The organism is Luteibacter flocculans, assembly GCF_023612255.1.
GTDB lineage: Bacteria > Pseudomonadota > Gammaproteobacteria > Xanthomonadales > Rhodanobacteraceae > Luteibacter > Luteibacter flocculans.
On the sequence record NZ_CP063231.1, the window covers coordinates 3,490,947 to 3,606,289 of the forward strand.

At 65.8% G+C, this 115,343-nt stretch carries 93 protein-coding genes, 1 other RNA gene and 1 riboswitch (2 of these 95 cut by a window edge); of the genes, 36 read left to right on the forward strand and 58 right to left on the reverse strand.

Going from position 1 to position 115,343, the window contains the following annotated elements; all coding sequences use genetic code 11:
- The 6 genes from IM816_RS15220 to IM816_RS15245 form a co-directional block, all read left to right on the forward strand.
- A protein-coding gene (locus tag IM816_RS15220; protein WP_250338733.1) for an LPS-assembly protein LptD crosses the window boundary here: on the forward strand, positions 1 to 2,259 show its 3' portion. The gene continues 279 nt to the left of window position 1, outside the view; only the last 2,259 of its 2,538 coding nucleotides appear in the window; its start codon lies beyond the left edge, outside the window; the stop codon is at positions 2,257 to 2,259.
- Between the two features lie 30 nt (positions 2,260 to 2,289).
- A complete protein-coding gene (locus IM816_RS15225) occupies positions 2,290 to 3,663 on the forward strand; it encodes a peptidylprolyl isomerase (protein ID WP_072322027.1) in 1,374 nt (457 codons plus the stop codon).
- A 2-nt stretch (positions 3,664 to 3,665) separates the two neighbouring features.
- On the forward strand, positions 3,666 to 4,658 hold the full coding sequence (pdxA, locus tag IM816_RS15230) for a 4-hydroxythreonine-4-phosphate dehydrogenase PdxA (protein ID WP_250338734.1): 993 nt from the start codon (positions 3,666 to 3,668) through the stop codon (positions 4,656 to 4,658).
- Entirely contained in the window at positions 4,655 to 5,434 is a 780-nt protein-coding gene (gene rsmA, locus IM816_RS15235) for a 16S rRNA (adenine(1518)-N(6)/adenine(1519)-N(6))-dimethyltransferase RsmA (protein WP_072322029.1), read from the forward strand. The genes pdxA and rsmA overlap by 4 nt, the downstream gene beginning before the upstream one ends.
- A 342-nt stretch (positions 5,435 to 5,776) precedes the next feature.
- Positions 5,777 to 6,160 carry a Co2+/Mg2+ efflux protein ApaG gene (gene apaG / locus IM816_RS15240; protein WP_072322030.1) on the forward strand — a complete coding sequence of 128 codons (384 nt, stop codon included), beginning with the start codon at positions 5,777 to 5,779 and terminating at the stop codon, positions 6,158 to 6,160.
- Between the two features lie 69 nt (positions 6,161 to 6,229).
- Entirely contained in the window at positions 6,230 to 7,081 is an 852-nt protein-coding gene (locus IM816_RS15245; protein ID WP_250338735.1) for a symmetrical bis(5'-nucleosyl)-tetraphosphatase, read from the forward strand.
- Positions 7,082 to 7,155: 74 nt separating this feature from the next.
- Here IM816_RS15245 and secA read toward each other — a convergent pair whose 3' ends face one another.
- Together secA and IM816_RS15255 are read right to left on the reverse strand one after the other, a co-directional pair.
- Positions 7,156 to 9,867, reverse strand: a complete 2,712-nt coding sequence (gene secA / locus IM816_RS15250) for a preprotein translocase subunit SecA (protein WP_250338736.1) — start codon at positions 9,865 to 9,867, stop codon at positions 7,156 to 7,158.
- A 152-nt stretch (positions 9,868 to 10,019) separates the two neighbouring features.
- Positions 10,020 to 10,958: a M23 family metallopeptidase gene (locus IM816_RS15255; protein WP_072322033.1), complete on the reverse strand. Its 939-nt coding sequence runs from the start codon at positions 10,956 to 10,958 to the stop codon at positions 10,020 to 10,022.
- 31 nt (positions 10,959 to 10,989) lie between these two features.
- Between IM816_RS15255 and IM816_RS15260 the strand changes: the two genes are divergently transcribed.
- Complete coding sequence (locus IM816_RS15260) at positions 10,990 to 11,448, forward strand: DciA family protein (RefSeq protein ID WP_072322034.1); 459 nt, start codon at positions 10,990 to 10,992, stop codon at positions 11,446 to 11,448.
- Positions 11,449 to 11,669: 221 nt separating this feature from the next.
- Here the strand turns inward: IM816_RS15260 and lpxC are convergent, their stop codons facing one another.
- The 16 genes from lpxC to rnpB form a co-directional block, all read right to left on the reverse strand.
- Positions 11,670 to 12,581, reverse strand: coding sequence for a UDP-3-O-acyl-N-acetylglucosamine deacetylase (gene lpxC, locus IM816_RS15265; RefSeq protein WP_072322035.1), 912 nt, complete (start codon positions 12,579 to 12,581; stop codon positions 11,670 to 11,672).
- A 326-nt stretch (positions 12,582 to 12,907) separates the two neighbouring features.
- On the reverse strand, positions 12,908 to 14,092 hold the full coding sequence (ftsZ, locus tag IM816_RS15270; RefSeq protein WP_072322036.1) for a cell division protein FtsZ: 1,185 nt from the start codon (positions 14,090 to 14,092) through the stop codon (positions 12,908 to 12,910).
- A gap of 131 nt (positions 14,093 to 14,223) precedes the next feature.
- Positions 14,224 to 15,459: a cell division protein FtsA gene (gene ftsA, locus IM816_RS15275; protein WP_072322037.1), complete on the reverse strand. Its 1,236-nt coding sequence runs from the start codon at positions 15,457 to 15,459 to the stop codon at positions 14,224 to 14,226.
- Between the two features lie 8 nt (positions 15,460 to 15,467).
- Positions 15,468 to 16,208, reverse strand: coding sequence for a cell division protein FtsQ/DivIB (locus tag IM816_RS15280; protein WP_072322038.1), 741 nt, complete (start codon positions 16,206 to 16,208; stop codon positions 15,468 to 15,470).
- A complete protein-coding gene (locus IM816_RS15285) occupies positions 16,205 to 17,179 on the reverse strand; it encodes a D-alanine--D-alanine ligase (RefSeq protein WP_250338737.1) in 975 nt (324 codons plus the stop codon). Before IM816_RS15285 ends, IM816_RS15280 begins: the two co-directional genes overlap by 4 nt.
- Positions 17,179 to 18,618 (reverse strand): UDP-N-acetylmuramate--L-alanine ligase, encoded by a 1,440-nt coding sequence (murC, locus tag IM816_RS15290; protein ID WP_250338738.1) that lies wholly within the window; start codon positions 18,616 to 18,618, stop codon positions 17,179 to 17,181. Before murC ends, IM816_RS15285 begins: the two co-directional genes overlap by 1 nt.
- The gene (gene murG, locus IM816_RS15295; protein WP_072322041.1) at positions 18,615 to 19,700 is read right to left on the reverse strand and encodes an undecaprenyldiphospho-muramoylpentapeptide beta-N-acetylglucosaminyltransferase; all 1,086 of its coding nucleotides are present in this window, start codon (positions 19,698 to 19,700) and stop codon (positions 18,615 to 18,617) included. The genes murC and murG overlap by 4 nt, the downstream gene beginning before the upstream one ends.
- Entirely contained in the window at positions 19,697 to 20,920 is a 1,224-nt protein-coding gene (ftsW, locus tag IM816_RS15300) for a putative lipid II flippase FtsW (RefSeq protein WP_250338739.1), read from the reverse strand. Before ftsW ends, murG begins: the two co-directional genes overlap by 4 nt.
- Before the next feature lie 5 nt (positions 20,921 to 20,925).
- Positions 20,926 to 22,008, reverse strand: a complete 1,083-nt coding sequence (gene mraY / locus IM816_RS15305) for a phospho-N-acetylmuramoyl-pentapeptide-transferase (protein ID WP_072322043.1) — start codon at positions 22,006 to 22,008, stop codon at positions 20,926 to 20,928.
- Positions 21,998 to 23,362, reverse strand: a complete 1,365-nt coding sequence (locus tag IM816_RS15310) for a UDP-N-acetylmuramoyl-tripeptide--D-alanyl-D-alanine ligase (RefSeq protein WP_250338740.1) — start codon at positions 23,360 to 23,362, stop codon at positions 21,998 to 22,000. Before IM816_RS15310 ends, mraY begins: the two co-directional genes overlap by 11 nt.
- Positions 23,359 to 24,846, reverse strand: a complete 1,488-nt coding sequence (locus IM816_RS15315) for a UDP-N-acetylmuramoyl-L-alanyl-D-glutamate--2,6-diaminopimelate ligase (RefSeq protein WP_250340781.1) — start codon at positions 24,844 to 24,846, stop codon at positions 23,359 to 23,361. Before IM816_RS15315 ends, IM816_RS15310 begins: the two co-directional genes overlap by 4 nt.
- A 2-nt stretch (positions 24,847 to 24,848) precedes the next feature.
- A complete protein-coding gene (locus IM816_RS15320; RefSeq protein ID WP_250338741.1) occupies positions 24,849 to 26,657 on the reverse strand; it encodes a peptidoglycan D,D-transpeptidase FtsI family protein in 1,809 nt (602 codons plus the stop codon).
- Entirely contained in the window at positions 26,654 to 26,926 is a 273-nt protein-coding gene (gene ftsL, locus IM816_RS15325; protein WP_072322047.1) for a cell division protein FtsL, read from the reverse strand. Before ftsL ends, IM816_RS15320 begins: the two co-directional genes overlap by 4 nt.
- Positions 26,923 to 27,852 (reverse strand): 16S rRNA (cytosine(1402)-N(4))-methyltransferase RsmH, encoded by a 930-nt coding sequence (gene rsmH, locus IM816_RS15330; RefSeq protein WP_255369395.1) that lies wholly within the window; start codon positions 27,850 to 27,852, stop codon positions 26,923 to 26,925. Before rsmH ends, ftsL begins: the two co-directional genes overlap by 4 nt.
- A 42-nt stretch (positions 27,853 to 27,894) precedes the next feature.
- The gene (gene mraZ / locus IM816_RS15335; RefSeq protein WP_072322049.1) at positions 27,895 to 28,341 is read right to left on the reverse strand and encodes a division/cell wall cluster transcriptional repressor MraZ; all 447 of its coding nucleotides are present in this window, start codon (positions 28,339 to 28,341) and stop codon (positions 27,895 to 27,897) included.
- Between the two features lie 518 nt (positions 28,342 to 28,859).
- Positions 28,860 to 29,225, reverse strand: an RNA gene (rnpB, locus tag IM816_RS15340) — RNase P RNA component class A.
- Between the two features lie 285 nt (positions 29,226 to 29,510).
- Between rnpB and rsmI the strand changes: the two genes are divergently transcribed.
- The 3 genes from rsmI to IM816_RS15355 all read left to right on the forward strand — a co-directional run bounded on the left by rsmI (position 29,511) and on the right by IM816_RS15355 (position 32,647).
- Positions 29,511 to 30,338, forward strand: a complete 828-nt coding sequence (gene rsmI / locus IM816_RS15345) for a 16S rRNA (cytidine(1402)-2'-O)-methyltransferase (protein WP_250338742.1) — start codon at positions 29,511 to 29,513, stop codon at positions 30,336 to 30,338.
- Between the two features lie 107 nt (positions 30,339 to 30,445).
- Positions 30,446 to 32,242 carry a penicillin-binding protein activator gene (locus IM816_RS15350; protein ID WP_250338743.1) on the forward strand — a complete coding sequence of 599 codons (1,797 nt, stop codon included), beginning with the start codon at positions 30,446 to 30,448 and terminating at the stop codon, positions 32,240 to 32,242.
- Between the two features lie 33 nt (positions 32,243 to 32,275).
- Entirely contained in the window at positions 32,276 to 32,647 is a 372-nt protein-coding gene (locus IM816_RS15355; protein WP_250338744.1) for a YraN family protein, read from the forward strand.
- Between the two features lie 20 nt (positions 32,648 to 32,667).
- On the opposite strand, the gene IM816_RS15360 is transcribed toward IM816_RS15355, so the two are convergent.
- The 3 genes from IM816_RS15360 to IM816_RS15370 all read right to left on the reverse strand — a co-directional run bounded on the left by IM816_RS15360 (position 32,668) and on the right by IM816_RS15370 (position 37,047).
- Entirely contained in the window at positions 32,668 to 33,372 is a 705-nt protein-coding gene (locus IM816_RS15360) for an HAD family hydrolase (protein ID WP_250338745.1), read from the reverse strand.
- 104 nt (positions 33,373 to 33,476) lie between these two features.
- Entirely contained in the window at positions 33,477 to 36,212 is a 2,736-nt protein-coding gene (locus tag IM816_RS15365) for a putative bifunctional diguanylate cyclase/phosphodiesterase (protein ID WP_250338746.1), read from the reverse strand.
- A gap of 58 nt (positions 36,213 to 36,270) precedes the next feature.
- Entirely contained in the window at positions 36,271 to 37,047 is a 777-nt protein-coding gene (locus IM816_RS15370; RefSeq protein WP_250338747.1) for an iron-containing redox enzyme family protein, read from the reverse strand.
- Between the two features lie 235 nt (positions 37,048 to 37,282).
- On the opposite strand from IM816_RS15370, the gene IM816_RS15375 reads away from it, so the two are divergent.
- The gene (locus IM816_RS15375) at positions 37,283 to 39,337 is read left to right on the forward strand and encodes a M13 family metallopeptidase (RefSeq protein WP_250338748.1); all 2,055 of its coding nucleotides are present in this window, start codon (positions 37,283 to 37,285) and stop codon (positions 39,335 to 39,337) included.
- A 90-nt stretch (positions 39,338 to 39,427) separates the two neighbouring features.
- Here the strand turns inward: IM816_RS15375 and IM816_RS15380 are convergent, their stop codons facing one another.
- The 9 genes from IM816_RS15380 to IM816_RS15420 form a co-directional block, all read right to left on the reverse strand.
- Positions 39,428 to 40,174 (reverse strand): ABC transporter permease, encoded by a 747-nt coding sequence (locus IM816_RS15380; RefSeq protein WP_250338749.1) that lies wholly within the window; start codon positions 40,172 to 40,174, stop codon positions 39,428 to 39,430.
- Between the two features lies 1 nt (position 40,175).
- A complete protein-coding gene (locus tag IM816_RS15385) occupies positions 40,176 to 41,105 on the reverse strand; it encodes an ABC transporter ATP-binding protein (protein ID WP_250338750.1) in 930 nt (309 codons plus the stop codon).
- Positions 41,102 to 42,268 (reverse strand): ABC transporter permease, encoded by a 1,167-nt coding sequence (locus IM816_RS15390; protein WP_250338751.1) that lies wholly within the window; start codon positions 42,266 to 42,268, stop codon positions 41,102 to 41,104. Before IM816_RS15390 ends, IM816_RS15385 begins: the two co-directional genes overlap by 4 nt.
- A complete protein-coding gene (gene osmF / locus IM816_RS15395) occupies positions 42,265 to 43,167 on the reverse strand; it encodes a glycine betaine ABC transporter substrate-binding protein OsmF (protein WP_250338752.1) in 903 nt (300 codons plus the stop codon). The genes IM816_RS15390 and osmF overlap by 4 nt, the downstream gene beginning before the upstream one ends.
- A gap of 3 nt (positions 43,168 to 43,170) precedes the next feature.
- The gene (locus IM816_RS15400) at positions 43,171 to 45,771 is read right to left on the reverse strand and encodes a glycoside hydrolase family 31 protein (RefSeq protein ID WP_250338753.1); all 2,601 of its coding nucleotides are present in this window, start codon (positions 45,769 to 45,771) and stop codon (positions 43,171 to 43,173) included.
- Positions 45,772 to 45,846: 75 nt separating this feature from the next.
- The gene (locus IM816_RS15405; RefSeq protein ID WP_250338754.1) at positions 45,847 to 47,070 is read right to left on the reverse strand and encodes a GGDEF domain-containing protein; all 1,224 of its coding nucleotides are present in this window, start codon (positions 47,068 to 47,070) and stop codon (positions 45,847 to 45,849) included.
- A 59-nt stretch (positions 47,071 to 47,129) separates the two neighbouring features.
- Positions 47,130 to 47,333 carry a hypothetical protein gene (locus IM816_RS15410; RefSeq protein ID WP_250338755.1) on the reverse strand — a complete coding sequence of 68 codons (204 nt, stop codon included), beginning with the start codon at positions 47,331 to 47,333 and terminating at the stop codon, positions 47,130 to 47,132.
- Between the two features lie 44 nt (positions 47,334 to 47,377).
- Positions 47,378 to 49,093, reverse strand: a complete 1,716-nt coding sequence (locus tag IM816_RS15415; RefSeq protein ID WP_250338756.1) for an ATP-binding cassette domain-containing protein — start codon at positions 49,091 to 49,093, stop codon at positions 47,378 to 47,380.
- Complete coding sequence (locus tag IM816_RS15420) at positions 49,086 to 50,141, reverse strand: phosphoenolpyruvate carboxykinase (ATP) (protein WP_250338757.1); 1,056 nt, start codon at positions 50,139 to 50,141, stop codon at positions 49,086 to 49,088. Before IM816_RS15420 ends, IM816_RS15415 begins: the two co-directional genes overlap by 8 nt.
- A gap of 353 nt (positions 50,142 to 50,494) precedes the next feature.
- On the opposite strand from IM816_RS15420, the gene IM816_RS15425 reads away from it, so the two are divergent.
- Together IM816_RS15425 and IM816_RS15430 are read left to right on the forward strand one after the other, a co-directional pair.
- The gene (locus IM816_RS15425) at positions 50,495 to 51,961 is read left to right on the forward strand and encodes a B12-binding domain-containing radical SAM protein (RefSeq protein ID WP_250338758.1); all 1,467 of its coding nucleotides are present in this window, start codon (positions 50,495 to 50,497) and stop codon (positions 51,959 to 51,961) included.
- The gene (locus tag IM816_RS15430) at positions 51,958 to 53,178 is read left to right on the forward strand and encodes a nucleotidyltransferase family protein (RefSeq protein WP_250338759.1); all 1,221 of its coding nucleotides are present in this window, start codon (positions 51,958 to 51,960) and stop codon (positions 53,176 to 53,178) included. The genes IM816_RS15425 and IM816_RS15430 overlap by 4 nt, the downstream gene beginning before the upstream one ends.
- On the opposite strand, the gene IM816_RS15435 is transcribed toward IM816_RS15430, so the two are convergent.
- From IM816_RS15435 to IM816_RS15490, 12 genes are all read right to left on the reverse strand, one after another.
- The gene (locus IM816_RS15435) at positions 53,175 to 54,287 is read right to left on the reverse strand and encodes a glycosyltransferase family 4 protein (RefSeq protein ID WP_250338760.1); all 1,113 of its coding nucleotides are present in this window, start codon (positions 54,285 to 54,287) and stop codon (positions 53,175 to 53,177) included. The two genes, IM816_RS15430 and IM816_RS15435, sit on opposite strands and share 4 nt — an antisense overlap.
- Positions 54,284 to 55,396 carry a glycosyltransferase family 4 protein gene (locus IM816_RS15440; protein WP_250338761.1) on the reverse strand — a complete coding sequence of 371 codons (1,113 nt, stop codon included), beginning with the start codon at positions 55,394 to 55,396 and terminating at the stop codon, positions 54,284 to 54,286. Before IM816_RS15440 ends, IM816_RS15435 begins: the two co-directional genes overlap by 4 nt.
- Positions 55,397 to 55,404: 8 nt before the next feature.
- Positions 55,405 to 56,916, reverse strand: a complete 1,512-nt coding sequence (locus IM816_RS15445) for a B12-binding domain-containing radical SAM protein (protein WP_250338762.1) — start codon at positions 56,914 to 56,916, stop codon at positions 55,405 to 55,407.
- The gene (locus IM816_RS15450) at positions 56,913 to 57,626 is read right to left on the reverse strand and encodes a class I SAM-dependent methyltransferase (RefSeq protein WP_250338763.1); all 714 of its coding nucleotides are present in this window, start codon (positions 57,624 to 57,626) and stop codon (positions 56,913 to 56,915) included. The genes IM816_RS15445 and IM816_RS15450 overlap by 4 nt, the downstream gene beginning before the upstream one ends.
- Positions 57,623 to 58,843: an amidohydrolase family protein gene (locus tag IM816_RS15455; RefSeq protein ID WP_250338764.1), complete on the reverse strand. Its 1,221-nt coding sequence runs from the start codon at positions 58,841 to 58,843 to the stop codon at positions 57,623 to 57,625. The genes IM816_RS15450 and IM816_RS15455 overlap by 4 nt, the downstream gene beginning before the upstream one ends.
- A gap of 2 nt (positions 58,844 to 58,845) precedes the next feature.
- Positions 58,846 to 59,721, reverse strand: coding sequence for a class I SAM-dependent methyltransferase (locus IM816_RS15460; protein ID WP_250338765.1), 876 nt, complete (start codon positions 59,719 to 59,721; stop codon positions 58,846 to 58,848).
- A 78-nt stretch (positions 59,722 to 59,799) separates the two neighbouring features.
- Entirely contained in the window at positions 59,800 to 60,639 is an 840-nt protein-coding gene (locus tag IM816_RS15465) for a Wzz/FepE/Etk N-terminal domain-containing protein (RefSeq protein ID WP_250338766.1), read from the reverse strand.
- Positions 60,612 to 61,790 (reverse strand): hypothetical protein, encoded by a 1,179-nt coding sequence (locus tag IM816_RS15470; protein ID WP_250338767.1) that lies wholly within the window; start codon positions 61,788 to 61,790, stop codon positions 60,612 to 60,614. The genes IM816_RS15465 and IM816_RS15470 overlap by 28 nt, the downstream gene beginning before the upstream one ends.
- Positions 61,787 to 62,737 (reverse strand): glycosyltransferase family 2 protein, encoded by a 951-nt coding sequence (locus IM816_RS15475; protein ID WP_072322073.1) that lies wholly within the window; start codon positions 62,735 to 62,737, stop codon positions 61,787 to 61,789. The genes IM816_RS15470 and IM816_RS15475 overlap by 4 nt, the downstream gene beginning before the upstream one ends.
- Positions 62,734 to 63,990 carry an O-antigen translocase gene (locus IM816_RS15480; RefSeq protein WP_250338768.1) on the reverse strand — a complete coding sequence of 419 codons (1,257 nt, stop codon included), beginning with the start codon at positions 63,988 to 63,990 and terminating at the stop codon, positions 62,734 to 62,736. Before IM816_RS15480 ends, IM816_RS15475 begins: the two co-directional genes overlap by 4 nt.
- On the reverse strand, positions 63,987 to 65,111 hold the full coding sequence (locus IM816_RS15485) for a DegT/DnrJ/EryC1/StrS family aminotransferase (RefSeq protein WP_250338769.1): 1,125 nt from the start codon (positions 65,109 to 65,111) through the stop codon (positions 63,987 to 63,989). Before IM816_RS15485 ends, IM816_RS15480 begins: the two co-directional genes overlap by 4 nt.
- Positions 65,105 to 65,533 carry a sugar 3,4-ketoisomerase gene (locus IM816_RS15490; RefSeq protein ID WP_250338770.1) on the reverse strand — a complete coding sequence of 143 codons (429 nt, stop codon included), beginning with the start codon at positions 65,531 to 65,533 and terminating at the stop codon, positions 65,105 to 65,107. Before IM816_RS15490 ends, IM816_RS15485 begins: the two co-directional genes overlap by 7 nt.
- A 186-nt stretch (positions 65,534 to 65,719) precedes the next feature.
- Here IM816_RS15490 and IM816_RS15495 point away from each other — a divergent pair, with 186 nt between their 5' ends.
- The 13 genes from IM816_RS15495 to fdhD all read left to right on the forward strand — a co-directional run bounded on the left by IM816_RS15495 (position 65,720) and on the right by fdhD (position 81,714).
- A complete protein-coding gene (locus IM816_RS15495) occupies positions 65,720 to 66,298 on the forward strand; it encodes a cytochrome b (RefSeq protein WP_250338771.1) in 579 nt (192 codons plus the stop codon).
- A gap of 31 nt (positions 66,299 to 66,329) precedes the next feature.
- Positions 66,330 to 67,670 (forward strand): cytochrome C, encoded by a 1,341-nt coding sequence (locus IM816_RS15500; protein WP_250338772.1) that lies wholly within the window; start codon positions 66,330 to 66,332, stop codon positions 67,668 to 67,670.
- 34 nt (positions 67,671 to 67,704) lie between these two features.
- A complete protein-coding gene (locus IM816_RS15505) occupies positions 67,705 to 68,079 on the forward strand; it encodes a c-type cytochrome (protein ID WP_250340782.1) in 375 nt (124 codons plus the stop codon).
- Positions 68,080 to 68,100: 21 nt separating this feature from the next.
- Positions 68,101 to 68,868, forward strand: a complete 768-nt coding sequence (locus IM816_RS15510) for a porin (RefSeq protein WP_250338773.1) — start codon at positions 68,101 to 68,103, stop codon at positions 68,866 to 68,868.
- 154 nt (positions 68,869 to 69,022) lie between these two features.
- Positions 69,023 to 71,128 (forward strand): RecQ family ATP-dependent DNA helicase, encoded by a 2,106-nt coding sequence (locus IM816_RS15515; protein WP_250338774.1) that lies wholly within the window; start codon positions 69,023 to 69,025, stop codon positions 71,126 to 71,128.
- Entirely contained in the window at positions 71,049 to 72,452 is a 1,404-nt protein-coding gene (locus IM816_RS15520) for a DNA-processing protein DprA (protein ID WP_250338775.1), read from the forward strand. Before IM816_RS15515 ends, IM816_RS15520 begins: the two co-directional genes overlap by 80 nt.
- 36 nt (positions 72,453 to 72,488) lie before the next feature.
- A complete protein-coding gene (locus tag IM816_RS15525; RefSeq protein ID WP_250338776.1) occupies positions 72,489 to 74,609 on the forward strand; it encodes a GmrSD restriction endonuclease domain-containing protein in 2,121 nt (706 codons plus the stop codon).
- 298 nt (positions 74,610 to 74,907) lie between these two features.
- Complete coding sequence (locus IM816_RS15530; protein ID WP_250338777.1) at positions 74,908 to 75,492, forward strand: RNA polymerase sigma factor; 585 nt, start codon at positions 74,908 to 74,910, stop codon at positions 75,490 to 75,492.
- Positions 75,489 to 76,133 carry an anti-sigma factor family protein gene (locus IM816_RS15535; RefSeq protein ID WP_250338778.1) on the forward strand — a complete coding sequence of 215 codons (645 nt, stop codon included), beginning with the start codon at positions 75,489 to 75,491 and terminating at the stop codon, positions 76,131 to 76,133. The genes IM816_RS15530 and IM816_RS15535 overlap by 4 nt, the downstream gene beginning before the upstream one ends.
- Positions 76,130 to 77,434, forward strand: coding sequence for a S8 family serine peptidase (locus tag IM816_RS15540; protein ID WP_250338779.1), 1,305 nt, complete (start codon positions 76,130 to 76,132; stop codon positions 77,432 to 77,434). Before IM816_RS15535 ends, IM816_RS15540 begins: the two co-directional genes overlap by 4 nt.
- Before the next feature lie 48 nt (positions 77,435 to 77,482).
- Positions 77,483 to 78,469, forward strand: a complete 987-nt coding sequence (gene dusB, locus IM816_RS15545; protein WP_250338780.1) for a tRNA dihydrouridine synthase DusB — start codon at positions 77,483 to 77,485, stop codon at positions 78,467 to 78,469.
- 103 nt (positions 78,470 to 78,572) lie between these two features.
- Positions 78,573 to 80,900: an FdhF/YdeP family oxidoreductase gene (locus tag IM816_RS15550; RefSeq protein ID WP_250338781.1), complete on the forward strand. Its 2,328-nt coding sequence runs from the start codon at positions 78,573 to 78,575 to the stop codon at positions 80,898 to 80,900.
- Positions 80,890 to 81,714 carry a formate dehydrogenase accessory sulfurtransferase FdhD gene (gene fdhD, locus IM816_RS15555; RefSeq protein ID WP_250338782.1) on the forward strand — a complete coding sequence of 275 codons (825 nt, stop codon included), beginning with the start codon at positions 80,890 to 80,892 and terminating at the stop codon, positions 81,712 to 81,714. The genes IM816_RS15550 and fdhD overlap by 11 nt, the downstream gene beginning before the upstream one ends.
- A 2-nt stretch (positions 81,715 to 81,716) precedes the next feature.
- Here the strand turns inward: fdhD and IM816_RS15560 are convergent, their stop codons facing one another.
- The 4 genes from IM816_RS15560 to fusA form a co-directional block, all read right to left on the reverse strand.
- A complete protein-coding gene (locus IM816_RS15560; RefSeq protein WP_250338783.1) occupies positions 81,717 to 82,055 on the reverse strand; it encodes a DUF7009 family protein in 339 nt (112 codons plus the stop codon).
- Positions 82,052 to 82,585 carry a molybdenum cofactor guanylyltransferase gene (gene mobA / locus IM816_RS15565; RefSeq protein ID WP_250338784.1) on the reverse strand — a complete coding sequence of 178 codons (534 nt, stop codon included), beginning with the start codon at positions 82,583 to 82,585 and terminating at the stop codon, positions 82,052 to 82,054. Before mobA ends, IM816_RS15560 begins: the two co-directional genes overlap by 4 nt.
- Positions 82,582 to 83,778, reverse strand: coding sequence for a molybdopterin molybdotransferase MoeA (locus IM816_RS15570; protein WP_250338785.1), 1,197 nt, complete (start codon positions 83,776 to 83,778; stop codon positions 82,582 to 82,584). The genes mobA and IM816_RS15570 overlap by 4 nt, the downstream gene beginning before the upstream one ends.
- Positions 83,779 to 83,856: 78 nt before the next feature.
- On the reverse strand, positions 83,857 to 85,935 hold the full coding sequence (gene fusA, locus IM816_RS15575) for an elongation factor G (RefSeq protein ID WP_250338786.1): 2,079 nt from the start codon (positions 85,933 to 85,935) through the stop codon (positions 83,857 to 83,859).
- A 742-nt stretch (positions 85,936 to 86,677) separates the two neighbouring features.
- Here fusA and IM816_RS15580 point away from each other — a divergent pair.
- Positions 86,678 to 86,953 (forward strand): hypothetical protein, encoded by a 276-nt coding sequence (locus IM816_RS15580; protein ID WP_072322091.1) that lies wholly within the window; start codon positions 86,678 to 86,680, stop codon positions 86,951 to 86,953.
- A 19-nt stretch (positions 86,954 to 86,972) separates the two neighbouring features.
- On the opposite strand, the gene IM816_RS15585 is transcribed toward IM816_RS15580, so the two are convergent.
- Positions 86,973 to 89,360: a membrane-bound PQQ-dependent dehydrogenase, glucose/quinate/shikimate family gene (locus tag IM816_RS15585; protein ID WP_250338787.1), complete on the reverse strand. Its 2,388-nt coding sequence runs from the start codon at positions 89,358 to 89,360 to the stop codon at positions 86,973 to 86,975.
- A gap of 129 nt (positions 89,361 to 89,489) precedes the next feature.
- Here IM816_RS15585 and IM816_RS15590 point away from each other — a divergent pair, with 129 nt between their 5' ends.
- Entirely contained in the window at positions 89,490 to 90,470 is a 981-nt protein-coding gene (locus tag IM816_RS15590) for an aldo/keto reductase (RefSeq protein WP_250338788.1), read from the forward strand.
- Between the two features lie 159 nt (positions 90,471 to 90,629).
- A complete protein-coding gene (gene metK, locus IM816_RS15595; protein WP_250338789.1) occupies positions 90,630 to 91,850 on the forward strand; it encodes a methionine adenosyltransferase in 1,221 nt (406 codons plus the stop codon).
- A 180-nt stretch (positions 91,851 to 92,030) separates the two neighbouring features.
- Here metK and IM816_RS15600 read toward each other — a convergent pair whose 3' ends face one another.
- The 6 genes from IM816_RS15600 to xylA form a co-directional block, all read right to left on the reverse strand.
- Positions 92,031 to 92,405: a TIGR03067 domain-containing protein gene (locus IM816_RS15600; protein WP_250338790.1), complete on the reverse strand. Its 375-nt coding sequence runs from the start codon at positions 92,403 to 92,405 to the stop codon at positions 92,031 to 92,033.
- A 133-nt stretch (positions 92,406 to 92,538) separates the two neighbouring features.
- Positions 92,539 to 93,684, reverse strand: coding sequence for a sugar ABC transporter permease (locus tag IM816_RS15605; protein ID WP_072322095.1), 1,146 nt, complete (start codon positions 93,682 to 93,684; stop codon positions 92,539 to 92,541).
- A gap of 40 nt (positions 93,685 to 93,724) precedes the next feature.
- The gene (locus IM816_RS15610) at positions 93,725 to 95,272 is read right to left on the reverse strand and encodes a xylose ABC transporter ATP-binding protein (protein ID WP_072322096.1); all 1,548 of its coding nucleotides are present in this window, start codon (positions 95,270 to 95,272) and stop codon (positions 93,725 to 93,727) included.
- Positions 95,273 to 95,327: 55 nt separating this feature from the next.
- Positions 95,328 to 96,344 carry a D-xylose ABC transporter substrate-binding protein gene (gene xylF, locus IM816_RS15615; protein WP_218184723.1) on the reverse strand — a complete coding sequence of 339 codons (1,017 nt, stop codon included), beginning with the start codon at positions 96,342 to 96,344 and terminating at the stop codon, positions 95,328 to 95,330.
- Positions 96,345 to 96,374: 30 nt separating this feature from the next.
- Entirely contained in the window at positions 96,375 to 97,880 is a 1,506-nt protein-coding gene (gene xylB / locus IM816_RS15620; protein WP_250338791.1) for a xylulokinase, read from the reverse strand.
- A 13-nt stretch (positions 97,881 to 97,893) separates the two neighbouring features.
- Positions 97,894 to 99,210 carry a xylose isomerase gene (gene xylA, locus IM816_RS15625; protein ID WP_250338792.1) on the reverse strand — a complete coding sequence of 439 codons (1,317 nt, stop codon included), beginning with the start codon at positions 99,208 to 99,210 and terminating at the stop codon, positions 97,894 to 97,896.
- Between the two features lie 197 nt (positions 99,211 to 99,407).
- Between xylA and IM816_RS15630 the strand changes: the two genes are divergently transcribed.
- A complete protein-coding gene (locus IM816_RS15630; protein WP_250338793.1) occupies positions 99,408 to 100,586 on the forward strand; it encodes a XylR family transcriptional regulator in 1,179 nt (392 codons plus the stop codon).
- Positions 100,587 to 100,609: 23 nt separating this feature from the next.
- Positions 100,610 to 101,653: an aldose epimerase family protein gene (locus IM816_RS15635; protein WP_250338794.1), complete on the forward strand. Its 1,044-nt coding sequence runs from the start codon at positions 100,610 to 100,612 to the stop codon at positions 101,651 to 101,653.
- 17 nt (positions 101,654 to 101,670) lie between these two features.
- On the opposite strand, the gene IM816_RS15640 is transcribed toward IM816_RS15635, so the two are convergent.
- On the reverse strand, positions 101,671 to 102,624 hold the full coding sequence (locus IM816_RS15640; RefSeq protein ID WP_250338290.1) for an IS110 family transposase: 954 nt from the start codon (positions 102,622 to 102,624) through the stop codon (positions 101,671 to 101,673).
- A gap of 360 nt (positions 102,625 to 102,984) precedes the next feature.
- Here IM816_RS15640 and IM816_RS15645 point away from each other — a divergent pair, with 360 nt between their 5' ends.
- Complete coding sequence (locus IM816_RS15645) at positions 102,985 to 104,847, forward strand: ATP-binding cassette domain-containing protein (RefSeq protein WP_250338795.1); 1,863 nt, start codon at positions 102,985 to 102,987, stop codon at positions 104,845 to 104,847.
- 891 nt (positions 104,848 to 105,738) lie between these two features.
- Here the strand turns inward: IM816_RS15645 and ppc are convergent.
- Positions 105,739 to 108,444 (reverse strand): phosphoenolpyruvate carboxylase, encoded by a 2,706-nt coding sequence (gene ppc, locus IM816_RS15650; protein WP_250340783.1) that lies wholly within the window; start codon positions 108,442 to 108,444, stop codon positions 105,739 to 105,741.
- A gap of 96 nt (positions 108,445 to 108,540) precedes the next feature.
- Positions 108,541 to 108,625, forward strand: a riboswitch (S-adenosyl-L-homocysteine riboswitch).
- 19 nt (positions 108,626 to 108,644) lie between these two features.
- Between ppc and ahcY the strand changes: the two genes are divergently transcribed.
- On the forward strand, positions 108,645 to 110,078 hold the full coding sequence (ahcY, locus tag IM816_RS15655) for an adenosylhomocysteinase (protein WP_250338796.1): 1,434 nt from the start codon (positions 108,645 to 108,647) through the stop codon (positions 110,076 to 110,078).
- A 59-nt stretch (positions 110,079 to 110,137) separates the two neighbouring features.
- Here ahcY and IM816_RS15660 read toward each other — a convergent pair whose 3' ends face one another.
- On the reverse strand, positions 110,138 to 110,494 hold the full coding sequence (locus IM816_RS15660; RefSeq protein ID WP_143144496.1) for a YXWGXW repeat-containing protein: 357 nt from the start codon (positions 110,492 to 110,494) through the stop codon (positions 110,138 to 110,140).
- Between the two features lie 390 nt (positions 110,495 to 110,884).
- Between IM816_RS15660 and metF the strand changes: the two genes are divergently transcribed.
- The 3 genes from metF to IM816_RS15675 all read left to right on the forward strand — a co-directional run bounded on the left by metF (position 110,885) and on the right by IM816_RS15675 (position 113,331).
- Entirely contained in the window at positions 110,885 to 111,706 is an 822-nt protein-coding gene (metF, locus tag IM816_RS15665; protein ID WP_250338797.1) for a methylenetetrahydrofolate reductase [NAD(P)H], read from the forward strand.
- Positions 111,707 to 111,801: 95 nt separating this feature from the next.
- Entirely contained in the window at positions 111,802 to 112,308 is a 507-nt protein-coding gene (locus IM816_RS15670; RefSeq protein WP_250338798.1) for a DUF4124 domain-containing protein, read from the forward strand.
- A gap of 105 nt (positions 112,309 to 112,413) precedes the next feature.
- On the forward strand, positions 112,414 to 113,331 hold the full coding sequence (locus IM816_RS15675) for a branched-chain amino acid transaminase (protein ID WP_250338799.1): 918 nt from the start codon (positions 112,414 to 112,416) through the stop codon (positions 113,329 to 113,331).
- A 61-nt stretch (positions 113,332 to 113,392) separates the two neighbouring features.
- On the opposite strand, the gene IM816_RS15680 is transcribed toward IM816_RS15675, so the two are convergent.
- Both IM816_RS15680 and IM816_RS15685 read right to left on the reverse strand, forming a co-directional pair.
- Positions 113,393 to 114,268, reverse strand: a complete 876-nt coding sequence (locus IM816_RS15680) for a hypothetical protein (protein ID WP_250338800.1) — start codon at positions 114,266 to 114,268, stop codon at positions 113,393 to 113,395.
- Positions 114,269 to 114,280: 12 nt separating this feature from the next.
- A protein-coding gene (locus tag IM816_RS15685) for an esterase-like activity of phytase family protein (RefSeq protein ID WP_250338801.1) crosses the window boundary here: on the reverse strand, positions 114,281 to 115,343 show its 3' portion. Its footprint extends 446 nt past the window's final position; only the last 1,063 of its 1,509 coding nucleotides appear in the window; its start codon lies off the right edge, out of view; its stop codon occupies positions 114,281 to 114,283.

The following is a 115,343-nucleotide window of genomic DNA, read 5'->3' on the forward strand; positions in this document are numbered from 1 at the left end:
GACACCGCCATCACCGACGTCCATTCGGGCCTCGACGACGGCACCAGCGGCGTGAAGGTGGAGAGCCCCGAGCCGAACGTGTACCACATGACCGGCGGCGTCCGACTCGAGCGCGCCGACCAGGTGCTGCGTGCGGCCGACGTCACCTACAACTCCGATTCCACCGCCTACGATGCCGTCGGCAACGTGAAGTACCAGGAAGCCGGCATGCTGATGTCGGCGGACCGGATCACCGGTACGACCACGCCCAACCAGGGCGATGCCTACAACGTTCGCTACCAGTTGCTCCAGTCGCGCGGCAACGGCGTGGCCGACCACGCGAAGGTGATGGACCCGCAGCACGGCCGGTTCCGGCTCGCCACGTACTCCACCTGCGACGTCGGCAGCCACATGTGGGAGTTCCGCGCCAAGACGCTGAACCTCAACAAGGAAACCGGCGTGGGCGAGGCACGCAGCGCGACCATGCGCTTCAAGAACGTGCCGTTCATGTACCTGCCTTACTTCACGTTCCCGCTGGACGACCGGCGCAAGAGCGGTTTCCTGTACCCCACCTTCGGGTCGAACAGCCAGTCGGGCCTGTTCCTCAACCTGCCCTATTACCTGAATCTTGCGCCGAACTACGACGCCACGCTGACGCCGGGGTACTACAGCGATCGCGGCTTCATGCTCGGTGCGGAGTTCCGTTACCTGCTGCCGCGGTCGAACGGTACGTTCGACGTCCAGTACATGGCCCACGACAAGGGGCCGGATACCGACGAGAGCGGCACGAGCGATCGCGACGGCTCGAAGCAGCGCTACCTGGTCCAGATCACCAACACGACCAACCTCGGCGACGGGTTCATGTTCGCCGCGAACATCAACCATGCGTCCGACAACCAGTACTTCCGCGATTTCAGCAACGACCTGTACCAGTCGTCCATCGGCATCCTCACGTCGAGCGCATACGTCACGAAGGGCGGCAAGTACTGGAGCGCGTCGCTCGGAGCGGACGACTATCAGAACGTCGATGCCGGCCTGCCGAACTACGTGGTGCCGTATCGTCGCTGGCCGCGCGCCACGTTCAACCTGGAAGCGCCGCTCAACAGCTGGCTCGATGTCGGCGTGGACAGCGAGGCCGTGGCATTTCGCAAGCTGGACCGCGCGCCGGTCTTCGGTACGACCCCCGGGCAGGTGGACGGCAATCGCCTCGACCTGGCGCCGTACCTCGCCGCCGACTTCTCGGGCGCCTCGTGGTTCGTACGTCCGCGCGTGGAGTACCGCTACACGGACTACCGGCTGGATTCGGACTACCAGCACTTCAACTACGCCGAGCAGAGCCCCTCGCGCTCGGTACCGATCAGCAGCCTGGATGCGGGTCTGATCTTCGACCGCCAGACCAGCCTCTTCGGTACCAACTACACGCAGACCCTCGAACCGCGCATGTACTACCTGTACGTGCCGTACCGGAACCAGAACAACCTGCCCACCTTCGACACGAATGAAATGTCGTTCGACTTCTGGCAGTTGTTCACCACCAACCGGTTCTCCGGCGCCGACCGGCAGATGGACGCGAACAATCTGACCCTGGCCCTGACGACCCGGCTGCTCGACGACACGGGCGTGGAGCGTCTGTCCGCCAGCGTCGGCCAGATCAAGTATTTCAGCGACCAGAAGGTGCAGATGCCGGGCGTGGCGCCCACCGACTTCGGTCGCTCGGACTACGTGGCCCAACTCGGCATTCAGTTCAACGACAAGTGGCGCCTGAACAGCTCGTACCAGTGGAACCCGAACAAGAAGCAGAGCCCCTACCTGAACGAGCAGGGCCAGGTGTTCGAGCAGGGCCGGGACACCGACCTGGCCACGGTGCAGCTCCAGCGCCGCATCAAGGGCGACGGCATCGTCAACTTCTCGTACCGCTATCGCCGCAACGTGATGGAACAATTCGACACGTCCGTGGTCTTTCCGGTGTCCGAGCGCTGGCGGGCGCTGGCACGCTGGGTCTTCGCCCGTCGCGACGTCCTGCCGGTCACCATCAACACGCCGGGCGGCCCGGCAACGTTCAGTACATTCACTTTCTCGCACCGTACGCTGGATGCGACGGTGGGCGTCGAGTACGACAGCTGCTGCGTCGCCTTCCGCGTCCTCGGCCGCCACTACGTACACGACTACCTTCGCAAGACCGACAACGCCGTCATGTTCGAGGTGGAATTCAAGGGCTTGGGCTCGCTCAGCCCCCAATCGGGCTCGTACCTGCGCCGTGCTATCCTTGGCTATCAATAAATGGGGCAAGTGCCCCGGGCTCCCTATTCGATGAAGCAGATCTTTGCGTACTCCCTGCTGGCCGCCTCCATCCTGGTGGCCGTGCCTTCCGCCCATGCCCAGCTCATGCCGTCCGCCCAGCCCGCGCAAGGCCAGGGCATGAGCGTCGGCAACGGCTCGCTCGACCGCATCGTGGCGGTGGTAGAGGAAGACGTCATCCTGCAGAGCGAACTGGACGAGGCGATCAACGCCATCGTTCGACAGTACGCATCGAATCCGGGCCAGCTCCCGCCTAAGGACGTCCTGGCCCGGCAGGTGCTCGACCGCCTCATCCTGATGAAGCTGCAGGTCCAGCGCGCCAACGACCAGGGCATCCGCGTATCCGACCAGGACGTGGATCAGGCCGCCGCCAACGTAGCGCAGCAGAACAAGATGAGCCTCGACCAGCTGCGTGCAGCGGTGGAACAGGACGGCTACAGCTATGCGGCCTTCCGCCAGCAGTTGTCGGACCAGATCATCGCGCAGAAGCTGCACGAGAGCGTCGTACGCGACCAGGTCACCGTGACCGATGCCGAAGTGAACAACCTGCTCGCCAGCCCGACCTACAAGGCCGGCGAGGTGCACCTCGCGCACATCCAGATCAGCACGCCCGCCGGTGGCAGCGCCAGCGACATCGCCCAGGCGCAGGCCAAGGCCGAGGAAGCGATCAAGGCGATCAAGGGCGGCATGGATTTCAACGCCGCCGCCATCCGCTATTCCGATGCGCCCGATGCACTGGACGGCGGCGACCTCGGCTGGCGCCGTCTCGACGAAGTACCGCCCGCATTCGCGGACGCCATCGGTTCGCTCAAGCCGGGCGAGACCACCGCGGCCATGCGTGGCCCCACCGGCTTTCACATTCTGAAGCTCGTGGAGACCCGCCAGCCGGGCCGCCAGATCGTCACCGAATACCACGCTCGCCAGATTCTCATCAAACCCTCCGAGATCGTCACGCCGGAGCAGGCCGAGAAAAAGGCAGAGGATCTCTACACGCGGATCGTGGACAAGCACGAAGACTTCGCCAAGCTGGCGAAGGACGAGTCCAAGGACAACACGACCGCGAACAACGGCGGCGACATGGGCTGGTTCGCCAAGGACGCCTGGGGCCAGGCCATTGCCACCCAGATCGACCAGTTGAAGGACAACGAAGTCTCGCACCCCATCCAGACCGACGCTGGCTGGATCGTGTTGCAGCGCCTCGGCACGCGCCAGAGCGATCTGACCGACCAGTTGCAGCGTGACCAGGCCCGCCAGGCCATCGGTAACCGCAAGGCGGACGAAGCCTACGAGAACTACCTGCGCGAACTGCGCTCGACCTCGTTCGTCGACATCCGCGTTCCGGAGCTGAAGGACCCTGACGACAAGCAGGCCTCGGCCACTCCGTAACGATGACCGCGACCACCCTGCCACGGCTCGCCGTCACCGCCGGTGAGCCTGCCGGGGTAGGGCCCGAACTGGTCGCGCGTCTCGCGGCCAGCGATCTTGCGGCGGACCTGATCGCCGTCACCGATCGCGACCTGCTTTCCCGCGCTGCCGCGGCCTGCGGCCTGCGCCTGAACGTTATCGACGACGACGGCTCGCGTATCGCAACACGCGCGGCTGGTTCCGTGCGCATCCGCCACGTCCCGCTCGGCACGACCGAACGCGCTGGTGAGCCGGACCCTCGCAATGCTCGCCACGTGATCGACGTGCTGGCGGCCGCGGCCGATGGCTGCATGGCTGGCGAGTTCGACGCCGTGGTCACCGGCCCCATCCAGAAATCCAGCATCAACGAAGGCGGCATCGCTTTCAGCGGCCACACCGAATTCTTCGCCGAACGCGCCAAGGCGGACGTCGTGATGATGCTCGCCAGCCCGGAGCTGCGCGTGACGCTCGCCACGACGCATCTGCCGCTCGCAACCGTACCGGCGGCGATTACGGCGAGCCTGCTCGAACGCACCTTGCGGATCGTGGCACAGGCCCTGTCCACGCAGTTTGCCATTCAGCAGCCACGTATCGCCGTGCTCGGCCTCAACCCGCACGCGGGCGAAGGCGGCCACATGGGCCGCGAGGAGCTCGACACCATCATCCCGCTACTGGAACGCCTGCGTGGTGAAGGCATGGACCTGCTCGGCCCCTTGCCGGCGGACACCGCCTTCGTTCCCGCCATGCGCGACCGTTACGACGCCGTGTTGGCGATGTACCACGATCAGGCCTTACCCGTCATCAAGAGCGAAGCGTTCGATCGCACTGTGAACGTGACGCTGGGCCTCCCCTTCATTCGTACCTCCGTCGACCACGGCACGGCGCTCGATCTGGCCGGCACGGGCAAGGCGGACCCCGCCAGCCTGTTTGCCGCCGCGCGCCTCGCGCTCGACCTCGCAAGGCATCGTCCGTCATGAACGCCCGTCCCAAGAAAAGCTTCGGCCAGCACTTCCTTCACGAGAAGCGCTACATCGAGCGCATCGTCTCGTCGATCGCTCCGAAGGAATCCGATACCGTCGTCGAAATCGGCCCCGGCGAGGGCGCACTCACCTTGCCGCTGCTCGCCGTGGCGAAGAAGATGACTGCGATCGAGCTGGACACCGATCTCATCCCCGGGTTGCAGCAGCGCGCCGCCACGGTGGGCGACCTTCGCATCGTGCATTCCGACGTGCTCAAGGTGGACTTCGCGGCCCTGGCCCGTGAATTGGGTGCGGAGCGCCTGCGCATTGCCGGCAACTTGCCGTACTACATTTCCAGCCCGATCCTGTTCCATTGCGTGGAGCATGCCGCGGCGATCCAGGACATGCATTTCATGCTGCAGAAGGAGGTCGTGGATCGCATGGCCGCCGAGCCGGGCAGCAAGGTCTACGGCCGCTTGAGCGTGATGCTGCAGTTAGCCTGTACGGTCACGCCGCTGTTCACCGTGCCGCCGGGCGCGTTTCGTCCGCCGCCGAAGGTGGATTCCGCCGTGGTCCGACTGGTGCCGCTGCCACCTGAACGACTGCCGCAGGGCGATCCGGCGAAGATTCACGCCGTGGTGAAGGCGGCCTTCGCGATGCGCCGCAAGACGCTGTCCAACACATTGAAAGGGCTGGTCGACGAGGCCTCCATCCGCTCGCTGGGGATCGATCCGCGCGCACGTGCGGAGACGCTGGCGCCCGCGGACTTCGTGAAACTCGCGAATGTGATGTGACCGTGTTGTGGGCCACACTAGGGACACTCTGATCAATTATCGCCAACGCCATGACGTCAGGAAGGGTCGCCAAGGTGGCTGCGTCGCGCCGGGAAGGGTGGCTCCCTTGCCAAGCGAGGCGGGCGCCTTGGCGGCCCTTCCTGGCGTCACCCTATCACTCTGTTTTCATGCGCGAGGGCCGAGCCTGTCTGTCCGCAGGTCTTCGGCCCGCCGGCTCGACAGACAGCCAGTCTGCCTTCGCCAGCGCCCCTGTGACCTGCGAACAGACAGGCTCGGTGGCGTTGGCGATAATTGATCAGAGTGTCCCTTGCTCCCCCCCTCCCCGTCCCCGACAATCCCCGCATGAATTCGAAATCCCCCTACACGATCGACGTGGAGGTCGCTTCCCGCTTCGTTCCCGATCAGTCGCAACCCGCGGACAACCGTTACGTGTTCGCGTACACGATCACCCTGCGCAACGTGGGCAAGACCGGCGCCCAGCTCCTCACGCGTCACTGGGTCATCACCGATGCGAACGGCAAGGTCGAGGAAGTGCGAGGCGACGGCGTCGTCGGAGAGCAACCGTGGATGCGCCCTGGCGAGTCCTTCGAGTACACCTCGGGCGCCGTACTCGAGACCGCCGTCGGCACCATGGCCGGCACCTATCGCATGGTGGCGGACGACGGCACGCATTTCGATGCGCCGGTGCCCGCGTTTGTGCTTTCGATCCCACGTACGCTCCACTAGGATCGATGCCATGGACAGCGCGCACGCCGGGAACGGCAACAAGGTCATTCTTCTGGAGCAACAGGACTGATGGCCGTCTACGCGATCGGCGACGTTCAAGGTTGCTACCCCGAACTCCAGCGTCTGCTGGAAAAGATTCGTTTTGATCCCGCCGTCGATCGCCTGTGGTTCTGCGGCGACCTCGTCAATCGCGGTGGCGAGTCGCTGGCCACGCTGCGCCTGATTCACTCGCTGCGCGAACAAGTCGTCGTCACGCTCGGCAATCACGATCTCTCATTGCTGGCGATCGGTCAGCGCCGGGAAGATGCCCAGGCACGAGTGAACCCGGAACTGCGCGAGGTGCTGTTCGCCGAGGATGCACCGGTGCTGCTGGAATGGCTGCGGATGCAGAAGCTACTGCATCACGACGAGCAGCTGGGCTGGACGATGATCCACGCGGGACTCGCGCCGAGTTGGACGCTTCGCCAGGCGCAACGTGCCGCACTGGAGATCGAACGCGAGCTGGGTGGTCCACGTCATCAACGCCTGCTGAAGAACCTGTTCGGCAATCGCCCGCCGGGTTGGAACAACCGCCTGCAAGGCGTGGAGCGCCATCGCGCCACCATCAATACGCTGACGCGCATGCGTTACTGCGATGTCCAGGGTCGCATCGACTTCGAAGGCAAGGGCACACCCGGCACACAGAAGCCAGGCATGTACCCGTGGTTTGAAGTGCCCGGCATGCGCCGTCGCGAAACCCGCATCGTCTGCGGCCACTGGTCGGCGCTCGGGCGTTTCGCCGGCCTGGGCGTCTACGCGATCGACACCGGTTGCGTCTGGGGTGGACAGCTCACGGCACTGCGCCTCGATGTCGAGGAACCTCAGTACGTGACCATCCAGGCTGAATCGTATCGGCAGAAGCCGAAGGGCGGCGGGGACTAGGTTTTCGCCGCATCAGCAGCGACCGGTTGCACGCGCACCAAAAAACAAACCCGCCGAGGCGGGTTTGTTTTTTATCAGGACAACTGGCCGTGGCAGTGCTTGTACTTCTTGCCGGAGCCACACGGGCACGGGTCGTTGCGACCGACCTTGGGCCCTTCGTTGAAGAGCGGAGACGCCTGCGCGTCGGCCAAGGGTTCGTCGCCCCGACCGGCAGCCTGAGCATCGGCATGCTGGAACTGCAGGCGCTGCGCTTCGGCCATGCGCTGCTGCTCGGCCTCCATCGCAACGACTTCCTCTTCGCTGCGAATGCGGATGCGAGCGAGCATCTGCACCACTTCCGACTTGATGCGATCGAGCATCTCGGCGAACAGTTCGAACGACTCGCGCTTGAATTCCTGCTTCGGCTGCTTCTGCGCATAACCGCGCAGATAGATGCCCTGGCGCAGGTAATCCATGCTCGCGAGGTGTTCCTTCCACGCGTTGTCCACGACGGAAAGCATCACGTGCTTTTCCAGCGATCGCATGGTTTCGGCGCCGATCTGGGCTTCCTTTTCAGCGAACAGCGCATCGACCGCTTCGCGCACGTGGTCGAGGATACCTTCGGCGTCCACGTCCTTCTGCGCTTCCACCCAGGGAACGAGATCCAGGCGGAGGTTCAGCTCGCTCGCCAGTTCGCGATCGAGGCCGGCGAGATCCCACTGGTCGTCGATGCTGTCGGCCGGCACGAACTTGCGCACCAGCGCATCGACGACGTCCTGACGAATGTCGCGGATCATGTCGGAGATGTCGTCGGTTTCGAGCAGCTCGTCGCGCTGAGCGTAGATCACCTTGCGCTGGTCGTTGGCGACGTCGTCGAACTCGAGGAGGTTCTTTCGGATGTCGAAGTTGTGCTGTTCGACCTTGCGCTGAACCTTTTCGATCTGGCGCGTGATGAGGCGATCTTCCAGCGCTTCGTCTTCCTTCATGCCGAACATCTGCATCCAGCGGCCGATACGCTCGCCGCCGAAGATGCGCATGAGGTTGTCTTGCAGCGACAGGTAGAAGCGCGAAGAACCCGGGTCACCCTGGCGACCGGAACGGCCGCGAAGCTGGTTGTCGATGCGGCGGGACTCGTGACGCTCCGTACCGATGATGTGCAGACCGCCCGCGGCAAGCACCTGCTCGTGGCGCTTCTTCCAGTCCTCGCGCACCTTCTGACGATCGGCGTCGGACGCGTCTTCCGGCAAGGCGGCCAGCGCGGCTTCGAGACTACCGCCAAGCACGATGTCGGTACCGCGGCCGGCCATGTTCGTGGCGATCGTCACCGCGCCCGGCGCACCGGCCTGGGCAACGATGTGCGCTTCGCGCTCATGCTGCTTCGCGTTGAGCACTTCGTGCGGGATGCGTTCCTTCTTCAACAGGCCGGAAACGAGTTCCGACACGTCGATCGACGCCGTACCCACCAGCACCGGCTGCCCACGCTCGTGGCATGCCTTGATGTCGGCGATCACCGCCTTGTACTTGGCCTCGGGCGCAAGGAAGACCGAGTCGGGATTGTCGACGCGGACCATCGGCTTGTGCGTGGGAATGACCACCACCTCCAGACCGTAGACGGTCTGGAACTCGTAGGCTTCCGTGTCGGCCGTACCGGTCATGCCGGCCAGCTTCTTGTACATGCGGAACAGGTTCTGGAACGTGACCGTCGCCAGCGTCTGGTTCTCGCGCTGAATGGGCACGCCTTCCTTCGCCTCGACCGCCTGGTGCAGACCGTCGGACCAGCGGCGCCCCGCGAGGGTACGGCCGGTGAATTCGTCGACGATGATGACCTCGCCGTCGCGAACGATGTAGTCGACGTCACGCTGATAGATGGCGTTGGCACGCAGGGCCGCATTCATGTGATGGACGACGGCGAGATTCTTCGAGTCGTACAGCCCGCTGTCGGGCTCGATGACGCCGGCATCGCGGAGCAACTGCTCGGCGTGCTCCATGCCCTCTTCGGACATGTGCACCTGCTTCTGCTTCTCGTCGACGAAGTAATCGCCGGGACCGTCTTCCTTTTCCTGCCGGGTCAGATGCGGCACGACCTTGTTCACCGCGATGTAGAGCTGCGGGGAATCCTCGGCGGGGCCGGAAATGATGAGCGGCGTACGCGCCTCGTCGATGAGGATGGAGTCCACCTCGTCGACGATCGCGTAGTGCAGACCGCGCTGGTTGCGCTGCTCCTTGCTGAGCGCCATGTTGTCGCGCAGGTAGTCGAAGCCGAACTCGTTGTTCGTACCGTAGGTGATGTCGGCCTGGTAGGCGCTGCGCTTGTCGGCGTGGTCCATACCCGGGTACACGACACCGACGCTCAGGCCGAGGAAGTTGTAGAGCTTGCCCATCTGCGCGGAGTCGCGGCGGGCCAGGTAGTCGTTCACGGTGACGACGTGAACACCCTTGCCTTCCAGGGCATTCAGGTACACCGGCAGCGTACCGACCAGGGTCTTGCCCTCGCCCGTGCGCATTTCGGCGATGCGCCCGGAATGCAGCACCATGCCGCCGATCATCTGGACGTCGTAGTGACGCATGCCCAGGACACGCTTGGCCGCCTCGCGGGTGACTGCGAAGGCCTCGGGCAGCAGTTTGTCGAGCGTCTCGCCCGCGGCGAGCCGCTGCCGGAACTCTTCGGTCTTGCCGCGCAGGGCGTCGTCGGAAAGCTTCTCGAACTCCGGTTCCAGAGCGTTGATGCGCTTTACCGTCTTGGACAGGTCGCGCAGCACACGCTCGTTACGGCTGCCGAAAATACTCGTCAGGGCACGATTGAACATCGATCATCCGGATCAGAAACGAAAGGGTTGCCACCTGGCCATGGCCGGGCGGCATGAAGGGACGATCATACTACGGGCGTCCCCGGCTTTCCTCGGGGTGGCGTCAGGCCGGCCCGGATTCAAGGGACGCGCGGGTTCCGCCGGGCGCCCGGTCAGCGGTGGCTGCGGACATAGGCCAGTGGATTGACCACGCGATCGTGGTACCAGACCTCGAAGTGCACGTGGGATCCGGTGGAACGCCCCGTAGAGCCGGCCTTCGCGATGACGTCGCCGACCCGGACGCGCTGTCCGGGTCGCGCCAGGATGGCGCTGTTGTGGGCGTAGCGGGTCATGTACCCATTGCCGTGGTCGATTTCGACCACGTCGCCGTAACCGGAACGCTGACCGGCAAAGGTGACCATGCCCTCGGCGACGGCCGTCACCGGCGTACCCTTCGGCGCGGCGATGTCGATGCCTGTATGGCGGGCCGCGTGGCCGCTGAAGGGATCGGGGCGGCCACCGAAATAAGAAGAGATATAGCCGTTCACCGGCATACCGGTGGGGCGGAGGCTGGACTCGATATTTCGATCCATCAGCATGTCGCGCAAGGCTTCCAGCTGAGCCTGCTGCGTATCGAACTGACCGGACAGTCGGTCGATGCTTTCGTCGAGCGAAGCGGGCAAGGTATAGGCGGGAACGTCGGGCCCGCTGGTGACCTCGGGGCCGCCCTGACCGGGTTCCTCGTCGAAATTGAATTCGCCATCGTCGAGCTTGCCGACTTGGGTCAGGCGCTCACCGAGGGCATTGAGACGTACCGACTGGGCCTGGAGCTGCCCTAGCTTCACAGCCAAGGCGTCGAGGTCGCGCTGCGCCTGGCGCTTTACCTCAGCCACCCGCGCGTCCTGATCACCCACCTGATGCTCAAGGGCGCCGATATCACCGAGCGCGCGAGCCTTGGGCCCGGCAACCATAAGAGCGGTGGCCGCACCGACGCCCGCGACGCCGAGAAAACCCACCAGTACCATCGCTCCGATCTTGCAGCGCAGGCGCCGGCATGTCAGGTCGAGCGTTTTTGGCCCTTTCTGGCCACGAGACACGAGTATGATCTGCATACGTTCCACATCGAATAGTCAAAGCCGGCCCATGCCACCGCCGTCCAGCCCGTCCCGACGCTCCACCCATGGACTCAAGTCCATCTCGGAGTTCGGACCCGTCGCGTCGCTGGCCCAGAAGGCTCGCGAACTCGACCACCTGGACCGCCAGCTACGCGCGACGTTGCCCTCGCCGCTGCGTGATCAGGTCCGTTTTGCGGACCTGCGCGACGGCAGGCTCGTCTTCCTTGCGCCCTCGTCGGCGTGGGCATCGCGGGTGCGCCTGTACCAGGCCCAGATCCTCGAAGCCGCTCGCGCCATCGGCGCGGTAGCCCACTCGGTTGCCGTGAAAGTGGCCCCCCTGCCGCCCGTGGAAATCATCCCCGACCGGCACAAACCGCTTTCTGCCTCAGCCGCCCGACATCTCCGGGCCGCCGCGGCGTCACTCTCCGACCCCACGTTGCGGGATCTGTTCCTTGATTTGGCCTCCAAGGCCGAAAATTCAGATTAATCCTATGCTTGCGTCCGCTCCTCGCCGTTCCATAAGCGACCATGGCGGACGGCGGGGTGCACGTTTATAGCACGCATGACGGGCGTGAACACCGAATTTACACACCGCATTCACGTTCGGAGACCGGGTTCACGAACCCCTCGCGGCGACGGCGACATGGCTCCGCGCAAACAAAAAGGCCGCGATCTCTCGCGGCCTTAGCGTGTCACTGGCGCTTGGGCTCAGACGGCCTGGGCAGGATGCGCGTAGGAAATCGGCGCCTTGGCCGGATCCTTGAAGCTGACTTCTTCCCACGCCGTGACGTCGGCCATCAAGCTGCGCAGGAGCTTGTTGTTGAGCTCATGACCCGACTTGTGCGCGGAATACGCGCCGATCAGGCTGTGGCCGAGCATGTAGATGTCGCCGATCGCGTCGAGGATCTTGTGCTTGACGAACTCGTTGTCGTAACGGAGGCCGTCTTCGTTCAGCACGCGGTAGTCGTCGAGCACGACGGCGTTGTCCATCGAACCGCCGAGCGTGAGATTGCGCTCACGAAGCATTTCGATGTCACGCATGAAACCGAAGGTGCGCGCGCGGCTGACTTCCTTCACGAAGGAGGTCGTCGAGAAGTCCATCTCGGCCTGCGAATTGCGCTTGTTGAAGAGCGGATGGTCGAACTCGACCGAGAACCCGACCTTGAAGCCATCGAACGGCTCAAGCTTGGCCCACTTGTCGCCGTCCTGGACGATGACGGGCTTCTTGATGCGGATGAAGCGCTTGGCGGCGTCCTGCTCCTCGATGCCAGCGGACTGGATCAGGAAGACGAAGGGGCCTGCGCTGCCGTCCATGATGGGCACTTCCGGCGCGGAAAGATCGACGTACGCGTTGTCGATGCCGAGGCCGGCCATCGCCGAGAGCAGATGCTCAACCGTCGAGACGCGGACATCGCCATTGATGAGCGTAGTGGAAAGACGCGTGTCGCCGACATTCTCCGGGCGAGACTTGAGTTCCACCGGCGGATTGAGGTCGGTACGGCGGAACACGATACCCGTGTTCGGCGCCGCTGGGCGAAGCGTCATGTACACCTTGTCGCCGGTATGGAGGCCGACGCCTGTGGCGCGAATGATGTTCTTGAGCGTGCGCTGCTTGATCATGTTGGGTCAAACCTTGTTGGCAGCAGCCGAAGTAACGGACATGCTAACACAGTCTTAACCTCGGGATAAACAAACCGGACGGTACAGTCTAGCATTGCTTTCACCAATCCTTCAGCAATGGCTGCGAGCCATTCTCATCTGGCCTGCGACTGAAACGTCCATCCATTCAGCCACTTGCAAGTGACTGATATCCCAAGCAGCTTTTTCCTCAGTGAGCACGGAAGGGTTCCGCCGCCCGGACGGGACGGCGGCGGAACCCCGAACGTACCGGCGTCTTGCCGGGTCGTTCTCACGTTTTCCTTAACGTGCCTTGTTGCGTGAATGGATCAATCGGCCTGGCGGCGCAGGAACGCCGGGATGTCCAGGTAATCGATCGCCGGTTCCGCGTTCTTCTGCGGCGCCGGCTCGGAGCGGACGGACGGGGTGACGTCAGCCTGTGCGTAGTCGACCACTTCGTTGCCCGTGCCCGTACGCAGCACGACCGGGCGCGGACGCTGACGCATTTCGACCTGCTGCTGCACCGGCTGGCGAACCGGCTGCTTCGCCGCGATGCCGCGGTTGAGGCCGGTGGCTACCACGGTAACGCGCACGTCGTCCTGCATTTCCGGATCGAGCGACGTACCGATCACCACGGTCGCGTCTTCGGAAGCGAAGTCGTGGATCACGCGACCGATCTCGTCGAACTCGCGCATGGTGAGGTTCGGGCCTGCCGTGACGTTGACGAGGATGCCGCAGGCACCGGCCAGGTTCACGTCTTCCAGCAGCGGGTTGTTGATCGCCGCTTCGGCAGCGGCCTGTGCGCGATCGTCGCCGCGAGCCGTGCCCGAACCCATCATCGCCATGCCCATTTCGCTCATGACGGTGCGGACGTCGGCGAAGTCGACGTTGATCAGGCCCGGGGCCGTGATCAGGTCGGCGATGCCCTGGACGGCGCCCTGCAGCACGTCGTTCGCGGCCTTGAATGCGTTCAGCAGCGTGACTTCGCGCCCGAGCACCGACAACAGCTTCTCGTTCGGCACGGTGATCAGCGAATCCACGTGCTGCGACAGATCCTCGATGCCCTTGAGCGCGACCTGCATACGACGGCGCCCCTCGAACGGGAACGGCTTGGTCACGACCGCCACGGTGAGGATGCCCTTCTCCTTGGCGAGCTGCGCCACGACCGGCGCTGCGCCGGTACCCGTGCCGCCGCCCATGCCGGCGGTGATGAAGACCATGTCCGCGCCGTCGAGCATTTCCTCGATGCGCTCGCGATCTTCCAGCGCGGCCTGACGGCCGACTTCCGGGTTGGCGCCCGCACCCAGGCCCTTGGTGACGTTGCCGCCAAGCTGCAGATGCGTGCTACGCGAAGCGCAGCTCTTCATCGCCTGCGCATCGGTGTTGGCGACGACGAACTCGACGCCTTCGATATTGGAATTGACCATGTGGGCCACGGCGTTGCCGCCGCCGCCACCCACGCCGATGACCTTGATGACCGCGTTCGGTGCCAATTTTTCGATGAGTTCAAACATTTCCCGTCCTCCGCAGAACTTTTTGGTTTTTTGATTTATGTCCCGTGTCCGACTCCTGTCGAACGCGGGTTGCGGGCCTTCCCTCCTGCCCCGGCGCCCCCATTCCTTCGGGCACCGACACTCCGGTTGGATCAAAAATTCTTGGTGAACCAGCTACGCACCTTTTCAACGACGCTGCCGACATTGCCGACCGCAGAGCTCACGTGGCGCGCGCTGCCACTCGACCGCGAGCCGTGCAACAGCAGCCCCACGCCGGTGGAATGCAGTTCGCTGGACACCACGTCCCCCAGGCCCGACACGTGCTGAGGCACGCCGATACGAACCATCTTGTGGAAGATTTCCTCGGCCAGTTCCAACGCACCTTCCATGCGCGACGCACCGCCGGTCAGCACGATGCCCGCCGCGACCAGGCTTTCGTAGCCGGAGCGGCGCAGTTCGTCCTGCACCATCTCGAAGATTTCCTCGTAGCGCGCCTGCACCGACTGTGCGAGCGCTTGGCGAGCCAGACGACGCGGCGGCCGATCGCCCACGCTCGGCACCTGGATCGTCTCTTCCGCATGCGCGAGTTGCGCCAGCGCACACGCGTATTTGATTTTGATCTCCTCCGCGTGTGCAGTCGGTGTATGCACACCGTATGCAATGTCGTTGGTGACCTGATCGCCACCGACCGGCAACGACTTCGTGTAGCGGATCGCGCCCTGCGTATAGATAGCGATGTCGGTCGTGCCGGCACCGATGTCCACGAGGCAGACGCCGAGTTCGAGTTCGTCCTCGGTGAGCACCGCCTTTGCGCTCGCCACGGCGGCAGGCACCAGTTCGTCCACGGAAAGGCCGCAGCGCTGGATGCACTTGGAGATGTTCTGCACGGCACTGGCAGCGCCGGTCACCAGATGCACGCTGGCTTCGAGGCGCACGCCGCTCATGCCGACCGGATGGCGGATGCCGTCCTGCCCGTCGATGCGGTATTCCTGCGACTCCTTGTAGAGCACCTTGCGGTCCGCGGGAATGGCAACGGCGCTGGCAGCTTCGAGCACCTGCTCCAGATCGGCAGCCATCACCTCGCGGTCGCGGATGGCCGCGGTGCCGTGCGAGTTGCGGGTCTCCAGATGGCTACCGGAAATCGATGCGTAGACGGAGCGGATGTCGCAGCCGGCCATCAGCTCGGCTTCTTCGACTGCACGCTGGATCGAGTGCACGGTCGATTCGATGTCGACCACCGAGCCGCGCTTCATGCCGCGCGACACGTGAGTGCCGATGCCAATGACTTCGATCGGTTCGCCGGGCTCGTACTCGCCGACGATCGCAACCACTTTCGAGGTTCCGATGTCGAGGCCGACGACGAGCTGTTTGTCGTTCTTGTTTCTCATGGGTTAGCTCAGCTTCCGACCTTGGGTGTGGCCGTGGTTGCGGTATCCGGCCACCGGATGGCGAATCCGTTGGTGTAGCGAAGATCGGCATAGGCGAAGCCGCCGTGCCGACCGGCAACGAGTTGCGGGTATACGTCGAGGAACCGGGCCAGCCGGCGATCGGCCTGGTCGCGATCGCCGATGACGATCTGCGCGCCGCTGTCGGTGGTGACGCTCCAACTGCCGCGCTCGCTCAGCGACACGCCGACGATCGACAACTGTGCCCTGCCCTCGAAGGCCTTGCGGGCCTGCGCATAGAAGCTCACCACCTCGGCCAATCGCGAGTCGGGCCCGCTCAACCGCGGCAGATCGCCCATCTGGTCGGCACCGGGCGCGTCGAACACGAGGCCCTGGCGGCTGATGAGGCGATTCTCGTTCCAACGCGCAAAGGGCTGCCGTTCGTAGATGCGCACCAGCAGCGTGTCGGGCCAGCGCTTGCGCACTTCCACCGACTCCACCCACGGCAGCGAACCGATCGCATGGCGCACGTCTTCCAGGTCGGTGGCAAAGAAACCCTTACCCAGGCTCGGCAGCACGGCGCTGCGGATCTGTTCGGCGCTGACGTGCGCGAACTCCGCTTCGACCTTCAGCTGCGTCACCGGCCAACGGCCCGCGGCGAACCAGCCCTGCATCACGCCGACCACGGGCAACACCACCAAGGTAATGGCGATGCCCCAGGCAACGATCCGCGTGGCGGCGGCTCCCTTCATGCCTTCGCGCCCTCCCGCCGCATCGAGGTTTCGAGGATGCGCCAGCACAGATCCTGATAGTTAAGACCCGCGGCGGCGGCGGCCTTCGGCACGAGCGAGTGCGATGTCATGCCGGGCGCCGTGTTCACTTCGAGCAGCCAGTTCTTGCCGTGGCGGTCACGCATCACGTCCACGCGGCCCCAGCCTGCGCAATCGAGCGCATCGAAGGCGCGCAGCGCCAACGCGCGCATGTCATCCTCCGCCGTTCCCGAAAGACCGGGAATGAGGTACTGCGTGTCTTCGGCCACGTACTTGGCGTTGTAGTCGTAATAGGCTGCGTTCGGCACGATCTTGATCGTGGGCAGCACCTCGCGACCGAGAATGCCGACGGTGTATTCGCCACCTTCGCTGGCGTCGCCTTCGATGAGCGTTTCCATCAGCAGGTCGCCCGGATATCGCCGTGCCAGCGCAACCGCTTCGTCCAGGTCCTTTTCGTCGAACACGCGCGTCACGCCGACGCTGGAGCCTTCCCATGCGGGCTTCACGATCAACGGGAAGCCGATCTCGCGTGCGGCCGCGTGCACATCGGCACCGCGTGGCAGCGCCTTGAACTTTGGCGTCGGCAGGCCGAGCGCGATCCACACCTGCTTCGCGCGCACCTTGTCGAGCGAGAGCGCCGAGCCCAGCACGCCGGAGCCGGTATAGGGAATGCCCAGCGACTGCAGCGCGCCTTGCAGCTCGCCGTTCTCGCCGCCTGCGCCATGCAGGATGTTGAACACCCGTGCGAAGTGTCCTGCGCGCACCGCATCAAGCAGTGCCGGAATGCCGTCGATCGCGTGCGCGTCCACGCCGCTCGCGCGCAAGGCATCCAACACGCCGCGACCGGAGTTCAGCGAGACCTCGCGCTCGGCGGATTGCCCGCCCATCACCACGGCGACGCGGCCGAATTCGGCGGCGTCGGTCACGGTGCGGGGGAAGCGGTTGGTGTTCATTACTTAACGGTCCTCAGGTGCCCGGCACTCGCCAGGTCGACGGCGGCTGCGCCGATGTCGCCAGCGCCGAGCAAAAGAATCAGATCGCCGTCGCGCGCCAGGGCGGACAGCGTGTCGCGCAGGTCGCGCGGATGTTCGACCAGCACCGGATCGGTCTTGCCGCGTGCACGGATGGCGCGCGCGAGGGCCTTGCCGTCGGCACCGGGAATCGGCGCCTCGCCCGCCGGATAGACCTCGGTCAGCACCAGCACGTCCACGTCGGCAAGCACGTTGGCGAAATCGTCGAGCAGATCGCGCGTGCGGCTGTAGCGGTGCGGCTGGAAGGCGACGACCAGGCGACGCTCCGGCCAACCGCCGCGCGCGGCGGCGAACACGGCAGCCAGTTCGCGGGGATGGTGGCCGTAGTCGTCCACGAGCAACGCAGCGCCCTGATCGAGCGCGATCTCGCCGCGACGATGGAACCGACGGCCTACACCTTCGAAGCGTGCGAGCGCATGCGCAATGGCTTCGGCGTCCACGCCAAGCTGCCAACCGACGGCGGCGGCGGCGAGCGCGTTCTGCACGTTGTGACGACCCGGCAGGTTCAGGGTGACCGGCAACGTGCCGGCCATGCCAGGCAGATGCAGGTCGAAATGCATCTCGAAACCGACCTGGCGGACATTGCTGGCGGTAACGTCCGCGCCGGCCTTGTCGATGCCGTAGGTGAGCATGCGTCGCGACGTGTCCTGGGCCAGCTTGGCCGTCTCTTCGTCGTCGATGCAGAGCACCGCAAGACCGTAGAACGGCAGGCGGTGGAGGAAATCCGCAAAGGCCTTCTTCACCTGCGCGAAGTCGCCGTTGTAGTTCTCGAGGTGATCGGCGTCGATGTTGGTGACTACCGCGATCACGGGGGACAGCATGAGGAACGAGCCGTCCGATTCGTCCGCTTCGGCGACCAGGTACTGGCCTGTGCCGAGGCGCGCATTCGCGCCGGCCGCGTTCAACTGACCGCCGATGACGAAGGTCGGATCGTAGTCGGCCTCGGCGAGCACACTCGCCACGAGGCTCGTGGTGGTGGTCTTGCCATGCGTACCGGCGATGGCGATGCCGCGGCGGAAGCGCATCAGCTCGCCGAGCATTTCTGCGCGCGGCACCACGGGGATGCGCGCGGCGCGAGCGGCCACGAGTTCGGGGTTGTCCTGGCGGATAGCGCTGGACGTCACGATGACGTCGGCACCGTCCACGTTGGCAGCGACGTGACCGATGTGTACATCCACGCCGAGTGTGGCGAGGCGCTCGGTCGTGGGCGACGGCGCACGGTCGGAACCGGACACGCTATAGCCGAGGTTGCTGAGCACCTCGGCGATGCCGCTCATGCCGACGCCGCCCACGCCGATGAAATGGACACGGCGGAACGAGGTCATGAAATCTTCGTGGGCGCGCAAACGACCGGGCGTCATGCGGAAACCTCCATGCAGTGACGGGCAATCGTTGCTGCGGCGTCGGGCTTGGCCAGCGTGCGGGACGCGTTGGCGGCGGAAAGAATCCGCGCGCGGTCGCCCAACAGGTCGTCGAGCATCTTCGCGAGCAGATCCGGCGAGTCGGGAGTAGCCAGCGTGGCATCGGCAACGAGCCGGGCGCCGCCCGCATCCACCATGGCGCGAGCGTTGGCGGTCTGGTGATCGTCCACCGCATGCGGGAATGGCACGAGCAGCGCTTCGAGGCCGGCCGCGCACAGCTCGGCGACGGTCAGCGCACCGGCACGGCAGACGACGACATCGGTCCAGGCGTAGGCACCGGCCATGTCTTCGATGAAAGGCACCACGTTTGCTGCAACGCCCGCCGCGGTATACGCGTCCAGAGCATCCTGCAGACCGCGTTCGCCGGTCTGGTGGACAACCTCGGGCATCGTGGCGCCTGCGGCGGCCAGACGTCCGAGCGCGCGCGGCACCGCAAGATTGAGCGTCCGCGCACCGAGGCTGCCACCGAGCACGAGCAAGCGCGGCCGGCCGTTGCGATCTGCGAAACGCTGCGCCGGTGGCGGCAACTGGGCAATGCGCGCACGTACCGGATTGCCGACCCACTCGCCCTTCGGCAGCACGTTCGGGAAACCGGTGAGCACCTTGCGGGCGAACGTGGCGAGCTTGCGATTGGTGAAACCGGCAATGGCGTTCTGCTCGTGCACCACGAGCGGGATGCCCGCCAGGCGTGCGGCCACGCCGGCCGGTCCGGCCACGTAACCGCCCATGGAGAGCACGCAACGGGGACGCAGGCGACGCAGCAGCGTCAGCGATTCGAACAGTGCGCGAGCCAGCATCAGCGGCGCGAGCAACCGGGTCTTCACGCCCTTGCCGCGCAGGCCGCCGACGGCCACGGTATGCAACTCGAGACCATGGGCCGGCACGACGCGGGTTTCCATGCCCCCCTCTGCGCCAAGCCAGCTTACCGGCACACCGCGCGAGCGCAGTTCGTCGGCCACGGCGAGGCCAGGGAAGATGTGGCCGCCGGTCCCGCCAGCCATGATAAGCACGGGCGCGCTCATGCCATGCCTCCGAGCGGAGCGGCCGAATCCGGCACGGCGTTGGCCGGCAGGCGCACCGCTGTCTGCCGCGCGTCTTCCGCGCGGTTGATCTCGAAGGTGGCGCGCAGCAGCACGCCGACCATGGCGCAGGTCATCAGCACCGACGAACCGCCCGAACTGATGAGCGGCAGCGTGAGGCCCTTGGTCGGCAGGACGCCGAGATTGACGCCGATCGACACCATGGCCTGGAAGCCGATCATCAGCGAGATGCCGTAGGCCACGTATCCGGAGAAGCGGTGTCCGAGTTCGACGCCCTTCAACCCCAGATAAAGGCCGCGTCCGACCAGCACGACATAAAGGAAGATGACCAGCGCGATACCGGCCAGGCCAAGTTCCTCCGCGAGTACCGCGAGGATGAAGTCGGTGTGCGCTTCGGGCAGGTAGGACAGCTTCTGCACGCTGGAACCCAGGCCCACGCCCGTCCACTCGCCGCGACCCACGGCGATCAGCGCCTGGGTCAACTGGAAGCCGTCGTTGAACGGGTCCTTCCACGGATCGAGGAACGAGGTCAGGCGCTTGATGCGGTAATCCTCTGCGGTCGCGGCGTAGATCAGCGCAGGCACCAGCGGTGTACCGAGCACCAGCAGGTTGCGCATGCGCGCGCCCGCAAGCCAGACCATGCCGACCGTGGTCGCCACCACCAGCGCTGCCGAACCGAAGTCGGGCTGCGCAAGCAGCAACAGCACGATGAAGCCCGCGACACCCACGGGCTTCACGACGCCGAACAGTTCGTACTCCACGCCCTCGCGATGACGCACGAGGTAGCTCGCCAGGTACGCCACGAGAATGAGCTTCACGGCCTCCACCGGCTGGAACCCGATCACCAGCAGGTTCACCCAACGCCGCGCGCCATTGATGCGCATGCCGAACACGGGCAGGAACACCATCAGCAACATGATGATGCCGAGCAGCAACAGCAGGAAGCTGTGCTTCTCGAGGGTCTTCAACTCGGTACGCATCGCGGCGCCCGCGAGACACGCGCCGATCGCGATGAACACGAGGTGGCGCTTGAGATAGTAGAAGGCGCCCTGGTGCGAACCGTCGGCCACGGCGATCGAGCTGGATGCGACCATCACGATGCCCAGGGCCGCCAACGCGAGCGCAGCCACGAGCAGCGGGAGATCGAAGCTCCCCCGCGGGCCCTGACGGCGTTTCGCCTGCTTGTTGCCGAGACCGAACATCGTCCTCAACGCACCTTCAACGTAGCAAGACCGATAAGCACCAGCACGACACTGATGATCCAGAAACGCACGATCACCCGCGGCTCGGGCCAACCCTTCAATTCAAAGTGATGGTGGATGGGCGCCATGCGGAAGATTCGCTTGCCGCGCAGTTTGAAGCTGCCCACCTGGAGCATCACCGACGCGGTTTCCAGCACGAACACGCCGCCCATCACCAGCAGCACGATTTCCTGGCGCACGATCAGCGCCACGCAGCCGAGCGCCGCACCGATCGCGAGCGCACCGACGTCGCCCATGAAGACCTGCGCGGGATAGGTGTTGAACCAGAGGAAGCCGAGACCCGCGCCCGCGAGGGCGCTGCAGAAGATCGCCAGTTCGCCCGCGCCGGGAATCGACGGGATGCCGAGGTATTCGGAGAACACCTTGTTGCCGGCGAGGTAGGCAAAGATGCCCAACGCGCCGGAGACCAGCACGCTCGGCATGATCGCGAGGCCATCCAGACCGTCGGTGAGGTTCACCGCGTTGGAGAAGCCCACGATGATGAAGTAGCCCACCACGACGAAGAACACGCCCAACGGAATGGCCACTTGCTTGAACAGCGGCACGTACAGCGCGATCTCTGCCGGCAACTGGTGGGTCTGGTAGAGGAACACCGCGGCGCCGAGACCGAACACCGACTGCCAGAAATACTTCCAGCGGCTGGCAAGACCGCGGCTGTCCTTGAGCACCAGCTTGCGGTAGTCGTCGTAGAAACCGATGACGCCGAACAGCAGGGTCACCAGCAATACGACCCACACGTAGCGGCTACCGAGGTCGGCCCACAGCAGCGTGGCGATGCCGACCGCAAAGAGAATCAGCAATCCGCCCATGGTCGGCGTGCCGGCCTTGGACAGGTGCGTCTGCGGACCGTCACTACGCACGACCTGCCCAGCCTTCAGCGCGGCCAACTTGCGGATCAGCATGGGGCCGAGCAGCAGCGAGACGGACAACGCTGTGAGCGCCGCCATGATCGCGCGGAAGGTGATGTACTGGAACAGGTGCAGCGACGTGAAGTGCCGAGCCATCCATTCCGCAAGTTCAAGCAGCATGGGAGGCTCCTTCTGCGTACTTCTTCATGGCGTTCGCTACGCGTTCCATGCCCGACGAGCGCGAGCCCTTCACCAGGCAGGTCACCCCTTCGTGGATCTGCGTGCAGGCGGCTTCGATGAGTTCTTCCTGGGTCGCGAAGTGCTGCGCGCCCGGGCCGAAGGCCTCCACCGCCGCGGCGCTCTTGGGTCCCGTGGCGAGTAGACGCTCGATACCGCGCTCATGCGCCAGGCGACCGATGCTCGCGTGCAACTTGATGGCCTCCGGGCCGAGTTCTGCCATGTCGCCGAGGATCAGCCAGCGCTCGCCGCGCGCCAGCGCCAGCGTGTCGATCGCCGCAGCGGCCGAGCCTGGGTTGGCGTTGTAGCTGTCGTCGATCAGCGTCCATCCACCGCGCATCGGCTCGAGGTTCAGCCGACCGGACACGTGCGGCGCCTGCTCGAGACCTTCCACGATCCGTTCCACCGGCACGCCGAGCGCCGTGGCGATGGCCGCGGCAGCAAGCGCGTTTGCGACGTTGTGGCGGCCCGGCAGCGGCAGACGGACGTCACCGTCGCCATGCGGCGTGGAAAGAATGAAATGCGTGCCGTCGATGCGCTCTTCGATGATGTCCGCGCCGATGTCCGCGCGATGCTCAAGGCCGTAGCGCAGCATCGTGTGCGAGCCCGCGAGGTTCGCGAAGAACCCGGAAAAACGTTCGTCGTCCGCATTGATGATCGCTACACCGTCCGCCGGCAGCGCACGGTAAAGCGCGCCCTTGGTTTCAGCGACGCCTTCGATCGTGCCCATGCGCTCAAGATGCGCGGGCGCGATGGAGGTGATCAGGCCGATATCGGGCCGTGCGATGGCGGCGAGGTAGTCGATGTCGCCCGGCTTGCCCGCGCCCATTTCGAGTACGGCGTATTCCGTGTCCTCGGGCATGGCCAGCAGCGTGAGCGGCATGCCGATCTCGTTGTTGTAATTACCGGCATTGACGTGCGTGCGGCCGTGGCGCGACAGGATCGACGCGGTAAGCGTCTTGACCGTGGTCTTGCCGTTCGAACCGGTGATGCCGACAACGCGCACATTGCGCTGCGCACGGACGGCGCTCGCGAGGTCGCCGAGCGCCGCCTGCGTATCGTCGACGATCACCTGCGGGATCGACGCGTCGACCGGATGCGTGACCAATGCCGCGACGGCGCCGCGTTCGGCGGCGGCGGCGACGAAGTCATGCCCGTCGACACGCTCGCCCGGCAACGCCACGTAGAGGTCGCCCGGCTTCAACGTGCGGGTATCGATGGAAAAACCGTTCACCTCGGCATCGGCGCCTTGCAGGCGGCCACGGGTCCAGAGGGCGACGGCGGACAGGCGCATCATGCGCGGACTCCTTTCTTGCTGGATTCCATCGCCTCGCGGGCGACGGCGAGGTCGTCGAAGGGACGCTTGCCCTCCGGACCTTCCTGATAGGTTTCATGGCCCTTGCCGGCAATCAGCACGACGTCGTCGGCCTTCGCATCGGCAAGCGCGAGTGCGATCGCCTGTGCGCGGTCGCGCTCGACGATCACGGTGTCGGGATGAGCAAAACCCGCAACGATCTGGGCGACGATCGCATCGCCGTCTTCCGTCCGCGGGTTGTCGTCGGTGACGATGACGACGTCGGCAAGGCGTTCGGCAATACCGGCCATGATCGGGCGCTTGCCCTGATCGCGATCGCCACCCGCACCGAAGACGCAGAGCAGCCGGCCCTTCGTATGCGAGCGCAGCGCGAGCAGCGCCTGCTTCAAGGAATCCGGCGTGTGCGAGTAATCGACCACCACGAGCGGCTTGCGGCCATCACCGCCGAGGCGGCTCATGCGACCGTTCACTGGCTGCAAGGCTTCCAGCGCGGCGTGGATGCGCTCGAACGGCTCATCCAGCGCACCGAGTACCGCCGCCACCGCCAGCAGGTTGGCAACGTTGAAGCGACCCAGCAGCGCGCTGCGCACGGTACGCGCGCCCCACGGGGTCACCAGGTTGAACGACAAGCCCTTGGCGGACGTCACGATGATGTCCGCGCGGATCTCGGCATCCTTATCCGTGCTGTCGGTCGCCATCGAGGTGCGCAGCTTCGCGATACCTTCGGGCAGACCCTTGGCCAGCTTCGCGCCGAACGGATCGTCAATGTTGATCACCGCGGCGCGCAGCCCGTCGAAGGCGAACAGCTTGGCCTTCGCCGCACCGTACGCTTCCATCGTGCCGTGGTAGTCGAGGTGATCGCGCGTGAGATTGGTGAACACGGCGACGTCGAACGCGATAGCGTTGACGCGCCCCTGCTCCAGGGCGTGCGACGACACTTCCATCGCTACGTGCGTGGCACCTGCCTCGCGGAAGCTGCCAAGCAACGCCTGGATGCGGATCGCATCCGGCGTGGTGCGCTCGCCTTCGGCGATGGCGCCGTGCAAGCCTGCACCGAGCGTACCCACGGTGGCCGGCTTGCGGCCGAGGAAGGCCAACGCCTGCGCCAGCAACTGCACCGTGGACGTCTTGCCGTTCGTGCCGGTAACGCCGATCACCTTCAGGGCAGCGGACGGCTCGCCGAAGAAGCGAGCGGCGATGGCGCCCGTCTTCTCACGCAGCTTCTCGACCGCCACGACCGGCACACCGAGTTCAGGCGCGTCGTAGGGCGGCTCGGCCAGCACCACGACGGCGCCTCGCTCCACCGCCTTCGCGGCAAATGCGATGCCGTGGTCCTTGGTACCGCGAAGCGCGACGAACGCGTTGCCCGGTTCGATCTCGCGCGAATCGATCGCAAGCCCCGAAACGTCGAGTTCGCCGGCACCGGAGGCGTCGGCGAAGCCGTCGAGCAGGTCGGCGAGGCGCATGGTCACGGGACCACCTCCTCGGCGGCGCTGTCGTCCTGTTGTGGCGACGGCGCATTGCTCGTACCGATCAAGCCACCCTGGCTGGGACCGCCCGCATACCAGCGACCGACGTTGTCGGGCGGAATGTCGAGCAGGCGCACCGCGCCTTCCATCACCTGGGCGAAGGCAGGGCCGGCCACCGAACCGCCGTAGTAGCGGCCACCCTTCGGATCGTTGATGACCACCACCGTGACAAGACGCGGCGCGCTCGCGGGAATCATGCCCACGAACAGCGAGATGTAGTTGTTCGAGTAATAGCCGCCCACGGAATTCTTGTGCGAGGTACCGGTCTTGCCGGCCACGCTGTAGTTCGGCACGGAAGCGAAGCCGTAGCCCGTGCCGCCGGGCGCCACCACGGTTTCCAGCATGCGCACCAGTTCATGCGCGACATCGGGGGTCACGACCTGCTCGGGCGGATTGTCCATGCCCTTGATGAAGCTGGGAGAGCGCAGCGCGCCGCCGTTGGCGATGGCCGCGTAACCCGTAGCCAACTGCAGCGGGGTCACGTTGAGGTTGTAGCCATAGGCCAGGCGCGACTTTTCGATCGGCTTCCAGGTGCGCCCGACCGGGAGATAACCCGCAGCTTCGCCAGGAAAGCCGCTGCCCGTGCTGTTACCCAGGCCGAACGACTTGTACACGCCGTAGAGGAAATCGGTGTCCAGCGTCATCGCGATCTTCGCCGCACCGACGTTGGACGACTTGGTGATGACGCCGGTCGGCGTGAGCGTGCCCCAGTTGTGCGTGTCACGCACGGGGTGGCCGCCCATCATCCAGGTGCCTGGCGAAGTCTCGATCAGCGGCGCGGTGGGCGTGTACTTGCCACTGCTCAACGCGGCGGCCATGGTGAACGCCTTCATCGTCGAACCCGGCTCGACCACGTCGGTCACCGCGCGGTTGCGGCGCTCGGACGGCGTGCTGCCGCGCACGGCGTTCGGGTTGAACGAAGGCAGGTTCGCCATGCCGAGCACTTCGCCCGTATGGACGTCCAGTACCACGATGGACCCGGATTCCGCCTTGTTCTTTTCGAGCGTGTCCTTGAGCGCGCTGTACGCGAGGTACTGGATGCGGCGGTCGATCGACAGCGTGAGGTCGCGGCCCGGCTGCGGCTCGCGCACGAGATCCACGTCTTCCACGGCGTGACCCATGCGATCGCGGATCACGCGCTTGGCACCCGGCTTGCCCGCGAGCCAGCTGTCGAATGCCAGCTCAAGGCCTTCCTGACCGTGGTCGTCGATGTTGGTGAAACCGAGGATGTGGCTGTTGACTGCACCCGACGGGTAGTAACGGCGATATTCCCGCTGCGAGGCAATGCCGGGAATCTTGAGGTCCACGATGGCCTGCGCGTCCTCAGGACGCAGCTGGCGCGCGATGTACATGAATTCCTTGTCGGCGCGCTGCGCGATCTTCTGCTTCAGGTCGTCGGCATCGACGTTCAGCGCCTTCGCGAGTTCCGGAATACGGTCCGCGTTCTCGAGCACTTCGGGCGGATTGGCCCAGATCGAAGCGACAGGGGTCGACACCGCAAGCGGTTCGCCGTTGCGATCGAAGATCGTGCCGCGCGACACGGCGATGGGCATCTCGCGCAGGAAGCGCGCGTCGCCCTGGTCCTGGTAGAACTGCTTGCGCACCACCTGCAGATCGAACGCGCGCACCACCAGACCCGACGCGGCCACACAAAGCAGCGCGACCACGACGGTCATGCGCTTGCGCGGGCTGGGGCCCTGACCGCGGCGGCGGCTGGGCACGACAGGCTTGCCGTAGCGGGCCTTCATCGACGCACCAGCTGGATGTCCTGCGGCTTCGGCGTAAACATGCCGAGCTTGCCGCGGGCATCGGCGTCGATGCGGCTGGGTTCGGCGTACGTCGCCTGTTCCAACTCAAGACGCCCGTATTCCACACCCAGGTCGTCCTTGGCGCGCTGCAGGGCCGAAAGCTCCATGAAGAGCTTGCGGCTTTCGTGGCGCGTCCAGACCACACCGATCGCGCTGGCGATGACGGCCAGCAGCAGGATCGAGAGGCAGAACGCGCCGAAGGCCTTCATGCGAGTTTCTCCGCGATGCGCAGCACGGCGGAGCGCGAACGCGGGTTCGCGGCCACTTCGGCGTCGGAGGGGAAGATCGCCTTGCCAATGGGCTTCAACCGCGCGGTCTTCGCTTCGGCAGGCGGCGCACGACGGCTGCCCTGCACGCGCCCTTCGTGGCCGCGGATGAACTGCTTCACCGTGCGGTCTTCGAGCGAGTGGAAGCTGATGACGGCCAGGCGGCCGCCGACCTTCAGCAAATCCAGCGCGGCGTCGAGGCCGCGCTCCACCGATTCCAGCTCTGCGTTCACGCGGATGCGCAGACCCTGGAAGGTGCGCGTCGCGGGGTTCTTGCCGGGTTCGCGGCGACCGACGCAGCGCGCGACGAGTTCGGCCAGCTCGCCAGTGCGGGTAATCGGCGCGGTGGCGCGACGCTCCACGATCGCCTTCGCAATGCGGCGGCTGAAACGCTCTTCGCCAAAGGTCCAGAGCACGTCGGCAATCTCGGCCTCGTCGGCTTCCGCGAGGAAATCGGCAGCGCTGATGCCGCGCGTGGTGTCCATGCGCATGTCGAGCGGCGCATCGGCCATGAAGCTGAAACCGCGGCTGGCGTCGTCGAGCTGCGGGGACGACACGCCAAGATCGAGGAGGATGCCGTCGAGCCCACCCTCGAGCGCCGACCACTCGCCCATGGTGGCGAAGTTGTCGTGACGCAGGGACACGCGCGGATCGGTGGCGAGGCCTGCTTCGGCCACGGCGATGGCCGTGGGATCGCGGTCCATGAGGAACAGACGACCTTCACTGGACAGACGCGCAAGAATGGCCCGGGCGTGACCGCCGCGACCGAAAGTGCCATCCAGGTAACGCCCGTTCTCGCGCAAGGCGAGGCCCTCCAACACTTCGTCGAGCATCACAGGGATGTGTACATCGCGCCCCGCCGTCGCCACATCCCGCTCCCGTTCCACCAAAAACCTCGAATTAGTTCGTCATCACAACCGCAGATCCGCCATGTCGTCGCTGATCTCGTCCTCGCCGATCGTCTGGCGGATCTTCGCGAGGTGGGCCTGTTCGCTCCAAAGCTCGAACTTGTTGCCCATGCCCAGCAGGATCGCTTTCTTCTCTATCCCGGCCGCTGCACGCTGGCTCGAAGGGAGGAGGATGCGCGAGGCTCCGTCGGGTTCGACGATGGCCGCGGCACCCACCAGCTTCATCTGCAACGCTCGGTGGACGGCCTTGACGCTGGGCAGCGCGTTGACCTGGTCGCGCACCTGTTCCCACTCCGCGTACGGAAAGATCCAGAGGCACCCGGTCTCGAAGGGGTTGTAAGTGACGACCAGACGGTTCGCACAGGCGTCCACCACCAGATCCCGATACGACGTCGGAATCGTCAGACGACCTTTGTCGTCGACTGTGATGGCTGTCTCGCCTTGAAACATCTTCGTCGGTCGCCCCACCAAATCCCACGATTTCACACTGGGGCCCACGATAGTCTCGCCCCCTGAGACTGTCAAGGAATTTTTTCTTGTGAATCAAAGAGAAAGAGCGCCTTGGCCACCATTTCCAGCCATTTCTGAGGAACTGCCGGGAGGTGGTTGTTTCGCGGGGATTTTTTGCGAGAGATCTCGGATTTTCAGAGGCCTGAGAAAGCCAGGAATGAACCGCCGTTCATCCAGCGAGAACTATGTGAGGAGCCTACGAAGCGAAGGCAGGAGCCACCCTGGTGGCGAAAAGCCAACGACGCCGTGTAGCCGCGCGACACACTCCCCCCTGGTGGCGTAAGCCAACGAAGCGATGAGGCGGCGAGCCAAGTCCCCATCGCCAGCAGGCTGGCTCCCACCGGCAAAGCCCGCCCGTCTCACCCGCAAGTCCCCATCGCCGCCGTGGCGGCTCCCACAGATGGCTCCCACAGAAAAACCGCGGCGCCCCGAAGGGGACGCCGCGGCACCTTGCGAAGAAAAGGAGTCGGCCGGTAAGCCGGGTTCTGTGCGTCTTGCGACGTGACAGTCATTCTTCTCGGCCTGGCGTCGCCACCAGGCTCTAGCAACCTACCCGGGAACGACGCGGGCCGCGTCATGGTTCCCTTATTTGGTCTTGCTCCGGGTGGGGTTTACCGTGCCGTGCGACGTTAGCCCCGCACGCGGTGCGCTCTTACCGCACCCTTTCACCCTTACCTGATCCCCTTGCGGGGCCATCGGCGGTCTGCTCTCTGTTGCACTGGCCGTCAGCTCACGCTGCCCAGGCGTTACCTGGCACCCTGCCCTATGGAGCCCGGACTTTCCTCGATGCGCACAAGGCGTATCGCGACTGTCTGGCCGACTCCATCGCGAAGTATAACCCGTGCGGGCTGCTGGCGAGCAGCCAACAAAGCGAAGGTAGGAGCCACCCTGGTGGCGAAAAGCCAACGAAGCGGTGTAGCGGTGAGGCAAGCTCCCATCGCCAGCAGGCTGGCTCCCACCGGCAAGTTCCCATCGCCAACAGGGTGGCCCCCACCAGAGGATTCCCCTCGCCGCCATGGCGGCTCCCACATAAGTGGCCCCACATTAGCTAGCCCACATGAGCCGCCCCCACCTAGCTAGAATGGATGGCTCGCTTTATCGGACCGCCCATGTCCCAGACCCGCCTCGGCACGCTCCACGTCGTCGCCACGCCCATCGGCCACCGCGACGACATCGGCGCGCGTGCCATCGACACGCTGCGCCGGGTCAAGGTCATCGCTGCCGAGGACACGCGGCACACACGCCCGCTTCTTCAGCACCTTGGCATCGACACGCCCCTGCTCGCGCTGCACGACCACAACGAGCGCACCGCCGTCGACGGTCTCGTCGAGCGCCTCCGCGCGGGCGACGACGTCGCCCTGGTCTCCGATGCCGGCACCCCCTTGATCAGCGACCCCGGCTTCCGCCTGGTTCGCGCGGCACGCGCTGCCGGACTGCGGGTGAGCCCGGTGCCGGGGCCGAGCGCGGTGGTGGCCGCCTTGTCGGTCGCGGGATTGCCCAGCGACCGGTTCGTCTTCGAAGGTTTCCTGCCGGCCAAGACAGGTGCACGCCGCTCGCGGCTTGGCGAACTGGCGGGCGAGCCACGCACACTGATCTTCTATGAGTCCTCGCATCGCATCCTCGAATCGCTCGAGGACATGCGCGACGCCTTCGGCCCCGCTCGCGAAGCCGTGGTGGCGCGCGAGCTGACCAAGATGTTCGAGACCGTGCTCGACGGACCGCTGGAGGATCTGGTCCGCCTGGTGGCGGCCGACCCCAACCAGCAGCGTGGGGAGTTCGTGGTCATGGTCGCAGGACGCGAAGCCAGCGAGGACGAGCGCCTGGCCGAGGGCCTGCGGGTCTTCGCGATCCTCAAGGACGAACTGCCCCCGGCCAAGGCCGCGAAGCTCGCCGCGGCCATCACCGGCGCAGCGCGAAAGTCGCTTTACGGCGCCTGACACGCGGTCGCTGCGACGCCGGGCTCACGCCGGCCTCGCGAAGCGATGGGCTATGATCCGGTCGTTTTGGCGCGGTCAGCGCGCCGCCGTGCAGCCAAGGACTACCGATGCGATCGATCCGTGCCACTACCCTAGGCCTGTTGCTTGCCGCCTCCCTCGCCGGCTGCGTCACCCAGGGTGGCGTCCAGCAAAGCGCGGCCCCCTCGGGCGAAGCCACACAGGCGGCGCAGGCGCTCTATACCAAGGGCCAGTTCGATCAGGCCGCGCAGGCGTACCTGGCGCTCGCTGCGCAGGATGCCAACCATCGCGACTACTACAAGCTGCTGGCCGCCGAAGCGTACCGGCAGGAAGGCGCCCTCGACCGGGCTGCGCCCATCGCCGAAGAGGTACGCCGCTCGCGGCTGGAGGGCGAGGATGCCCTGCGCCTCGACGCCTTGCGCGCCGAGATCGCGCTGAAGAACAACGATGCGAAGACAGCCCTTTCGCTCACCGGCAAGCCGGCAACGCGCGTCTCGCCGCAGATCGATCAACGCCTCGCTGAATTGCGCGCCCGCGCGCAGGCCGCCTCGGGCGACGCCTGGAGCGCGGCATACACCCGCGTCGAACTGGATAGCCAGTTGCGCGGCATCGATCGCGAGGAAAATCGCAAGGAAGTCCTTGCCCTGCTGAACGGACTCGGCGCGCAGCAACTCGCCGACCGCGGCGGCGCGCTCGCCGCGAACGATCCCCTCAAGCCGTGGGTTACCGAAGCGCAGGCGCAGCTCGGCACGGTGAACCGCTCGCCGGCCGTGCTCGATCAGGCAGTCGGCACCATCACCGGCGACAAGGTGCGCGAAGGCTACAAGGTGCCGACCAAGGTCGCGCTGCTGCTGCCGCTGTCCGGCCCGCTCGCCGGCGCGGGCGCTGCGATCCGCGACGGCTTCTTCACCAACTATATCGACGCGGCACATACCGACGCACCGCGTCCCGAGGTTGCCGTCTACGATTCGGGCAACGACGCCCAGCACGCCGTTGCTGCCTACGACAAGGCAGTGGCCGAGGGCGCGCGCTTCGTGGTCGGCCCGCTCAACCGCGACGGCGTGTCGGCGATTTTCGCCAAGGGCGCGCTGCCCGCCCCGATGCTCACGCTGAACTACCCGAACGACAACCGCAACCTGCCGCCTGCCGGCGCGAACGAGTTCGGCCTGCTGCCGGAGACCGAAGGCGCACAGGTCGCCGACCACATGGCCGATCGCGGCATGCACATCGCCACCGTGATCGTCTCCACCGACGACTTTGCGCGCCGCGCCGGCAACGCCTTCAAGGCTGAGTGGCAGGCGCGTGGCGGCACGCTCGCGGGCCAGGTGACGCTGGATGCCAACAGCATCGACTTCGCCTCGCAGTTGTCCGAGCCCACGGATCAGGACCCCGCTACCAGCGGCGTGTTCATCAGCATGAAGCCGCAGCAGGCGCGGCTGCTCCTGCCGCAGTTGCGTCTGGCGAAGAACACGCTGCCGGTCTTCGCCACCTCGCACGTCTACTCCGGCGGCGACGACCCGACGGCGGATCGCGATCTGGAAGGCGTGGAGTTCTGCGACGCGCCGTGGCTGTTCGATGCGCAGCCGGGCCTTCCCCGGCGCGCCTCGCTCAACGACGCGTTGCCTGCCACCAAGGGCGTGACCGCGCGCCTGTTCGCCTTCGGCATGGATGCCTGGGGCCTGGTGCCGTACATCGATTGGATGCGCGGGCATCCGGGCAGCTATCTCCCGGGCGCCACCGGCCAATTGGTCGCCGACGAGTTCGGCCGCGTCCGCCGCGTACTCATCTGGGCGCGCTTCGCCGACGGTGTGGCCCGCCCGGTCGCCGGTAGCCTCGAACTCGAAGCGCCGGCTGCAACCCCCAACGTCGAAAGCGGCGGGGGCTGATTCCCAGGGTCTGCGCGAACACGGAGGTTCGCCTTGCCCAAGCCACCCCGAAAGACCACCGCGCGCCGCGCCACCGGCAACCGCTTCGAAGAGGCGGCGCGCGTCTTTCTCGAAGCCCGCGGCATGCGCCTCGTGCGCGCCAACTTCCTCTGCCGCCATGGCGAGATCGACCTGGTGATGCGCGACGGCGACACGCTCGTGTTCGTCGAGGTGCGCTACCGCCGCGGCTCGTCGTTCGGTGGCGCACTCGCCTCGGTGACGGCCGCCAAGCAACGCAAGCTCGTCAGCGCCGCGCACCTGTGGCTTGCCGCTTACCCGCGCGATGCGAGCCGCGCCTGCCGATTCGACGTGCTGGCCTTCGACGGCGACGACGTGACCTGGGTGCGCGGCGCCTTCGAGGCTTGAGGGAAATACACCCTCCCGCCTTACCGCTCCGCCGGCTTCTCGCCGCTATAGCGGCTCCCACACAGGAAATCCTCGCGGCGCATCGTCGCCAAGGCCGCCACGCTGTCGATCGTGATGTCCGGCGGCGTGTCGTCCAGCTCCTTGCCCGCGGCCGCCGCGTAATGGCCCTGCTTCACGAAGACCGTGGTGACCTTGTCGCCAAGCAGCTTCTTGAGCGCGACGAGGATGCGCGGCTTGTCGTCCACCATCACGTAGTGATCCGCCGGATAACGACGGCGCATGTCGTCGAGCATGTCTTCCTTGTGCACGTAGATCAGTACGTCCCCGCGGAAGGCATCCCATAGACCGGCGCGACGGATCTTGCGCGGCTGGAACACGGTGTCGCCATCGGACATGATCACGGGCCGCCCTAGCGTGCACAGGTGCGCCACCGCTTCGAGCACGCCGGGGAAACGGCGTTCGTCGAACGGATAATCGAGCAGGAAGAACGACAGCTCCATGTACGCCGGATGGCTCTCCTTGCCGCGCATGCGCTGCAGCGCGCCGAGATAATCCGCGTAACCGACCTGACTGCGAATGTCCTTGTCGATGGCCGCATAGCGTTCGCGCCCCTCGGCGCCGAAGTCGCGCTCCAGTCGTGCGGCGAGGTCGGCGCTGAAACGGTCGTTGTCGATCAGGGTGTTGTCGACGTCGAAGAGGAAGACGATGTCGTCGTGGGTAGGCACGGGGGATCCTTGCGCGGGTGATGGGCCCTATATAGGGGCGACCATCGTCGAGAGAAGTCGGGCCCGCGTATTGTAGGAGTGCGCTTGCCTTTCGGCGCGAGGCGTCAGGCGCGCTTCGGCGGCACCAGCGAGAGGCGCTTGCCGCCCGTCGTCTTCGGCGCCAGCAGGCGCGCGACCTCGTCCGGCGGCAGCGGGCGCGAGTAGAGGAATCCCTGACCCTCCTGGCAACCGGCGCGAAGCAGGAACTCGTGCTGCGCCTCGGTCTCGATGCCTTCGGCGATCGTGTGCAGGCCCAGGCTACGGGCGATCGCGACCATCGCTTCGGTGATCGCCACATCGTTGGGGTTGCCCGGCAGGCCGGTCACGAACGAGCGGTCGATTTTCAGATACTCCACGGCCGGCAGTTTCAGGTACGCGAGCGAGGAATATCCCGTACCGAAATCGTCGATTGCCACGGCCACACCGAGCTTGTGCAGCGACTGCATGGCGCGCTGGGTATCCTCGCCCAGGCGCAGGATGGCGCTCTCGGTCAGCTCGACCAGAAGGCGCTTTGGCGGGATGCCGGTCGACTCCAGCGCCTGGCTGATGCCCTGCAGGAAATCCGGGTGACCGAAGGAGCCGGCGGACACATTCACCGCAAGCCGCAACGGAGGCAAGCGCGCCTCATCCCATTGCATAAGCTGCCGACATGCGGTCGCCAGCACCCACTGGTCGATCTGCCGGATAAGACCGAGGCTCTCGGCGATCGGGATGAACTCGTCGGGGCCCACGTTGCCGCGCTCCGGATGGCGCCAGCGAATCAGTGCTTCCACCGCCACGATGCGCCCGCTCTTCATCTCGATGCTCGGCTGGTAGGCGAGCTGGAATTCATTGCGGAGCAGCGCCTGGCGCAATTCGGAAGCGAGTTTGAGACGTCGCCGCGCGTCGGCGTGCATCTTGGGCGTATAGAAACGCAGCGCGTTGCGCTCTTCGGTCTTGGCCACGTACATCGCGGCGTCGGCGTTGGCGATGAGCGTCACCGCATCGTTGCCATCGAGCGGATACCCCGCAATGCCGATGCTCGCGGTGACGTACAGCTCGTAATCGCCCAGGTCGATCGGGCGCGCGAGGGCCGCGAGCATCGCCTCGGCGACCACCAACGCCTCCTCGCGCGAACGCAGGTCCGACAGCAGCACGGTGAATTCGTCGCCGCCAATGCGTCCCGCCACATCGTGCGGCGCAATCTGCGCACGGATGCGCTCGGCCACGCGCATCAACAGGGCGTCGCCGATTGCGTGGCTGTAGCTGTCGTTGACGACCTTGAACGCATCGAGATCGACGAAGAGCACAGCCACCGCGCCGCGTTCGTGGGCGGCGTGGGTAATGGCCTCGGCACAGCGCCGTTCGAACTCCGAACGCGTGACGAGGCCGGTCAAGGGATCATGTGTCGCGAGATGCTGCAGGCGCTGCCGATCGGCCTTGCGCACGGTGATGTCCGACACCACGGCCACGTAGTGCTGGGGGCGGCCTTCGCGATCGCGGATGGTGCTGATGCTCATCAGTTCCGGATACACGGTGCCGTCGGCACGTCGGCTTTCGACCTCGCCGACCCAGTTGTCTCCGGCCGCGATGTTGTCCCACAGACTCTGCGGCAATGGCCTTCCATCGGGCAGCGTGCGCGTCGCGTCGAAGCGCGTGCGCCGCATGACCTGCGCCGGGAAGCCGGTAAGTTTCGTGTGGGCGTCGTTGACCGTCGTCACGCGGCGATCCGCGTCCGCGATGATCACGCCCTCGGCGATGCTCGCCAGGGCCTCCGCGGCGATCTTGCGCTCCTGCTCCATCGCCACCCGATCGGAAATGTCGCGCACGATCGCCTGCGAGACCTGCCGCTTACCCCACTCCACCAGACTGCTCTGCGTCTCCACCGGCCGCGTGCCACCACCTGCGGTGCGCAGCAACCCCTCGCCTGTCTCGGGCGAGCCCTCCGCGAACAGGCTGGAAAGCTGCAGTCCAATGAGATCGGAACGGGGGCAACCGACCCAGATGGCGGCGCGGTCGTTCGCATCGAGGATGCGACCGCTTTCCTGGTCGACCATGAAGATGGCGTCCGCCGCGCTGTCGAACAGCAGGCTGTAGCGTTCTTCCGTGCCGCGAATGCCGGCAAGGATGCGCTGGGCCATGCGCAGCCAGAGCAGGGACGCCAGCGCCGCCACGCCCAGCACCGTGAAGAACAGCACCCGACCCAGCCATGAAGCGCCGTTGGCGATGTTCAGCGAGAACGCTTTGGCCCGCGGTTCGATGTAATTATTGAGTGTCGCGATCCGCGCTCGCTCGTCGGAGACCTCCGGGGGACGAGACGCGTCGGGCCGGTAATCCTGCTCGAGGCGATCGGCGATCACCTCCAGCTCACGGAGGCTGGCATCCACCGAACGCCACTCCGCCACGGCCTCGCGCACGTACGGCATGCCGGTGAAGTATTGAAAGATGAAGACCATCCCGGGGATCGCCTCGGGAATCACGCCGCCGCGCGCGAAGGCGGCTTCAACCTCGGCGTGGACGAACGTGCCGCTTGCGATCGCGTCACGCGCCGAGCGGTCCGCGACGAGCACGGCATAGTTGCGGCGAAAGCTCGCCAGATCGGACGGACGGCCATGCGTGGCGTATTCGTCCAGGTCGATCACCGCCTGCTTCTGAGCCTTGGACCAGAGACTCTCGCCGTTCAGGAAGCCGGCGAGAGTCACCTGGGTCTGCACCGCAACCCACGTCAGGGCGAGGATCAGGCCCACGACCGCCACCAACGCGTAGCCCAGGGGCCGGAGCCGCCTGGACAGGAGCTGTTGCTGACTGGCTTCGAGGCGCATCGAACCCCCTTTGATCAACCGGACGCGATAGTGCGCTACATGCCACACAACTTGCGAGTTACGCAGCTACCTCGTTCCGCGTGCAAACCGTTCCCATCGCATCCATGCAGCGATCCAGCGTGATGCTCATGGCGACGTAGCTGCGCCGGACGCACTCCCTGATGTGTTCTACCTGATCCGCAGGCGGATTCCTCCCCATCAGCGTGCACACGATTTCCAGCGCCTCCCAGGGGTGGGTGTCGTCGTACGCCGCGTGCAGCTGCAGCCAGCGAAGCCCGGCTTTTCGGCCGGAAACCGGCAGGCTTTCGGCATAGGTCGTGCTTTCGTACACGATCTGCGACCAATCCCCGGTCGCGCCTTCCACGGCGTAGTTGGTCGCCGCGATACCCGCGGCCAGCGAGTCGTTGCGGCTCACTTCTTCGCACCAGTCCGCCAGGGCCTGGGTGCCCTTGGGCGGCTCCGCGCTCAGTACCTCATCCCGACGCACTCCGGCGCTCTCGGCCCAGTTGAGCCAGTACTCCGCGTGGTTCTGCTCGACCCGGATGTTGCGGACCAGCCAACGCCGGGCGAGATCGTCGCCAGGGCTGCGACCGTAACGGGTCTTCAACAGGCTGTGCGACATGTAGCCCGGGAAGCGCTCGATGACGGGCCACACCCCGACCATGAAGTTGCGTGTGGTCTGCGGGTCCAGCGTGGCGCTGCACATGGCGGCCCACATCTCGTGGCGGACGATGCCTTTCCGTGCGTCGTCGCATGAGGCCACCATGTCCTGCGTCCATTGCGGGTAGCTGGTGATCTCGGTCTGCGGGCCAGTCAGTTCGAAACGTGCGTTCATATAGATCTCCCTAAAGATCTTCTGCCAAGAGGATCGGGGCGAGCCCGGGCGACCCGCGGCGTGCCCCGGATACCGGCGCCGTTGCGGCACCGGACGACCATTAGGGCACATCCCTTCTGCGCTCCCGCGGCGACCGATCTGCCCGGCGGGCCCGCCCGTCTAGCCCGGAGGTCATGCACCACAACGACCGCGAGCGGGGCTATCGTGGGCACCCCCAGACCACAAGGGTTTCTCCATGGCCGCCATTCACCGGCTTCTCGCCGCCTCCATCGCCTGCGGTCTCGCCTCCGCGGGCGCCCTCGCCGCCGACGGTCCGGTCGGTGTCGATCTCAAAGGCATCGACCACGCCGTGCAGCCCGGCGACGATTTCGACAACTACGCCAACGGCGGTTGGAGAAAGACCGCGGAAATCCCCGCGGACCGCGCCAGCACTGGCGTCTTTCTCGAGGTGTTTCAGAAAGCCGAAAAGCGCAACGCCGAGCTGATCAAGGCGGCGGGCGACAGCCAGGCCGCGGCCGGTAGCAACCAGCGTCTGATCGCCGATTACTACAAGGCGTACATGGATGAAGCCGCGATCGAGAAAGCCGGGCTAAAGCCGCTCGAGCCGGCCCTCGCGAGCATCGACGCCATCACCGACAAGCAGGCCCTCTCCACCGCGCTCGGTGCCCAGCTCCGCGCGGACGTGGACCCGATCAACGCCACCAACCTCGACACCGAGCACCTGCTGGGCCTGTTCGTCGCCCAGGGTCTCGAAGATCCGAGCAAGAACGTGCCCTACCTCCTGCAGGGCGGGCTCGGCATGCCCAACCGCGACTATTACCTGAAGACCGACAAGGACATGGTCGAGACGCGGGCCAAGTACGCGGCCTACGTGCAGGCGATCCTCACGCAGGCCGGCACGCCCGATGCGGCCGCGAAGGCCAAGGCCATCGTGGCGCTGGAAACCAAGCTGGCGCAGGCGCAGGCGTCCATCGTCGAAAGCGAGGATATCCACAAGGCGAACAATCCCTGGCCGCGCACGAGCTTCGCGAGCAAGGCGCCCGGTATCGACTGGAACGCTTACTTCAAGGCCGCCGGCCTCGACGACCAGCCCACCTTCATTGTGTGGCAGCCGGCCACGGTGACCAAGTTCGCCGCCCTCGTCGCCAGCGAGCCGCTGGACACCTGGAAGGCGTGGCTGCGCTTCCACACCATCAACGAGAACGCCTCGGGCTTGCTGCCCAAGGCCTACGACGACCTCGCCTTCGGCTTCTACGGCAAGGTGCTCACCGGCACGCCGAAGCAGCGCGACCGCTGGAAGCGCGGCATCAGCCGGGTCAACGTCGACCTCGGCGACGCCGTCGGCCAGATCTACGTCAAGACGTATTTCCCTGCCTCGTCCCGCGCCGAAGTGCAGGACATGGTGAAGAACATCCTGAAAGCCTTCGACCAGCGCGTCGACACGCTCGACTGGATGTCGGCCGCCACCAAGCAGAAGGCCAAGGCAAAGATCGCCACCATCAAGGTCGGCGTGGGATACCCCGATACCTGGCGCGACTACTCGGCGCTGACGATCCGTCCCGACGATGCGCTGGGCAATCACCAGCGTGCGGAACTTGCCGAATATCGGCATCAGGTCGCCAAGCTCGGCAAGCCGGTGGACCGCGACGAATGGTGGATGACGCCGCAGACGGTCAACGCAGTGAACCTGCCCCTGCAGAACGCGTTGAACTTCCCCGCGGCCATTCTCGAAGCGCCGTTCTTCGATCCGAAGGCGGACGCCGCGTCGAACTATGGTTCGATCGGCGCCGTGATCGGTCACGAGATCAGCCACAGCTTCGACAACACCGGCGCGGAATTCGACGCGCAGGGCCGCCTCGCCAACTGGTGGACCCCGGCCGACGAAAAGCACTTCAAGGAAGCCGGCCAGCGTCTCGTCGAACAGTTCAACCAGTACGAGGCGCTGCCGGGCCTGCACGTCAATGGACAGCAGACCCTCGGCGAGAACATCGCCGACGTCTCGGGCCTCGCCATCGCGTATGCCGCGTACAAGGAAAGCCTCGGTGGCAAGCCGGCGCCGGTGATCGACGGTCTCACCGGCGACCAGCGCTTCTTCCTGGCCTTCGCACAGTCGTGGCGTGAAAAGACCCGCGATGCGGCGATGCGCCAGCAGGTGATCGGTGACGGACACGCGCCCGGGCGCTTCCGCGCGCAGACCGTGCGCAATCTCGATCCGTGGTACGACGCCTTCCAGCCCAAGCCGGGCCAGAAGCTCTATCTGGATCCGAAGCAGCGCGTGCGCATCTGGTAACGGTCGGGCTTTTGCCGACACAGTGAACGACGAACGGCGCGGGTCTACCGCGCCGTTCTTCTCTTCGGACCTTTCGACGCGCCGCGAGCGTCAGCGTTGCGTCGGCAGCCGTCGCTGCACAGCGCCCAGCACTGTATCCACCGTCAATGCCAACGCACCCACCAACAGCGCACCTTGCAGCACATAGGCCGGATTGTTTCCTACCAGTCCCTCGACGATCGGCGCACCCAGCGTCGTCGCACCCACAGCCGAACCGATCGTCGCCGTACCCACGCCGACAATCGCCGAGAGCCGCACACCGGCCATGATCGGCCCCGCCGCCAACGGCAATTCCACTTCCACCAATCGGCGCCAGCGTCCGTAACCCATGCCGTCAGCGGCATGCAGCGCGGCGGGCGGAACGTTCTCGAGTCCCGCCCCGGTCTGCCCCAGCACCGGTAACACCCCATAGAGCACCAGCGCCAGCAGCGTCGGCGCGGCACCGAAGCCCAGCAGAGGTACCGCTATCGCCAGCACGGCGACGGGCGGCACGGTCTGCCCGATCACCGCCACGGCACGCACCGTCGGCAACAGCGAACGCCCCGCCGGACGCGTAGCAAGCACGCCGAGACCGAGACCGATCGCCACACTGAGCGCCGTCGCCAGCACGACAAGGAGCAGGTGCGCGCCCGTCAGTGCAAAGAACGAGGTGCGCGCATAGAGCGGATGCGACAGCGTCGGCCACGCCGCGTGGAACCACGTCGCGCTATGCGGCAGCACGGCCAGAAGCAGCGCGAGCACCAACGGCGGCAATGCTATACGCAGCCGCGATGCGCCTTCGGCCTGCAGACGATGCACGTCAGGCGCCTCGCGCCACGAGATCGCCGAGCACGATCGCGCCCACCGCACGCCCCTGTTCATGCACCGGAAGACGCTCGCGGCCCTGCGCCAGCATGGCGCCCAGGGCATCCTGCAACGTGGCGTCGGCATCTAGGGGCTCGCCGTCCGCGTGTTCGCCTGCGCGCATGCTGTCGCGTACGCGTCGCACCGCGAGTTCGCGCAGGCGTGCGCGCGTGCCGCCGACGAAATCGCTGACGCGTTCGTCCATCGGATGGCGCAACAGATCCAGCGGCGTACCTACCTGCGCGAGCCGTCCGCCGAGCATGAGGCCCACGCGATCGGCGAGCCCGAAGGCTTCGTCCATGTCGTGGGTGACGAACAGAATCGTGGTGCCGGTATCGCGCTGGATCGCCTTGAGGCTCGCCTGCAACGACTCGCGCGTGAGCGGATCGAGCGCGCCGAACGGTTCGTCCATCAGCACGATGCGCGGTCGTGCAGCCAGCGCTCGTGCCACGCCGACGCGCTGCTGCTGTCCGCCGGACAGGGTGCTCGGATAGCGCGCGCCGATCCCGGGATCGTCCAGGCGAAGCAGGTCGATGAGTTCATCCACACGCTCGCGGATACGCTCCTCGGGCCAACGCAACAGACGCGGCACCGTGGCGATGTTCTCGGCCACCGTGCGATGGGGAAACAGACCGACCGACTGGATCGCGTAACCGATGCCGCGGCGCAAGGTCTCGACGTCGAGCGAGAGCACGTCCTCGCCGCCAACGCGCACGCTGCCAGCGTCCACCGGCACCAGGCGATTCACCATGCGCAGCAGCGTGGACTTGCCGGACCCGGACGGCCCCACCAGCACGAAAAATTCGCCATCGTCGATGCGCAACGAGAGATCGTCGATCACCACGCGATCGCCAAACCGTTTGCAGACGTGCTCGAACTCGATCATGGGGCGCGTTCCGTGAGGGCTAGCGCGCCCTGGAAGAGAAAGTCGATTGCCAGGGCCAGCGCAATGATCGCGAGCGTGCCCAGCAACACCATATCGATCGCGCCCTGGCCGATCCCGAGAAAGACGAAGCGGCCGAGGCCGCCCGCACCGATCAGCGCCGCCACCGCGGCCAACCCGACCGTCTGCACGGCCACGATGCGCAGCCCGGCAAGCAACACCGGCCAGCCCAACGGAAGCTGCACGCGCCAGAGCAACTGGGCACGGCTCATGCCGAGACCCCGCGCCGCTTCGCGCGCGTCGGAGGGCACCGCATCAAGCCCAGCCACGGTGTAGCGCACCACGGGCAACAGCGCATACAGCACCAGCGCAAAGACAGCCGGGGCCGCGCCGGTACCGCCGAAGCCCAGCGAACCGAGCGCAGGCCACTGGTGCGCCAGCCACGCAAAGGGCCCGATCAACAACGCGAACAAGGCCAGCGAAGGTACGGTCTGCAGGAACGCCAGCACGCCGACCAGCAAGCCATCGCTGCGCCGCCGACGCCACACCCACCAGCCGAGAGGGGCACCGACCAGCAGGGCCAGCACCAGCGTGACCGCGGCAAGACGCAGATGCTCAACGGTTGCAAGCGCGAACGGTACGCGCTGCGCACGCCATTCGCGCACAAGGCCGAGCGCGTCGAACACGCCGACCCAGGCGCAGCCTCCGAGCACGGCCAGCACCGCAACCCACAGCGCCGTTCTCGTCGGCACGCGCATGCCACGCAGGCGATCCAGCAGAAGCAGCGCGGCGGCCAGCCACATCAGCCAGAAGCCGGCCCCGAGTTGCGCGCGCACGCTGAACGCACTGGCTTCGGACAACGCGATGCCCGCGTCCACGCCAGCCAACAGCGGCAGGCTGCACACGACCAACCACGCCAGCGTCGTGACGACAGGGCGCGCGATCCGCGCGGGCAAGGCGGTGCATACAGCGATGGCGAGCCATGCCAGAGCCAGCGGCCACGCCTGTGGACGGATCGCCTCGCCTGTCAGCAAGCGGTTCGGTGCGATGCGCAGAAAGGCCGGAAACAACGCGGCGAGCATGCCGACGACCGAGAGCACCCACACAGGCAACGACTCGCTCCATCGTCCCGGTTCAGCCAGGTGCGGGCGGGTAAGCGAACTCACTTGATGAGCCCCTGCGAGCGCAGGTAATCGGACGCAACGGCCGCCGCGTCCTCGCCATCGATCTGCGTACGCGCGTTCAGCGCACGCAGCACCTCCACCGTCAGCGGACGGAAGGCCGCCTCCAGTGGGGCGCGCATGGCGGGATAGCGCTCGAGCACATCCTCGCGAATCACGGGCGCGGGCTGGTAGACCATTTCCACGTGCTTCGGATCGTCGAGCACGACCAGCCCCGTGACGGCAATTGCGCCGTCGGTGGAATAGACCATGCTCGCATTGACGCCGGACGTGCCCTCGGCCGCAGCCTTGATCGTGGCCGATGTGTCGCCGCCTGCGAGCACCAGTAACTGATCGCCGCGCAAGGTGAAACCATAGGCCGATTGAAACGCCGGCAACGCGGCGTCGCTCTCGACGAACTCCGCCGAACCGGCCAGAAGCACGTCGCCGCCACCCTGCACCCAGCGCGCGAAATCCGCGAGCGTGCGCAACCCTTCGCGCTTCGCGACATCGCTACGGATGCCGATGGCCCAGTGGTTGTCCGCCGGTGCGGGCGCGAGCCAGACCAGTCGATTTGCCGCGAGATCCAGCGAGGCCGCCAGGGCATACGCCTTCGCGGCCTCACGGAACGCGGGATCGCTCTCACGATGGAAGAAGAACGCGGCATTGCCGGTGTACTCCGGATAGACATCCAGGTCGCCGTTGAGCAGTGCACGGCGAACGATGGACGTCGGCCCCAGTTGCGTGCGATCGACCACCGGAACGCCCGCCTGACGCAACACCTGCACGACCACCTGGCCGAGCAATGCGCCTTCGTTGTCGGCCTTGGAGCCGACCCGCACCGCGACCTGCGCATGGGCGACGCAAGCCATGAGAGCGAGGACGAAGCCGAGCAGGCGGCGCAAGCGTCAGCGCCCGAGCATGTCGGCGAACCCGCGTTTGAACGCATCGTCGATCGGCGTGGCCTCCACGCTGGTCGGCAAGGCGGCAAAGCGCGCCTCGAAGGCCTGCACCGCCTCGGTGAAGCGCTCGGCCCTGCCCTGATCGTCGCCCTCGTCCACCGCGTAGGAAAGCACGCGTGCTGCCTGCCCGGCGAGGTTCACCTCGTCAGGCAATGCGGAGATATCGCCCCACACCTGCTTGAGATACCTCACGGCATCGGCCGCGCGGCGCATGCGATGCAGCAGCCCCTTCGGCGGTGCATGTTCGGGCGCGAAACGCGCCACCACGTCGTGCTGTTCATGGACGGATACGAGCCCGAGGTCCACGCGGACGCACAGCCATGCCGCATCGAACAGCCAAGTACCCGGCTGCGGCGTGGCGCTGTAGCGCAGCCGCCGGCCGTTCACTTCCACACTTTCGGGAATGCCCGCATCGAGCAATTCGATGACATAACGGCGCCGCGACGGACAACCGGCGTAGCTCCCGTCCATGCGATCCACGTGCACGCGATGCGCACGATCGCCACGTCGGCTGCGCACACAGGTCCGGGCGAATTCGCCGCGCTGGTAGCCCTGAGTCGCGCCGTCGTCGTCGTACAGCGCCGTGTGTCCCTCGGCGCCGGGGAAGACCTGCAGGATGATCGTATCGGGCACGCTCGCGAGATCGCGCATACCTTCCGGATACAGCGGAAGCACGCTGCCGGGTCGCACGAAGATGGGAATTTCTTCCAAGGTGTAGGTGCGTTCGAGCATCCCGCCACCGAGGTACGACTCCGCACCGTCATGGCTGTACCACGTGCCCGGCGGCAGCCACACCGGGAACGGCGCCGTGCCATCGTCGCCGACCGGCACCGTGACCGGCGCCACGAGGATGTCGTTGCCGAACATGTACTGGGCCGGATGCGCGTACGCTTCCTCGTGCTCGGGCCAGTGGTAGTACATCGGCCGCACGAGCGAGACGCCCGTGTCGTAGGCATGACGCGCGGCCGCGTAGATGTACGGTGCGAGCTGGTAGCGCAGGCGTATCGCGGCGAAGATCGCGTCGCCATAGGGCGGACCGAAATGCCAGGGTTCCTTGTGCAGGCTCGGCTCCTTCGCCGAGTGCGTACGCAACACGGGACTGAACACGCCCAGTTGCATCCAGCGTGCGTAAAGCTCGGGTTCCAGGTGACGCTCGGGCCGCGGGATGTGTTTGTGGAACGTGTGCCCGCCGATGTCATGGCTCCAGTACCCATAGAGCACGTTGGAAGCCATCGCCGTGAAATGGGGCTGGTAGGCGAGCGAGGTCCAGGAGATCACGCTGTCGCCGGAAAAGCCGATCGGATAGCGATGATTTCCGAGACCGCCCCAGCGGTGGTAGATCAAGCCGCGGCGATCGCCGTCGCGCTGCATTTCGGTAAAGAACACATGATTGAGCCACCACGTGTTCGACAGCCCCGGATGCGCCTTCGACTCCGGCCACTGCTGCCAGTCGAGCCACCAGAAATCCACGCCTTGTGCTTCGAGCGGATTCAAGATCGTGTCGAACAGCGCTCGCATGTACGGCTGAGAGGTGCCTTCGAACGGAATCGGCGCCTGCGTCGAGGTGTCCCACGACAGTGCCTTCGCCATGGCCGCGTATTTTTCTTCGTGCGGCATCACGCCCGACGCGGGATGGAGATTGAGCGTGATGCGCAGGTTCTGCCCGTGCGCCCAGCGCATGAAGCCTTCGGGGTCGGGGAACAGGCTGCGGTTGAAGGTGTAGCCGGTCCAGCCCGAGGCTTCGCCGAACACGTCCTTCTGCTCATGCCCAGGCCGCAGCGACAGGCCCGGCGTGGTGTGCCAGTCCATATCCAGCACGAGCACGTCGAGCGGAATGCGCTCTTTCTCAAAGCGCGCGCCCAGCGTGCGCAATTCGTCGTCGGCATAGTTCCAGTAGCGCGACCACCAGTACCCGAAGACGAAGCGCGGCGGCATCGGCTGCGGGCCGGCGATTGCCGCAAAATCGGACAGCGCGGCGCGGTAATCGAGACCGTAGCCGAAGAAATAGAGATCCTGTCGCTCGCCCGCCGGTCGCTCGACGACCCAGCCTTCGTCGTCGAGACCGAAGCTTTCGGTGTCGTCCACCAGGTGCCAGCCATCGCGCGCGATCAGGCCCTCTTCGAGCGGCAGCTTGCTGCCGTCCTGCCAGGTGTCGCCATCGTAGCGATCGAGTGTGCGGTAGGTGCCGCCGAGGTTGCGCGCCTGCGTGTCGCCGGGACGCCAGGTCACGTGGCCGCCGTCGTGGCGAACGCGCACCGACAGGTTCTCAGCCGTGAAGCGGCCCGTGCCCTTTTCATAGCGCAGCCGCAGATGGCCCGTGTCGATCCGCAGAAGATGATCGTCCTCGCTCAGCTCGAAGGGCGGCACGTCGAGCGCACGATGCACGACTATTTGCGTGCGGCCATCGCGAAAGACGCCATCGGCGCTCCACTCCATGCGGACGAGTCGCGGGGTGAGGACGGTGAAACGCACCTCGCCGCGCTCGACGGTGGCCTCGGGCTGCGCCGCCGCGCTGGTGTCGGGGCGGCTGTCTGTCGTGGCTTCCATGGGTCTGCTGGCCTCTTCGGACACGGAGGGTGGGCCATTATGACGCGTCGCGGCATGGAGCCGGTGAAATGATCCTCAGACCAGGACGCAGCGATTCCGCCCTGCCCGCTTCGCGGCATACAGCGCGCGATCGGCCCGATCGAACGCAACGGCCACGCTGTCGCTCGCGTTGAAGCGCGTGATGCCGCCGGACATCGTCACCGTGACCGGCTTGGAGCTCGCATGGAAGGCGAGCTTTGCGACCATCGCGCACAGATCCTGCGCCTGCGCCTCAGCCTCGGCGGGAGACGCATCGTGAAAGACCACGGCGAACTCCTCGCCGCCGTAGCGCGCGACAAACGCGCGGCCTTCCAATTCGCGCGCCAACGCCTGACCGACGATCCGCAGCACGGCGTCGCCGGCCGCATGACCGTACGTGTCGTTGATGGCCTTGAAGTGATCGATGTCGAAGGCCCCCACGCAGGCGACGCCGGTACCCGCGCGCACCTCGCTCTCCACGTCCGCCATGCGCCGTTCGTAGGCAAGGCGGTTGGGCAGGCCCGTGAGGCCATCGGTCAACGCCAGTTCGTGTTCGCGACGCAGGGAGTCCTGCAGCGAGGTCGCCTGGCTTTCCAGTTCTTCCACACGGTGATGCATTCGCGCGGCGCGCTCGCGATAGGTGGCGAGGCGTGCGTCCTCGCGTTCCCGGTGCTCGCGGAAATGCTGGTCGATGAGCGAAAGGCGTGCCGTCACCTCCGCCTGCAGGCTGACGAGGTCCGCGGCCGCGAGCGTCTTTTCGCCGAGTTCGCGCATTTCTTCGCGCACGCGTGCGTCGAGCGCACGGTCTGCGCCCTCACCTGCCGCGGTTTCCTCCAGTTCACCGGCCAGATAGCGTGCCATGTCGCCCAGGCGGGCGCTGACCACGGCAAGCAGTTCCTGCAATCTCGCCATGTCGGCGCGCAGGGCAGCGACCGTCGCAGTGTCGCCTTCGGCGATGTCGCCGACGTCGGCCTCGGACTGCCCGGCCGGCGACTCGATGCCTGCGCGTTCGTCCGCGCGGGTCACGGCTTCCGACAAGGCGTCCAGCAACGGTTCGATCGACGCCGCCGAGGGGCCGTAGCGCAAGGCCGCCGTGAGCCGGCCGAGCAAGGCATCCACGTCGTCATCGGGATTCCGGACGAGCGCTGCAAGACGCAGGGCCAGGCGACGCAGCAATTCTTCCACGGCCTGGAACTCGCGCTCGTCGCGTTCCATCCGCTCCAGCGCAAGATGGTATTTGCGCTCCCACACGTCCTCTTCCAAACGATCCTCCGCCGTCATCACCCTGCCTTGCTCGGCATCCTACGCCGAACAGGTGGCTCTAAGGCGAGACGGACGCTTCAGCCGCGCACGGGGCGAAGCAGATGGCAGATGCCTGCGATGGGGCGGTGCAGCCCGCAGGGATCGCTCTGCCCGGGTAGCGCGCGATGGCGTGTGCCCGCCAGCGCATCGAACGACGGGCGGCCGGGACCGCTCGCGGCACCCGCCACCATGCACAGCACGCCCCCGATGGCGAGGGCGGCGTTTCGAAGACGAAGACGCATCGCGTTTCTCCCTGGTCCCGGTGCCGACGTTAGGCTTCCGCTCTCTATTGGGCAATAGACCGATCGGCGGAGGGGGCGGATGGGAGAGCCGTGACCGCCGCCCGGACGTCACCGAGGACCACCTGCCGGTCGGCCAGGACCGCCACGCCCGGACGATGCGACACGACCAATAGCGTCGTGTGGGGCAGACGCCGCTTCAACGCACCGAGCACAGCCAGCTCCGACGCGGCGTCGAGCGCACTGGTGGCCTCATCGAGCACCGCCAGGCGCGGCTCGCGAAGCAGCACCTGGGCCAGCAACAGGCGTTGCAGTTCGCCCCCGGAGAGACGATTCGCCGAACCCATCAGTGGCAGGTCGAGCCCCGCCGGGTCATCGTCCAGACGGCGAAGCAGGCCCACGTCGGCAAGCGCCTCGCGCAGCCTGGTCTCATCCGCCTTCGGTGCCGCCCAGGCCAGGCATTCACGCACGGTGCGCTGCCAGGGCCGGACGCCCTGGCTTACATAGGCGCCGCGCCGCACCCGCGCGCGATACGCCTCGAAGTCGAGCGGCACCCCTCCCGCCCGTGCGGCGAAAACGACGGGCGGCAGCATGCCCGCCAGCACGTCGACGAGACTGCTCTTGCCGACGCCCGAGTCGCCAGCGATGAAGGTCAGCTCGCCCGGCGCAAGCACGAGGTCCGCGAGTTCGATGCCACCAGCCGGCGGACAGACCCGCACGCGGTCGATCCGGATGGTTTCTGTGTCGGCAAACGCATCGGCGTCCGACCGAGACGGCGCATCGGCTTCCACGGCCATGTACGACCGCCACAGATCCAGCGCGGGAATGGCCGAATGCAATTGCTGGAAGCTTTGCCGAGTGGACACGAGGTACGGCAACAGGCGCCCGAGCAGAAGACACACGGCGATGAGCGAGGATGTGTCCACGCCCTTCCAATGCCGAGCCAGGACGAACAATCCGGCGATGCCAACGGTGGCCGTCCATTCCAGCAGCAGGCGCCCCGAGGCCACGAGTTCGAGCTGGCGCGCGTAACCTCGCCCGAGTTGCGCGGCTGCCTCGGCGTAACGCGCTTTCTCCGCGGCCTCGCGGCCATAGGAGCGCAGGTGACGCAACCGACGCGGCACGTCCTCACTTTGCCAGAACAGATGGGTCATGTCGGCCACGTATCGCCGGCTGACCTCGGCCTGCTCGCGCCCGAAGGTACGCGACACCAGGAACCCGACCAGGGCGATGGCGGGCGCAGCGAGCATCAGTGGCGGCGATACCCAGAAGGCGAAAGCCAGACTCACCGCTGCGGTGGTTCCTGCCACCAGCAACTGCTGCAACGCGGTGAAACCCTGGACGGCGATCTCCACGTTGTGCGTAAGCACGTTGGCAATCTCCGCCGACGTGGTGCCCGCCAGCCGCACCAGCGGCGCATCGACCAGACGAGCCTGCACGCGGCGGCGCAGGCTCAAGCCGTAGTTCGCGACGAGGTGCGCGCCCAGGCGCGCCGCCTGCCAGCGGAGTACCGCAAACAGCGCGGACGCCGCCACGAAGGCACCGATCGCTGCTTCGCCACCGGGAAGCATGGCGAGAAAATGCGGCAGTGCCACGCCGTCGGACGGTTGCACCAACGGCACCAGCAGAACGGCAGCCACGCTGCCGGCGAGAGCGCCGCCGAGCGACAGCGCCACGTAGAGGGCGAGTGTCGGCCCCACGCCGCGCGGCAGGCTGTCCCACAAGACGCGCAGCGACGGCGTGCGAGGCGCCGAATCACGCACGGCCCGACGCTACCCTGCTCGCCTTGTCCACGAGGTGCCGCAGCACGGCCACTGCGTCACGTGGATGCGCGCCCCGACGCAGCTCGTAGACGCCGAGGCGTGCCACGCGCTGCACGAAACGATCCCATCCCGGCTGTGCTGCCGCATAAGGCTGGTCGGCGGCAAGCGTCCAGGCGACGCGCTCCCACGGCAATGGGACGAGCAATCGCTTCGGATCGTCGGCCGGTTGCGACGAGACGATGACTGCCGCGGCCAGACGCAGTGGAGCAGCCGCCGCGCGGCCCGGACCGTCGCGCAGATCGACCTCGTGCTTCACCACGCCGCTGCGGCGCCGAATGGTCGGCGAGGTTTCGACCCACTGTCGCGTTGACGGGTTGTCGACGAAGCGCAGCGCCTCCTGCTTCAGGTGAATAAAGTTGGCGACGCCGGTGGCGAGAAGGCTCTCCGGATGTACGAAGACGCCATCCTCAGCGAGGAAGTCCATGCCTTCCAACAACGCCTGCAACGACAACGTGGACTTGCCAGCGCCGCTCGCGCCCAGCAACAGCACGCCATGTCCGTCGCTGCCGACGCACGCACCATGCAATGGCACGAGATTCTGCACACGCGCGGCAAGGAGAAACACGGCGAATTCGATCAGCTCGTAGCGCACGTGATAAGGAAATTGCAGCCGGTCTTCCGAGACGACGATCAGGCCACGCCGTTGCGCGGGCGACAGCAGCACGTAGTTCCACGCGTCCACCACGCCACCGAATAAGCCCATGCCGCTCTGCATGTGGACGGGTGGTGGCTCTGCCGCACTCGCCTTGTCGCCGCGCCTGACGACGCGCAGCTCGATGCGGAACTCCGGCGACATGTGGGCAAACCGATGCGCCGGCAGGCGGCCATACGCCGACTCCACAAGCGACAGCAGCTCCGCGCTGTCGCTCTCGAAGCGGAAGCGGCCACCCAGCACGTGCCGACTCATGCACACGGCCGGCATAAGTCGCTCGCCGAAGGGATCCGCCGCGGGGTCTGCGCAAGGGAAAACGTCGTCGCGAATCATCATGGCCGATCGGTGATCCTGCGCCCCAGCGCATGGGCCCGTTGGTGCCGGCGCATACGTGAAAGGTTGCGTCGCCCTTATGTGAGGGAGCCGCCATTGCGGCGAGAAGACGAAGACAACGAAGCAATGGTGGGAGCCACCCTGGTGGCGAAAAGCCAACGAAGCGGTGTAGCAGCGAGGCAAGCTCCCATCGCCAGCAGGCTGGCTCCCACCAGCAAGCCCTTCTCGCCGCCATCGCGGCTCCTCCAGTTTTTCAAGGCGCAAACACCCCGCAACCCCTGCCTCACCGTCCGGCACTCACGGCCATGCAGCGTCTTACCGCGCGGCATCCCGATGGTTTGTTGAGGCTTCTCCCGATGCTGAAGATCCAGGTAGGCCACTCCTATTTCGTTCGCTACGACAGGAAGCAATGGGAACGCGGCAAACCCTACCCCCCGCTCGCCACGATCCAGATCGCCGCGCTGCTGCGCCGCATGGGCCACGAACCCTCGCTGTTCGACGCCATGCTTGCCGACGGCGTCGAAGATTACGCCACGGCGCTGCACGACGCGCGACCGGACCTGGTCGTGTTCTACGAAGACAATTTCAACTTCCTCACGAAGATGTGCCTCGGCCGCATGCGCGAAGCGGCGTGCCGCATGATCGGCGAAGCGCGGGCCGCAGGCGCGCGCGTGATCGTGGCCGGGTCGGACGCCTCCGACCATCCCGAGCCCTTCCTTGCTGCCGGTGCCGATGTGGTGTTGATCGGCGAAGGCATCGCCGCACTGACCGCCCTCGTCGAACGCTTCGAGCGCGAGCCTCATGCAAATGCGCAGGCATGGGCAGACGGCTTACCGGGCGTGGCGACGATGGTGGAGGGTAAGCCCCATGTCGTGCGCATGGGGCCAGTGCCACCCGATCCGCGCGTGGTCGGCCAGCCCGCCTGGGATCTGCTCGACATCGAGCGCTATCGGACGTTCTGGCGGCAGCGCCATGGCTATTTCAGCCTCAACATGGCGGCGTCCCGCGGCTGCCCGTTCCGTTGCAACTGGTGCGCAAAACCCATCTGGGGCAATTACTACAACCAGCGCTCCGCCGAAGAAGTCGCCGCGGAGATGACCTATCTCAAGCAGGCCTTCGCACCCGACCACATCTGGATGGCCGACGACATCTTCGGCTTTCACGTCGACTGGGTGGATCGGCTCGCTACGTTGCTGCACGAAGCGAACGGCTCGGTGCCGTTCACTATCCAGACGCGTGCGGATCTCGCCAGTGAACGCATGGTCGCTGCCCTGGCAAAAGCCGGCTGCGCCGAGGCGTGGATCGGCGCGGAAAGCGGCAGCCAGCGCGTCCTCGACCGCATGACCAAGGGCACCCATGTACCCGACCTCGTCGCCGCGCGGAAGCGCCTCGGCGCAGCCGGCATCCGCGTCGGCTTCTTCATCCAGCTGGGTTATCTCGGCGAGGAACTCGACGACCTGCTCGCTACGCGCGAACTCGTCACGCGCGCCGCACCGGACGACGTCGGGGTCAGCGTGTCCTATCCCCTGCCTGGCACGAAGTTCTTCGAGGAAGTGAAGGCGCAGCTCGGTGCAAAGACGCACTGGGACGACAGCGCCGACCTCGCGATGATGTTTCGTGGCGTATACGACTCCGAGTTCTATCGGCGCTTCCGCGATCTTCTGCACGAGCAGGTGAACCTGCAACAGGGCGAACGGGACGAATGCGCCGTCGTAGCCTTGCGTGCCGGCTGGGATGCCTTGATCGCCAGCGAGCGAAGCCATCGCAGCGAGCGACCGACGCTGCCACGGCTCGCGCCGCAAAACGTGGCGTTGCCGCTGTGAGCGCGTCGTCGCTGCCGCCACTGAAACAGGTCAGGCACGGTTTGCGCCGCACGACCGAGACGCTCGCCACGGAACTCGCGCTGGCCCGGCCGGGTAACGACATGCCGGCGTGGACCGCCGTGGAATGGCAACTCGCCACCGCAGCCGCCGTCGCGCACGGCATCTCGCCCCTGCTCTGCCGCTTCTCCACCTGGCAGCACCCGGCATGGCGGCGGTTCCTGGTCGAGCAGCGCCAGCACGTGGCGCTACGGCACGAGCGCATCGCGTCGTTGCTCGCGCGCATTCACGAGGGTGCGCAAGCCCTAGGGATCCCGCTGGTAGCGCTGAAAGGCGCCGCGCTGCACGCCCTTGGGCTGTATGCGCCAGGCGATCGCCCGATGGCCGACGTCGATCTGCTCGTGGAGGATCGGCACGCCGATGCGACCGCCGCGCTGCTCGTCTCGCTCGGTTATACCGAGGCCTTCGCGCAGTGGAAGCACCGCGTGTTCAAGCCTCAGGACGGTCGTGCGGTCGCCACGTTGGGAGAACACAGCGACACGCCGATCAACATCGAGCTGCATACGCGCGTGCACGAGCGACTTCCCGTCAGCACGGTCGACATTACCGCGCAGGTCTGGCCGCACGACGCGCAACCGGGCCTCAATGCGTATCCCGGCATGGGTGCGTTGATGGCGCATCTGCTGCTGCATGCGGCGGGCAATCTCTGCGGGCGCAGCCTGCGCCTCATCCATCTCAACGACATCGCGCTATTGGCGACGCGCATGCGCCACGAGGACTGGGCCGTGCTATGGGCGGCGCAAACGCCCTGGTGGGCCTACCCGCCCTTACGCCTCGTCGCCCGCTACTACCGCGACGCCGTTCCCGCGCCCGTGCTGGCAAGGCTGCGCACGGATTGTCCCGTCGTGCTGCGCACGGCCATGCGTACACGGCGCATCACCGACGTGTCGTGCTCGAATCTCTGGCTGCATGCGTTGCCGGGAGTCGAGTGGTCGCGTACGCCGGGCGAAGCGGCACGCCTGCTCGGCCAGCGTCTGCGGCCCACGAAGGAAGCCATCGAAGAACGCGCGGACATGGTGCGTACACAGGTCTGGCTGCAAGGGCAGGACTGGGTCACCCAGGGCCATCGCCGCCGCCTGCTCACCTGGCTGACGCGCCCGATTCCACGTATGGATACCTTGTACGTCGTGCGTAAAGCCCTGGAACACGTCGCCGCTTAGCCGTGGCGCGAGCCTGCAACCCGCTCTGCATAGATCGCCAGAAAGGTGCTCGCGGTGTAATCGGCGTCTTCGGCCAGCGCGCGTCGTTGCGCCTCGGCAGCCAGACGCATGCGCAAGCCGTCGTCGTCGAGCACGCGATGGATCGCGTCTGCCAGTGCATGCACGTCACCCGGCGGTACAGCCACGGCGGCCGATGGCGACCACTCGGCGATGTGCCCGACAGCGGTGCCCACCGTAGGCACGCCCAGCACGGCCGCCTCCAACGTCACCAGCGGGCCCGCCTCGTGCAAGGACGACATCACCAGCAGGTCGGCCTCCGCAAGCAAAGGAAGCAACTCGCGCTGCGTGCGAAAGCCGAGAAAGCTCACCTGGCGTTCGATGCCCAGGTGCTGTGCCAGACGCGCCGCCTCACCGGCCAGCGTGTCCACGCCGATCATGTGCAGTTCGATCGCCATGCCGGCATGGATCAGCTTGGCCAGCGCTCGCAGCAACGTGCCCTGGTCCTTCACCTTGTTGAGGCTCGCGACGTGGATAAGGCGTGCCGGGCCGTCGCCACGCGGACGCGGGGCGCGCGGTGTCCACGCCGCCGTGTCCACACCCAATGGCATCCGCCGCGCCTCGATGCCAAGTGTGCGCAGCGCATCCAGAATAGGCCGACTGGCCGCCGTGACGACGTGGGCAAGACGCAACACGATCGCCTCGCGCAACCGTCCACGCCATGTGCGGCGGCCGCCGTACCCGATGGCATCGAGTGCTACCAGTTCGCCGCCTGCGATATGCACGAGGCTGGGGAGGCGCAACCACGTCGCAGCTGCCACGGCGATGAAGCTGCAGTGCCCGGAGAAGATCGCATGGACCAGATGAAACGGCGCCTTGCGGTGCTCGGCGATCACCGCGCCGATGGCGCGCCAGACCGTGCGACCTTCGCCAATATTGTGGATGGTGGCACCACGCAGCGGCCAGATGCCGGGCTCTTTTTCCTGATGCAGCGCGAACACATGAACCTCGTGAACGCGCGCGAGGCGCTCGATGAGCGCAAGAAACACTGGTATGACGCGCGCCTCGCCACCGCGATCCACGCCGCCCGGCAACACCATGGCGATCTTCATGCGCGATCCTCGCCCAGCAGCGACGCATAGGCAGACGCCCACTGGCGGCCCAATGCGCTGAACGAAAGCGTCGCATCGAAATGCTCGCGGACTGCGCGCCGATCGGCCGCAGTATAGGCGGCAGCGACGAGCGCCTCGCCGAACGCGGCGGCATCGCCGGGCGGCCATAGCCGGCCAACCTGACCACCCCCGGTCACCTCGCGAAAGGCGGGAATATCCGTCACCACCGGAACCGCACCGCACGCCATCGCTTCGAGCAGAGAATACCCCGCACCCTCGGCGAGGCTGGCGGACACGAAGAGGTCCGCGGAGCGCATGAATTGTTCGATCTCGGCGTGCGGCACGCGCCCCAGCAAATGCACGCGCTCCGCAAGACGTTCGTCGCCGGCGATGCGTTCACGCACCTTGTCGAGCAGCGGCGCAGTGCCGAAGGCGCACCACAGTTGCAGCCCAGGGAGGCGTTCAACGGCACGCGCCACGCCATCCAGCATCGTCAACGGGTCCTTGCCAGCGGCGAGATGACCGACCGACACGATGCAAGGATCGCCATGGAGTCCGCAGGCACCCCGCGCCGCTTCGCGGTCGCCCGGCGTGAAGCGGCTGGTGCTTTCCGCAATGGCATAGATGTGCGTGCGCCGGTCAAGAAGAGGAGCGAATGGCGCTGCTTGTGCCAGCGACGTGAACGCCACGGCGGAGGCCGCGCGATACCAGCCGCGCCACGCCAGTCGCCGCCAACCGCGCGGTGCGCCATCGGCGTGGTCCTGGATAAGGATAGGCGGCCCGGGGAGGTGCCGGCGCAACGACGAGGCATGACGGGCGAAACCAAGGCCATGCACGTGGACGAGATCGACACCGATCTCCGCCAGAGCGTGCGCCACGCGCCGCCCGAGATGGCGCGCACCGCGCATGCCGCGCGCGTCGATGAAGCGATAGTCGATGCCGTCGCGCTGGATGCGCGCATCGGCCTCGGCCATCTGCACGACGGTGACGCGCGTGCCGGCACTCGCCACGATCTCGGCGATATCGCGCAACGACGGCCACCGCGTGAGTACCTCGTCAGGTGCGAGCCCCGCGGGGGCGAGCGGAAAGTTGACCAGCGCGGTGTGCATCGCGGGGCCTAGAGCCCGGATACTTGCGGCAGCCGCAGGCGCACCAGCCGGTTGGCGAGATTCAGTTCCCACGGCTTGTCGTAGCGACGGCGGTGGTAACGCCAGGCGGCCACGGCGCTCAGGCCGCGCTTGGCCCACGGCGGCGAACGCAGGTCCTGCACGGTGGGAAAACGGCAACGCAACACCGTCACGAAATCCTGGATATGCCGACGCAGGTCATCGCTCAACCACGGCGCGTCGGCATGGCAGGCGTAATCCACCCAGTGCTTCTCCGTCCATTCTTCCGGTGTGGTGGGAAACACCACCGGATCGCCCTGCAGGTCGCGCAGGGGCGTGGACGGTCGCTTGCCGCGATCCTTCTCGTGCCGGCTGCTCTCGGGCAGCGGCGTGTAGATGTAGACGATGATTTCCGACTGCGGATTGATCTTCTTCAGTTCACGGATGAACTCGAAGGTCTGCAGCGTTTCCGCTTCCGTGTTCTCGGGCGGCGCGACCATGAACGACAGCTCGGGAATCACGCCATGGCGACGGCACAGCTCGGCCACCTCCAGCGTCTGGTCGGGGCGCGTACCCTTGCGGATTTCCTTCAGCATGGCACCGCTCGGCGACTCCGCGCCGATGTACGCCATGCGCAGACGGCTCTTGCGCACCAGTTTCCAGGAACTCTCCGATAGCTTGAGCAGCGCGTCGGAGCGCGCATAGCACCACCACGGCAGTTCCAGCTTCGCCATCACTTCCAGCAGCGGCACCATGTCTTCCTCGCGATCGAAGAAGTTGTGGTCGAAGAACTGGATGGAATCCGCGCCTAGCGTGTGTTTCAGATAACCCAAGTCGCGTTCGAGACGTGCCACGGTCGGCAGGGCCGTCGTGCCGCCGAACATCGCCGCCACACCGCAGAACGTGCAGCGGAAACGGCAGCCGATGGCCGCCTGATGGGCCGCCGTGCGTCGTCCAAGGAACGTGGGCGCCAGATAACGGCGCGGGTCGCCCAGCTTGTCGTAAGGCAGCACGATGCCGCTATCGCCCAGCGAGAAACGCCTGTTGGGGTTGTGGACCACGGCGCCGTCGCGCTTCCACGACAGCCCGCCGATGCGCGAGAGATCCGTCTCGCCGCGGCCGAGCGCAGCCAGCAACTCCGGCAGGCTTTCCTCACCCTGCCCGCGAATGGCGTAGTCGACATACGGCGCGGACAGCGCAGTATCCGTGTAAAGGGTCGGAAAGTACCCGCCCCACACGATCGGAAGATGCGGGTGGCGTTCGCGTATGGCGTTCGACACCTCGATCGACGGCGCCATCTGCGGCCCGCCCATCACGCTGATGCCGACCGCGTCGAAGCGACGCTCGTCGAGCGCACGCAGCGTCGCGGCGACGATGTCGCGATCCACATTGCCATCCACGATCTGGCTCGTGCCCGTGCGATCGAGCGCCGCCGAAAGATGCAGCAACGACAGTGGGAAACGCGCGCTGGCGCGCGAGGTGATGGTCGGATTGACCAGCAAGGTGTTCGGGGAATGCATCATGGGAGACCCGCGGGAGAAGCACCGCCGATGCGGCGCAGACGGAAGACCAGCGCCACCGGCACATGCAGCGCGCTGGCGTCGAAGCGCGCTCCGTCGGGAATATCGGCGGGATCGAGCATCGGCTCGACCACTCGCTCGATCGCGAGACCGAGACGCGCGCAGGCCGCATGCCAGTGGCTGTAGAGATGGGGCGTGTGACGCGCCGCGTAACGGCGACCGCCTGCCTTGAAGTCGCGTAGCCAGCCCAACGCATGGCCGGTGGGATGCACATCGCTGCACAGGATCGTGCCGCCGAGCTTTGTCACGCGACACAGCTCGCCGAGCGCCGGTTCGAGGTGCTCCAGATGCCCGATCGTCAGCCCGCAAAGCGTCAGGTCGGCTACGTCATTCGTCAGCGGCAACGCGTCGAGGCTGCCCTGCATCAGGCCGACGTGCGCTGCATGGCCGAGCGTCTCGGTGGCGCGCGCCAGCATCGCGTCCGAGAGATCCACGCCCAGGACCTGCGCGGCACAGCGTGCGATGGCGTGGCGCATGTATCGACCGCTGCCGCAGCCGGCATCCAGGATCGACAGGCCATGCAGGTTCGCCGGAAGCAGGGCGAGCATGGCGCGTTCCTCGGCCTGCATCACCGGATTGTGTGCATGCGCCGGATAGTCGGCCGCCCACAGCGCATACGCCTCGGCGGGCGCCAGGATGGGCACACTGTTCATGCGACACGCTCTGCGGGGTGTTTCGTATGTGCGTCGCCGACCGCGATGAGCCCTGGCTCCATCGCCAGGAGCGCCGGATCGGCGAGATCGCTTGCAAGCAGCTTCGTCGTGCCATCGAGCGTGACCGTCACGGTGTCGATGCCCGCCGCGGCGAACCAGTCGGCGAAGTCGGGATCTGCGATCCGTGGTACGCCGTTGCGGATCACGGCGCGCAGCTCGGCACGTGAATGACGGACGAGGTTGGCGGCGGCATCGCCACCGCGGTCGCGCACGATGACGAGATCCGCGACGTTGTCGGCGGCGAGCGAACCGCGATCGGCCAGACGAAGGATGCGTGCCGCGGATGAGGTCGCCAGGGCAAGCAGGCGCGCCGCATCCAGATCACGGCGTTGCCAAGCCAGGCGCAACTCTTCCAACAGGTCGCGCTCGCCGCTGAGGCGCGAGTCGCTTCCCACGGCAAGGCGTCCGGCGGCATGCAGTCGGCGAGGATCGAGCGAGCGCCCCAGCAGACGACGATTGCTGCCCGGACACCAGACAACGGCAGCACCGACCGCAAGCACGCGCTCGATGTCCCGCTCGCGAAGGCCAACGCCATGCACGAGCACGCTGTTGGCAGCGAGGCAGCCGCGCCGGTCCAGTTCGCTCAGTTCCGCTGCGGCGATCGCGTCGGTGCCTTCGGCCAGATGGATCATCCATGGGCGATCCGCTGGCGTCGCGGCGAAGGCCTGCTCGACGGGCGGACCATAATCCGGCCCGTTCAATGTGTAGCTCCAGCCATGCCCGCGCAGCAGAGTGACCGGAAAGTCCGCCGCATCGAGCGCGGGATGCCACGGATCGTGGTGCGCCACGAAGGTGGCTCCGGCGACCAGGTTCTTCAAGGCGCCGTGCCGCAGACGCTGCGCTTTCGGCACGGCCAGCGCTTCCACGACTGCCGGCTCTGCGAAGTGCGCCTGAAAAGCATCGATCCACGCATAGGCATTGGAGAACGTGCGCTCGCCAGGCAGCGGCGGCACGTTGTTCACCTGAAGATGCTCGTGCGCGTTGATGAGCCCAGGGAAAACCAGGTGATCACGCAGGTCCAAGCGGAAATCGTGGGTCGTGCCCTGTGCGGCGATCGTTCCGCCGCGCAGATGCAGTGGCGCGCACTGCCGTCCACCGCCTTCGACCAGGGTGACGCCATCGAGCGTCACGGCCATGCTGGCATCGTCGCCGCGCATGCTCAGCGCCGATGCATCACGATGAGAAAGTGGTCGCCCATGTCGCGCAGGCCGGGAAGACCGCCAAATCGGTCGTCGAGCCGGCCAAGGCGCTCATAGCGCGCCGGTCGCCGACGGTAGCGATCGACCATGTACGGCGGCGGAAGGAACAGGCTCAACGCACGATAGCTTCCCAGCGTGAAGTGCGACTCGAACGCGGCGTAGAACTCGCGCGGCAGGTAGTACCAGGTCCAGATCGTATGGCCGTTCATGCCCACCGACTGCACGCCCCGTCCGAAGCGCACACCCGCGCGACCGAAGCGGCGACGCAGCGCGTAGTGCGCCACTTCCCACGGGCAGATCCGCCCCATCACCGAGAACACGAGCGTACCGCCCGGGCGCAGGAGCCGCGCGCACTCCTGCGCGACCGCACCCAGGTCCGGCGCGCAGTTGAGCGGCCCGAAGTTGGAATAGATGCCGTCGAAGCGACCGCCGAGCAGGTGCAACTGCTGCACGCCGAGGTGGACGGCGCTTAGCCGGGACGTCAGCCTCGCAGCGACGGCACGGTCACGGGTGCGCTCGACCATCTCCGGGGACCAGTCGCTTGCCACCACGTGGTAGCCGCGCTGGGCGAACTCCGCCGCGTCGAGACCCGTGCCGCAGCCCAGGTCCAGCAGCCGCGAGCCCACCGGCAGTTCGCGCGCGACCGTCTGCCAGAGCGTGCCGCGCATGCGCTGGATCAGCTCGTTGTTGCCGCGAGGACCGTCGTAGTCGGCCGCCACGCTGTCGAAAGCGCGCTGCGTGTCGAGCAGACGCGCTTCGTCGAATGCCGGCGGCGTATCCGGCGACGTCGTGTGCTGGCGTCGCGCCAGCGGATCAATCTGCATTTGCCCGTTCATGTCGTCTCCATGGCCGTTGCGCCGACGGCGCGTGACCGGCACACACCGTAGGTGTCGCGGAACGGCCATTCGGTTGAATCACGCCGCGTGAAGCATCGCCGCGGCACGTCGCGGGCGACTGCGCAGGGCGTGCCGCGCCACAGCCGCCAGCGAGGCCAGAAACAGCGCGGCCAGCCCACCCAGGCCAGCGGTCAGCGCCGTGTTCGGAAAGACGCGGTCGTCCGGCACGCTGACCGGCCACGGCATCGAGGTCTCGAAGGTGTAGTTCGGCAGGAGCCGGTTCGCCAGGTCGCTGCGGATCTGCTCCAACGCGCGGATGTCCTCGTTGCGGCTCGCCAGGGCCACGCCGGCAAGCGCCGCCTCGGCACCATTGCCCTTGGCTTCGTGCGACAGGCGCTCGCGGTCGGCCTGGGCCTCGCCAAGATCGCGATCCAGTTCGACCATCCGCTCGCGCGCAAGCGCCATCGGCACGGCACCGATCCGTGCATGCAGGCCGTGCAAGGTATCTGCCGTCGCCGACGCAAGCTGCTTCGCGTCCTCGGCGCTGTAAGCGCGCAGCCGGACCTTCATCAGGTTGGCGTACGGCATCGGCTCTACCTTCATGCTGCGCCGGTAGAGCACGGCTTCCGGCGCGTCCAGCGGCACGCCGACGCGCCTCAGCACCTCGTCGCGGAAGGTGCGGGTATCCAGCCGCTCGAGTGCACGCGAGAACGCCTCGATCTTCGGGTCCTGCCCGGAGGGCGCTGCGCCGACCTGGCCGACCTGGATCCACGCCGTCGCTTCCCACTGGCTGCGCGCGGTGTGCAACCAGGCGAATGTAACAAGCAACACCAGCGCCGCCACGCCGACAAACCAGCGCCATTCGTGGGTGACGATGCGCCACATGTCGATCAGGTAGATTTCGTCGTCGTTGGCCATGCGGGTAACTCGTCGGGTACAGGGGAAGGGACCGGCGTGTCGCGCCGGTTCGGCAGCAGGCCGGCCAGCAGTTGCAGTAGAAGACACAGGCCGAGGAAGCCCACGTTCATTGCAATGAAGATCTGCGGGGCGAAGGGCGACATCACCGAGACGTAGGCGATGCGCAGGAACATCAGCAGCCCGAAGAGCGACACGCGCGGATGCAGGCGCCGTACGCACCAGAGGAGCAAGGCATAGGCCGCCACCATAGACATCAGCGCGCCGGCCGCGCCCCAGGCCATCAGGAACGGCAGGTATTCCGTGCCGACGTTGATGTTCGGCGCGTCGAGCGGGATGTCCGTCTGACCCGTGAGCAGCGGACCGCTGCCGGGGATCAACTGGTGCATGAGAAAGGCGCTGTTCGTGTAGTGCTTGGCGAGCATGGCGCCGAAGTTGTACGGCCCCGCGCTCACGTACAGCAGCAGCCACTTCACCCCTTGCGGCGCCGCGCGGTAAAGATCGCCGAATGGCAGGGTCACGTTTTCGATGGAACCCGAGCGCAAGGTGCCCAGTACGGAGAACACCACGCAACCGAGCACGCCGAGCGCCGTGATGGCCTTCCACGGCAGCGGTTTGGCGACGTCGCGACGGAAGGCAAGCACGAAGGCGATGGAAAACAATCCAGCGAAGATCCGGTTGCGATCCACCACCAGCACCGGAAAGATCAGCCCGAACGCGATCAGCAGATGCCGCGGCAGCGGTTGCCGCACGCACAGCAGGCCGATGACCGGCAGCGTCCAGCACATATCCGAGATGTGCCGAAGATGTTCCCTGCCCGGCTCCAGCGTCGCGTACGACGAGGGATCGACGATCAGCGGAATGGGGTAAAGCGCCAGGTCCAGCAGGCAGAACACGATCACGACTGCGGCGAACGCCAGCGCCACGAAGCCCTCGCGGGTACCGGCATAGCGCCGTTCGCGGAAGCGCTCCGGCGCAGGCAGGCACGGCCCCAGCACGACGTCCACGGCCAGGATCGCAGCGGCCGCCATCACGAGCAGCAGGATGCCCTGCCCGTAACCGGGCGGCAGGTCATACGTGAGCAGTGTGACGCCACTGGCCAGCAGGAGCGGCAGGCACAGATAGGTCGATGGCAGGCGAAGCCATCCGTTCATGCCTGCCCCACCCGCGGTCGGGCATGCATGGGCCGCATCTTCGCGAGCACGAGCAGCGCGAGATAGGCCGCCATGTGGACGGCGACACGGCCGGCCCGTCCCTGCAGATAGGCGATCTTCGCGCCGATGCGGCAGGCTTCGGCGCGGAGCAGCGTGCGCTCCGGCTCCGCGAACATGCACACGCGACGCAAGGCCACTTCCCGCGCCTCGGTCAGGTTGACGATGCGCGTAGCGGCGTGGCGCGTCTTGCTGAAGTTCGCCCCGTGCAGGCGGTACGCGCACACCTTGACGTCGATGAAGCCGATCGCGTCGCGTGCCGCCAGGCGCAGGAACAGGTCCCAGTCGTCGATGCGCAAGCCTTCGGTCCATCGCGCCACGGTTTCCAGCGCGTCCTTCCGCAGCATCGTCACCGGGCCGCCGACGGCCCAATGGCTGATCACGGCGCGCCGGATGCCCTGGTCCGATCGATACAGCCGCTTGTCCGCGCCGTGCAGGTCGCACATGCCGCTGTCGAGCAGCTTCGCACCGTCGCGGTCGACGACGATGCAATCGCCGATGGCCGCGCCTTTCGCTGGATGGTCGAGCAGGTACTGGACCAACGCTTCGGAGCCGCCCGGCAGCAGGTAATCGTCGCTGGCACCGATGCGCAGGAATTCGCCATGCGCTCGAGCGGCAAGTTCGTTGAGTGTCGCCGCGATGCCCTTGTTCTCGCGGCTGACGTATTCCACCGCGATCTCGTGCCGGTGCTGAGTCAGCCACTCCTCGATGCGCTGCGCCGTACGATCCGTGGACCCGTCGTCGATGATGACGATCTCCTTCGCCGGATACGGGTCGTCGAGGATGCTGTCGAGACAGCGCTGCACATAGGCCTCGTGGTTGTAGGCAGGCACGAGCACGGAGACCAGCGGCATCGTTGCGGGGAGGACGGTGGAAGCGGGCCCATTCATGTCGGCAGTGCTCCCAGGTAGCGCCGTGCCACCGCGAGATTGAACAGGAAATAGCAGGCGTAGTTCGTAGCGAATGCATACATCGCGCCGACCACGCCGAAGTGCGCGGCAAACACGACGACCAGAACGAAGTAGCTCGCGGCGAACACCAGTTCGGACACGATGAACAGCCGGGTCATGGCCTTGGCGAGCATCAGGTAGGCCAGCACGAACGAGGCGATCTTCAACACGTCACCGACGAGCTGCGGTGCGTAGAGCGCATCGGCGGCGGAGAAGTCGGCACTGAACAGCACGCGCGTGACCACGTCGCGCAACAGGTAGACGAGGGCCGCCGCGATGGCTGCCGCTGGAAGCAGGAATCGGTAGGCCTGGCGGAACTCGGCAAGCAAGGTCGCCCTGCCCCGCGTTGCCGCGAGTCGCGGCAGGTAATGAATGTTGATGGCAGTAATCAGGAACAGGAGGTACGCGTCGGATACCCGCGTCACCGCCTGCCAATACCCGACCTGCTCCCAGCCGAAGCGAGCGGCAAGGTGATCGCGCACCGCGATGTTTACCAGCGGCGGCACCAGTGCCGAGGTTAAGGTCATGGTGGAGAATGCCGCCAGACGCGCGGTCATCTCGCGATCGAAGCGCAGGCGCAGCATGCCGCGACGGAAGTACGGGCTCCGCCACCACGCCGGGATGCCGACGAGCAACCAGAGCGCCTGGCCCAGCACGAGGGAGAGCAGCGCACCGTATAGATGTAACCAGCGAGAAAGGCCGATCGACACGAGCATCGCCAGTGCCGAGCCCGCCACCTGGATGATCGCCAGCCGTCGCGCATCCATGAAGCCGTTGATCACCGCGAGCACGTAGTTGACGACCGCGATCCCGACCTGCGCCACCGCGAGCACGCGGATCAGGCTCGCATAGGCTTCGTCGCCCAGTAGCCATCCGGCGATCTGTCGGCTGAAACACCACGTCGCCAGGCCCATGACACACGACGCCGCGAGCGCATACCAGAGTGCGGCACCCAGCAGCCGGGCGAGTCGCGGCGCATCGTCACGATATTCAGCGACGTACTTCACCACCGCCGAACCGATGCCGCCGCCTGCGAATACCGCGAGCAGGGACATCAGGCTGGCGAACTGACCGAGACGACCCACGCCTTCGGGGCCGGCGAAGAGGGCCACCAGCTTGACGACCACGAGCGCCGCCAACAGGCGCGCGGCGGTACCCGCCGCAGCATACGCTCCGCTCCGCGCGAAACTCATGGCGCACCGAAACGCAGGCAGGCATCCACCACACGGGCCACCCGCTCGTCATCCAGATAAGGTGCCATGGGCAGACTGAGCACCTCGGCATGGAGGCGCTCGGTAATCGGCAGCGCCAGATGACGCAACGTGCGATACGCCTGCTGACGATGCGGAGGGATCGGGTAGTGCACCAGCGTGCCCACACCCTCTGCGAGCAGGTGCTCGCGCAGGGCATCACGTTGCGCGCTGCGCACAACGAACAGGTGCCATACGTGGGTGGCCTCGTCGCCTGCATCCGGCAGCTGTATCGACGAATGGACGATGGCCGCGCGGTAGCGGGCGGCGATCCGTCGGCGCGCTGCGTTGGCAGCGTCCAGATGGCGCAGCTTCACGCGCAGCATGGCCGCCTGCAACTCGTCGAGGCGCGAGTTCACGCCTTCCTGTGCGTGCCGGTATTTCTCCGTCGAACCGTAGTTGCGCAGGGCTAGCACGGTGCTCGCGAGCACGTCGTCGTCCGTTACTACCGCACCGGCATCGCCCAGCGCGCCGAGGTTCTTGCCCGGATAGAAACTGAAGCCCGCGGCATCGCCGAACGATCCCGCCTTGCGGCCATCGAGCGCCGCGCCGTGTGCCTGTGCCGCATCCTCGACCAGCAACAGGTTATGGCGGCGAGCGATCGCAGCGATTGCCGGCATGTCGGCGAGGCGTCCGTACAGATGCACGGCCATGATCGCGCGCGTTCGCGGGCCGATCGCGGCTTCGATGCGCGACGGGTCGAGATTGAACGTGACCTCGTCGGGTTCCACCGGCACCGGCACCAGCCGGTTGGCGCTAATGGCGAGAAAGCTGGCGATGAAGGTGTTCGCCGGAACGATCACCTCGTCGCCCTCGTCCAGCGCGCCAAGCTCGATATAGGCGCGAAGGATCAGCGTGAGCGCATCCAGGCCGTTCCCTACCCCGATCGCGTGGCGAACACCGCACCACGCCGCAAATTCGCTTTCGAACGCCTCCAACTCGTCGCCCATGATGTAGCGGCCGGAATCGATGACCCGCGCCGCGGCTACCTTCAGTTCGTCGGCATGCGGGGCGTTGGCTTCCGCCAAGTCGAGAAACGGCACCGGTACGAGCGTGCTCACCATGCCAGCGTGCCCTCGACGCGGGGGACGCCGCGCACCTCGCGCAGGAACTCGTCGTAATCGGTGATGTAGTCGGCCGGGTCATAGAGCTGGTCCGCCAACACCATCAGCACGCAGTCGTCGCTGAACGCGTAGAGATCGCGCCAGACCATGCTGCCGAGAAGCAGACCCTGCGCCGGATCGTCGAGCGTGACCTCGGTCGGGCCGGAACCGTCATCGAGCAGAAACGTGACGCTACCGCGCACGGCGACCGCGAGCTGGTTCAGCCGGCGATGTGCGTGCATACCGCGATGCACGTCACGGCTTGTCGCGAAAAGGTAATAGACACGCCGGATCGGAAACGGCACGTTCCTTTCCTGCTCCAGCGACACGAGCATGCCGCGGCTGTCGCCGTGCGTCTGCAGAGGTATCGGTTCGATGTGCATGGTGTGGCGCCCGACTGTGCCCGTTACGGCGGGTTCGCGATTGAGTGCCGCAAGCAGCCGACAAAGGTTGCTTCGCCGCCACACAACCTTTTTCGCCACGGGCGGCACACAACCGGACACGGCCGTCGCCTCCCAGGGAGGCAGGCGGCACGGGGACTCACGCACGGGTACGACGAGGGTGGACGCATGGCGGTGGAGAACGACGAGGCGGTACAGACCCGCCCGCGCAAGCTGGTGGTCCTGCATTGGCTGACCGCCTTGTGCGTGGTGCTCGCCGCAGCCCTCATCCTGCTGCGCGACGAACTCGATGGACGCGCGCTGCGGCAATGGCTGCTGGAAGGCCATCGGCACTTCGGCCTGCTCGTGCTGCTGCTCTTCGCCGCACGCATCGCGCTGCGCGTACGCCATCGCCAGCTAGCGCCCGGCGGGCGGCATTCGCGCGTCGTGCGCGTGATGGCGGGACTGACCCATGTCGCGCTCTACGCCTTGCTGCTCGCCCAGCCCCTGCTCGGATGGGCGATGTCGAGCGCGGCTGGCACGCCCGTACATTTCTTCGGCCTCACGCTGCCGCCACTGGTCGGCGAGGACGAAGACCTCGCCGACACCTTGCAGATGTGGCACGTGAACGCCGCCTGGGCGCTGCTGGTGCTGGTAAGCCTGCATGTGGCCGCCGCGCTCTGGCATCACCTCGTGCTGCGCGACCACACGCTCCGAATGATGTTGCCGCGGCGGCGCGACCGAAACGACGCCGCACCACCCCGTTGAGTACGACCGACAAAGGAAGAAGGAGTCCCCCATGCTGCCGCTAACGAACCGCCGCGCGACGCGAAGGCCACCGACGTTGTTTCTCCTTGGCAGCCTCGCCCTGCTTCTGTTGCTCGCCAGCACGGCGGTGCAGGCGATTCCCGCCTACGCGCGACAGACCGGCGCGGCATGCGCAGACTGCCATGCCGGCTCATACGGACCTGCACTGACCCCGTACGGCATGCGCTTCAAGCTGGGCGGCTACACCGATACCGACGGCCAGGGCACGAAGATTCCTCTGTCGATGCAGCTTACCGAGACCCACAACGCGCCCGCGCGCGGCGACAGCACCACGCAACTGACCGAGGGCGACCTCTATCTCGCCGGGCGCCTGACCGACCAGGTCGGCGGTTTCGTGAAGATCGAAGCCGATCACAGCGGCCACAACACCTACAACACGAAGCTGAGCAATCTCGATCTGCGCTTCGTCGCCAAGGAGCTGAAGCTCGTCGGCAAGGAACTGCTGCTGGGCGTGAGCGTAAACAACAGCCCGGGATTCAACGATCCCATTGGCGCCCTGCCCTCCGCGAGTTTCCTCGGCCCGGCCGGCGTCACCGGCTCGCTGCTCAACCCATCGAGCCCCAATTCGCTCGCCAATCGCGTCATCGGCGCAAGCGTGTACGCGCTGTACGACTCGAACTGGTACGGCGAACTGGGCAGCTACCGTTCGCTGCCGACCTCGCAGCAGGACCACCTCGGTTACAACATCAATGGCGATCCGGGCCGCCTGAGCGATACGGGCTATGCGCGCTTTGCCTACATGAAGGACATGAAGCGTCAGTTCTTCTCCGCTGGCGTGGTCGCGCTGACGACCCGGCGACAACTGCCACGCTCCGGCCCGACCGACGACCTGACCGACCTCGGCTACGACCTGACCTATCAGTACCTCGGCAACCGCGCGCACATCGTCCAGCTTGCTTACGTCAACATCCTGGAGAAACGCGACTACGGCAGCGCGCCGATCGTCGGCGGCATCGCCGCGCGCGACCGCGGCAACGTACACGACCAGACCATGAGCGTGACCTACACGTTCAAGCAGAGCTACGGTGTCACGCTGACCCACTTCAAGAGCACGGGTTCACGCGATCCGGTGCGCTACGGGCCGTCGGGCGATCCGGACACCACCACCAACCTCATCAGCGTGTATTGGACGCCGTTCGGCAAGGACAACTCGTACACCTCCATCGCGAACCTCAAGCTTGCCGCCACGTGGTTCCGCTTCACCCGCTTCAACGGACGCGAGAACGACATCTTCTTCGCCCCGGTGGGCGCACGGCGTACCGATGCCGGCGACCTCAATGCGTTCTCCGTCTCCGCAAGCATCGCCTTCTAGCCCGAAAAGGAAGCCTTCCGTGTCGAAGTTGAACATGAGCCATGGCCTCCGCCTTGCGGCGATGGTCACCCTGGTCGCCGCATGGGCCCCCGCCCATGCCGGTGACGCCAAGGCCGGTGCCGACGTCTTCAAGTCCGAGTGCGCCGAGTGCCACGCCGTGAAAGAAGGACGCAACAAGAAAGGCCCAAGCTTGTTCGGTATCGTGGGGCGGCCATCGGCAAGCGTGACGGACTACGCCTATTCCGATGCCCTGAAGAGCCGGCAGTGGACATGGACGCCCGAACAGTTGCATACCTATCTCTCGCAGCCCGCGAAGACGGCGAATCCTGGCACAAAAATGAAATATGACGGCCTCACCGACGCCAAGCAGTTGGACGATCTGATCTCCTATCTCCAAACGCTGCACTGACGGCGACCGGATCGGAGACTCATGCAGCGCGCCGCCCCGCGTTCCGGGCGAAGCACACGCGTGGCCTCGCGCGTGTGTTTGGTCGTGCTCGCGGGGGCGTCGCTCAGCGTGCCCGGCGAATGCGCCGCGGTGCCGTTCGCTCCGGTGGATTCGATCAGTGTCGGCGGCACGGTTGCGCTGGATTCCCAGTTGGTGGACCGCGGCATGGCCATCACCGAGCCCGGGCCGATCCTGCAGGGCGCGCTCCATGTCAGCACGCCAAGCGGCTGGTCGGCCGGGCTATCGACCAGCGTGCAATCACGCAGCCCCGGGGGAGTCGTCGGCGTCATCGGCCAGATCGCCCGTTCGTGGGTGCTTTCGGGCAACTGGCAGATGCAGTCGAGCCTCAGCTACTACCGCTACCCGGGCCACGGACAGGCAAGAACCTACGACCGCTCGGAACTGGGCGTCAGTTGGATCTACCGCGACGTCCTCACCCTCGGCGTGTCCGGAACTCATCTGGACCGCTACGGCGGACAGCGTCCGCGCGGCGCCGCCGACCTCGGCCTGCGCTGGCCCCTTGCCTACGGTTTTGCCGCCAGCGCGAGCCTCGGCGTGGCCCAGGAACTGCTGCCGCCGCGCGGTAAGGGCTACGAGCGCAGGAACCACTACTATTACGGGCACCTCGGCATGAGCTGGGACCACGGGCCCTGGCGCGTCGAGCTGGCGCACATGGTCAGCCACCGCGACCGCCTGTACTTCCAGCCCGATATCTCGCCCTGGATCGCGACCGTGTCATGGACGTTCTAGGCAACCGCCAGAAGCGCTCCCGGGGACTCTCCATGCCCTGACGGCCCAATGGTCACGGCGACTCCACTGCTCGTAACATGGCACGACTGCGCTAGGGACGCCCGCCGCAGTCGCCAGGATCGCCAGGATCGCCATTCATCGTAAAGGAGTACCCATGCCGGTAACGGATCGCGAACACGCCCTCGGCCTTCTCAGACAAGCCCTCGGCAAGCCCGACGCGGACTTTCGCGAGGGTCAGTGGGAAGCCATCGACATAGTCGCCAATCAGCGGCGCAAACTGTTGGTCGTGGAGCGAACAGGCTGGGGCAAGAGCTCGGTCTATTTCATTGCGACACGCCTGCTTCGAGACCGCGGCGCTGGGCCCACGCTTATCGTCTCGCCACTGCTTGCGTTGATGCGCAACCAGATAGAAAGCGCCGAACGGCTGGGGGTTCGCGCCATCACGATCAATTCAACCAACACGAACGACTGGCCGTCCCTCACGCAACGTATAGTGAACGACGGTGCCGATGCCATACTCATCTCGCCCGAGCGTCTCGCCAACGACGACTTTGCGGAAAACGTCCTGTTACCTATCGCCCATCGCATTGGCCTGCTCGTGGTGGACGAAGCGCATTGCATTTCCGACTGGGGCCACGACTTCCGCCCCGACTACCGCCGGCTCGTCAACGTCATCAGGCGCATGCCGGCGAATATGCCGGTACTGGGGACTACCGCGACGGCCAACGATCGCGTGATCGGGGACGTCATCGCGCAACTGGGCGACATACAGGTGCTGCGCGGCCCGCTTACCCGCGAAAGTCTGCATCTGCAAGCGACACGCCTTTCCGACCAGGCCGCGCGACTGGCGTGGTTGGTCGACCATCTCCCCAGCCTGCCCGGTACCGGCATTGTCTATGTCCTGACCAAAAGGGACGCGGATACCGTCGCACGGTGGCTGAAGGCCAACGGCGTCGACGCGGAGGCTTACTACAGCGACGTTACCCACCCGGCCTTCGATGATTCCGACACCTATCGCCAACATCTCGAAAACCGCCTTTACTCGAATCGCCTGAAGGCACTGGTTGCCACTACCGCGCTATCCATGGGTTACGACAAACCCGATCTCGGTTTCGTCGTTCATTACCAGGCCTCGGGCTCCATCGTCGCCTATTACCAGCAAGTGGGCCGCGCGGGCCGCGCGATACCGCACGCCATCGGCGTGCTGCTTTCCGGTCGCGAGGACACCGACATCCACGAGTACTTCCGCGGCTCGGCATTTCCCGAGCAGGCGCACGTGCTGGCCATACTGGACGCGCTGGCCCAAAGCGATGGCATGACCGTTCCAGCCATCGAAGCGGCCGTCAACCTGCGCAAGACACAAATCGAGAAGGTGCTGAAACTTCTCTCGGTGGAAAACCCGTCACCGGTCATCAAGGACGGCCCGCGCTGGTCCCGAACTCCTGTCCCCTATCGCATGGATCAGGAGCGGATCGACAATCTCACCCAGCAACGCGAACAGGAGTGGCAAGAGGTTCAGGACTACATCAGAACCACGGACTGCAAGATGGCTTTCCTGGCCCGGGCTCTCGACGATCCCCAGCCACACCCCTGTGGCCGATGCACGTCCTGTGTAGGACACCCGATCGTCTCGGAATCCTTCGACCAGGCGCTGGCGATTCAGGCCCGGGCTTTCCTGCGCTATGCGGAATTTCCGCTGGAAACCAGGAAGCAAGTCTTAGCCGGCGCCTTTGTCGAATATCCCTTCGCCGGCAATCTGCCGCCGGCATGGCGCGCCGAAACGGGGCGAACGCTTTCGCGATGGGGCGACGCCGGCTGGGGACGGCTCGTGGAGGAGGACAAGCATACCGGCCGCTTCCGCGACGAACTGGTCGACGCCGTGGCGGACATGATTCAGCTGCGCTGGCAACCCCACCCGGCGCCCGAGTGGGTCACTTGTGTCCCCTCGCGCACGCATCCCAACCTGGTGCCGGACTTCGCTGCTCGTCTGGCTGCACGCCTGGGTCTGCCGTTCCATGCAGCGATCACCAAGGTACGGGACAATAGGCCGCAAAAGGCGCAAGAGAACCGCTTTCATCAGTGCCGCAATCTGGATGGTGCCTTTGCCGTCCAGCCCAATCTTCCAGCGGGTCCGGTCCTGCTGGTCGATGACGTGGTCGATTCCAAGTGGACCTTGACCATTGCGGCTGCGCTGCTACGGCAGGCCGGTTCCGGTCCCGTATGGCCATTGGCGCTCGCTGAAAGCAGCCCCGGAGATTGAGATGCACATGAGTAAACAGAGCCAGGCGGTACTGTTGCTGACCGCCTGGCTCGGCAAACCCGACAGAGGCGAGGCAGCACCCCTCGCGCCACGCGAATGGGGACGGTTTGCATTGTGGCTAAAAGAGCAGGGGCATTCGCCCGCGGATCTGCTCGATTCCCGCGATCTTCCGACGCTCCTCCAGGGCTGGGCCGACCGCGCCATCGATCTTCCCCGCATCCAAAGGCTGCTGGAGCGCGGCGTTGCCATGGGCATCGCACTGGAAAAATGGGAGCGTGCCGGTCTGTGGGTCATCACGCGGTCCGATCCGGAGTATCCCTCGCGGCTCAAACGGCTGCTCAAGACCGATGCACCGCCGGTTCTTTTCGGTTCGGGCGATCGCGATCTACTGGATCGCGGAGGCATTGCCGTGGTGGGCGCTCGCGACATCGGCCCCGAGGACCTGGCATTTACCGGAAAACTCGGTGGGCAGATCGCGATGGACGGCAGGTCCGTCGTGTCTGGCGGCGCCAGAGGTGCAGATGAAACGGCCATGCTCGCAGCCTTGGCGCAAGGCGGCACCGTTATCGGCATTCTGGCTGACGGCCTCCTGCGCGCCAGCAGTTCCGCCAAATATCGGTCCTCACTGGTAGGCGGCAATCTCGTCCTGATTTCGCCGTTCAACCCCGAAGCCGGCTTCCATGCCGGCAATGCCATGGCGCGCAACAAGTACATCTACTGTCTCGCAGACGCCGCGATCGTCATCAAGTCCGCCAGGGGTACAGGGGGAACGTGGAACGGGGCGATCGAGACACTCAAGAACGGATGGGTACCCGTTTGGGTCAAACCGCATGCAGACCACGCCTCGGGCAACGCGGCACTGGCCGATGCGGGGGCCTTCTGGCTGCCGGAAACCGTCAGCGACTTCGATGCCATCATGGGACGCACCGCGTCGATCGAAAGGCCTGCTGCGCACTCGCTCTTCGATGCGAGGCCCCCCGGCATAAGGGAGTCCGACCCGCCGCCGGCATCCGAGTTGGAGGCCGATGCCATGCCGCATGCTGACGTCGCCGATTCGACACCCGAACGGCAAGGCGAAAACGACGTCAGTGCCACCGGCCCATCGAAGCCAGCATCGAGCCCCGACCTCTACGAGTACTTCCTGCTCCAGCTGGAAGCCGCCACGCGCGATGGTCCAGCCACGGCGGAAGCGCTTCAGCAGAAACTGGGGCTGGTCAAGACGCAATTGAGCGAATGGCTCAAGCGTGCCGTCAAGGAAGGCCGCGTCGAGAAGCGCGACAAACCTGTCCGCTACCAATCGCCACGCAATAGCCAGCTTTTCTGACGTTCAACTACGACTGTCGATTCACAGGGGGATCGCATGAAAGCCACTGAAGCCAAATTGCTCAAGTTTTTGAAGAATGCGCCACAGTTCATCATCCCGATTTATCAGCGCAACTATTCCTGGACGAGGGAGCAGTGCAACCAACTCTGGCACGACCTGCTCCGGGCGGGCCGGGAAAGCCAGATCAGCGGACATTTCATCGGTTCAATCGTGTACATCGAGCGCGGACTGTCAAACGTGGTACAGCAGGAATCCCTACTTGTCATCGATGGACAACAACGCCTCACCACCGCCACCCTGCTGATCGCTGCACTCGCAGAGCACTTCGAAAACTACGATATCCCTGAGCTACTGGAGGCGTTTTCCGCTCGGAAGTTGCGCAATTACTATCTATTCAACGTGGAAGAGGAAGGCGAGCGCCATTTCAAGCTATTGCTGTCAGAAACAGACAAGGAAAGCTTACTCGCGATACTGCGCAAGGCCCCCATGCCCAAGGACGCCAGCACGCGTATCGAAGAGAACTTCAAACTCTTTCAAAACCTGATCGAGAGCAACAAGGCCGAACTGGAGGCCATTTGCACCGGCCTGGACAAGCTCGTCATCGTCGACATATCCCTCGATCGCGCCCAGGACAATCCTCAACTCATCTTCGAAAGCATGAACTCTACGGGTCTGGAATTGAGTCAGGCCGATCTAATCCGCAATTACATCTTGATGGGGCTAGAACCTGCGCTGCAGACCGAGCTTTACAACGCTTACTGGCGTCCCATGGAGAAGGGTTTTGGTCAGGCGGCTTACGCCGTGCACTTCGACCCATTCATGCGCCACTATCTCACCGCCAAAACGGGTGAAATCCCCAATGTCCGAGAGGTGTACAGCGCTTTCAAGGACTATGCGCGTCGCCGCGCGGGCGATACCCGTGAACTGATGGCAGAAATTCATGCCTACGCCGACTATTACTGCGCCATGGCGCTTGGTACCGAGAAGAACGCGCTTCTGAAACAGGCATTCCAGGACATACGCGAACTGAAGATGGATGTCGTCTATCCGTTTCTTCTGGACGCCTATCACGATTATCGAAGAGGCGACCTCGGCGTCGACGAGTTGCACCAGGCGCTGCGCCTAGTCGAAAGTTACGTATTTCGCCGCGCCGTATGCGCTATACCCACCAATTCACTCAACCGTACTTTCGCAGGGCTCTCTCGTTCCCTTAAGAAAGACCGCTATCTTGAGAGCCTCACCGCCACATTCCTTTTGCTACCGTCCTATCGCCGGTTTCCTGATGACGACGAGTTCCAACGCGGACTCATGGTCCGAAATCTCTACAAGTTCCGCAGCCTCATGTATTGGCTTCGCAAGCTTGAGAACTTTGGACGCAAGGAACCGATTACGGTGGAGAACTACACGGTAGAGCACATCATGCCGCAGAACGCCGATCTGTCGGCAGCGTGGAAGCAGGAACTTGGCCCCGAATACGACCGAGTGCAGAAAACATGGCTGCACACCCTGGGCAACCTAACGCTTACCGGCTACAACAGCGAGTACAGCGACAGACCGTTCAAATACAAGCGCGACGAGGCGACCAATCGTGAGGGTGATCCCGTAGGCCTCAAGGTCAGCCCTCTCATACTCAACCAGGGTCTGGGCAGCGTTGAGACTTGGAATGAGGACGCCATCCGAGATCGTGCCGAACGCCTTGCCGCTCGTGCAGCCAAGGTGTGGAGGGCTCCGGAGCTCTCCGCGGACGTCCTCGATGCGTATCGACCGACCGCTGCGCAGCCGTTGCAGAAGTACAGCATCGAGACTCACCATCAGTTGGCGACCGGTCCCGTCCGCGAGCTTTTCGAGCATTTACGCCGACAGGTGATGACCATCGACCCCTGCGTCAGCGAGGAGTTTCTCAAGATCTACGTGGCCTATAAGGCAGAAACCAACTTCGTCGACGTTATTCCCCAAGCCAAGCGATTGCTGCTTAACCTCAATATCCCATTCTATGAAATCGACGATCCAAATGGTCTGTGTCGCGACGTCACTGGCATTGGTCGCTGGGGTAACGGCGACGTGGAGGTAAGGCTAGAATCGCTGGATCAGCTACCTTACGTCTTGGGACTGATCCGTCAGGCATTCGATCGGCAAATGGGCAGTGTCGACGCCTGACCACCCTCGCCCGCCTGCCATGCTTTAGCCCGGCAAGCGGGTATTCTGATGCGGTCAAGTACGCGCAATGGCATACATTGCACTTCTTCAAGCCGCCGCTCGGTCACTTATCCGGATGTCTGCGGTGTACGCCCTGCATCGGCTTCACTTCCCAGGAGCGGTCGCGGACCCACTCGCGGCTCGCTCTATCCGCCCCTGCCCCGCACGGAGCAGGGGCGGATATCAGGCCATGGGTACCCATACAACCTTTTGACTTCCTCTCGGCACCCACCGGTCCCCACCGAACGATCGCCCGCCCATGAGCAACGCAGACAACGAGGCCGACGCCACCGATCGCCAACTGCTGCGGCGCATGGCTGAGGGCGACCGTGCCGCGCTATCGGTCATGTATCGCGCTTACCACGGGCGGCTGTGTCGCTTCCTCGCCCGCCTCACCCGGCGCGCGGACGTGGTCGAGGAAGCGATCAACGACTGCTTCTGGATCGCCTGGCAGAAGGCGTCGACGTTCCAGGGCGATTCCCGCGTTTCCACCTGGATCATGGGCATTGCCTACCGCTGTGGCCTCAAGGCCTTGCGCCAGCACGGCAGCGAGCCGGTGGACGAAGACACCCTGCCCGAAGACCGCATGCCTTCGCACGATCCCGACGACGATCGGATCATGCGCGACTGGCTGGGCAAGGGGCTGGAACGGCTGTCTGCCGACCAGCGTGTGGTGGTGGAGCTGGTCTACGGCATCGGGCACACGCTCGAAGACGTGGCGACGATCATGCAATGTCCCGTGGGCACCGTGAAGGCACGCCTGTTCCACGCCCGCGTCAAGTTACGCAACGTGCTCCCCGGCCTGGCCGGCGAGCATTCCATCCGCAGAGAGAACGCACCATGACCTTCCAAAAGGATGTCGGTAGGGACTGCACCCGCGCTTGGGAAGCCATGCCGTGGGTGCTGCGAGGCGACGCCTCGGAGGCACAGGACGACTGGTTGAAGATGCACCTAGCCGGGTGCGCCGCATGCCGCGAGGAATTCGCCCAGCAGGAACGCCTGCGCGAGGCCCTGGCATTGCCACCGGATCTCGACGTGGACGCCGAAGCAGGACTGGCGCGCCTGCTGGCGCGCATCGATGCCTCCGAAGCGGCCCCACCGATGACGCGACGCCGTGCGTCATCGAGCTGGCTGGTGCGCGGTCTGATGGCCGCCGTGATCGTCCAGGCCGTCGGCATTGGCGTACTCGGCGTGAAGCTGCGTGGCGAGGCCCAGCCGCCTGCGGCGTACCGGACGCTGAGCCAGGATGCCGCCCCGGTGCCGGCCGGCTCGCTTCGTGTGGTGCCGCAGGCGACGATGAAGGTGGCCGACTGGAACGCCTTGTTGCACACGTTTCACCTGCGCGTGACAGGCGGACCGAACGACGTCGGTGCTTATACGCTGGCACCGCTCGACGGCCAGACACCGGTCACCGCACAGACCTTGCAGCGCCTGCGCGCCACGCCGGGCATCCGCTTCGCGGAACCCATCAGCGGAGCGCCATGAACGCGCGAGCCCTCCTGGTCGCGACGCTGCTGTTTTCCGCGCTGACCGCCTGTGCGCCGATCCGCCCCGCTGTGGCGGACGGCAGCACCCCCGCCACGCCGGCCGCAAGCGCCGACGTGGCCGCGATGGACAGCAGCCGCGACATCGTGCTCGCCGTGGTCAACCCGCTCGAACCCGCAGGCACCCACGCGGGCTCCAACCTGCTCGGCTACGTACCTGCCGCATCGTACGGCGCCGGCCAGCGCGCGCTCTCGGCCTTGGCCGAGCTGGAACGCTCCTATGACATGCGCGAAGTGGCCGGCTGGCCCATCAAGGCCCTGGGTCTTTACTGCGTGGTGGTCCATCCGCCCGCGGGCGTGGATCGCGATGCGCTGATCGCCAAGCTCGCAGCCGACCAGCGCGTGCAGCTCGCACAGCCCCTGCAGGAATATGCAGTCTACGGACAGGATCCCTCGCCGGACGGCCGCCGCTACAACGATCCGTATACCGACCTGCAACGTGGCTTCGTCGAAACCCACGCGGCGCTCGCGCACGAGGTCACCCAGGGCGAAGGCGTGCAGGTCGCGGTCGTCGACACCGGAATCGATGCCCATCATCCCGACCTCGCGGGACACGTGCGCGATGGCGGCGATGCGGTGGGAGGCAGCGATGACGCGCGCGGCGATCGCCACGGCACCGAGGTCGCCGGCATCATCGCCGCCGTGGGCGACAACCACCAGGGCATGGTGGGCATGGCGCCGAAGGCACACCTGAGCGCGTACCGGGCGTGCTGGTATCCCGATCCGAAGGCCGGCGCGCGCTGCAACTCCTTCACCCTCGCCAAGGCGCTCTCAGCGGTAAACGACACCGACGCCCGCGTCGTGAACCTTAGCCTCGGCGGCCCCGCCGATCCGCTGCTCGGCAAGCTGCTGGGGCAATTGCTGGATCAGGGCCGCATCGTGGTCGCCGCGCTACCGCCCGGCGGCAACACTGGCGGCTTTCCGGACGGCGCCCCCGGGGTCATCGTGGTCCGCAGCAGCGACACCACGCCCGCACCGCCCGGCGTGGTGAGCGCACCGGGCAACGACATACTCACCACCCAGCCGGGTGGCGGCTACGATTTCAGCTCGGGCTCGTCGATGGCGACGGCCCACGTCAGCGGCATTCTCGCCCTGCTGCTGTCGATCTCGCCGCGGCTGGACGCGCGCACGGCGCACGACATCCTGCTGCGCACAAGCAGCGTCAACCACGGCGTGCTCGAAGTGAATGCCGCCGCAGCCGTCGCGGCGCTGCGCCCGGCGACGGGCACTCCGCCCCGGTGAACCTTCCGCCGTTCGCCCCCGGGCGGCGCGTCGCGTAAAATCCCCGGCATGCGCATCGGCCCTTACGCCATCGCGCCCGCCGTGGTCCTCGCGCCCATGGCCGGCGTCACCGACAAGCCGTTCCGGCTCCTGTGCAAACGCATGGGGGCCGGGTTGGCCGTGTCCGAGATGACCACCGCCGACCCGCGCCTCTGGCACACCCGCAAGTCCTTGCGCCGCATGGATCACGACGGCGAGCCGGAACCAGTCAGTGTGCAGATCGCCGGCTACGACCCCGGCATGCTGGCGGAAGCGGCCCGGTACAACGCCGACAACGGCGCGCAGATCGTCGACATCAACATGGGTTGCCCGGCGAAGAAGGTCTGCAACGTGTGGTCCGGTTCGGCGCTGCTGCAGGACGAACCGCTGGTGGCACGCATTCTTCACGCCGTGGTGAAGGCGGTGGACGTGCCGGTCACACTGAAGATCCGCACCGGCTGGGACCGCGATCATCGCAACGCGCTCACCATTGCGCGCATCGCCGAGGACGCGGGTATCGCCGCACTGGCCGTGCACGGCCGCACGCGTGCGGACAAGTACGAAGGCGAGGCCGAGTACGCCACGATCGCCGCGGTGAAGGCCAGCGTCTCGATTCCCGTGCTCGCCAACGGCGACATCGTCGACCCCGTGAAGGCGCGCGAGGTGCTGCGCATCACGGGGGCCGATGCCGTCATGATCGGCCGCGGCGCGCAGGGCCGTCCATGGATCTTCCGCGAGATCGCTCACCACCTGGAGACGGGTGGTTTCCTGCCCGAACCGACACCGCGCGAGGTGCGCGACATTCTGGTGCCGCATCTCGAACACCTCTACGCGTTCTACGGCGAGACGATGGGCGTGCGCATCGCGCGCAAGCATCTGGGCTGGTACGCGAAGGACCGCGCCGAGAATGCCGCGTTCCGCCACGTGGTGAACAAGGCGGAAGACGCCGCGACGCAGCTCCGCCTGACGCGCGACTACTTCGACGCGCTGGAAGCGGGCGTCTCGCTGGCCGCGTAACGCGGCGCTACACCGTGTCGACACGTACCTTGGTTTAATTGCCTGCCGACGCGCTGCGTAGAATGATCCGGCGGTACGGCCCCCTCCCCAGCGAGCGACGACCATGAGCGAAGACCAGGTCCCCGGCATCGAACCCTACGACGGCCCCGCAGGCGGATGGGGTGCCCTGGGCGCCGTCGCCCGCGCGCTCAGCGGACAGATGGCCATCGCGCGCGAATCGATCGCGCTGCACAAGGTGAACCAGCCCAAGGGCTTCGACTGCCCCGGCTGCGCCTGGCCGGACCCCAAGGAAACCTCGTCGTTCGAATTCTGCGAGAACGGCGCCAAGGCGGTGTCATGGGAGGCCACGGCGAAGCGCGTGCGCCCCGAGTTCTTCGCGAGCAACAAGGTCGCGGATCTCTGGAATCTGAGCGACTACGCGCTGGAAGGCCTGGGCCGGATCACCCATCCGATGGCCTACGATCCGGCCTCGGACACCTATCAGCCCATCGAATGGAACGAAGCGTTCCGCCGCATCGGCGAAGCACTCCGTGCGCTACCCGACCCGAACATGGCCGAGTTCTATACCTCCGGCCGTGCATCCAACGAGGCCGCGTTCCTCTACCAGTTGTTCGTGCGCGAATACGGCACCAACAACTTCCCGGATTGCTCGAACATGTGCCACGAAGCGACGAGCGTCGGCTTGCCGCAGTCGCTGGGCGTGGGCAAGGGCACCGTGACGCTCGACGACTTCGAACACTGCGACGCCATCTTCTGCATCGGCCACAACCCCGGCACGAACCATCCACGCATGCTGGGCACCTTGCGTGAGGCCTCGCTGCGCGGCGTGCCTATCGTGGTACTGAACCCGCTGCCCGAACGCGGCCTCGAACGCTTCACGTCACCGCAGAGCCCTGTGGAAATGCTGACCGGCACCTCGGTACGCATCGCCTCCACGTACTACAAGCTCAAGATCGGCGGCGACGTCGCCGTGCTGAAAGGCATGACGAAGTCGCTGCTGGACGCCGACGCGCGCGCCATCGCCGCAGGCATGCCGGGCGTGATCGACCGCGACTTCATCGCCACGCAGACCACCGGCTTCGAGGCGCTCGCCGACGATGTCGCGCAAACCTCGTGGGAAGCGATCGAGCGGCACTCGGGCCTGACCCGTGCGCAGATCGAAGACGCCGCGGATATCTATGCGAAGGCGAAGAACGTCATCGTCTGCTACGGCATGGGCATCACCCAGCACGCTCACGGCACCGAGAACGTCCAACAGATTGCAAACCTGCTGCTTCTGCGCGGCAACATCGGGCGCCGCGGTGCAGGCATCTGCCCGTTGCGCGGGCACAGCAACGTGCAGGGCGATCGCACGGTAGGCATCACCGAGAAGCCCAACGATGCACTCAACGACGGCATCCGCAAAACCTACGGCTTCGAGCCGCCGATCGCCCATGGGCATGACGCCGTGGCTGCGGTCATCGCGATTCGCGAAGGGCGCTCCAAGGCATTGGTCGCGCTGGGCGGCAATCTCGCGGTCGCCATGCCCGATACCGATGAAACCTTCGAGGCGATGCGCAAGCTGGACCTCGCCGTACATATCGCTACGAAGCTCAACAGGTCGCACCTGATCCTGGCGAAAGCGTCGTTCATCCTGCCCTGCCTCGGCCGTACAGAACTCGACGTGCAGGCCACCGGTCCGCAGGCCGTGACGGTGGAAGATTCGATGTCGATGGTGCATGCCTCGGCGGGCACGCTCACGCCCGCCTCGGAACACCTGCGCTCGGAGCCCTGGATCGTCGCCGGCATCGCGAAGGCCACCTTGCCGAACACGCGCGTGGATTGGGACCGCCTCGTCGGCGACTACAACCTCATCCGCGACGACATCGAAAAGGTCTTCCCGATCTTCTTCAACTTCAACAAGCGCGTCAGCGAACCGGGCGGCTTCCGCCTGCGCGTCGCCGCCAGCGAACGCGACTGGGCCACGCCGGACAAACGCGCCCATTTCCTCCTGGCGAAAGGGCTGGACGAGGATGCGCCGCTCGAAGCGCACGAGTTGATGCTGACGACGATCCGCTCGCACGACCAGTACAACACCACGATCTACGGGCTCAACGACCGCTATCGCGGTGTAAGCGGACGACGCGACGTCGTGTTCATGCACCCGAACGATCTCGCTGCACGCGGCCTCAAGCACGGCGATCGCATCGACGTGTTCGCCACCGGTGCCAACGCCGCCGACGGCAAGGAACGCGCGGTGCGCGGTTTCATCGCCGTGGCTTTCGAGATCGCCGAGGGCTCGGTCGCGATGTATTACCCCGAGGGCAATGCGCTCATTGCGCTGGAAAGCCATGACCGGCGCTCGGGCACCCCAGCGTACAAATCGGTGCCGGTACGCATCACATCGGCCAATGCGATGACTCAAACGCCCACGGCGGCCCATGCCGTCTGAGCGCACCCTGCCCGCCGGCTGCGCCACGCGGCCGGTGTTGCGTTTCGAGCGCGGGCGCTACGTCGAAAGCGAGGACCGGCTCGCTGAAGAAGTACCGGTAGCGATGCACTTCGACGGCGCGCCCTTCGCCGTGATGATGACGACGCCTGCCGACCTCGAAGACTTCGCACGCGGCTTCGCGCTGACCGAAGGTCGGATCGGTACGGTGCTCGACATCGTGGACATCGAGGTTCGCGAGGTGCTGGAAGGCGTCGTGGTCGACATACGCACCGGCAGGCACATTGAGCATCCGCCTTCAAGCGCAGACACCCCGGCGCCGCGCGAATTGCCGGGCCGCAGCGGCTGCGGTATCTGCGGCAGCCGCGAACTGGAAGACGTGGTACGTCATCCGCTGCCCGTTGCAGCGGGACCGACCATCGGCGCGGATGCGATCGAGCGTGCGCTGGAAACGCTCCGCTCGCGCCAGCCGATCAACGCATATACCGGCTCCGTTCACGCTGCAGCCTGGGCCCTGCCCGACGGCAGCATCGTCACCGTGCGCGAAGACGTCGGCAGGCATAACGCACTCGACAAGCTCATCGGTGCGATGCTGCTCGAAGGTACCGATCCACGCGACGGCTTCGCGGTCCTCACCAGCCGCGCCAGCTACGAGATGGTGACCAAGGCCGCCACCGCCGGCATCACCATCGTGGTGGCTATCTCCGCCCCTACGGCGCTCGCGGTGCATCTCGCCGCGGATTGCGGGGTCACGCTGGTGGGCTTCGCGCGCCCGGGGCGCTTCAACGTCTACACACGACCGGAACGTATCGGCTGACGTCAGGCGCGCCGACGGCGCAGGCTGTCCTTCACGTCGACGTCGAAACGCACGGTGGTGGCGACGGTATCGCGACCGGGGATGTCGAAGGTCAGCCCGTCCTTGCTCGGCAGCTTCGCCTGCAGCTCACGCAGAGCGTCGCGCGGTACTTCCATACGCCATTCGTGGGCCGTGCCGGAAAGCGTGCATGCGTCGGCATCGGTGGCATCGATCGCGTAGCGCATCGTGAAGGCCATGCCGAAGCTCGTCGAACCCAGCAGGGCGACGTCTTGGAGCAGCTCCGTCAGTTCGTCCTCGTTGATGCGGACCCTGACCGTGTCGTCTTCCAGTTGCACCCTCATGCGTTCGCCTCGCGCCATTCGTCTGGAGTGTTGCAGTTGAGCAGCCCACGCGTGTCGAGGCCGTCGAGTGGCAGTGTCGTCGCCCCTACGCGCGTCTGCAAGCCGAACACGGAACAGGCCCTGCCCGTCCGCGTCATCGCATCGGCGAGCGCTTCGCGCATCACGGCATCCATCCGCAGCCGCATCGGCAACGGGTGGTCCTGCCAGTGCGTCACCGCTTCGCTGCGTTCCGCCAGCAAGGGAAGCAGCACGTCAGAGCCAAGCCGCGGCATATCCACAGGCACGACGAGCCATTCACCATCGGGTAGGACCAACGCGGCACTGGCGATGCCCCCGACCGGCCCCGTCTGTGGCCAGCGATCCGGAATGCCACCGTCGCGCGCCCCACTGATCGCGACGCGTGTGGCGCCTGCGTCGCGCAAGACCTCCGTCGTACGTTCCAGCAACGTGCGACCGCCGATGCGAAGCAGCGCCTTGTCCTCGCCCATCCGCGACGACAAGCCACCGGCAAGAACGAGTCCAAGGATCATGCGGCATCCACCGGATCGAGCGGCCACGCGTCGGCATGCTCGGCGTGGGCGTCTGAGGCCGACAGCCACGTGTTCGACGTGGCGAACGGCAGAATCCGGAAGGATGCCTGCGCGTCCGCCGCATGCGCTGTCTGGCGCCCATCGGCACCGTGTTCGAGCCGGCCGAGGGCAAAGTGATGCAAGCCGTCGCGGCCGATCAATGGCGCCGCCATACGCACCCTCGTCGGCCGTTCCGGAAACAGCCCCGCCATCGCACGCAGCACGGGCGCCACGAAGAAGCGATAACCCACGGCCACCGCCATGGGATTGCCGGGCAAGGCGAGCACGATCGGGCCACCATCGAAGCGCGTCGCAAGCAGCGGCTTACCGGGGCGGATCGCGACTTTGTGGAAAAGCTCGCGCGCACCGAGCGAGGCGAGCGCTGCAGGCACGAAGTCGAAACGACCTGCCGACACCGCACCCGTCGTCACGATCAGGTCGGCGCGCGCCGCGATCGCCTCACCGACGGCGTGCGCAAAGGCGTCGCCGACATCCGGTACACGTGTGCGTGTCAGCATGTCCGTGCCCCAGTGGGCGAAGCATGCTTCGAGGAAAGGGCCGTTGGAATCGTGGATGCCGCCTGGCGGCAACGGACCCGTCGCGTTGAGTTCGCTGCCCGTGGCGATCACGGCCACGCGTGGACGGCGCACCACGTCGACATGTGCCACGCCGAGTGCCGCGAGCAGCATCGTCGCTGCGGTGTCGATCCGTCGGCCACGCGCCAGCGCAAGCTCGCCCCTTGCGATGTCGCTGCCCGCGCGGCGCACATTCTGGCCTGCGCGTTCTTCCGCCGGAAAGCGGACCTGACCATCGCGCCTTTCACTGCGCTCTACAGGAACCACGGTATCGAAACCCTCGGGCATGCGCGCACCCGTGGCGATCTCGCAGGCATCTGCCTGGGGAAAGGCGTCGGCGGTGTCTCCCGCGGCCTGCATGGCAGCCACGGCAAAGCTGACACCCGCCGGCAACGGTTTGCCGTGGGCACGCACGGCATACCCATCCATGGCCGCGTTGTCGAACGACGGCAGCGCCATCGGGCTGTGCAGATCGGCGGCAAGAAAGCGCCGTGCGGCGTCGGCGAGCGGAAGCGATTCGCTCTCCAGCGGCCGGATGGCATCGAGCAGGAGGGCGAGTGCGTCGGGATAGGCAATCATCTGCGAAGCGTAGCGCGTACCGTGCGCGACGTATTGCGCACGGTACGCTTTCCTTGCACCGGGGCCAGCCCCGATGCGTCACGCGGTCCGACGAGCCGCTTCCTGCTGGGTCGCCGGGCGGTAGGCGTGGAACGCCACCGTGGCAGACGCCCTGCCCTGGCTCAACGACCGCAGCGCCGTGCTGTAGCCGTCCAACTGAGCCAGCGGAACGTCGGCATCGATCTCCGTACGTTCCTGCCGATCGACCAGGTTCACGATCTGGCCGCCACGGCGTTGCAGATCGCCCAGCACGTCACCGACCGCCGAGCCCGGCGCACTGACAGACACGCGCATCACCGGTTCGAGCAGCACGGTGCCGGTCGCCTCCAGCGCGGACTTCACCGCCATCTGCGCGGCGCGGTGGAAGGCCATCTCGTTGGAATCGACCGCATGCGCCTGACCGTCAAGCACCGTCACCGCCGCGCCCACCACCGGGAAGCCGCGAGGCCCTTCCAGCAGCGCGGACGCAACGCCCTTCTCCACCGCGGCCTGGAACGGCTTCGGGATCACGCCGCCGGTGCTGCGATCCTCGTAGCTGTTCGACTCGCCACCGGTCGGAGCGACGGACAGCACCACGCGCGCGAACTGGCCGCTGCCGCCGGTCTGCTTGGCGAGCTTGCCTTCCACGGGACCCGACGCGGAAGCCGGCGTCTCCTGGTAGGCCACGCGCGGCGAGCCGGTACGCACCTGCACGCCCCACTCGCGACGCAGGCGCTCCACCATCACGTCGAGGTGCAGCTCGCCCATGCCCCAGACCAGCGTCTCGCCGGTTTCCGGGTCGGTGCCCACGCGGAAGGACGGGGCCTCCTGCGCAAGACGCGCCAAACCGTTGCCGAGCTTGAGCAGGTCAGCGGAACGTTCCGGCGACAGCCGCCAGGACAGCACCGCAGGTTGCGCCTGGATCGTCTCCAGCCGCACGCGGTGCTGCGGAGCGGACAGCGTTTCGCCTGTGGCGACGTCCTTCCATCCCGCGATCGCCACGATGTCGCCAGCCTCGGCGTGCTCCACCGCCTCGGTGTCCTCCGCACGCACGACCGCGAGGCGACCGATGCGCTGCACACGATCGGTGCCGCTCCGCCACACGCTGTCACCCACGCTCAGTCGTCCCGCGTAGATGCGCAGGAATGCCAGCGGACCATGCGCCTGGTTCACTACCTTGAAGACGAGCGCAGCCAACGGCGCGTCCGCATCGGGCGCCACCGTGACCTCGCTGCCATCGTCGTCTGCATGGCCGATGACGGCCGGACGATCGAGCGGCGACGGGAGGTACGCCACGAAGGCGTCGAGCAACGGCTCGATGCCAACGTTGCGGAACGCGGAGCCCGGCAACACAGGCGACCCCTTGCCCGCGAGCGTGCCGCGCCGAAGCGCCGCGGTTAGCGCCGTCGCATCGATCGGCTGCTCGGTGAGCCAGAGTTCCGCCAGCGGTTCGTCGCTATCCGCGATGGCGGCGATCAGTTCCGCGCGCGCGTCTGCGTGTTCGGCGCGTTCCGCGTCGTTCCACGCACGCACGCTCGGCGTGCCGGCATCGTCGAAATGCCAGGTGCGTTCGGCCACGAGGTCGACCAGACCCGTCATGTGTTCGCCTTCGATGACCGGCCGAGCGACGACCCATGGGTTCGCGCCAAGCGTGTCGCGCATCTGCGCAACGACCGCATCGAAGTCCGCACCGGGGCGATCCATCTTGTTGACGAACGCCATCAGCGGCACGCCATGACGGCGCGCCTGATGCCAGACGGTTTCTGACTGCGGCTGCACGCCGGCCACGCCGGAGAACACGGTGACCGCGCCATCGAGCACGCGCAGCGAACGCTCGACCTCGATCGCGAAGTCGATGTGTCCGGGCGTGTCGATGAGTGTCAGGCGATGCGGCTGGCCGCCGTCAGGCGTCCAATTCGCGCGCACGGCCGCAGCGCCGATCGTGATGCCACGCTCGCGCTCGAGTTCCATGTGGTCGGTGGTCGCCGCGCCGTCGTGCACCTCGCCGGTACGATGGATCGTGCCGGTCTTGTAGAGCAGGCGCTCGGTCAGCGTGGTCTTGCCTGCATCGACGTGCGCGATGATGCCGAGGTTGCGCCAACGGTCGACGGGGATGCGGGTTTCGCGGGTGGTACTCATGGCTAACGGTTTCCTGATGGGATAACGCCAGGGGCTCGATGTATTCGTCGAGCGAGGCACTCCCCAGTCCTGAACCGCCGCCCCTGGCTGAGCAGGACGGTCAGGATCGGGGATCGCGGCAGTTCTTCATGGCACGTTGCTCCAGATCGAATGGCGAAAAACGGGACAAAAAAAAGCACCCTTGCGGGTGCTTGGAGAACCTTGGAGGTCGCACATCGCCTTACGACGACGAACCTCCACTCACGGCGCGCGCGCACCCGCGACGCGCCCAGGGGGCGATCGGTGGGACGTGAATCAATGCGTGCTTGCAGCGGGCCATGACGGCCTCCGTTGATCGAATCACCGCTAGTTGGAGGTGGTCTGGAGGAAATCAAGGGCGGCACCTCAAGGCATCTCCTACGCCACGGCGAGCCCTAAGCGCCTTCCGAGCGACGGGCGGCGCCTGGGAACATCTCACTCCTGACGTACCACCCCCCCCCTCTGACAACCATCAAGGATGAATAATCATGCGTGAACTTACCTCTCCCGAAATCGCCTCAGTTTCCGGCGGCCGCCTCAAAGTACCTGGCGCTTGCTCGAGAGCCACCCTCTTGTCGAACACCGGCGTGGCTGCCCTGGGAGGCGGTATTACGGGACTGATAACGGGCGGACCTTTGGTAGGTCTCGGCGGTGCGATCTTCGGCGGCAGCATGGGCGCTTTGAGCGCTGCCGTGAGCTGCGGCATCGCTTTACGAGAGGCGCGGTGACCTCAGCCCTATCCCGCCTGGGCAAGTGGCTCGCAGAACCTCCGTCATTGTGGGTCTACACCTGGCGGGCGGGCATCCTCTGCTTCGGCACCCTCATGTTCGCGACGCACTGCCTGTGTGCCTGGACCGACGGCGTCGCGCTGACCTGGCGTCGCTTACTCCAGTACTTACTTCTCGCGGAATCCACAGGCGTGCTGGCAGGGCTCGTCATGGGGTGGCCCGTGGTCCGGCGTTGCCGCGAGCGCGAGGATCGCGAGCGCTCGCGGGTTTAAGGCGCTTGCGCGCTGCCATTCAAGGCAGCGCGTAAGCCATCACATAGTCGCCCGATTTCGTGCCCAGCCCACTGTGGCCACCTGCGGCGATCACGACGTATTGCTTGCCGTTGACCGTGTACGACATCGGGTTGGCCTGCCCACCGGCCGGCAGGCGTGCCTTCCATAGCTCCTTGCCCGTGCGCTCGTCGATGGCGCGCAGGTAGTTGTCCGCGGTGGCGCCGATGAAGACGAGACCGCCGCGGGTCGTCATGTTGCCGCCGATGTTGAAGATGCCTGTCGGCAGCGGCGCGTTGACATGTGTGCCGAACGGACCCGTGTCACGCGTGGTACCGATCGGGCGCTCCCACACCAGCTTGTGCGTCACGAGGTCGATGGCGGCCATCGTGCCCCACGGCGGCGGATTGCACGGCACGTCGAGCGGGTTCAACCACGGGTGCACCTTGCCGACGTACGGCGTGCCGTACTGCGGCGCCAGCCCACCGCCCACCTTGGGTTCGTTGCCCGAGCCATCCCACGGCTTCACCAGCCCCTTGGCCTCCGCGGGACCGCGGGGCGCGAGGCTGATGATGAAGGGGATGTAGTTCGCGTTGGCGATCAACAGCTTGTTGTACGGATCGATGGATGCGCCGTGCCAGTCGATCACGCCGTCGAAGGCGGGATACACGATCGTGTCCTTCAACTGCGGCGGGGTGAACTGTCCTTCGTATGCAGCGCGGCGGAATTCGATGCGACACATCAACTGGTCGAACGGCGTGGCGCCCCACATCGACGCTTCGGTCAGATCCTTCGGCGCCAGCGACGGCATGCCGACGGAGAACGGCTGGGTGGGCGAGGTGCGCTCACCGGGGACGGCGTTCTGCGGCACCGGCTTCTCGGTGACCTCGGTCAAAGGCTTGCCGGTACGTCGATCGAGGACGAAGAACTCGCCGCGCTTGGTCGTCTGCACCAGCGCCGGCACCGTACCGCCGTTCGCATCCGGCAGATCGACCAGCGACGGGCCCGTCGGCACGTCCATGTCCCACAGATCGTGATGCGTGTTCTGGTACACCCACTTTGGTGCGCCGGTCTCGATATCCAGCGCAACGGTGGAACTGGACACCTTCTCGTCGAAGGGACGGCGATGTCCGCCGAAGTAATCCGGCGTGGCGTTACCCATCGGAAGGTAAACCATGCCGAGGTCCGGATCGGCGGTGTAGACGCCCCACGCGTTCGGCGTGCCGCGGGTCAATTGGTCGTTCGGACCGGGCGTCCAGTTCTGCGGATCGTGGCCCACGTCCCACGCCCAGACGAGTTTGCCCGAGAGCGGATCGAACGCGCGCACCGCGCCGGAGGGTTCGTTCTCCGCCTGGTTGTCGTAGACCCAGCCACCCAGGATGACGCGGTCCTTCATCACCAGCGGCGGCGACGTCACGAAATGAAAGCCTGCCGGCACGTGGCCGAGGTACTGCGTGAGCGAGATGAAACCGTGCTCGCCAAAGTCCTCGCACGGTTTGCCCGTGTCGGCGTTCAGCGCCATCACCCGGGCATCGAGCACCGGCGCAATGATCCGTCGCGGACAATCGGTCTGCGTGCCCGGCGGCGCCTGGTAATAAGCCACGCCACGGCAGGCGAGATAGACGTCCGCTTCGGTGTTTGCCTTCGGATCGAAGGTCCATTTCTTCTGGCCGGTCGCGGCATCGAAAGCGACGACCCAGCTATGCCCCGTGCAAACATACAGCGTGTCGCCCACCTTGATCGGCGTGTCCTCGAAATTGAACTCGTGGCCCGCGTCCGTGCCGCCTTTGTCTTCGCCAGGACGCATCGTGTCGCCCGTATGTGCCGTCCATGCGACCTTGAGGTTCGTCACGTTGTGCGTGTCGATCTGGTCCAAGGGCGAGAAACGATCGCCGCGCGGTGTGCGGCCATAGAACCACCAATCACCATCGGGGACGGAGGTGTCGTGACCGTCCGCCGCATTGCGCACCACCGCTTCGCCCCGCGTGCCCACCGGCTGCACGAATCCGGCCACGCCGACGCCGACACCCACCACGATTGCGACGATCAGTGCCAAGGCGGCGCCTCGTCGCGGCGACAGCCTGCGCGTGATCCATGGCATCAGCAGGTATATGCCCAGCAGCACAGGCACGAGCAGCCGGGGTTCGAGCTGCCAACCGATGAATCCGACTTCCGCCACGGCCCACAGCACCGTGCCGAGCAGCACGATTGCGTAAAGCCATAACGCGGCTCCGGAACCGCGTGCCAGCAAGATGCCGGTGACACCCACCGCCGTGCCAGCGATCAGGTAGTAGAGGCTGCCGCCGAGGACGGCGAGCCACACACCGCCAAGCGCCAAGGCAAAACCGAGCACAGCGACGACCACGCCACTGATGCTTGGCGCGCGAGGTGATGAGAGGGTGGACGACATGGTTTGCTCCGCTGACGTGATGCGACGGGCGCACCGCGTCCGGGTCGCGAATACCTAAAGATAACCATGGCAGGTATATGTAACGTCTACGCCTTATCGGCAACGCTTGCTTTCATCCATGGAGTTCTTATGCGCTACGTGAAACTCGGCCGCACGGGCCTGGAAATATCGCCGCTGGTCCTGGGTTGCATGACCTACGGCGTACCCGATCGCGGCAACCATCAATGGACGCTGGACGAGGAAACGAGCCGCCCCTTTATCCGCAAGGCGCTGGATCTCGGCATCAACGTGTTCGACACGGCGAATGCGTACTCCGACGGTACGTCGGAAGAAATCGTCGGCCGCGCGTTGAAGGATTTCGCGCGCCGCGACGAAGTCGTCATCGCGACCAAGACGTTCTTCCACTGGCGCAAGGGACCGAACGGCGGCGGCTTATCCCGCAAGGCCATCTTTCACTCGGTGGACGACAGCCTCTCCCGCCTCGGCACCGATTACATCGACCTGCTGCAGATCCACCGCTTCGACGAAACGACGCCTGTCGAGGAAACGATGGAAGCGCTGCATGACGTGGTGAAGATGGGCAAGGTGCGCTATCTCGGCGCGTCGTCGATGTACGCCTGGCAGTTCGCGAAGATGGTCTATACCTCGCGACTGCATGGCTGGACCGAGTTCGTCAGCATGCAGGATCACTACAACCTGCTCCAGCGCGAGGAAGAGCGCGAGATGATCCCGTTCTGCATGGATCAGGGCATCGCCGTGCTGCCCTGGAGCCCGCTGGCACGGGGCCGCCTGACCCGCGATTGGGACGAAAGCAGCGAACGGCAGGCCACCGACGTGTTCGGCAGCACCCTCTACAAGGCCACCGAGGATTCCGACCGTGCGATCGTCGCCGCGGTGAAGAAAGTGGCGGAGGCGCGCGGCGTGCCAAGGGCGCAGGTGGCGTTGTCCTGGGTGGCGCACCGGTCGGGCGTGACCGCACCGATCGTCGGGGCGTCCAAGCCCCACCACCTGGACGACGCGGTCGCCGCGCTCGACCTCGTACTCACGGACGAGGAGACGGCGACGCTCGAAGCCGCCTATGGGCCGCATCCGGTGGCAGGCTTCTCCTGACCGCCCAGGCCAGGGCGGGCTCCGGGGCACCGTCGGCCCTGAATACCCATGCAATCGTCATCCCCCGGGCGTACCCTGGCCGCTGCAAACCGGGACAAGGGCGTGTATCATGGCGCGCCCTTTTATCTCTTTATCCGTAAAGAAGGATATATCACCGCGATGAGCAGCTACCTCTTCACCTCCGAGTCGGTCTCCGAAGGCCACCCGGACAAGATCGCCGACCAGATCTCCGACGCAGTTCTGGACGCCATCCTGGCCCAGGATCCGCGCGCGCGCGTGGCCTGCGAGACGCTGGTGAAGACCGGCGTCGCCATCGTCGCGGGTGAAATCACCACCAGCGCCTGGATCGATCTCGAAGCGCTGACCCGCAAAGTCATCCTCGATATCGGCTACGACTCGTCCGACGTCGGTTTCGACGGCGAGACCTGCGGCGTGCTGAACCTGATCGGCAAGCAGTCGCCCGACATCAACCAGGGCGTGGACCGCAAGAAGCCGGAAGAACAGGGCGCTGGCGACCAGGGCCTGATGTTCGGCTACGCCACGAACGAGACCAGCGAGTACATGCCGGCCGCGATCCACTACGCGCACCGCCTCGTGGAGCAGCAGACCAAGGTCCGCAAGAAGAAGAACTCGCCGCTGCCGTGGCTGCGCCCGGACGCGAAGAGCCAGGTCACCCTGCGCTACGAGAACGGCGAAGCCGTCGCCATCGATGCCGTGGTGCTGTCCACCCAGCACGATCCGGACGTGAAGCAGAAGGATCTCATCGAAGGCGTGCGCGAGCTGATCCTGAAGCCCGTGCTGCCGGCGAAGCTGCTGCACAAGGGCACCAAGTTCCACATCAACCCGACCGGCAAGTTCGTGATCGGTGGCCCGGTGGGCGACTGCGGCCTGACCGGCCGCAAGATCATCGTCGACACCTACGGCGGCTGGGCCCGTCACGGCGGTGGCGCGTTCTCGGGCAAGGATCCGTCGAAGGTCGACCGCTCGGCCGCCTACGCCGCACGCTACGTCGCGAAGAACATCGTGGCTGCCGGCCTGGCCGACCGCTGCGAGATCCAGGTCAGCTACGCCATCGGCGTCGCCGAGCCGACCTCGATCTCCGTGACCACCTTCGGCACCGGCAAGATCGCCGACGACAAGATCGAGAAGCTGATCCGCAAGCACTTCGACCTGCGTCCGTACGGCATCATCAAGATGCTCGACCTGGTGCACCCGATGTACCAGCCGACCGCGTCCAACGGCCACTTCGGCCGCAAGCCCTATGAGATCACCGATAAGAACGGCAACACGTTCACGGCGTTCTCCTGGGAGAAGACCGACAAGGCCGACATCCTGCGCGATGCCGCCGGTCTCGGTGCGACGGCTGCCCGCCGCAAGTAAGCGGACTTCCAGCAAGGTATGGAAACGGGCGCCCAGGCGCCCGTTTTCTTTTGCGAAGCCAGCCATTGGTGGGAGCCGACCCTGTCGGCGATGGGTGCTTGCCGAACCGGCCCGCTGCCACGGGATCGCGGATAGGATCGGCTCCCGTCAGGCAGCGCCCCGCTGGCTGATGGGAAGAATTTAGACGCGGTGCCTGACGAACCCGCGGAGGGTCAGCCCTGGCGAGGTGGCAAATACGAGCGAACGAGGCATGCCCTCGTCCGATGCGATGAAAACGAACTCATCATTGCTCAGCCTGTACGTGGCAGGGAGCAACTTTCCCGCGTCATCGCCCATGCTGTCGATCCAGGTGATCGACTTCGGGTGCGCCGTCGGATCGAGGATAAAACGACCGGCAAGGAGGAGTTCGCCCATGGGCGACCTGACCGCGAAGCGATCTCCATCGATGGTGGTAATCCTGCCGTTGCCGCCGTGGATATCGGTCGGTTCGATGACGCCATTCTCTTCGAAGCGGACCTGCTTCCAGGCTCCCTGAAGCATTTGCAGGTCGTCCATGATCTTCCTTTTCCTTTCGTTCTGACGTTATCCCAAGCAACCATCGCCGACCGGGTCCGCTCCCACCAGGTTGCGGCTACTGGGTGGGAGCCGACCCTGTCGGCGATGCTTTGGAACCAGGTGATGCGCGGAATCAGCCGTTGCGGTTGGAGCCCGAGAGCACGTCCACCCACACGGCGAGGGCCAGGATCACGCCCTTGATGATCATCTGCCAGGAGTTGTCGACGTCCATCAGCTGCATGCCGCTGTCGAGGCTGGCCATGACCAGCGCACCGATGAGCGCGCCGTAGACCGTGCCCGAACCGCCGCGCATCGAAGTGCCGCCGATGAAGCAGGCGGAGATGGCGTCAAGCTCGCCGCCCGTGCCCGCCGACGGCGAACCCGAGCCCGTGCGGGCTACCGTGATGATGCCGGCGAAGGCGCACATGAGGCCCATCAACGCGAACACCACCAGCTTCACGCGGGCCACGTTCACGCCCGACAGGCGGGTCGCCTCCATGTTGCCGCCCACGGCGTAGATGTGTCGGCCGAACACGGTCTGCGTCGAGACGTAGGTGAACACGGCAAGCAGGCCGAGCAGGATCATCACCGGAATGGGAATGCCGTTGGCGTCGTTCAGCATGCGCACGAAGGCGAAGATGAAGGCGCCGATGGCAACGAGACGCGCCACGTCGATCCACATCGCGCCCTGCTGCAGGCCGAGCTTCGAGCGACGCATGCGACGACGGACCGTCAACGCGATCATCGCCAGGAAGATCACCGCACCGATCCAGCGCGACAGCATCGGCGGCACGAAACCCTGACCCAGCGCGATGAGATCGTCAGGCGCGGGGGCAATGGTGGAGCTGCCCGTGATGTAGAGCACGATGCCGCGGAAGGCGAGCATGCCGCCCAGGCCCACGATGAACGACGGCACACGCATCTTCGTCACGACAAAGCCGTTGAAGGCGCCGATCACGAGACCCAGTGCCAGCACGGCAAAGATGGACGGCCACGTGCCCCAACCCATGTTGACGGTGAGGATCGCTACCACGCCGCCAAGCAGGCCGAGCTGTGAACCGATCGAGAGGTCGATCTCACCGGCAATGATGATGAACACCATGCCGCAGGCGAGCATGCCGGTGATCGCCATCTGCCGGAACAGGTTGGACAGGTTGTTCGGCGTGATGAAGGTCTGGTCGGTCTTTACATGGAAGAACACCCATATGACCGCCACCGCGATGAGCAGCGCGAGGATCTTGTAGCGAACGAACAGTTGCTGGACTTTCTGGGCCTGCATGAAGGAGCTTCCCTGGTGACGCGATGAATGGGTGGAGGAATCAGGCCGCGTGTGCGGGGCCTTCGGCGGCGTGCGAGATCGCCGCAGCGAGCACCTGCTCCTGCGTGAGGCCGACGTTCTGGAAATCGCCGCGGAGCTTGCCCTCGCCCACGACGAGGACGCGATCGCTGACGCCGAGCACTTCCGGCATCTCGGACGAGACCATGATGATGGCGACGCCCTTCGCTGCCAGCTCGAACATCAGCTTGTAGATGTCGTACTTGGAACCGACGTCGACACCGCGGGTCGGCTCGTCGAGGATCAGCACCTTCGGATTGGGCAGCAGCATCTTGGTCAGCACGGCCTTCTGCTGGTTGCCGCCGGACAGGCCGACGATGGCCAGTTCGGGACTTGCCGTCTTCACCCGCAGCCGTTTGATCTCGGCGTCCACCGTCTGCAGTTCCGCCTGACGGTCGATCTGGCCGGCACGTGCGTAATGCGAGAGCGTCGCCAGGGTGATGTTGTCGCCCACGCCCAGCATCGGCACGATGCCCTGGCGCTTGCGATCTTCCGGCACCAGCGACAGGCCCGCCTTGATCGCCTGCTCGGGCGAACGCACCTTGATCGGCTGGCCGTCGAGGACGAGCTCGGCCTCGTAGCGGCCCGGATAGGCGCCGAATACGGCCGAGACCAGCTCGGTGCGACCCGCGCCGACGAGACCGGCCACGCCCAGGATTTCGCCGCGGCGCACCTGGAAGGAAATGTCGTCGACGCGCTTGCGGTTCGGGTTAGCCACGTCCCAGCAGGTGACGTGCCGTGCCTCGAAGATGACCTCGCCGATGTCGTGCTCGACTTTCGGGAAGAGGTTCTCGATCTCGCGCCCGACCATCGCGGTGATGATGGAATGGGTGGTCATCTCGCTCATCGGCTTGGTGACGATGTGCTTGCCGTCGCGAATCACGGTGACGGTGTCGCAGACGCGAGCCACTTCGTCGAGCTTGTGCGAGATGTAGACGCAGGCCACGCCGTCGCGCTTCAGATCCTCGATGATCGACAGCAGCGTGTCGGTCTCCGAGGAGGTCAGCGACGATGAGGGCTCGTCGAGGATCAGCAGGCGCGCGTTCTTCGCCAGCGCCTTCGCGATCTCGAAAAGCTGCTGGTAGCCGCCGCCGTAGTTCATCACCGGCGCAGCCACGTTCACGTCCTTCAGCTTCAGCCGTGCGAGCAGCGCCTCGGCCTTGGCATACATGGCGTCGTAATCCATCACGCCGCCGAATTTCCGGATCTCGTTGCCGAGGAAGATGTTCTCGGCCACGGAAAGCTGCGGCACCAGCATCAGTTCCTGATGAATGATGACGATGCCGGCATCCTCGCTGTCGCGCACCGAGTGCGCCCTTAGCGGCTTGCCGTCGAACAGGATCTCGCCTTCCCAGGTGCCGTACGGATAGACGCCCGAAAGGACCTTCATCAAGGTGGACTTGCCGGCACCGTTCTCGCCGCACAAGCCAACGCATTCGCCTGGCCGTACGGCCAGGTTGATGCCATTGAGTGCGCGCACGCCAGAAAACTCCTTGACGATGTCACGCATCTCGAACAGGTATTCGCTCACCTGGTAATTCCTTCGTCGTGGCGGCGCCCGGACGGGCGCCGCCTGATCTTACGGCTTACTGGCCGACCTGTGCCTGGGTATAGAACCCGTCCTGCACCACGATGTCGACATTCTTCTTGGTCAACAGGGTCGGGGTGAGCAGGATGGTATCGACATCCTTCTTGCCGTTGTTCATCTTCGAGGTGAACTTGGCCGGGGTGCCCTTGGCCAGATCCACGGCAAGATTCGCCGCATCGGTGGCGATCTGCTTGATCGGCTTGTACACCGTCATGGTCTGCGTGCCGGCCTTGATGCGCTTGATCGCGGCGAGGTCGGCGTCCTGACCGGACACGGCCACCTTGCCGGCCAGCTTCTGGCCGTTCAACGCAGCGATGGCGCCACCCGCGGTGCCGTCATTGGAAGCGACGATACCCTGGATGTTGTTCTTGTTGGCCGTGAGCGCGTTCTCGATGATCGACTGCGCGTTGGAAGCCAGCCACTCGTTGGTCCACTGCTGGCCCACGATCTTGACGGCACCGCTCTTGACCAGCGGGTCCAGCACCTTCATCTGGCCTTCCCGCAGGATCTTGGCGTTATTGTCGGTCGGCGCGCCGCCGAGCAGGAAGTAATTGCCCTTGCCGCCCGTGGCGTCCACCACGCCCTGCGCCTGCATCTGGCCGACCTTGTCGTTGTCGAACGAGATGTACGCATCGACGTCGGCATTGAGGATCAGGCGATCGTAGGAAATGACCTTGATGCCGGCCTTCTGCGCCTCGGCCACCACGGTGGTGAGCGTCTTGGCGTTGAACGGCACGATCACGATCACGTCGACCTTGCGGGAGATCAGGTTCTCGATCTGCTGGATCTGCTTCTGCTCGTTGGCATCGGCCGACTGCACCGACACGGTGGCACCCTTGGCCTCGGCGGCCGCCTTGAAGTAATCGCGGTCGCGGGTCCAGCGCTCGACGCGAAGGTCGTCGATGGAGAAGCCGATCACCGGCTTTTCCTTGCTCGCGTGTGCCTGCGGGGTCGCAAAGACACCGGCCGCGACCATCGATACGGCCAGCAAAGTGTGTAGAGCCTTCTGCTTCATCGTCTTCTCCATGCGTCTAGGGTTCGCCCCTTACGAGGGGCGGAAATCGTCGCCGCGAGCGGCGTCGGAATACAAGGGTTTCAAGCGGTCGTACGAAAGGCGGAACAAAGGGTGGCGCGTTTGCAGAAAATAAGCATGACGCGCTGCATCGGGCTCGCGCGCCGCGGTGATCGCCGGCATGGGGCAGACCTCTTCCAACGAGGCGCCCGGATCGCTGGCGAGACGCGCCAGACGAGCCGCGCCGAGTGCCGGCCCGACCTCGCTGCCGCTGCGAAGCACCAGCCGCTTGCCGAGAATGTCGGCAAGCATCTGCGTCCAGTAGGCACTGCGCGAACCGCCGCCGATGACGGTGATTTCTTCCGCGACGAGCCCCGTGGATTCCACCGCCAGCAGGCCGTCGAGCAAGCCCAGCCCCACACCTTCGAGCGTGGCGTTGGCGAGATCCGCCCGGTCGGTATCTGGACCGAGATGCGTGAAGGAACCGCGAACGCGCGGGTCGTTATGTGGCGTCCGCTCGCCGGTGAGGTACGGCAGGAACATCGGCCCATCCTTCAACAGCCCGCGGTCTTCGGCTTCCGCCAGCAGTGCCGGCACGTCGCGCTGGCCGGTCAGGCGGGCGGTGAAGTCGAGGCAGCTCGCTGCGTTGAGCATCACGGACATCAGGTGCCAGGTATCGGGCAAGGCGTGGCAGAAGCTGTGCACTGCCTGCTCGGGACTGGAACGAAAACCGTCGGACACGGCGAAGTACACGCCCGAGGTGCCCAGCGAGAGCATCGCCTGGCCACCGCGAACGATGCCCACGCCTACCGCGCCGGCCGCGTTGTCGCCGCCGCCTGCCGCGACCGGCACCGTATCCATGCCCCAGCGCTCCGCCAGTTCGCGACGCAGGCGCCCTGCCTGCTGCGTGCCTTCGAGCACCTGTGGCATGTGTGAGCGATCGAGCCCGGTGGCCGCAAGCATCGCGTCGCTCCAGCGGCGCTGCTCCACGTCCAACCACAGGGTGCCGGCAGCATCCGAGGCGTCGGTCATGTATTCGCCGGTAAGCCGCAGGCGCAGATAGTCCTTCGGCAGGAGCACCTTCGCCACGCGATCGAACACGTCGCGCTCGTGACGTCGTACCCAGGCCAGCTTGGGTGCGGTGAAGCCGGGCATCGCGAGATTGCCTGTGATGGCGCGGAAGCCGGGCACGCGTTCAAGCTCGGCGCATTCGACGTCCGAGCGGCCGTCGTTCCAGAGAATGGCGGGGCGCAGGACGCGATCGGAGGCGTCGAGCAGCGTCGCGCCATGCATCTGTCCGGAGAGCCCGATGCCCGCCACGCGGCGGGCGTCGGTGCCGGCGAGCACCTCCGCAACGGCGGCCTCGGTGGCGGACCACCAGGCTTCCGGGTCCTGCTCGGACCAGCGCGGATGGGGATGCAAAATGGCCAGGGGTTGCGTGGCACTCGCGCACACGCTCCCCGCCTCGTCCATCAGGATGGCCTTGACCGAGGACGTACCCAGGTCGATGCCGAGCCAGGTACGTCCCCGTGCTTCCATGTCAGGTCTCATATCATCCATAGATATAGCGATTGACGATGTTCTCGAGCAGTTCCTGACCGCCCGACACGTGCTTCGGGTGGAGGTCGCGCGAGAGCGCTTCATCGGCGAGCGAGGCGAGCGTGTAACCGCCGCTCAGGATCTTGCTGCCGAAGTCGGCGTCCCATCCGGCGTAACGCTTGGCCTTGAAGTCGGCGAGCGCATCGCGCTCGATCATCTTCGCCGCGCGCTCCAGGCTGAGTGCCAGGGCGTCGATCGCGCCGATGTGACCGTGGAAGAGGTCTTCCGGCGCGCTGCTCTGGCGGCGCACCTTGGTGTCGAAGTTGAAACCGCCCGTGGTGAAACCACCGGCCTTCACGATCTCGTAGACCACCAGGGTCAGCTCTTCCACGCTGTTCGGGAACTGGTCGGTGTCCCAGCCGTTCTGCGGATCGCCGCGGTTGGCGTCGATCGAACCGAACAGGCCGAGCGCGATCGAGGTGGCAACCTCGTGGTGGAACGAGTGGCCCGCCAGCGTGGCGTGGTTCGCCTCGAGGTTGGTCTTCACCTCGTTCTCGAGCCCAAAGTCCTTGAGGAAACCGTAGACCGTGGCCGTGTCGTAGTCGTACTGGTGCTTGGTCGGCTCCTGCGGCTTCGGCTCGATGAGGATCGTGCCCTTGAAGCCGATCTTGTGCTTGTGCTCGACCACCATCTGGAAGAAACGACCGAGCTGGGCGCGCTCACGTTTCAGGTCGGTATTGAGCAGCGTGTCGTAGCCCTCGCGGCCACCCCACAGCACGTAGTTGGCCCCGCCGAGGCGATGCGTGGCTTCCATCGCATGACGTACCTGGGTCGCCGCATAGGCGAAGACCTCCGGCTGCGGATTGGTCGCGGCACCCGCGGCATAACGCGGGTTGCTGAACACGTTGGCCGTGCCCCAGAGAAGCTTCACCCCGGTCTCGGCCTGCTTCTTCTCGAGCACGTCGACCATCGCGGCGAAGTTGTTCTTGTACTCGGCAATGCTGTTGCCTTCCGGCGCCACGTCGGTGTCGTGGAAGGTGTAATAAGGCGTGCCGAGGCGGGAGAAGAAATCGAATGCCGCATCGGCTTTCTCGCGCGCCTTGGCCATCGGCTCGCCGGCCTGCTGCCAGGGACGCTCGAACGTACCGGCACCGAACACGTCGGAGCCCGGCCAGACGAAGGTGTGCCAGTAGCAGGTCGCGAGGCGCAGGTGCTCGGCCATGCTCTTGCCCAGCACCAGCTTGGTCGGATCGTAGTGGCGGAAGGCCAGAGGATTCTCGCTGCCGGTACCTTCGTAGCGGATGGCGGGGATGCTGGAAAAGTACGACATAACAATTCCTTGACAAACGTGGGGACGAATCCCGACGATGCTGACGAGGGGGGCACCCGACATGCAATTGCGATATCCCTCGGCGCCCGCGTCTTTTTCGATGCCGCGCCGCGTCATGGTCAGGCGCGGTGAAGCCTGTTAGCTTTTCGCGGGGTGGTATACACCATAGCGCGCGTCGACCGTTGTCCCGGAAACCCATGGCTCCCCATCGCATCGCCCTGCTGTTCAATGCCAACAAGGTGTACGACCGTCAGGTCATCGCCGGCATCGGTCACTATCTCAACAGCACGCGCGTGGAATGGGACCTCTTCATGGAAGAGGATTTTCGTAGCCGCATGCGCGACATCCACCAGTTTCGCGGTGACGGCGTCATCGCCGACTTCGACGACCCGGAAGCACCGGAAGCCCTGCGCGACCTGCATATTCCGGTCGTGGCGGTGGGCGGCTCGTACCACGATCCGGCCGCCTACCCGGCCGGCGTGCCGTACATCGCCACCGACAATCCACGTCTGGTACGGCTCGCCTACGATCATCTGATCGAGCAGGGCCTATCCCGTTTCGCCTTCTACGGCATCCCGCCCCACCCCGGCAGCCGCTGGGCGCAGGAACGCGAACACGCGTTCCGGGCCATCGTGGACGATGAGTCGGTCGAAGGCCTCGTCTACGAGGGCTCGCCGACCAGCGCGGGCGGCTGGGGCGCCGCCGTCGAGGAACTGGTGACCTGGCTGGCCGAGCTGCCGAAGCCCATTGGCATCATCGCCGTCACCGACGCCCGCGCGCGGCAGTTGCTGCAGGCGTGCGTGATGGGCGGCTTCGCCGTACCCGAGCAGATCGCGATCGTGGGCATCGACAACGACCCGATGGCGCAACTGCTGACGCGCATCCCGCTGACCTCGGTGATCCAGGGCGCCGAAGAAATGGGCCGTACCGCAGCGCATCTGCTGCACCAGATGCTGCGCGGTATCGATTGCTCGTCTACGCGCGTGCTGGTGCCACCGGTCGGCATCAACGTGCAGGTCTCCAGCCGTTATCAACCCATGCGCAGCCCGCACGTGATGCGTGCGAGCCACTACATCCGCCAGTACGGCTGCCTCGGCATCAAGACCGAGCAGGTCGCCGACTACGTCGGCGTGTCGCGCACTGTGCTCGAAGAACACTTCAAACGTGAGCTGAAGCAGACCGTGCATCAGGTGATCCTGAAGCACAAACTCGACACCGCGTGCGATCTCATCGCCAACACCGATACGCCGCTGGCGGACGTCGCGCTTCGTTGCGGCTTCACTTCGCTGCAATACATGTATGCGGTATTCCGGCGTGAGTACGACTGCACGCCGCGCCAGTACCTCGACCTCCACCGCAAGACGGCCGCGACCTGATCGCCATCCGTTCGGAACGTTTCATGCCCGTATCCAACGCCACCGCCTGGGGCCAACACCCCGACGGCCGCCCGCTTCACCGCTGGACCCTGCGCAACGCCCGCGACACCCAGATCGACGTCAGCGACCTGGGTGGCACACTGCTTTCCTGGCAGACGCCCGATCGCCATGGGAGGAGGGGCGAAGTGCTGCTCGGCCATGCCGACGCGTCGCAGTACATCGACTCGAACGCCTATATGGGCGCCATCGTCGGACGCTGGGCGAACCGCATCCGAGGCGGACGTTTCCGCCTCGATGGCATCGACTACAAAGTGGACCGCAACGACGGCGGCAATCACCTCCACGGCGGCCATGACGGATTTCACCTCCACCGCTGGGACGTGGAGCCGGAGGGCGACGACCTCGTGCTGCGTCTCGTGTCGCCGGAAGGCGACGGCGGCTTCCCTGGCGAGGTCGATGTGGAGCTGCGCATGCGGCTGGAGGACGACGGCACGCTCGACCTGCGCTATGAGGCACGCACCAACGCGCCCACGCCGCTCAGTCTCACCGCGCACCCGTATTTCAATCTCAACGATCGCCGCCCGGATATCCGCGACCACCTGATCCACATCGACGCCGACGAATTTCTCGCGATCGATGCGGGGGCGATACCGACCGGCCGCGAGCCGGTGGCGGGCAGCGCGTTCGACTTCCGCGAACCCGCACCGATCGGAGCGCGCCTGCACTGGCCCGACCCTCAGTTGCGACTCGTGGGCGGCTTCGATCACTGCTACGTGCCGCGCCGGACGGCGGACGGTGCGCTTCGCGTGGTGGCTGTGGTGACCGAGCCTTCCAGCGGCCGCCGCCTCACCGTGGAGACCGACCGCCCCGGCCTTCAGTTCTACAGCGGCCAGAAGCTGACCGGTCAACCCGGGCGGCACGGGGAAAGCTATGGTCCGTTCGCGGGTTTCGCCCTGGAAACCCAGGCGTTTCCGGACCAGGTGAACGGGCCGGATGCCGAGGCCGCGATTCTGCGTCCCGGCACGATATGGCGGCAGCACACGCGCTACCGGGTGGACACTCTCTGAGTACTGTGTGGGAGATCCTATGTTGAGGCGCAAGCGGCAGCGAAGCGTTCGGGGTCGAAGGGCTGACCTTTAGTGAGGATGGCGTGGGCGAGTCGGATGATCTTCCGAGCCAGGATCACGAAGACGGCGGTGGCACTGAGTCCGCGCGCGCGGTAGCGCGCGTAGAGTGCTTGGCCGACCGTATGCCGAGCGAAGGTGGCCGCCGCCATGTAAGTCAGTCGTCGAAATTCCGCCTCGCCCCGCTTGGAGAGCTTACGCGTGCCGCGGTAGCTGCCGGACTCCCGGGGCCGAGGGTCCAAGCCGATATAGGCAATCAGCGCCTCGGCGCCAATGCCTGGCAGGCGCCAGAAAAGGCTCAGCAAGGCCGCACTGCTAAGCGCCCCCACGCCGGGAATGGTGCGCAGCAGTTCGCGTTGTTGTTGGCGCGCCCGATCGGCGGCGACCTGCTCATCGATGAGTCGGTCGATCTGGGCCAGGGCGGCTTTGTACTGCGCCAACAAGGCATCGATAGCGGGCAGCGGCGCGTCCTGGAAACCTAACCGCAGGCTGCCTTGCTGCCTCACCAGCAAGGCCCGTCGCCGCAGCAGCCATTCCAGGCTGGCCGCATGCTCTTCCGGCGCGGTATAGCGTCGTAAATGGTCCTGCTCGCGCTCCAGATAACGGGCAATGACTTGGGCGTCGACCCGATCGGTCTTGGCCCGTCGCCGCAGGCTCTCCGCGTAATGGCGCACGTCCCGCGGATTGAGCAGGTAAATGGCCACCCCCTTGGCCACCGCACGCTGCAACAACGTCTGATGGCAGGCGCCGCTGGCTTCCACGGCCAGCACGCTGCGCGGCGGCAACTCATCCAGCCACGCATCAATGGCCGGCGGGTCGTTGCCGATCCGCCGCGTCTGACCCGGCACTTGGTGGCAAGCCACCGTCAGAGCCGCCTTGTCGATATCGATCCCGAAATGACGTACTGGCTTCATGGTCCCACTCCTCGTAGTCTCAAGGACGGCTGGGGTGAAGCCCATCGACGCGTTAGCTTGTTCATCGGCGATCGGATCGCCAGATCCTTCATCGACGCTCACGATGGGTCGGGATGTCTCTCACTGTCGGTCTCGTTGGTCGAGCCGATACCACTAGCGTCCCTCACCCCAGCCCCTTATCCCTCGCCTTGCCGGCGAGAGAAAGGGGCGGACACAACATACAAGCCGCTATGGCGGCGAGGTTCGAGGGACCACACTGTCCGGCATCGCCGCTCCGGCGGCTTCTCGCCGCTATAGCGGCTCCCACAGTCGGGCCGCCGGTCCCGCCGTTGGTTTCGGGTGCTCGGGTACAATGGCGGCATGTCGCTCATCCAACTCCTCAACGTCGACTACAGCGTCGGCGGCCCGCTCCTGCTCGAACAGGTCGATCTCTCCCTCGATGCCGGCGAGCGCGTCTGCGTCGTCGGCCGCAACGGCGCGGGCAAGTCCACGCTGTTGAAGCTCGTTGCCGGTGAACTGCATCCGGACGATGGCGAAATTCGCCTTCAGGGCGGCACGCGCATCGCGCGGCTGACCCAGGAGGTGCCGCAGGACACGAAGGGCAGCGTGTTCGACGTGGTGGCCGACGGCCTCGGCGAACTCGGCCATCTGCTCGCCCGCTACCACCACCTGCTCGACGCAGGCGACATGGACGGCCTGGGCGACGTGCAGGCGCAGATCGAGGCGCAGAATGCCTGGGATCTCGACTCGCGCGTGCAGCAGGTCATCGAACGCCTGGAATTGCCCGCACATACCGATTTCAGTGAACTCTCCGGTGGTATGAAGCGTCGCGTGCTGCTTGGTCAGGCACTGGTGCGCGACCCGAACCTGCTGCTGCTCGACGAGCCCACCAACCACCTCGACATCGAGGCAATCGCGTGGCTCGAAGGGTTCCTGAAGAGCTTCACCGGCAGCATCGTCTTCATCACCCATGACCGCAGCTTCCTGCGCGCGCTCGCCACGCGCATCGTGGAAATCGACCGCGGGCAGGTCACGAGCTGGCCGGGCGATTACGACAACTATCTGCGCCGCCGCGAGGAGCGCCTGCACGCCGAAGCACAGGCCAACGCGCACTTCGACCGCAAGCTTGCCCAGGAAGAAGTCTGGATTCGCCAGGGCATCAAGGCGCGGCGCACGCGCAACGAAGGTCGCGTACGCGCATTGAAGGCGATGCGCCGCGAGCGGCAGGAACGCCGCGAGCAGTCCGGCAATGCACGCATCACGCTCGCCACGGCGCAGGCATCGGGCCGCAAGGTGATCGAGGCGAAGCACGTGACCCAGGCCTACGGCGGACGCACGCTGCTGCGCGACGTCTCCACCACCATCATGCGCGGCGACCGCGTCGGCATCATGGGCCCGAACGGCGCCGGCAAGTCCACGCTGTTGAAGATCCTGCTCGCGGAACTCAAGCCGCAGGAAGGCGAGGTCACGCTCGGTACCGGCCTCGAGATCGCCTACTTCGACCAGCATCGCTCCGTGCTCGACGACCGCATGAATGCGCTCGACAACGTGGCCGAGGGCCGCGAGTACATCGAACTCAACGGCCAGCGGAAGCACATCATCGGCTACCTGCAGGACTTCCTGTTCTCACCCGAGCGGGCGCGCGCACCGATCACCCGTCTCTCCGGCGGCGAACGCAATCGTCTGCTGCTGGCGAAGCTGTTTGCGCAGCCGTCGAATCTTCTGGTCATGGACGAACCGACCAACGATCTCGACGTGGAGACGCTGGAACTGCTGGAAGAACTGCTCAACGAGTACACGGGCACGCTGCTGCTCGTCTCGCACGATCGCGACTTCATCGACAACGTCGTCACCAGCACGCTGGTACTCGAAGGCGACGGCAACGTGGGCGAATACGTGGGTGGCTACAGTGACTGGCTGCGGCAGAAGCCTGCTGCGGCACTAGCGAAACCGGCCGCTGCCAAAACGGTGGCCGCTCCGGTAGCGGCAGCACCTGCCGCGCCGAAGAGGAAGCTGTCGTTCAAGGAGCAGCGCGAACTTGAATTGCTTCCGGCGAAACTGGAACAGTTGGAAGCCGAGATCGCCAAGCGCACCGAAGCGATGAACGATCCCAAGTATTTCCAGCAGGATGCGGCGGCCATCACGCGCGCGAACGAAGAGCTGGCGAAACTGCAGGCGGAATTGGAAACGGCGTTCGCGCGGTGGGAAGAGCTGGAAGGTTGAGGGCAGGCGCACGCTGAGGACCCCTGCCTCGCCGGCATGCCGGCTCCTACAACGGCATCGCGCACCCTGTGGGAGCCGCTATAGCGGCGAGACAATCCAACCGCCGTCTGCACACCCAACGTTCGCGCGGCGGGAAGAACTGGAAGGTTGAGGGTACCGCCACACTGAGGCGCCCCCATCGCCAGCAGGCTGGCTCCCACCGCAGCACACCCTGGCTCATTAGCTGCCCCCATCGCCAGCAGGCTGGCTCCCACCACAGCACATCCTGGCTCACTAGCTGCCCCCATCGCCAGCAGGCTGGCTCCCACCACAGCACGCCCTGGCTCACTAGCTGCCCCCATCGCCAGCAGGCTGGCTCCCACCGCAGCAGACCATGGCTCACTAGCTGCCCGTCGCCAGCAGGCTGGCTCCCACCACAGCACACCCTGGCTCACTAGCTGCCCCCATAGCCAGCAGGCTGGCTCCCACCACAGCACACCCTGGCTCACTAGCTGCCCCTATCGCCAGCAGGCTGGCTCCCACCGCAGCAGACCATGGCTCACTAGCTGCCCGTCGCCAGCAGGCTGGCTCCACCACAGCACGCCCTGACTCACCAGCAGGCTGGCCTGGCCTCGGTACTGGCGGTGGGAGCCAGCCTGCTGGCGATGGGGATAACAGCAACCCAACAGCCGGTTCGAACGGCGATGGCGGCGAGAAAAGCCGTCCGCAGTCTGCAAAGCCTGCACACGTCGTTTTGGTAACCGCGCACCGCGGCAACCTGCCTCGCCGGCATGCCGGCTCCTACGACGGCATCGCACCCCTGCTTGTGGGAGCCGCCATGGCGGCGAGACAATCCAACCGCAGTCTGCACATCCTGCGACACGCCGCTTCGATCACCGCGCGCTGAGACAATCAACCCGTGTTCTGCAAACCCTGCGACACGCCGTTGACGCATGCGACCAGCGCGTTGAGCAACGCGTCGTCTCTGCCGTCCGTCGCGCGCCAGCGACGCAGCAGGTCGACTTGCAGCAGGCTCATCGGGTCCACATACGGATTGCGCAGCCGAATCGACGTTGCGAGGCGCGGGTCGCCTGCCAGCAGCTCACTCGCACCCTTCAGCTTCAAGACCCAGCGCACGGTACGCTCGAATTCGTCGCGCACCATGGGGAAGAAACGGTCGTGCAACGGGCCGGCCAGGGTCGAGAACGCCTCGGCGATGTCGATGTCGGCCTTGGCGAGCACCATTTCCACGTCGTCCAGCATCGTGGAGAAGAACGGCCACTCGCGTGCCATGCGGACCAGCGCCTCTTCGCCGCAGTCCTTCGCCACCGCGTCCAGGCCCGTACCGAGCCCGTACCAACCCGTGAGCACCGCGCGGCACTGCGTCCAGGAGAACACCCAGGGAATGGCGCGAAGATCTTCCACACCCTTCATGCTGCGCCGACGTGCCGGGCGCGAGCCGAGCGTCATCCGCTCGATCACGTCGATGGGCGTGGCGCCGCGGAAGTAATCGACGAAGCCCTCGGTTTCGACAAACGCGCGATACGCCTTGCGGCTCGCATCCGAGAGCGCGGCCATTGTTTCCTTCCAGGTCGCTTCGCGCACCTCGGCTTCGCGCGGGCGCAACGACGCGCGCATGACGGCACCGAGCGTCTGTTCGAGATTGCGCAGCGCCAACGCACGGATGCCGTACTTGCGGTGGATCACCTCGCCCTGCTCCGTCACGCGCAGCACGCCACCGACCGAACCGCGCGGCGACGCCATCAGCGCAGGCGTGATGCGTGACCCGCCGCGGCTGGCCGAGCCGCCGCGACCATGGAAGAACGCAATGCGGATACCCGCCTTCGCAGCCACTTCGAGCAGTTCCACCTGCGCCCGTTGCAGGCTCCACTTCGAGGCGACGGTGCCGCCGTCCTTGCCGCTGTCGGAGTAACCGAGCATCACCCACTGGCGATCCCCGCGTGCCTTGAGATGCGCGCGATACACCGGATCGTCGAGCAACGCTTGCAGGGTCTCGGCGCCGCCAGCCAGATCGTCGATGGTCTCGAACAGCGGCGCTACGTCGAGCGGCACCCGGCCTTCGTGTAGCAGGCCACCGCGCCGCGCGAGCGCCAGCACGGCCAGCACGTCCGCCGCGGTCTCGGCCATGCTGATGATGTACAGGCCGGTAGCCTCGTGGCCGTAGCGCGTGCGCGCGTCCGCCAGCGTAGCGAACACGTCGCGCAGCATGCCGGCCGCCTCGTGGTCGTCTCCGGCGACGAAGCTTCGTTCGCCCGCGGCATACGGGCGCAAGGTCTGGACACGCGCGGCAGTATCGCGCTGCGCCCAGTCGACATCGCCAAGCAATGCGGCCAGCGCTTCGTCGTGCACACGCGCGTCCTGACGCACATCCAACCGCGCAAGATGAAAGCCGAAGGTGCGCGCACGCCAGAGCACCCGGCCCACGGCATACGCACCGGCATGGCGGCCACCGTGTTCTAGCAAGCTGGTTTCGACGAGGGCGATATCGTCGATGAATTCACTCGCTGTGGCATACGCCTCCGCCTGCTCGTGCAAGGTGGCTTCCAACCGCGCGGCGACAAGGGTGAGAAAGCAGCGATAGGGCATGTCCGCATGCCGCGGTCGGATGCGCGCCGCAGCGTCGGGCAGGCGTTCGCGATACGCATCGATACGCTCGCGCAGGCGCGTGTCCAATTGCACGCGATCCTCCGTCTGGCTCAGCAGGCGACCAAGCGCGTCCACGTCTTCGATATAGCGTTCCAGCACGAGCGACCGCTGCGCCGAGAGCGTCGCGGCGATGGTGTCGGCGTTGACGTTGGGATTGCCGTCCATGTCGCCGCCCACCCATGTCGCGAAGCGCAGCACGCGGGGAATCGCGACGTCGTCGCCATAGGCCGCCGAAATGGCTTGCTGCAGAGACTCGTAGAGCGCCGGCAACACGCGATAGATCGGACGGGCGAGGTAGAAACCCACGTGATCGAACTCGTCCTGCACGCTCGGGCGCACCGGCGAAGCTTCGGCGGTCTGCCATCCGGCGGAGAGCGCCATGAGAATGCGTGCGTCGTCGTCGCGACGTTCCTGCGGCGTGCGCGACGGGTCGAACTCGTCCACCAGCGCGCGCACGATCTCCTGTTCCTTTTCCAGTAGCGAGCGACGCACGGCCTCGGTGGGATGCGCAGTGAACACAGGCTCCACGTCCAGGCGACCGAGCAGGTGAATCAATTCCTCCCGGCTCACGCCATCGTCTTTCAACAGGGCGAGCACGGCCGCCAGCGATTCCGGCTGGGACGCACCGCCCTCGCGCTGGTAATCGCGGCGGCGGCGGATGCGGTGGACGCGCTCGGCGGTGTTGACCGCCTGGAAGTACGCGGCGAAGGCACGGGCCAGCCCCTCGGCGTCGGCGGCGTCCAGGCCGGTCAGGGATTCGGCCAGGGCATCCACCGCCGCGCCACTGCGGCGGCGGTGGATGGCGGCCGTCCGCACGTGCTCCACCCGATCAAAGAAGCCTTGCCCGCCCTGCTCCGCCAGCATCTGGCCCACCAGCGCGCCAAGGCGGCGCACGTCTTCCCGCAGGGGATCGTCATGAGGGAGGAATTCGGGATCGCGGGCAGCTTCCATCGGGCTCTCGGTCTGGGTCGAAAGACCCCAGGGTACCCAAAAAAGTGTGTTCATCCCTGCATCCGGATTCCGCGATACAATACCCGGACCGTTTTGCCCGCCGAGGGGCGCTGCGACCGTGGGGCATCCGTCCAATAGGCCAGGCTCGGCGCGGCGTCCCACCGAACGGCGCCCCCGTGCTTACTCCGGAGCTACGCCAGATGAACGCCGTCACCAAAGACACCGCTTTCCAGGATTACAAGGTCCGCGATATCTCGCAGGCCGACCTCGGCCGCCGCCGCATCCGCATGGCGGAAGAGGAAATGCCGGGCCTGATGCAGATCCGCGCCCGCTACGCCAAGGAAAAGCCGCTCCAGGGCGTGCGCCTTTCCGGCTCGCTGCACGTCACCAAGGAAACCGCCGTGCTCGCCGAGACGCTGCGCGAACTCGGTGCCTCGGTGCGCTGGGCCTCGTGCAACATCTTCTCCACCCAGGACGACGTCGCCGCCGCGCTGGCTGCCGGCGGCCTGCCGGTGTTCGCCTGGAAGGGCGAGTCGCTGGAGGAATACTGGGACTGCACGCTCGACATGCTGACCCATCCGGGCGAACTGGGCCCGCAGCTGATCGTTGACGACGGCGGCGACGCCACCCTCTTCATCCACAAGGGCGTGGAACTCGAAGACGGCAGCGACTGGGTCAACACCCCCAGCGGCAACCACGAAGAACAGGTCATCAAGGATCTGGTGAAGAAGACGGCCGCGGCGCGTCCGGGCTGGTTCAAGAAGATCGCCGCCGAATGGCGCGGCGTCTCCGAAGAAACCACCACCGGCGTGCATCGCCTCTACCAGCTCGCCGAAGCCGGCAAGCTGCTGGTGCCGGCCATCAACGTCAACGACTCGGTCACCAAGAGCAAGTTCGACAACCTCTACGGTTGCCGTGAGTCGCTGGCCGACGGCATCAAGCGCGCCACCGACCTCATGGTCGCCGGCAAGGTTGCCGTGGTCTGCGGTTACGGCGACGTGGGCAAGGGCTGCGCGCATTCGCTCAAGGGCTTCGGCGCGCGCGTGATCGTTACCGAGATCGATCCGATCAACGCCCTGCAGGCGGCGATGGAAGGCTTCCAGGTCACCACCGTGGAAGACACGCTCGGCATCGGCGACATCTATGTCACCACCACGGGCAACAAGGACATCATCACGCTGGAACACATGGCGAAGATGAAGAACAACGCCCTGGTCTGCAACATCGGTCACTTCGACAACGAGATCCAGATGGATCGCCTGAACACGGCGAAAGACGTCTCCCGCGAGACGATCAAGCCGCAGGTGGATCGCTACACGTTCAAGGCCACCGGCAACAGCATCTACATGCTCGCCGAAGGTCGCCTCGTCAACCTCGGTTGCGCCCACGGCCATCCGAGCTTCGTGATGTCGAACAGCTTCTCCAACCAGACGCTGGCGCAGATCGACCTGTGGAAGAACAAGGACTCCTACGAGAAGACGGTGTACCGCCTGCCCAAGAAGCTCGACGAGGAAGTCGCCCGCCTGCACCTCGAGCAGATCGGCGTAAAGCTCACCGTGCTCACGAAGGAACAGGCCGACTACATCGGCGTGCCGGTGGAAGGCCCGTACAAGGCCGACCATTACCGCTACTGATCCATTCGCTGTCGAAACGAAGAAGGCCGCCCATGGGCGGCCTTCTTTTTTGTTGGGTATCAGTTGCGGGCCCAGTAGCCCTCGTGCAGCCACCATTGACCATCGCGATGTTCCCAATATGCATGCACGTAATGGTGGCCCTCGATGACCCGCTCCCAGTGCCCAGGCACGGCGACGTAGTGATCGCCTTCCCATTTCCAGTAGCCGTGCGCCCAGACCCAGCCTTCCCGCGGCGGGGGCTCCACCTCCACGACCCGCGGCGGCGGTTCGTGAGTGACACGTACGACATACATGCGCGGCGGCGGCGGCTCGACGACCACCACTCGCTCAGGCGGGCGACGCGGAGGAGGCGGCGGAGCGCACCCCGCCACGACGGTCAGCAGGCACAACGGCAACGCGTACGAAAGACGAATCATCGAGCATCTCCTGGGGAGGGCGCGCCCATCTGACCGCATGCAACTTTCGCCGGGGTTTCCTGCGTGCCGTTGCCCCTGAACGAGCGTCCTCGATGGTTCTGCAACTTCGCAACATCACCGTGCGACCCGCTCTCCTCCGCGCCTGCGAGACATCCGACGGAGGCGGCGGGTGCGGTTTGCGGAGCGGCTCCGCAGGGAGGCGAAGGCCGGACGAGGACTCAGCGACGCAAACTGCAGCCGCCGCCTCCTGCCCGCCCCTCGCAAAAACAGGCCCACAGCGATGGCGAAGCCGAGCCCTCACGGCGCAACTAAGGACGAAACGACGAATAGCCATCTTTCCATCTGGATAGAAAGATATCTATACTGCGAGCCAGTCCGACGAGATCGCCCATGGCCGCCATCAGCTTCGAGTTCTTCCCGCCCAAGACCGACGAACAGCGCGAGCAGCTCGATGCGGCCGTTCAGCGCCTCAAGGCACATGCACCGGAATATGTATCGGTGACGTTCGGTGCGGGTGGCTCGACGCTCAGCTACACCGACGAAACCGTGCGGCGGCTGCGGGCAGAACACGCGCTCTCCGTCGCACCGCACCTCTCGTGCATGGGCGGTACACGCGCCGAGATCGCCGCTCTTCTGGACGCGTACAAAGCCTCCGGCTGCCGGCGCATCGTGGCATTGCGCGGCGACCTGCCCTCAGGCATGGCCACGCCAGGCGACTTCCGCTACGCCGCTGAGCTGGTGGCCTTCATCCGCGAACACAGCGGCGACCATTTCCATATCGAAGTGGCGGCGTATCCCGAGACTCACCCCCAGGCGGAAAACGCCTTGGTCGACCTGCGCCACTTCAAGGCCAAGGTCGATGCCGGCGCCAATGGCGCGATCACCCAGTACTTCTTCAATCCTGACGCCTATTTCCGCTTCATCGACGACGTGGCGAAGCTCGGCGTGAACGTGCCGATCGTGCCGGGCATCATGCCCATCGCGAATTTCAGCCAGTTGCGCCGCTTCTCCGAGCAATGCGGCGCGGAGATCCCGCGCTGGATCGTGAAGCGTATGCAGGCTCACGGCGACGACGCGGCAGCGGTGCGCGAACTCGGCGCCGACGTCGTCGCAGAGCTTTGCCGCCGCCTGCTGGCCGGGGGGGCGCCGGGCCTGCACTTCTATACGATCAATCGCGCACGGGCGACGGTGTCGGTCCTGGAACGTCTCTGAGCACATCAGGCATCCGCAGTTAACGTGCGCGCCATCACTCTTCGTGGGCTCGCGGCCGGTGATGATGACGCACCGTTCGCCACCCTCTGCCGCCCGTGATCCGCGCCATCGCCCTGCTCCTCCTGCTCGCCCTCGTCGCCACCCTCCCCGCCCACGCGCAATCCGCCATCCATCGCTGCATCGGTACTGACGGGCGGCCAGTCTTCAGCGACCAGCCCTGCGCCAGCGTCGGCGCGACCTCCGTGCTACCCGCGCCCGCCGGCAGCGCTCCGACGCGATCCGACGGCGCGCCATCGACCGGACTGCTGTGCGCGAAAGACCTCACCGAGTTGCGTGAAGGCTTGGCGCAGGCCTTCGCGGCACGCAGTGCCAACCGCGTCGGCGGACTCATCCTCTGGAACGGCTACGGAAGCAGCGGCGCCGTGGACAACCTGAGGCTGATGGAGGCCCTCGTCCGCCAGCCGCTTGTGTCGCTGGAAGGCAACGAAGGGGCTGGCATCGACGCGGTCACCTCGGCGCCGGGCGGCGACGGCGGTACGCGGCGGATGCACTTCGGCGTCGTTCGGGATTCGGGCTGCCTCTGGCTGCGCCCGCCCGGCTAAGGCCTGTTTACCCCATGCACGCCATCCGCACGCGCACTGACGCATCGCGCCATGTGGGCGCCAGCACGACCCGGTATCATGGGCGGTCCCCTCCGGAGCGCTCACATGTCGCAGAACTACCCCGAATGGATCTGGCAGAACGGGCAGATCAAGCCCTGGCGCGAGGCCACCGTCCACGTGATGGCGCATGCGCTGCATTACGGCTCATCGGTATTCGAAGGTATCCGCAGCTATGAAACACCCGATGGCGCGGCGATCTTCCGTCTTACCGACCATCTGAAGCGCCTGTACCTCTCGGCCAAGATCTACGACATCTCCATTCCCTACTCGCTGGACGAACTGGCGGAAGCCTGCCGCGAGGTGGTGAAGAAGAACGACCTGAAGACGGCCTACCTGCGCCCGGTGGCCTTCCGCGGCCTGGGCGGCTTCGGCCTTTCCGCCGAATGCCCCACCGACGTCGCCGTGGCGACGTGGCCCATGGGCCCCTACCTCGGGCCCGAGGCGCTCGAAAACGGCATCGACGCGTGCGTGTCGAGCTGGCAACGTTTCGCCCCGAACACGATTCCGGCCGGTGCCAAGGCCGGCGGCAATTACCTCTCCGGCCAGCTCATCGCGCGCGAAGCGCGTCGCCTCGGCTTCGGTGAAGGCATTGCCCTTGCATCCACCGGCCTGCTCAGCGAAGGCGCGGGTGAGAACCTGTTCCTCGTCTTCGACGGCGCGCTGCACACCACGCCGGCAAGCGCATCGATCCTCACGGGCATCACCCGGCATACGTTGATGACGCTCGCACGCGAGGAAGGCATCGACGTGGTCGAACGCGACCTGCCGCGCGAGTACCTGTATCTCGCCGATGAGATCCTGATGTGCGGCACGGCGGCGGAAGTCACGCCCATCCGTTCGGTGGACGGCAAACAGATCGGCAGCGGCAAGGCCGGCCCGATCACGCGTCGTCTGCAGGAATTGTTCTTCGGCCTGTTCAACGGCAAGACGGCCGATCGCTGGGGCTGGCTGGAACCGCTCTGACTAACGATAGTCGTCCATACGGACGGTGCCGCTCCTGCCCGAAGGCAGGAGCGGCATGTCGTCAGTTGCAGAACCCGTTCGGATACGACGAGGAACGGTAGGCGTAGAGCCAGCTCGTCTTGCCGCCGTCATTCGCGATGTTCCAGCCGTTGCCGATGGAGCCGATGGCGGTATTGAGCACCTGCGAGCGAGTGAGCACCGGCGTCGTGAAGTAGCTGTCCTCGTCGGCTTCAACGCGGAACGACAGTTCGGCCAGTGCAGGCGTGGCGGCGCCATTGACGTACCACAGCGTGAGGGTGAACTCGGCTACCGATTGGCCGATGTCCGACTGCGGACCGTCGTACTCCTGCTGGGTCACCGTGACACCAGCCACCGGCGCCAATCCGGCGCTCGAGATATCGGAGAGCGCAGACGCTCCCGGGAACTGCTTGATCAGCGCGGCCACCGTCGTCGGCGTGGTGGTCGCGTCCTGCTTGGTGGAATGCGCGAGCACGAGGTTGCCCGGCGTCACGTCCGTTTCGAATTTCGTTTCCTTGTTCTTGCCAGCGCCGGACACATCGGTCCAGTACGACAGCTCCTCGTCCGGATGGCGGAACTTGAACTGGATGTCCGAATGATCGCCGGCGCGCGTGCGCACGGTGTAACCACGGTTGATCAGCGAGCAACTGTGCGGCGTGTCGTAATACGCCAGCGTGTCGCGGTCGCCGGCACTGAAGTTACCCGTGATGGTCTTGTCGAAGCCGAGCGCGGACAGACGCGAGGACAGGTCGTGCAGCAGCGTGGTCGCGGCGCTCGACGGGTTGCTGGCAAAGCGCGAGGCATCCAGCAGCGCCTTGTACTCCTTGCTGTCGACGTAGGCCGGCGAATTGGCGTGGCTGGCCGTGGCGCCGAGCAGGAGCGTGGCGGACAGCAGCGAGAGAGCGGTACGTTTCATCATGCGCATGACCCTTCAGCGGTGGTGGGAAGCGTTGGTGGAACGTGTGTCCGGCAGGCTCAGCCGATACACGAGGATGCGGTTGTCGTTGTCGAAGTCCGAATCGCAGCGCTTGCCGTCCATGACGCAATGCGTCGCGATGAAGTCGTTGTCGTTGCCGACGAGGAGAAACCAGTCGCGCGGATGTGTCGGATCGAGCACGGGCACGAGGTCCATGGCCTCCCATTTTTCCGAGAGCAGCGTCTTGCCTTCCGCATGAGGGTCAAGGGTCAGACCGAAACGGGCGAGGTCGACCGGATCGAGCATGTTGACCAGCGGCTGCCATGGCGCGCCGCGAATGTCGGACCGCAGCTCGCCGTCCGTCCCCAGGAGCGACTTTGTGCCGGTCTCATAAGCGGTGCCCGCAAGATTGGTCGCATCCGTGGTGTCGACCAGCAGCACGGTCTTGAACATGATCGGCTTGCCACCTTCGGCGCCCAGCCCGGCACCATCGCGCGCGAGCATGAGGAAGCGATGGTCGTCCAGCACGCGGATCTCGCTCTGGGCAGCCGTCCGGTTTGGCGTGCCGCCCGCGCCGTCTGCGTCGTACGTGGGGAGGCGAACTACGTAGTGCGCGATCGGCCGCTGTGGCACGGCGTTGCGGCTTACGTTGTAGACGAGCACGCGAGTCAATGTGCGACCGGCGGCGTTGCCGGGCTGCGTGTCCTGCACTAGCGCACTCTGGAGCGCGACGAACAGGCGCGTCCCGTCCGGCGACAAGGCCATGCCTTCCACGCCCTGATTGTTGCGACGCCCGCTCGCTGGAGGGCGTAGGGAGGTGAAGTCCGGCTTGCCGCTCTCATCCAATGGACGTACTGCGCGCGGGGGCACGATCACGCCGGTCAAGCGGCCGTCCTTGTCGAACCGATAGACGTTGGCGGCGTACTCGTCACCGATATAGAAACCGCCATCGCGGGTGAATTGCAGCGATTCGGCGTCGAGGGAAATCTTCCTGGCGCCGATGCCTTTCACTGGCGACGGCAAGACGATGCCACGTTCGATGCGGGTGCCGCCACCGGGCTCGGCGCCCGTGAACGGC

Coding starts and splice junctions, on each gene's coding strand:
- IM816_RS15225 (WP_072322027.1), top strand. CDS start 2,290: ATGAAGCAGATCTTTGCGTACTCCCTGCTGGCCGCCTCCATCCTGGTG.
- pdxA (WP_250338734.1), top strand. CDS start 3,666: ATGACCGCGACCACCCTGCCACGGCTCGCCGTCACCGCCGGTGAGCCT.
- rsmA (WP_072322029.1), top strand. CDS start 4,655: ATGAACGCCCGTCCCAAGAAAAGCTTCGGCCAGCACTTCCTTCACGAG.
- apaG (WP_072322030.1), top strand. CDS start 5,777: ATGAATTCGAAATCCCCCTACACGATCGACGTGGAGGTCGCTTCCCGC.
- IM816_RS15245 (WP_250338735.1), top strand. CDS start 6,230: ATGGCCGTCTACGCGATCGGCGACGTTCAAGGTTGCTACCCCGAACTC.
- secA (WP_250338736.1), bottom strand. CDS start 9,867: ATGTTCAATCGTGCCCTGACGAGTATTTTCGGCAGCCGTAACGAGCGT.
- IM816_RS15255 (WP_072322033.1), bottom strand. CDS start 10,958: ATGCAGATCATACTCGTGTCTCGTGGCCAGAAAGGGCCAAAAACGCTC.
- IM816_RS15260 (WP_072322034.1), top strand. CDS start 10,990: ATGCCACCGCCGTCCAGCCCGTCCCGACGCTCCACCCATGGACTCAAG.
- lpxC (WP_072322035.1), bottom strand. CDS start 12,581: ATGATCAAGCAGCGCACGCTCAAGAACATCATTCGCGCCACAGGCGTC.
- ftsZ (WP_072322036.1), bottom strand. CDS start 14,092: ATGTTTGAACTCATCGAAAAATTGGCACCGAACGCGGTCATCAAGGTC.
- ftsA (WP_072322037.1), bottom strand. CDS start 15,459: ATGAGAAACAAGAACGACAAACAGCTCGTCGTCGGCCTCGACATCGGA.
- IM816_RS15280 (WP_072322038.1), bottom strand. CDS start 16,208: ATGAAGGGAGCCGCCGCCACGCGGATCGTTGCCTGGGGCATCGCCATT.
- IM816_RS15285 (WP_250338737.1), bottom strand. CDS start 17,179: ATGAACACCAACCGCTTCCCCCGCACCGTGACCGACGCCGCCGAATTC.
- murC (WP_250338738.1), bottom strand. CDS start 18,618: ATGACGCCCGGTCGTTTGCGCGCCCACGAAGATTTCATGACCTCGTTC.
- murG (WP_072322041.1), bottom strand. CDS start 19,700: ATGAGCGCGCCCGTGCTTATCATGGCTGGCGGGACCGGCGGCCACATC.
- ftsW (WP_250338739.1), bottom strand. CDS start 20,920: ATGTTCGGTCTCGGCAACAAGCAGGCGAAACGCCGTCAGGGCCCGCGG.
- mraY (WP_072322043.1), bottom strand. CDS start 22,008: ATGCTGCTTGAACTTGCGGAATGGATGGCTCGGCACTTCACGTCGCTG.
- IM816_RS15310 (WP_250338740.1), bottom strand. CDS start 23,362: ATGATGCGCCTGTCCGCCGTCGCCCTCTGGACCCGTGGCCGCCTGCAA.
- IM816_RS15315 (WP_250340781.1), bottom strand. CDS start 24,846: ATGCGCCTCGCCGACCTGCTCGACGGCTTCGCCGACGCCTCCGGTGCC.
- IM816_RS15320 (WP_250338741.1), bottom strand. CDS start 26,657: ATGAAGGCCCGCTACGGCAAGCCTGTCGTGCCCAGCCGCCGCCGCGGT.
- ftsL (WP_072322047.1), bottom strand. CDS start 26,926: ATGAAGGCCTTCGGCGCGTTCTGCCTCTCGATCCTGCTGCTGGCCGTC.
- mraZ (WP_072322049.1), bottom strand. CDS start 28,341: ATGTTTCAAGGCGAGACAGCCATCACAGTCGACGACAAAGGTCGTCTG.
- rsmI (WP_250338742.1), top strand. CDS start 29,511: ATGTCCCAGACCCGCCTCGGCACGCTCCACGTCGTCGCCACGCCCATC.
- IM816_RS15350 (WP_250338743.1), top strand. CDS start 30,446: ATGCGATCGATCCGTGCCACTACCCTAGGCCTGTTGCTTGCCGCCTCC.
- IM816_RS15365 (WP_250338746.1), bottom strand. CDS start 36,212: ATGCGCCTCGAAGCCAGTCAGCAACAGCTCCTGTCCAGGCGGCTCCGG.
- IM816_RS15370 (WP_250338747.1), bottom strand. CDS start 37,047: ATGAACGCACGTTTCGAACTGACTGGCCCGCAGACCGAGATCACCAGC.
- IM816_RS15375 (WP_250338748.1), top strand. CDS start 37,283: ATGGCCGCCATTCACCGGCTTCTCGCCGCCTCCATCGCCTGCGGTCTC.
- IM816_RS15385 (WP_250338750.1), bottom strand. CDS start 41,105: ATGATCGAGTTCGAGCACGTCTGCAAACGGTTTGGCGATCGCGTGGTG.
- IM816_RS15400 (WP_250338753.1), bottom strand. CDS start 45,771: ATGGAAGCCACGACAGACAGCCGCCCCGACACCAGCGCGGCGGCGCAG.
- IM816_RS15405 (WP_250338754.1), bottom strand. CDS start 47,070: ATGACGGCGGAGGATCGTTTGGAAGAGGACGTGTGGGAGCGCAAATAC.
- IM816_RS15410 (WP_250338755.1), bottom strand. CDS start 47,333: ATGCGTCTTCGTCTTCGAAACGCCGCCCTCGCCATCGGGGGCGTGCTG.
- IM816_RS15420 (WP_250338757.1), bottom strand. CDS start 50,141: ATGATGATTCGCGACGACGTTTTCCCTTGCGCAGACCCCGCGGCGGAT.
- IM816_RS15425 (WP_250338758.1), top strand. CDS start 50,495: ATGCTGAAGATCCAGGTAGGCCACTCCTATTTCGTTCGCTACGACAGG.
- IM816_RS15435 (WP_250338760.1), bottom strand. CDS start 54,287: ATGAAGATCGCCATGGTGTTGCCGGGCGGCGTGGATCGCGGTGGCGAG.
- IM816_RS15440 (WP_250338761.1), bottom strand. CDS start 55,396: ATGCACACCGCGCTGGTCAACTTTCCGCTCGCCCCCGCGGGGCTCGCA.
- IM816_RS15445 (WP_250338762.1), bottom strand. CDS start 56,916: ATGATGCATTCCCCGAACACCTTGCTGGTCAATCCGACCATCACCTCG.
- IM816_RS15450 (WP_250338763.1), bottom strand. CDS start 57,626: ATGAACAGTGTGCCCATCCTGGCGCCCGCCGAGGCGTATGCGCTGTGG.
- IM816_RS15455 (WP_250338764.1), bottom strand. CDS start 58,843: ATGCGCGGCGACGATGCCAGCATGGCCGTGACGCTCGATGGCGTCACC.
- IM816_RS15460 (WP_250338765.1), bottom strand. CDS start 59,721: ATGAACGGGCAAATGCAGATTGATCCGCTGGCGCGACGCCAGCACACG.
- IM816_RS15465 (WP_250338766.1), bottom strand. CDS start 60,639: ATGGCCAACGACGACGAAATCTACCTGATCGACATGTGGCGCATCGTC.
- IM816_RS15470 (WP_250338767.1), bottom strand. CDS start 61,790: ATGAACGGATGGCTTCGCCTGCCATCGACCTATCTGTGCCTGCCGCTC.
- IM816_RS15475 (WP_072322073.1), bottom strand. CDS start 62,737: ATGAATGGGCCCGCTTCCACCGTCCTCCCCGCAACGATGCCGCTGGTC.
- IM816_RS15480 (WP_250338768.1), bottom strand. CDS start 63,990: ATGAGTTTCGCGCGGAGCGGAGCGTATGCTGCGGCGGGTACCGCCGCG.
- IM816_RS15485 (WP_250338769.1), bottom strand. CDS start 65,111: ATGGTGAGCACGCTCGTACCGGTGCCGTTTCTCGACTTGGCGGAAGCC.
- IM816_RS15490 (WP_250338770.1), bottom strand. CDS start 65,533: ATGCACATCGAACCGATACCTCTGCAGACGCACGGCGACAGCCGCGGC.
- IM816_RS15495 (WP_250338771.1), top strand. CDS start 65,720: ATGGCGGTGGAGAACGACGAGGCGGTACAGACCCGCCCGCGCAAGCTG.
- IM816_RS15500 (WP_250338772.1), top strand. CDS start 66,330: ATGCTGCCGCTAACGAACCGCCGCGCGACGCGAAGGCCACCGACGTTG.
- IM816_RS15505 (WP_250340782.1), top strand. CDS start 67,705: ATGAGCCATGGCCTCCGCCTTGCGGCGATGGTCACCCTGGTCGCCGCA.
- IM816_RS15510 (WP_250338773.1), top strand. CDS start 68,101: ATGCAGCGCGCCGCCCCGCGTTCCGGGCGAAGCACACGCGTGGCCTCG.
- IM816_RS15515 (WP_250338774.1), top strand. CDS start 69,023: ATGCCGGTAACGGATCGCGAACACGCCCTCGGCCTTCTCAGACAAGCC.
- IM816_RS15525 (WP_250338776.1), top strand. CDS start 72,489: ATGAAAGCCACTGAAGCCAAATTGCTCAAGTTTTTGAAGAATGCGCCA.
- IM816_RS15530 (WP_250338777.1), top strand. CDS start 74,908: ATGAGCAACGCAGACAACGAGGCCGACGCCACCGATCGCCAACTGCTG.
- IM816_RS15535 (WP_250338778.1), top strand. CDS start 75,489: ATGACCTTCCAAAAGGATGTCGGTAGGGACTGCACCCGCGCTTGGGAA.
- IM816_RS15540 (WP_250338779.1), top strand. CDS start 76,130: ATGAACGCGCGAGCCCTCCTGGTCGCGACGCTGCTGTTTTCCGCGCTG.
- dusB (WP_250338780.1), top strand. CDS start 77,483: ATGCGCATCGGCCCTTACGCCATCGCGCCCGCCGTGGTCCTCGCGCCC.
- IM816_RS15550 (WP_250338781.1), top strand. CDS start 78,573: ATGAGCGAAGACCAGGTCCCCGGCATCGAACCCTACGACGGCCCCGCA.
- fdhD (WP_250338782.1), top strand. CDS start 80,890: ATGCCGTCTGAGCGCACCCTGCCCGCCGGCTGCGCCACGCGGCCGGTG.
- IM816_RS15560 (WP_250338783.1), bottom strand. CDS start 82,055: ATGAGGGTGCAACTGGAAGACGACACGGTCAGGGTCCGCATCAACGAG.
- mobA (WP_250338784.1), bottom strand. CDS start 82,585: ATGATCCTTGGACTCGTTCTTGCCGGTGGCTTGTCGTCGCGGATGGGC.
- IM816_RS15570 (WP_250338785.1), bottom strand. CDS start 83,778: ATGATTGCCTATCCCGACGCACTCGCCCTCCTGCTCGATGCCATCCGG.
- fusA (WP_250338786.1), bottom strand. CDS start 85,935: ATGAGTACCACCCGCGAAACCCGCATCCCCGTCGACCGTTGGCGCAAC.
- IM816_RS15585 (WP_250338787.1), bottom strand. CDS start 89,360: ATGTCGTCCACCCTCTCATCACCTCGCGCGCCAAGCATCAGTGGCGTG.
- IM816_RS15590 (WP_250338788.1), top strand. CDS start 89,490: ATGCGCTACGTGAAACTCGGCCGCACGGGCCTGGAAATATCGCCGCTG.
- metK (WP_250338789.1), top strand. CDS start 90,630: ATGAGCAGCTACCTCTTCACCTCCGAGTCGGTCTCCGAAGGCCACCCG.
- IM816_RS15600 (WP_250338790.1), bottom strand. CDS start 92,405: ATGGACGACCTGCAAATGCTTCAGGGAGCCTGGAAGCAGGTCCGCTTC.
- IM816_RS15605 (WP_072322095.1), bottom strand. CDS start 93,684: ATGCAGGCCCAGAAAGTCCAGCAACTGTTCGTTCGCTACAAGATCCTC.
- xylF (WP_218184723.1), bottom strand. CDS start 96,344: ATGAAGCAGAAGGCTCTACACACTTTGCTGGCCGTATCGATGGTCGCG.
- xylB (WP_250338791.1), bottom strand. CDS start 97,880: ATGGAAGCACGGGGACGTACCTGGCTCGGCATCGACCTGGGTACGTCC.
- xylA (WP_250338792.1), bottom strand. CDS start 99,210: ATGTCGTACTTTTCCAGCATCCCCGCCATCCGCTACGAAGGTACCGGC.
- IM816_RS15630 (WP_250338793.1), top strand. CDS start 99,408: ATGGCTCCCCATCGCATCGCCCTGCTGTTCAATGCCAACAAGGTGTAC.
- IM816_RS15635 (WP_250338794.1), top strand. CDS start 100,610: ATGCCCGTATCCAACGCCACCGCCTGGGGCCAACACCCCGACGGCCGC.
- IM816_RS15640 (WP_250338290.1), bottom strand. CDS start 102,624: ATGAAGCCAGTACGTCATTTCGGGATCGATATCGACAAGGCGGCTCTG.
- IM816_RS15645 (WP_250338795.1), top strand. CDS start 102,985: ATGTCGCTCATCCAACTCCTCAACGTCGACTACAGCGTCGGCGGCCCG.
- ppc (WP_250340783.1), bottom strand. CDS start 108,444: ATGGAAGCTGCCCGCGATCCCGAATTCCTCCCTCATGACGATCCCCTG.
- ahcY (WP_250338796.1), top strand. CDS start 108,645: ATGAACGCCGTCACCAAAGACACCGCTTTCCAGGATTACAAGGTCCGC.
- IM816_RS15660 (WP_143144496.1), bottom strand. CDS start 110,494: ATGATTCGTCTTTCGTACGCGTTGCCGTTGTGCCTGCTGACCGTCGTG.
- metF (WP_250338797.1), top strand. CDS start 110,885: ATGGCCGCCATCAGCTTCGAGTTCTTCCCGCCCAAGACCGACGAACAG.
- IM816_RS15675 (WP_250338799.1), top strand. CDS start 112,414: ATGTCGCAGAACTACCCCGAATGGATCTGGCAGAACGGGCAGATCAAG.
- IM816_RS15680 (WP_250338800.1), bottom strand. CDS start 114,268: ATGATGAAACGTACCGCTCTCTCGCTGCTGTCCGCCACGCTCCTGCTC.